General features: G+C 69.8%; 106 protein-coding genes, 2 pseudogenes and 1 riboswitch (2 of these 109 cut by a window edge). Of the genes and pseudogenes, 47 read left to right on the top strand and 61 right to left on the bottom strand.

All coding sequences use genetic code 11. The features are described 5' to 3' along the window. The 4 genes from AB0M51_RS09290 to AB0M51_RS09275 all read right to left on the bottom strand — a co-directional run. Positions 1–420, bottom strand: the 5' portion of a protein-coding gene (locus AB0M51_RS09290; protein ID WP_344188259.1) for a MarR family transcriptional regulator. It extends 24 nt beyond the left edge of the window; 420 of the gene's 444 nt are visible here — the first part of the coding sequence; the start codon lies at positions 418–420; its stop codon lies off the left edge, out of view. A 47-nt stretch (positions 421–467) separates the two neighbouring features. After that, positions 468–710, bottom strand: a complete 243-nt coding sequence (locus tag AB0M51_RS09285; protein WP_344188260.1) for a hypothetical protein — start codon at positions 708–710, stop codon at positions 468–470. After that, entirely contained in the window at positions 707–2,296 is a 1,590-nt protein-coding gene (gene cimA / locus AB0M51_RS09280) for a citramalate synthase (RefSeq protein WP_344188261.1), read from the bottom strand. The genes AB0M51_RS09285 and cimA overlap by 4 nt, the downstream gene beginning before the upstream one ends. A 211-nt stretch (positions 2,297–2,507) precedes the next feature. Then, a complete protein-coding gene (locus AB0M51_RS09275) occupies positions 2,508–2,906 on the bottom strand; it encodes a hypothetical protein (RefSeq protein ID WP_344188262.1) in 399 nt (132 codons plus the stop codon). A 104-nt stretch (positions 2,907–3,010) separates the two neighbouring features. On the opposite strand from AB0M51_RS09275, the gene AB0M51_RS09270 reads away from it, so the two are divergent. Then, positions 3,011–3,487: a hypothetical protein gene (locus AB0M51_RS09270; RefSeq protein ID WP_344188263.1), complete on the top strand. Its 477-nt coding sequence runs from the start codon at positions 3,011–3,013 to the stop codon at positions 3,485–3,487. Between the two features lie 66 nt (positions 3,488–3,553). On the opposite strand, the gene AB0M51_RS09265 is transcribed toward AB0M51_RS09270, so the two are convergent. The 3 genes from AB0M51_RS09265 to AB0M51_RS09255 all read right to left on the bottom strand — a co-directional run bounded on the left by AB0M51_RS09265 (position 3,554) and on the right by AB0M51_RS09255 (position 5,918). Beyond that, positions 3,554–4,642 carry a branched-chain amino acid aminotransferase gene (locus tag AB0M51_RS09265; RefSeq protein WP_344188264.1) on the bottom strand — a complete coding sequence of 363 codons (1,089 nt, stop codon included), beginning with the start codon at positions 4,640–4,642 and terminating at the stop codon, positions 3,554–3,556. A gap of 71 nt (positions 4,643–4,713) precedes the next feature. Then, entirely contained in the window at positions 4,714–5,763 is a 1,050-nt protein-coding gene (locus AB0M51_RS09260; protein WP_344188265.1) for a 3-isopropylmalate dehydrogenase, read from the bottom strand. After that, a complete protein-coding gene (locus AB0M51_RS09255) occupies positions 5,760–5,918 on the bottom strand; it encodes a hypothetical protein (RefSeq protein WP_344188266.1) in 159 nt (52 codons plus the stop codon). The genes AB0M51_RS09260 and AB0M51_RS09255 overlap by 4 nt, the downstream gene beginning before the upstream one ends. Before the next feature lie 146 nt (positions 5,919–6,064). On the opposite strand from AB0M51_RS09255, the gene AB0M51_RS09250 reads away from it, so the two are divergent. Then, the gene (locus AB0M51_RS09250; protein WP_344188267.1) at positions 6,065–6,631 is read left to right on the top strand and encodes a class I SAM-dependent methyltransferase; all 567 of its coding nucleotides are present in this window, start codon (positions 6,065–6,067) and stop codon (positions 6,629–6,631) included. Positions 6,632–6,729: 98 nt separating this feature from the next. Here AB0M51_RS09250 and serA read toward each other — a convergent pair whose 3' ends face one another. From serA to AB0M51_RS09225, 5 genes and pseudogenes are all read right to left on the bottom strand, one after another. Next, positions 6,730–8,328 (bottom strand): phosphoglycerate dehydrogenase, encoded by a 1,599-nt coding sequence (gene serA / locus AB0M51_RS09245; RefSeq protein WP_344188268.1) that lies wholly within the window; start codon positions 8,326–8,328, stop codon positions 6,730–6,732. 116 nt (positions 8,329–8,444) lie between these two features. Further along, on the bottom strand, positions 8,445–9,629 hold the full coding sequence (locus tag AB0M51_RS09240; RefSeq protein WP_344188269.1) for a serine protease: 1,185 nt from the start codon (positions 9,627–9,629) through the stop codon (positions 8,445–8,447). Between the two features lie 168 nt (positions 9,630–9,797). Continuing rightward, entirely contained in the window at positions 9,798–10,817 is a 1,020-nt protein-coding gene (gene ilvC / locus AB0M51_RS09235) for a ketol-acid reductoisomerase (RefSeq protein ID WP_344188476.1), read from the bottom strand. A 159-nt stretch (positions 10,818–10,976) separates the two neighbouring features. Next, positions 10,977–11,480: pseudogene (gene ilvN / locus AB0M51_RS09230) on the bottom strand (acetolactate synthase small subunit); the annotation flags it as partial. Between the two features lie 78 nt (positions 11,481–11,558). Beyond that, positions 11,559–13,310 (bottom strand): acetolactate synthase large subunit, encoded by a 1,752-nt coding sequence (locus AB0M51_RS09225; RefSeq protein ID WP_344188270.1) that lies wholly within the window; start codon positions 13,308–13,310, stop codon positions 11,559–11,561. A 409-nt stretch (positions 13,311–13,719) separates the two neighbouring features. On the opposite strand from AB0M51_RS09225, the gene AB0M51_RS09220 reads away from it, so the two are divergent. The 3 genes from AB0M51_RS09220 to AB0M51_RS09210 all read left to right on the top strand — a co-directional run bounded on the left by AB0M51_RS09220 (position 13,720) and on the right by AB0M51_RS09210 (position 15,987). After that, complete coding sequence (locus tag AB0M51_RS09220; RefSeq protein WP_344188271.1) at positions 13,720–14,244, top strand: CHAP domain-containing protein; 525 nt, start codon at positions 13,720–13,722, stop codon at positions 14,242–14,244. A 61-nt stretch (positions 14,245–14,305) separates the two neighbouring features. After that, on the top strand, positions 14,306–15,022 hold the full coding sequence (locus AB0M51_RS09215) for a class I SAM-dependent methyltransferase (RefSeq protein WP_344188272.1): 717 nt from the start codon (positions 14,306–14,308) through the stop codon (positions 15,020–15,022). A 2-nt stretch (positions 15,023–15,024) separates the two neighbouring features. Further along, positions 15,025–15,102, top strand: a riboswitch (ZMP/ZTP riboswitch). 18 nt (positions 15,103–15,120) lie between these two features. After that, positions 15,121–15,987 (top strand): 5-aminoimidazole-4-carboxamide ribonucleotide transformylase, encoded by an 867-nt coding sequence (locus AB0M51_RS09210; RefSeq protein WP_344188273.1) that lies wholly within the window; start codon positions 15,121–15,123, stop codon positions 15,985–15,987. On the opposite strand, the gene AB0M51_RS09205 is transcribed toward AB0M51_RS09210, so the two are convergent. Genes AB0M51_RS09205 through AB0M51_RS09190 form a run of 4 tightly spaced genes read right to left on the bottom strand, consistent with a single transcriptional unit; the run spans position 15,977 to position 18,835 of the window. Continuing rightward, entirely contained in the window at positions 15,977–16,516 is a 540-nt protein-coding gene (locus tag AB0M51_RS09205; RefSeq protein ID WP_344188274.1) for an AAA family ATPase, read from the bottom strand. The genes AB0M51_RS09210 and AB0M51_RS09205 overlap by 11 nt on opposite strands. Before the next feature lie 18 nt (positions 16,517–16,534). Next, on the bottom strand, positions 16,535–16,798 hold the full coding sequence (locus AB0M51_RS09200; protein ID WP_344188275.1) for a MoaD/ThiS family protein: 264 nt from the start codon (positions 16,796–16,798) through the stop codon (positions 16,535–16,537). Next, positions 16,795–17,889 carry an exo-alpha-sialidase gene (locus AB0M51_RS09195; protein ID WP_344188276.1) on the bottom strand — a complete coding sequence of 365 codons (1,095 nt, stop codon included), beginning with the start codon at positions 17,887–17,889 and terminating at the stop codon, positions 16,795–16,797. The genes AB0M51_RS09200 and AB0M51_RS09195 overlap by 4 nt, the downstream gene beginning before the upstream one ends. Positions 17,890–17,902: 13 nt before the next feature. Then, the gene (locus AB0M51_RS09190) at positions 17,903–18,835 is read right to left on the bottom strand and encodes a 2-hydroxyacid dehydrogenase (protein ID WP_344188277.1); all 933 of its coding nucleotides are present in this window, start codon (positions 18,833–18,835) and stop codon (positions 17,903–17,905) included. Between the two features lie 77 nt (positions 18,836–18,912). Between AB0M51_RS09190 and AB0M51_RS09185 the strand changes: the two genes are divergently transcribed. The 4 genes from AB0M51_RS09185 (at position 18,913) to AB0M51_RS09170 (ending at position 23,306) form a co-directional block, all read left to right on the top strand. Further along, positions 18,913–20,292 carry an FAD-binding oxidoreductase gene (locus tag AB0M51_RS09185; RefSeq protein WP_344188278.1) on the top strand — a complete coding sequence of 460 codons (1,380 nt, stop codon included), beginning with the start codon at positions 18,913–18,915 and terminating at the stop codon, positions 20,290–20,292. Continuing rightward, positions 20,289–21,575, top strand: a complete 1,287-nt coding sequence (locus AB0M51_RS09180; RefSeq protein WP_344188279.1) for a cyclopropane-fatty-acyl-phospholipid synthase family protein — start codon at positions 20,289–20,291, stop codon at positions 21,573–21,575. The genes AB0M51_RS09185 and AB0M51_RS09180 overlap by 4 nt, the downstream gene beginning before the upstream one ends. A gap of 5 nt (positions 21,576–21,580) precedes the next feature. Continuing rightward, on the top strand, positions 21,581–22,693 hold the full coding sequence (locus AB0M51_RS09175; RefSeq protein ID WP_344188280.1) for a PQQ-dependent sugar dehydrogenase: 1,113 nt from the start codon (positions 21,581–21,583) through the stop codon (positions 22,691–22,693). Between the two features lie 82 nt (positions 22,694–22,775). Beyond that, positions 22,776–23,306 (top strand): hypothetical protein, encoded by a 531-nt coding sequence (locus AB0M51_RS09170; protein WP_344188281.1) that lies wholly within the window; start codon positions 22,776–22,778, stop codon positions 23,304–23,306. A 54-nt stretch (positions 23,307–23,360) separates the two neighbouring features. Here the strand turns inward: AB0M51_RS09170 and gatB are convergent, their stop codons facing one another. From gatB to gatC, 3 genes are read right to left on the bottom strand one after another with little or no spacing between them, the layout of a single operon-like run. Continuing rightward, entirely contained in the window at positions 23,361–24,857 is a 1,497-nt protein-coding gene (gatB, locus tag AB0M51_RS09165) for an Asp-tRNA(Asn)/Glu-tRNA(Gln) amidotransferase subunit GatB (protein ID WP_344188282.1), read from the bottom strand. Beyond that, positions 24,854–26,359: an Asp-tRNA(Asn)/Glu-tRNA(Gln) amidotransferase subunit GatA gene (gene gatA, locus AB0M51_RS09160; RefSeq protein ID WP_344188283.1), complete on the bottom strand. Its 1,506-nt coding sequence runs from the start codon at positions 26,357–26,359 to the stop codon at positions 24,854–24,856. The genes gatB and gatA overlap by 4 nt, the downstream gene beginning before the upstream one ends. Before the next feature lie 2 nt (positions 26,360–26,361). Beyond that, complete coding sequence (gene gatC / locus AB0M51_RS09155; protein ID WP_130387521.1) at positions 26,362–26,658, bottom strand: Asp-tRNA(Asn)/Glu-tRNA(Gln) amidotransferase subunit GatC; 297 nt, start codon at positions 26,656–26,658, stop codon at positions 26,362–26,364. Between the two features lie 212 nt (positions 26,659–26,870). Here gatC and AB0M51_RS09150 point away from each other — a divergent pair, with 212 nt between their 5' ends. Further along, the gene (locus tag AB0M51_RS09150; RefSeq protein ID WP_363748722.1) at positions 26,871–27,515 is read left to right on the top strand and encodes an ACT domain-containing protein; all 645 of its coding nucleotides are present in this window, start codon (positions 26,871–26,873) and stop codon (positions 27,513–27,515) included. 882 nt (positions 27,516–28,397) lie between these two features. Continuing rightward, positions 28,398–28,904: a hypothetical protein gene (locus AB0M51_RS09145; RefSeq protein ID WP_344188285.1), complete on the top strand. Its 507-nt coding sequence runs from the start codon at positions 28,398–28,400 to the stop codon at positions 28,902–28,904. Here the strand turns inward: AB0M51_RS09145 and AB0M51_RS09140 are convergent. The 3 genes from AB0M51_RS09140 to AB0M51_RS09130 form a co-directional block, all read right to left on the bottom strand. Continuing rightward, on the bottom strand, positions 28,829–29,128 hold the full coding sequence (locus tag AB0M51_RS09140) for a hypothetical protein (protein WP_363748719.1): 300 nt from the start codon (positions 29,126–29,128) through the stop codon (positions 28,829–28,831). The two genes, AB0M51_RS09145 and AB0M51_RS09140, sit on opposite strands and share 76 nt — an antisense overlap. A gap of 103 nt (positions 29,129–29,231) precedes the next feature. Further along, complete coding sequence (locus AB0M51_RS09135; RefSeq protein ID WP_344188287.1) at positions 29,232–29,456, bottom strand: hypothetical protein; 225 nt, start codon at positions 29,454–29,456, stop codon at positions 29,232–29,234. Positions 29,457–29,472: 16 nt separating this feature from the next. Next, positions 29,473–30,474: a hypothetical protein gene (locus AB0M51_RS09130; protein ID WP_344188288.1), complete on the bottom strand. Its 1,002-nt coding sequence runs from the start codon at positions 30,472–30,474 to the stop codon at positions 29,473–29,475. A 96-nt stretch (positions 30,475–30,570) separates the two neighbouring features. Between AB0M51_RS09130 and AB0M51_RS09125 the strand changes: the two genes are divergently transcribed. Next, entirely contained in the window at positions 30,571–31,044 is a 474-nt protein-coding gene (locus tag AB0M51_RS09125) for a hypothetical protein (protein WP_344188289.1), read from the top strand. An 85-nt stretch (positions 31,045–31,129) separates the two neighbouring features. On the opposite strand, the gene ligA is transcribed toward AB0M51_RS09125, so the two are convergent. Genes ligA through AB0M51_RS09105 form a run of 4 tightly spaced genes read right to left on the bottom strand, consistent with a single transcriptional unit; the run spans position 31,130 to position 36,527 of the window. Then, on the bottom strand, positions 31,130–33,232 hold the full coding sequence (gene ligA / locus AB0M51_RS09120; protein WP_344188290.1) for an NAD-dependent DNA ligase LigA: 2,103 nt from the start codon (positions 33,230–33,232) through the stop codon (positions 31,130–31,132). 36 nt (positions 33,233–33,268) lie between these two features. Continuing rightward, entirely contained in the window at positions 33,269–34,237 is a 969-nt protein-coding gene (locus AB0M51_RS09115) for a methionine synthase vitamin-B12 independent (RefSeq protein ID WP_344188291.1), read from the bottom strand. Continuing rightward, positions 34,234–35,325 (bottom strand): tRNA 2-thiouridine(34) synthase MnmA, encoded by a 1,092-nt coding sequence (mnmA, locus tag AB0M51_RS09110; RefSeq protein WP_344188292.1) that lies wholly within the window; start codon positions 35,323–35,325, stop codon positions 34,234–34,236. The genes AB0M51_RS09115 and mnmA overlap by 4 nt, the downstream gene beginning before the upstream one ends. Then, positions 35,325–36,527, bottom strand: coding sequence for a cysteine desulfurase family protein (locus tag AB0M51_RS09105; RefSeq protein ID WP_344188293.1), 1,203 nt, complete (start codon positions 36,525–36,527; stop codon positions 35,325–35,327). Before AB0M51_RS09105 ends, mnmA begins: the two co-directional genes overlap by 1 nt. Positions 36,528–36,634: 107 nt before the next feature. Here AB0M51_RS09105 and AB0M51_RS09100 point away from each other — a divergent pair, with 107 nt between their 5' ends. Beyond that, complete coding sequence (locus AB0M51_RS09100) at positions 36,635–38,155, top strand: hypothetical protein (RefSeq protein WP_363748715.1); 1,521 nt, start codon at positions 36,635–36,637, stop codon at positions 38,153–38,155. 190 nt (positions 38,156–38,345) lie between these two features. On the opposite strand, the gene AB0M51_RS09095 is transcribed toward AB0M51_RS09100, so the two are convergent. Further along, a complete protein-coding gene (locus tag AB0M51_RS09095; protein ID WP_344188295.1) occupies positions 38,346–39,302 on the bottom strand; it encodes an electron transfer flavoprotein subunit alpha/FixB family protein in 957 nt (318 codons plus the stop codon). 10 nt (positions 39,303–39,312) lie between these two features. Then, positions 39,313–40,104, bottom strand: coding sequence for an electron transfer flavoprotein subunit beta/FixA family protein (locus AB0M51_RS09090; protein WP_344188296.1), 792 nt, complete (start codon positions 40,102–40,104; stop codon positions 39,313–39,315). Positions 40,105–40,223: 119 nt separating this feature from the next. On the opposite strand from AB0M51_RS09090, the gene AB0M51_RS09085 reads away from it, so the two are divergent. Next, a complete protein-coding gene (locus tag AB0M51_RS09085) occupies positions 40,224–40,955 on the top strand; it encodes a methyltransferase domain-containing protein (RefSeq protein ID WP_344188297.1) in 732 nt (243 codons plus the stop codon). On the opposite strand, the gene AB0M51_RS09080 is transcribed toward AB0M51_RS09085, so the two are convergent. The 6 genes from AB0M51_RS09080 to AB0M51_RS09055 form a co-directional block, all read right to left on the bottom strand. Next, entirely contained in the window at positions 40,942–42,057 is a 1,116-nt protein-coding gene (locus AB0M51_RS09080) for a hypothetical protein (protein WP_344188298.1), read from the bottom strand. The genes AB0M51_RS09085 and AB0M51_RS09080 overlap by 14 nt on opposite strands. A gap of 1 nt (position 42,058) precedes the next feature. Further along, entirely contained in the window at positions 42,059–42,913 is an 855-nt protein-coding gene (locus tag AB0M51_RS09075) for an acyltransferase (protein WP_344188299.1), read from the bottom strand. A gap of 9 nt (positions 42,914–42,922) precedes the next feature. Further along, positions 42,923–43,873, bottom strand: a complete 951-nt coding sequence (locus AB0M51_RS09070) for a methyltransferase domain-containing protein (protein WP_344188300.1) — start codon at positions 43,871–43,873, stop codon at positions 42,923–42,925. Continuing rightward, positions 43,874–44,653, bottom strand: a complete 780-nt coding sequence (locus AB0M51_RS09065; protein WP_344188301.1) for an enoyl-CoA hydratase-related protein — start codon at positions 44,651–44,653, stop codon at positions 43,874–43,876. A gap of 317 nt (positions 44,654–44,970) precedes the next feature. Continuing rightward, on the bottom strand, positions 44,971–46,014 hold the full coding sequence (locus tag AB0M51_RS09060; protein ID WP_344188302.1) for a Gfo/Idh/MocA family oxidoreductase: 1,044 nt from the start codon (positions 46,012–46,014) through the stop codon (positions 44,971–44,973). Then, positions 46,011–47,027 carry a Gfo/Idh/MocA family oxidoreductase gene (locus AB0M51_RS09055; RefSeq protein ID WP_344188303.1) on the bottom strand — a complete coding sequence of 339 codons (1,017 nt, stop codon included), beginning with the start codon at positions 47,025–47,027 and terminating at the stop codon, positions 46,011–46,013. The genes AB0M51_RS09060 and AB0M51_RS09055 overlap by 4 nt, the downstream gene beginning before the upstream one ends. A 138-nt stretch (positions 47,028–47,165) precedes the next feature. Between AB0M51_RS09055 and glgX the strand changes: the two genes are divergently transcribed. Both glgX and AB0M51_RS09045 read left to right on the top strand, forming a co-directional pair. Continuing rightward, positions 47,166–49,262: a glycogen debranching protein GlgX gene (gene glgX / locus AB0M51_RS09050; RefSeq protein ID WP_344188304.1), complete on the top strand. Its 2,097-nt coding sequence runs from the start codon at positions 47,166–47,168 to the stop codon at positions 49,260–49,262. Between the two features lie 74 nt (positions 49,263–49,336). Continuing rightward, positions 49,337–50,077, top strand: coding sequence for an SGNH/GDSL hydrolase family protein (locus tag AB0M51_RS09045; protein WP_344188305.1), 741 nt, complete (start codon positions 49,337–49,339; stop codon positions 50,075–50,077). On the opposite strand, the gene AB0M51_RS09040 is transcribed toward AB0M51_RS09045, so the two are convergent. The 4 genes from AB0M51_RS09040 to AB0M51_RS09025 all read right to left on the bottom strand — a co-directional run bounded on the left by AB0M51_RS09040 (position 50,067) and on the right by AB0M51_RS09025 (position 52,829). Further along, a complete protein-coding gene (locus AB0M51_RS09040) occupies positions 50,067–50,519 on the bottom strand; it encodes a hypothetical protein (protein WP_344188306.1) in 453 nt (150 codons plus the stop codon). The two genes, AB0M51_RS09045 and AB0M51_RS09040, sit on opposite strands and share 11 nt — an antisense overlap. Then, positions 50,516–51,022 carry a sigma-70 family RNA polymerase sigma factor gene (locus AB0M51_RS09035; RefSeq protein ID WP_344188307.1) on the bottom strand — a complete coding sequence of 169 codons (507 nt, stop codon included), beginning with the start codon at positions 51,020–51,022 and terminating at the stop codon, positions 50,516–50,518. Before AB0M51_RS09035 ends, AB0M51_RS09040 begins: the two co-directional genes overlap by 4 nt. After that, positions 51,019–52,314: an alpha/beta fold hydrolase gene (locus tag AB0M51_RS09030; protein ID WP_344188308.1), complete on the bottom strand. Its 1,296-nt coding sequence runs from the start codon at positions 52,312–52,314 to the stop codon at positions 51,019–51,021. The genes AB0M51_RS09035 and AB0M51_RS09030 overlap by 4 nt, the downstream gene beginning before the upstream one ends. 80 nt (positions 52,315–52,394) lie before the next feature. Then, entirely contained in the window at positions 52,395–52,829 is a 435-nt protein-coding gene (locus AB0M51_RS09025) for a PadR family transcriptional regulator (protein ID WP_344188309.1), read from the bottom strand. Positions 52,830–52,884: 55 nt separating this feature from the next. Between AB0M51_RS09025 and AB0M51_RS09020 the strand changes: the two genes are divergently transcribed. The 4 genes from AB0M51_RS09020 (at position 52,885) to AB0M51_RS09005 (ending at position 55,745) form a co-directional block, all read left to right on the top strand. Further along, complete coding sequence (locus tag AB0M51_RS09020; protein WP_344188310.1) at positions 52,885–53,283, top strand: hypothetical protein; 399 nt, start codon at positions 52,885–52,887, stop codon at positions 53,281–53,283. 102 nt (positions 53,284–53,385) lie between these two features. Beyond that, complete coding sequence (locus AB0M51_RS09015) at positions 53,386–53,967, top strand: hypothetical protein (RefSeq protein WP_344188311.1); 582 nt, start codon at positions 53,386–53,388, stop codon at positions 53,965–53,967. A 75-nt stretch (positions 53,968–54,042) separates the two neighbouring features. Next, on the top strand, positions 54,043–54,867 hold the full coding sequence (locus AB0M51_RS09010; RefSeq protein ID WP_344188312.1) for a MerR family transcriptional regulator: 825 nt from the start codon (positions 54,043–54,045) through the stop codon (positions 54,865–54,867). Beyond that, positions 54,867–55,745 carry a transglutaminase-like domain-containing protein gene (locus tag AB0M51_RS09005; RefSeq protein ID WP_344188313.1) on the top strand — a complete coding sequence of 293 codons (879 nt, stop codon included), beginning with the start codon at positions 54,867–54,869 and terminating at the stop codon, positions 55,743–55,745. The genes AB0M51_RS09010 and AB0M51_RS09005 overlap by 1 nt, the downstream gene beginning before the upstream one ends. Here the strand turns inward: AB0M51_RS09005 and AB0M51_RS09000 are convergent. Next, complete coding sequence (locus tag AB0M51_RS09000; protein ID WP_363748707.1) at positions 55,735–56,319, bottom strand: TetR/AcrR family transcriptional regulator; 585 nt, start codon at positions 56,317–56,319, stop codon at positions 55,735–55,737. The two genes, AB0M51_RS09005 and AB0M51_RS09000, sit on opposite strands and share 11 nt — an antisense overlap. Before the next feature lie 38 nt (positions 56,320–56,357). On the opposite strand from AB0M51_RS09000, the gene AB0M51_RS08995 reads away from it, so the two are divergent. After that, positions 56,358–57,731 carry an MFS transporter gene (locus tag AB0M51_RS08995; RefSeq protein WP_363748705.1) on the top strand — a complete coding sequence of 458 codons (1,374 nt, stop codon included), beginning with the start codon at positions 56,358–56,360 and terminating at the stop codon, positions 57,729–57,731. A gap of 137 nt (positions 57,732–57,868) precedes the next feature. On the opposite strand, the gene glgP is transcribed toward AB0M51_RS08995, so the two are convergent. Further along, a complete protein-coding gene (gene glgP, locus AB0M51_RS08990; RefSeq protein WP_344188314.1) occupies positions 57,869–60,463 on the bottom strand; it encodes an alpha-glucan family phosphorylase in 2,595 nt (864 codons plus the stop codon). A 187-nt stretch (positions 60,464–60,650) separates the two neighbouring features. On the opposite strand from glgP, the gene AB0M51_RS08985 reads away from it, so the two are divergent. Next, complete coding sequence (locus AB0M51_RS08985) at positions 60,651–62,639, top strand: alpha-1,4-glucan--maltose-1-phosphate maltosyltransferase (RefSeq protein ID WP_344188315.1); 1,989 nt, start codon at positions 60,651–60,653, stop codon at positions 62,637–62,639. A gap of 3 nt (positions 62,640–62,642) precedes the next feature. Here the strand turns inward: AB0M51_RS08985 and AB0M51_RS08980 are convergent, their stop codons facing one another. The 3 genes from AB0M51_RS08980 to AB0M51_RS08970 form a co-directional block, all read right to left on the bottom strand. Next, the gene (locus tag AB0M51_RS08980) at positions 62,643–63,491 is read right to left on the bottom strand and encodes a hypothetical protein (protein ID WP_344188316.1); all 849 of its coding nucleotides are present in this window, start codon (positions 63,489–63,491) and stop codon (positions 62,643–62,645) included. Positions 63,492–63,595: 104 nt separating this feature from the next. Continuing rightward, positions 63,596–64,759 (bottom strand): threonine synthase, encoded by a 1,164-nt coding sequence (locus tag AB0M51_RS08975; protein WP_344188317.1) that lies wholly within the window; start codon positions 64,757–64,759, stop codon positions 63,596–63,598. Positions 64,760–64,770: 11 nt separating this feature from the next. Then, the gene (locus AB0M51_RS08970) at positions 64,771–65,331 is read right to left on the bottom strand and encodes a winged helix-turn-helix domain-containing protein (RefSeq protein ID WP_344188318.1); all 561 of its coding nucleotides are present in this window, start codon (positions 65,329–65,331) and stop codon (positions 64,771–64,773) included. A gap of 247 nt (positions 65,332–65,578) precedes the next feature. Between AB0M51_RS08970 and AB0M51_RS08965 the strand changes: the two genes are divergently transcribed. Then, positions 65,579–69,949 (top strand): S8 family serine peptidase, encoded by a 4,371-nt coding sequence (locus tag AB0M51_RS08965; protein ID WP_344188319.1) that lies wholly within the window; start codon positions 65,579–65,581, stop codon positions 69,947–69,949. 104 nt (positions 69,950–70,053) lie between these two features. On the opposite strand, the gene AB0M51_RS08960 is transcribed toward AB0M51_RS08965, so the two are convergent. Then, a complete protein-coding gene (locus AB0M51_RS08960; RefSeq protein WP_344188320.1) occupies positions 70,054–70,566 on the bottom strand; it encodes a winged helix-turn-helix domain-containing protein in 513 nt (170 codons plus the stop codon). Between the two features lie 217 nt (positions 70,567–70,783). Between AB0M51_RS08960 and AB0M51_RS08955 the strand changes: the two genes are divergently transcribed. From AB0M51_RS08955 to AB0M51_RS08915, 9 genes and pseudogenes are all read left to right on the top strand, one after another. Further along, positions 70,784–71,920: an OmpA family protein gene (locus tag AB0M51_RS08955; protein ID WP_344188321.1), complete on the top strand. Its 1,137-nt coding sequence runs from the start codon at positions 70,784–70,786 to the stop codon at positions 71,918–71,920. A gap of 757 nt (positions 71,921–72,677) precedes the next feature. Then, positions 72,678–72,857 (top strand): annotated as a pseudogene (gene rplD / locus AB0M51_RS08950) (50S ribosomal protein L4); the annotation flags it as partial. Positions 72,858–72,960: 103 nt separating this feature from the next. Further along, positions 72,961–73,173 (top strand): hypothetical protein, encoded by a 213-nt coding sequence (locus AB0M51_RS08945; protein WP_344188322.1) that lies wholly within the window; start codon positions 72,961–72,963, stop codon positions 73,171–73,173. Further along, positions 73,173–73,523, top strand: coding sequence for a type II toxin-antitoxin system HicA family toxin (locus AB0M51_RS08940; RefSeq protein ID WP_344188323.1), 351 nt, complete (start codon positions 73,173–73,175; stop codon positions 73,521–73,523). Before AB0M51_RS08945 ends, AB0M51_RS08940 begins: the two co-directional genes overlap by 1 nt. A 3-nt stretch (positions 73,524–73,526) precedes the next feature. Next, positions 73,527–73,760, top strand: a complete 234-nt coding sequence (locus tag AB0M51_RS08935) for a hypothetical protein (RefSeq protein ID WP_344188324.1) — start codon at positions 73,527–73,529, stop codon at positions 73,758–73,760. A gap of 254 nt (positions 73,761–74,014) precedes the next feature. Continuing rightward, complete coding sequence (gene treS, locus AB0M51_RS08930) at positions 74,015–75,715, top strand: maltose alpha-D-glucosyltransferase (protein ID WP_344188478.1); 1,701 nt, start codon at positions 74,015–74,017, stop codon at positions 75,713–75,715. Beyond that, positions 75,716–77,128 (top strand): aminoglycoside phosphotransferase, encoded by a 1,413-nt coding sequence (locus AB0M51_RS08925; protein ID WP_363748699.1) that lies wholly within the window; start codon positions 75,716–75,718, stop codon positions 77,126–77,128. 13 nt (positions 77,129–77,141) lie between these two features. Continuing rightward, positions 77,142–79,370, top strand: coding sequence for a 1,4-alpha-glucan branching protein GlgB (gene glgB, locus AB0M51_RS08920; protein WP_344188326.1), 2,229 nt, complete (start codon positions 77,142–77,144; stop codon positions 79,368–79,370). Between the two features lie 10 nt (positions 79,371–79,380). Then, positions 79,381–80,271, top strand: a complete 891-nt coding sequence (locus tag AB0M51_RS08915; RefSeq protein WP_344188327.1) for an NUDIX domain-containing protein — start codon at positions 79,381–79,383, stop codon at positions 80,269–80,271. Here AB0M51_RS08915 and AB0M51_RS08910 read toward each other — a convergent pair. Continuing rightward, positions 80,261–81,064 (bottom strand): aminoglycoside phosphotransferase family protein, encoded by an 804-nt coding sequence (locus tag AB0M51_RS08910; protein ID WP_344188328.1) that lies wholly within the window; start codon positions 81,062–81,064, stop codon positions 80,261–80,263. The genes AB0M51_RS08915 and AB0M51_RS08910 overlap by 11 nt on opposite strands. A gap of 68 nt (positions 81,065–81,132) precedes the next feature. Here AB0M51_RS08910 and AB0M51_RS08905 point away from each other — a divergent pair, with 68 nt between their 5' ends. Both AB0M51_RS08905 and AB0M51_RS08900 read left to right on the top strand, forming a co-directional pair. Then, complete coding sequence (locus AB0M51_RS08905; RefSeq protein WP_344188329.1) at positions 81,133–82,014, top strand: alpha/beta hydrolase; 882 nt, start codon at positions 81,133–81,135, stop codon at positions 82,012–82,014. A gap of 32 nt (positions 82,015–82,046) precedes the next feature. Further along, the gene (locus tag AB0M51_RS08900; protein ID WP_344188330.1) at positions 82,047–82,982 is read left to right on the top strand and encodes an RNA polymerase subunit sigma-70; all 936 of its coding nucleotides are present in this window, start codon (positions 82,047–82,049) and stop codon (positions 82,980–82,982) included. Here AB0M51_RS08900 and AB0M51_RS08895 read toward each other — a convergent pair. After that, positions 82,963–84,378: an MFS transporter gene (locus tag AB0M51_RS08895; RefSeq protein ID WP_344188331.1), complete on the bottom strand. Its 1,416-nt coding sequence runs from the start codon at positions 84,376–84,378 to the stop codon at positions 82,963–82,965. The genes AB0M51_RS08900 and AB0M51_RS08895 overlap by 20 nt on opposite strands. Positions 84,379–84,401: 23 nt before the next feature. On the opposite strand from AB0M51_RS08895, the gene AB0M51_RS08890 reads away from it, so the two are divergent. Next, a complete protein-coding gene (locus AB0M51_RS08890) occupies positions 84,402–84,818 on the top strand; it encodes a MerR family transcriptional regulator (RefSeq protein WP_344188332.1) in 417 nt (138 codons plus the stop codon). On the opposite strand, the gene AB0M51_RS08885 is transcribed toward AB0M51_RS08890, so the two are convergent. Together AB0M51_RS08885 and AB0M51_RS08880 are read right to left on the bottom strand one after the other, a co-directional pair. Further along, positions 84,761–86,035 (bottom strand): sigma-70 family RNA polymerase sigma factor, encoded by a 1,275-nt coding sequence (locus tag AB0M51_RS08885; RefSeq protein WP_344188333.1) that lies wholly within the window; start codon positions 86,033–86,035, stop codon positions 84,761–84,763. The two genes, AB0M51_RS08890 and AB0M51_RS08885, sit on opposite strands and share 58 nt — an antisense overlap. A 70-nt stretch (positions 86,036–86,105) precedes the next feature. Next, positions 86,106–86,477 carry a YciI family protein gene (locus AB0M51_RS08880; RefSeq protein ID WP_344188334.1) on the bottom strand — a complete coding sequence of 124 codons (372 nt, stop codon included), beginning with the start codon at positions 86,475–86,477 and terminating at the stop codon, positions 86,106–86,108. Between the two features lie 101 nt (positions 86,478–86,578). Between AB0M51_RS08880 and AB0M51_RS08875 the strand changes: the two genes are divergently transcribed. Continuing rightward, positions 86,579–88,012, top strand: coding sequence for an NAD(P)/FAD-dependent oxidoreductase (locus tag AB0M51_RS08875; RefSeq protein WP_344188335.1), 1,434 nt, complete (start codon positions 86,579–86,581; stop codon positions 88,010–88,012). 150 nt (positions 88,013–88,162) lie between these two features. Here AB0M51_RS08875 and AB0M51_RS08870 read toward each other — a convergent pair whose 3' ends face one another. Further along, positions 88,163–89,302, bottom strand: a complete 1,140-nt coding sequence (locus AB0M51_RS08870; RefSeq protein WP_344188336.1) for a citrate/2-methylcitrate synthase — start codon at positions 89,300–89,302, stop codon at positions 88,163–88,165. 73 nt (positions 89,303–89,375) lie between these two features. Here AB0M51_RS08870 and AB0M51_RS08865 point away from each other — a divergent pair, with 73 nt between their 5' ends. After that, complete coding sequence (locus AB0M51_RS08865) at positions 89,376–90,614, top strand: citrate/2-methylcitrate synthase (protein ID WP_344188337.1); 1,239 nt, start codon at positions 89,376–89,378, stop codon at positions 90,612–90,614. Positions 90,615–90,689: 75 nt separating this feature from the next. Here the strand turns inward: AB0M51_RS08865 and AB0M51_RS08860 are convergent, their stop codons facing one another. From AB0M51_RS08860 to AB0M51_RS08850, 3 genes are all read right to left on the bottom strand, one after another. After that, positions 90,690–92,075: a hypothetical protein gene (locus tag AB0M51_RS08860; RefSeq protein ID WP_344188338.1), complete on the bottom strand. Its 1,386-nt coding sequence runs from the start codon at positions 92,073–92,075 to the stop codon at positions 90,690–90,692. Between the two features lie 100 nt (positions 92,076–92,175). Beyond that, entirely contained in the window at positions 92,176–93,057 is an 882-nt protein-coding gene (locus AB0M51_RS08855) for a MurR/RpiR family transcriptional regulator (protein WP_344188339.1), read from the bottom strand. A 91-nt stretch (positions 93,058–93,148) separates the two neighbouring features. Then, the gene (locus tag AB0M51_RS08850; protein WP_344188340.1) at positions 93,149–94,135 is read right to left on the bottom strand and encodes a hypothetical protein; all 987 of its coding nucleotides are present in this window, start codon (positions 94,133–94,135) and stop codon (positions 93,149–93,151) included. Between the two features lie 101 nt (positions 94,136–94,236). Here AB0M51_RS08850 and AB0M51_RS08845 point away from each other — a divergent pair, with 101 nt between their 5' ends. After that, the gene (locus tag AB0M51_RS08845) at positions 94,237–94,686 is read left to right on the top strand and encodes a MarR family transcriptional regulator (protein WP_363748692.1); all 450 of its coding nucleotides are present in this window, start codon (positions 94,237–94,239) and stop codon (positions 94,684–94,686) included. Here the strand turns inward: AB0M51_RS08845 and AB0M51_RS08840 are convergent. The 4 genes from AB0M51_RS08840 to AB0M51_RS08825 all read right to left on the bottom strand — a co-directional run bounded on the left by AB0M51_RS08840 (position 94,683) and on the right by AB0M51_RS08825 (position 99,680). After that, on the bottom strand, positions 94,683–95,609 hold the full coding sequence (locus AB0M51_RS08840) for a tetratricopeptide repeat protein (RefSeq protein WP_344188342.1): 927 nt from the start codon (positions 95,607–95,609) through the stop codon (positions 94,683–94,685). The two genes, AB0M51_RS08845 and AB0M51_RS08840, sit on opposite strands and share 4 nt — an antisense overlap. 49 nt (positions 95,610–95,658) lie before the next feature. After that, complete coding sequence (locus AB0M51_RS08835; protein ID WP_344188343.1) at positions 95,659–97,497, bottom strand: NAD-binding protein; 1,839 nt, start codon at positions 97,495–97,497, stop codon at positions 95,659–95,661. Then, on the bottom strand, positions 97,418–99,091 hold the full coding sequence (locus AB0M51_RS08830) for a methylmalonyl-CoA mutase family protein (RefSeq protein ID WP_344188344.1): 1,674 nt from the start codon (positions 99,089–99,091) through the stop codon (positions 97,418–97,420). Before AB0M51_RS08830 ends, AB0M51_RS08835 begins: the two co-directional genes overlap by 80 nt. An 88-nt stretch (positions 99,092–99,179) precedes the next feature. Beyond that, the gene (locus AB0M51_RS08825) at positions 99,180–99,680 is read right to left on the bottom strand and encodes a MarR family transcriptional regulator (protein ID WP_344188345.1); all 501 of its coding nucleotides are present in this window, start codon (positions 99,678–99,680) and stop codon (positions 99,180–99,182) included. Between the two features lie 53 nt (positions 99,681–99,733). Between AB0M51_RS08825 and AB0M51_RS08820 the strand changes: the two genes are divergently transcribed. The 3 genes from AB0M51_RS08820 to AB0M51_RS08810 all read left to right on the top strand — a co-directional run bounded on the left by AB0M51_RS08820 (position 99,734) and on the right by AB0M51_RS08810 (position 102,129). Continuing rightward, a complete protein-coding gene (locus AB0M51_RS08820; protein ID WP_344188346.1) occupies positions 99,734–100,456 on the top strand; it encodes a maleylpyruvate isomerase family mycothiol-dependent enzyme in 723 nt (240 codons plus the stop codon). Between the two features lie 61 nt (positions 100,457–100,517). Next, positions 100,518–100,865 carry a YciI family protein gene (locus tag AB0M51_RS08815; RefSeq protein WP_344188347.1) on the top strand — a complete coding sequence of 116 codons (348 nt, stop codon included), beginning with the start codon at positions 100,518–100,520 and terminating at the stop codon, positions 100,863–100,865. Between the two features lie 13 nt (positions 100,866–100,878). Then, entirely contained in the window at positions 100,879–102,129 is a 1,251-nt protein-coding gene (locus AB0M51_RS08810; protein WP_344188348.1) for a DUF6596 domain-containing protein, read from the top strand. Positions 102,130–102,146: 17 nt separating this feature from the next. Here AB0M51_RS08810 and AB0M51_RS08805 read toward each other — a convergent pair whose 3' ends face one another. The 4 genes from AB0M51_RS08805 to AB0M51_RS08790 form a co-directional block, all read right to left on the bottom strand. Next, positions 102,147–102,875: a PH domain-containing protein gene (locus AB0M51_RS08805; RefSeq protein ID WP_344188349.1), complete on the bottom strand. Its 729-nt coding sequence runs from the start codon at positions 102,873–102,875 to the stop codon at positions 102,147–102,149. Positions 102,876–102,962: 87 nt separating this feature from the next. After that, entirely contained in the window at positions 102,963–103,121 is a 159-nt protein-coding gene (locus tag AB0M51_RS08800; protein ID WP_344188350.1) for a hypothetical protein, read from the bottom strand. A gap of 299 nt (positions 103,122–103,420) precedes the next feature. Next, a complete protein-coding gene (meaB, locus tag AB0M51_RS08795) occupies positions 103,421–104,377 on the bottom strand; it encodes a methylmalonyl Co-A mutase-associated GTPase MeaB (RefSeq protein ID WP_344188351.1) in 957 nt (318 codons plus the stop codon). After that, the gene (locus tag AB0M51_RS08790) at positions 104,377–105,579 is read right to left on the bottom strand and encodes an acetyl-CoA C-acetyltransferase (RefSeq protein ID WP_344188352.1); all 1,203 of its coding nucleotides are present in this window, start codon (positions 105,577–105,579) and stop codon (positions 104,377–104,379) included. Before AB0M51_RS08790 ends, meaB begins: the two co-directional genes overlap by 1 nt. A gap of 126 nt (positions 105,580–105,705) precedes the next feature. Between AB0M51_RS08790 and mce the strand changes: the two genes are divergently transcribed. From mce to AB0M51_RS08765, 5 genes are all read left to right on the top strand, one after another. After that, positions 105,706–106,134, top strand: a complete 429-nt coding sequence (gene mce, locus AB0M51_RS08785; protein ID WP_344188353.1) for a methylmalonyl-CoA epimerase — start codon at positions 105,706–105,708, stop codon at positions 106,132–106,134. Positions 106,135–106,206: 72 nt separating this feature from the next. Next, the gene (locus tag AB0M51_RS08780) at positions 106,207–107,106 is read left to right on the top strand and encodes a sensor histidine kinase (protein ID WP_344188354.1); all 900 of its coding nucleotides are present in this window, start codon (positions 106,207–106,209) and stop codon (positions 107,104–107,106) included. A 139-nt stretch (positions 107,107–107,245) separates the two neighbouring features. After that, the gene (ccrA, locus tag AB0M51_RS08775) at positions 107,246–108,577 is read left to right on the top strand and encodes a crotonyl-CoA carboxylase/reductase (RefSeq protein ID WP_344188355.1); all 1,332 of its coding nucleotides are present in this window, start codon (positions 107,246–107,248) and stop codon (positions 108,575–108,577) included. Positions 108,578–108,665: 88 nt separating this feature from the next. After that, positions 108,666–110,795 carry a DivIVA domain-containing protein gene (locus tag AB0M51_RS08770; RefSeq protein ID WP_363748685.1) on the top strand — a complete coding sequence of 710 codons (2,130 nt, stop codon included), beginning with the start codon at positions 108,666–108,668 and terminating at the stop codon, positions 110,793–110,795. Further along, positions 110,792–112,204 carry an AI-2E family transporter gene (locus tag AB0M51_RS08765; RefSeq protein WP_363748683.1) on the top strand — a complete coding sequence of 471 codons (1,413 nt, stop codon included), beginning with the start codon at positions 110,792–110,794 and terminating at the stop codon, positions 112,202–112,204. The genes AB0M51_RS08770 and AB0M51_RS08765 overlap by 4 nt, the downstream gene beginning before the upstream one ends. A 158-nt stretch (positions 112,205–112,362) precedes the next feature. Here AB0M51_RS08765 and AB0M51_RS08760 read toward each other — a convergent pair whose 3' ends face one another. After that, the gene (locus AB0M51_RS08760) at positions 112,363–113,124 is read right to left on the bottom strand and encodes a phytanoyl-CoA dioxygenase family protein (RefSeq protein WP_344188358.1); all 762 of its coding nucleotides are present in this window, start codon (positions 113,122–113,124) and stop codon (positions 112,363–112,365) included. Between the two features lie 85 nt (positions 113,125–113,209). Here AB0M51_RS08760 and AB0M51_RS08755 point away from each other — a divergent pair, with 85 nt between their 5' ends. Further along, positions 113,210–113,227, top strand: the 5' end (the start) of a protein-coding gene (locus AB0M51_RS08755) for an AraC family transcriptional regulator (protein ID WP_344188359.1). It continues 717 nt past the right edge of the window; the window shows 18 of its 735 coding nt (coding positions 1–18); it begins with the start codon at positions 113,210–113,212; the stop codon falls past the right edge of the window.

The raw sequence follows: 113,227 nt of genomic DNA, 5'->3' as shown, positions 1-113,227 counted from the left end.
CGCGTGGTCGAGCAGCGCCAGCGCCTTGATGATGGTCTGCCGCTCCGCCTCCGTGCAGTGCTCCTGCAACGTCTGCGCCAGCCACTCCTGACGCACCTTGCGGTCGCCCTGCAGGCGGTGCCGGCCCTTGGCCGTCAGCGACACCACCTGCCGCCGGCCGTCCGACGGATCCGGATGCCGCTCGATCAGGTCGGCGTCCCGCAGCGCGGTCAGGATCGCCGCCACGGACTGCGGCCGGATCCGCTCCACGGCGGCCAACTGGCTCGCCGTCGCCGGCCCGTCCTTGTCCAGCCGGCTGAGCACCGACGACTGCGACGGGGTCAGGTCGTCGGTCTCGGCGAGCGCCTTCAACCGGCGCTTGACCCGGCCGAAGACGACCCGCACGTCGCCAGCAGCTTGTGTCGCCGAAGTACTGATCACCTCGCCAACACTAAATTAGACAGTCCAAACTGTCCAGTTTGAACTGATCAGTTGGAACTGACGGTTACCTCCAGCACACCGATCACCTTGTCCAGCCGGGCAGCCACCCGCTCGGCGTCGAAGCCGTTGCCCTCGACCACGATCCGCAGCTCGCCCCGGTCCAGCGACAACATCAGCTCCCGGACGTCGTACGGATTCAGCAGTACCGCGACCCGCGCCAGCAGCCCGTCGACCTCCGTCACCTGTGCGGTGAAGACCGTCAGCACCCGTTCAACGGCGAGCAGGCTCATCGCGCGACCTCCTTGTGGCGCAGCAGACCGAACGTGAACCCGTCGACCAGCGCCTCCCAGGACGCCTCGACGATGTTGTGCCCCACGCCGACCGTCACCCACGAGCCCTCGCCGTCCGCGGTCTCGATCAGGACTCTGATCACGGCGTCGGTGCCGTGCCCCTGGTCGAGGATCCGGACCTTGTAGTCGACCAGCTCGAACTTGTTCACCGCCGGGTACGCGCGCTCGATGGCGGTCCGCAGCGCGTGGTCGAGCGCGTTCACCGGGCCGTTGCCCTCGCCGGTGACGATCTCCCGCTCCCCCGCCGCGACCAGCTTCACGGTGGACTCCGACACCGCCTCGCCGTCGGCCCGCGACTCGGTGATCACCCGCCACGACTCGACGTCGAAGTAGCTCGGCCGCCGGCCGTCGACCTCCTCGGTGAGCAGCAGTGAGAACGAGGCGTCGGCCGCCTCGAACGTGTACCCCCGCGACTCCAGGTCCTTCACCCGATCAGCCACCCGTCCGACCAGCTCCCGGTCGTTGCTGAGGTCGAACCCGAGTTCGCGGCCCTTCAGCTCGATACTCGCCCGGCCGGCCATCTCCGACACCAGCATCCGCATGTCGTTGCCGACCCGCGCCGGATCCGTGTGCTGGTAGAGGTCCGGGTCGACCTTGATCGCGCTGGCGTGCAGCCCGGCCTTGTGCGCGAACGCCGACAGCCCGACGTACGGTGCCCGGCTCGACGGCGGCACGTTCGTCACCTCGGCGATCGCGTGCGCGATCCGGAACGACTCGGCCAGGTTGCCCGCGGGCAGCAGTTCCATCCCGCGCTTGAGCTCGAGGTTCGCGACGATCGCGAGCAGGTCCGCGTTGCCGGTGCGCTCGCCGTACCCGTTGATCGTGCCCTGGACGTGCGTGACGCCGGCCTCGACGGCGGCGATCGAGTTCGCCACCGCGCAGCCGGCGTCGTTGTGACAGTGGATGCCGAGCCTGGCCCCGGTCGATTCGAGTACGTCGCGGACGACGTCCTGCAACTCCCGGGGCAGCGTGCCGCCGTTGGTGTCGCACAGGGCCACCACGTCGGCGCCGGCCTCGGCGGCCACTCGTACCACTTCCAGCGCGTACGCCCGGTTCGCGCGGTAGCCGTCGAAGAAGTGCTCGGTGTCCAGGAAGACCCGCTGCCCGTTGTCCCGCAGGTGCCGGACCGTGTCGGCGACCATCCGCAGGTTCTCGTCGAGCGTCGTCCGGAGCGCCCGTTCGACGTGCGCGTCGTGGCTCTTGGCAACGAGTGTGACGACCCCCGCCCCGGAGTCGCGGAGCGCGGCGACCTGCTGGTCGTCGGCGGCCGGCGTCCCCGGCTTGCAGGTCGCCCCGAAGGCCGCGAAGGTCGCGTTGCGCAGGTGCAGCTCGGTCCGCGCGCGCTCGAAGAACTCCGTGTCCTTGGGGACCGCGCCCGGCCACCCGCCCTCGATGAAGCCGACCCCCAACTCGTCCAGGTGCTGCGCGATGGCGATCTTGTCGGCCACGGACAGCGCCAGACCCTCCTGCTGCGCGCCGTCGCGCAGGGTGGTGTCGTACACGTGGAAGTCGTCCGAGATGCTCATGCGGGTCGGCCTTTCGGAAGGGGCGTCGGGCAAACAAAAAACCTCCCGCAAGGTGCGAGAGGTCTGCGCGCTCAGGTACTGCTGCTGAGCGCGCCTAGAGAATAATCACCCGATAGTGCTTCATGACGTTTTCAGTCTGCCACACAATCACCGATCGGTAACGGCAGCGTCTCGCATCTCGACCATTCAGTACGCAAACGGGTACTGGAGTTCAGGCGGTAAGTGACCAGCCCGGGTCGTCCCACGCCGTGTAGAAGTCCTCGCGGCTCAGCGGCCGCAGCCCCCAGTCCTCGCGGTCGAGGGCCTGGTCGGTGAGCATGCCCTCGTCGTCCTCGAGCCGCTGCCACCAGTAGCGCGTGACCTCGCCGTCCTCGCCGGCCCCCAGCTGGCGGATCACGACCCACTCCGCCTCGTGCCAGACGGCCTCGAACAGCCAGTCGGTCCCGTAGTCGTCGACCGCGGCACCGTACGTCCGCGGCGCCGTCCCGCGGTCCAGGTCCCGGATCAGCTCGACCGTCGCCCGGATCGCGGCGACGGTCTCCGCGGGCCATCCGCGCCGCTCGGCAAGCTCCGCGTAGTAGGCCTCGACGTCGTCCGGGAAGCTGCTCATAGCGCCCGACCCTACCGAACCGCCCGGCGGCACAGCGACCAACGGTCCGACCCTCAGACCTGAAAAGATCCTGTGAAACATCGACTGCAGAACAGGAACGCCCCGTGAGTGAGCCCGACAACGCGGACCTGAACGTACTCAAGGCACCGATACCGCCCCGCGGCACGGACGGTCTGCAGGAGTTGCGCTTCCAGCTCCTGGGCTACGCGACGGCCCTCGCGGTACTGATCACGCTGACGCCGACCTGGCTGACCCGCGAGTACGACCGGGACATCCTGCAGTTGCACAGCGGTTTCGGCATGGCCCGGGACGCCGAGATCCTCGGCAGCGCAGCCAACTGGCTGTTCATCCTGGCCATCATCCTCGCCGTGGTCGCCCTGGCCACGCCCACGAGGATCGCGGGGTTCGCCTGCGCGTACGTCGGTCTCGTCGACACGATCGTGATCGTGTTGCTGAAGCCGGACGCCGGCCGCGACGAGGAAATCAGCTGGACCGGTGCGCCGTTCCTCGCGATCGGTCTGTGGCTACTGCTGGCTGTCATCAACCACGTCGGCTGGTACGAGACAAAGCGCCGCCCGTGACAGCACAACGTCCGAAGGACGGTGGCCTCTGAGCCACAGTTCTCCGGACGTTGGCGGACAGCAGGATCAGAAAGCGCGGGTCATCCAGCCGTGTGGGTCGGCCGCGCGGCCGTACTGGACGTCGAGGAGGGCGGAGCGGACGGCCGCGGTGACCGGGCCGCCGTTGCCGTCGCCGATCCGCGTCTCGCCGTCACGCCACTTCAGCGAGGCGACCGGGGTGACGACCGCGGCGGTACCGCAGGCGAACACCTCCTTCACCTTGCCGGAGGCGGCACCCTCGCGCCATTCGTCGACCGAGACCTTGCGCTCGGTGACGTGGTACCCGAGGTCGGTCACCAGCTTCAGGATCGAGTCCCGGGTGACGCCCTCGAGGATCGTGCCGGACAGCTCCGGCGTCACCACCGAGTTGTCGTCGAGGACGAAGTACAGGTTCATCCCGCCGAGCTCCTCGACCCACTTCTTCTCGACCGCGTCGAGGAACGCGACCTGGTCGCAGCCGTTCTCGATCGCCTCGGCCTGGGCGAGCAGCGACGACGCGTAGTTGCCGCCGGTCTTCGCCGCGCCGGTCCCACCGGGGGCCGCGCGGGTGTACTCCTCGCTCAGCCAGATCCGGACCGGCTTCACACCGTTCGCGAAGTACGAACCGGCCGGCGACGCGATCACGCAGTACGTCACCTGCGCGGACGGCCGGACGCCGAGGAACGGGTCGGACCCGAACATGAACGGCCGCAGGTACAGCGACGTCTCGCCGCCGCCCGGCACCCAGGCCTTGTCGATCTCGACCAGCTTGTGCAGCGAGTCGAGGAACAGGCCGGTCGGCAGCTCCGGCAGCGCGAGCCGCTGCGCGGACCGCTGGAACCGGGCCGCGTTCGCCTCTGGGCGGAACAGGTGGATCGAGTCGTCGGGGTGCCGGTAGGCCTTCATCCCCTCGAAGATCGTCTGGGCGTAGTGGAACACCGAGGTCGCGGGAGAAAGCTCCAGCGGACCGAAGGCGGTGATCCGTGCGTCGTGCCAGCCCTTCTCGGCCGTCCAGGTGGCGATCGCCATGTGGTCGGAGAAGTACTGCCCGAATCCCGGGTTCGCCAGGATCTGGGCGCGCTGGTCGTCGCCGGCCAAATGGGTGCTCGGCTCAACGGTGAACTCTAAGGCGCTCATAGCCGCACCGTACCTCTCGCACGACTGGTCATGCGAGAACCGGCCGGAACCTCACATGCGGTCATCGGGCCTCACCCGGCCGCGCGCTTGGCGATCGCGTCGCCGATCTCGGCGGTGCTGCGGGCCGCGCCGGTACGCTCCTCGATGTCCGCCTCGACGGCGGTCTCGATCGCCCGCGCCGCTTCGGTCAGCCCGAGGTGCTCCAGGAGCAGCGCCGCGGACAGGATCGCCGCGGTCGGGTCGGCCTTCTGCTGACCGGCGATGTCCGGCGCGGAGCCGTGCACCGGCTCGAACATGCTCGGCGCGGTCCGGTCCGGGTTGATGTTGCCGCTCGCGGCCAGCCCGATGCCACCGCTGATCGCGGCCGCCAGGTCGGTGATGATGTCGCCGAACAGGTTGTCGGTGACGATCACGTCGAACCGCGCCGGGTCGGTGACCAGGAAGATCGTCGCCGCGTCCACATGCAGGTAGTCGACCGCCACGTCGGGGAAGTCGGAGGCGACCGCGTCGACGGTGCGCTTCCAGAGGTGACCGGCGTGCACGAGCACGTTGTTCTTGTGCACGAGCGTGAGCTTCTTCCGCGGCCGCGCCTGGGCCCGCGCGAAGGCGTCCCGGACGACGCGCTCGACGCCGTACGCCGTGTTCACCGACACCTCGGTGGCGATCTCGGCCGGGGTGCCCACCCGGAGCGCGCCGCCGTTGCCGACGTACGGGCCCTCGGTGCCCTCGCGGACCACGACGAAGTCGACGGTGCCCGGGTCGGCCAGCGGGGAGCCGACGGACGGGTAGATCTTCGAGGGCCGCAGGTTCACGTAGTGGTCCAGGGTGAACCGGAGCTTGAGCAGCAGACCGCGCTCGAGTACGCCGGACGGCACGCTCGGGTCGCCGACCGCGCCGAGCAGGATCGCGTCGTGCTTGCGGATCTCCTCCAGCTCGGCGTCCGGCAGCGTCTCACCGGTGGCGTGCCAGCGCTTCGCGCCGAGGTCGTACTCGGTCCGCTCGAACGTCACGCCGTGCTGCGCGGCTACCGCGTCGAGGACCTTGAGCGCCTCGGTGGTGACCTCAGGTCCGATCCCGTCACCGGGAACGACGGCCAGCGTGAAGTTCTTCGTCTCGCTCACTTGTTGGGTTCTCCCCCATTGTCACGGCGGTTCATGGCCTCTTGGACAGCCTTGACCTCGGCCGCGGGCGCCGGGCGAGCCGGACGGCGCCGCCGGGCGGCCTTCCGCTCGCGGCCGTCGACGGCCGGCCAGTTGGCTGGATACATGTCGTACATGCTGCTCCTTCCCAATATGTCGTGGGCGGCAGGATGCGCACGAATTTACTCGCACGTCCGACTAATTCTCCACAATGCGGGCAGGTTGTCCCGAAATATGAGATCTCGGTGCGGGCACTGGACCGGACCTGTGCCACTCTCAGCCCGTGAGTGCTCCTCCAGAACTGCCGCCGCTGGTCTCGGCGGCCCTCAGCCTGTCCGGCCGGCGTGGATTCGTCAGCTCCACCAGGAACGAGACGGGCCGGCTGCTCGCCACCCTCGCGGCCTCGAAGTCCGGCCTGCTCGGTGAGCTCGGCACCGGCTGTGGCGTCGGCTCGGCCTGGCTGCGCAGCGGCGCAGGCGAGGGCACCAACATCGTGACCGCGGAGAGCGACCCGCAGCTCGCGCAGGCGGTCGGCGAACTGTTCGCCGCCGACGAGCGGATCGAGGTCGTGTCGGCCGACTGGACCGCGCTGATCGAACGCGGACCGTTCGCGCTGCTGTTCGTGGACGCCCGCGAGGCGAAGCTGTCCGCCCGCGACGTGATCGCGGACGTGGTCGAGCCCGGCGGCTTCGTCGTACTCGACGACTTCACGCCGTCCGCGGTCTGGCCGCCGATGTACGAGGGCCGCGTCGACACGCTTCGCCAGGAATGGCTGATGGACCAGCGATTCACCACCGTCGAGGTGATGGTCGCCCCGGACGCCGCTGTCCTGCTCGCCACCCGGCGGTAGAACTGAAGCGGGCCCGAGCTATGGAGCTCGGGCCCTTGTCAGCCGCCATGCGCCTGCGGGCGGCTGACCGCCTTCAGTAAATCAGTCGTTCGCCCGGATCAGTCCTCGACGTCCACCGTACGGGCGGTCGCCGCCTGCACCGCGGCGGTGATCTCGTCCAGCACCGGCGCCGCGATCTTCGAGTCGACCGAGAGCGCGACCAGCGCCTTGCCGCCCTTGCGGTCCCGGCTGACCTGCATGCCGGCGATGTTCACGTCGGCGTCGCCGAGGATCCGGCCGATCTGGCCGACCGCGCCCGGGCGGTCCTCGTAGGTCAGGAACGCGAGGTGCGCGGCGAGCTCGATCTCGACGTCGAACCCGTCGATCTCGACCAGCCGCTCCGACTGCCGGACGCCGACCAGCGTGCCGGCCACCGACACCTGCGCGCCGTCGGCCAGCGTGCCGCGGAGCGTGATCAGGTTCCGGTGCTCCGGGCTGTCGTGGTCGGTGACGAGCCGGACCTCGAGGCCCCGCTCGGCCGCGAGCAGCGGCGCGTTGACGTACGAGACGTTGTCCTCGACGACATCCGCGAACACACCCTTCAGCGCGGCCAGCTCGAGCACCTTCACGTCGTACTGCGTGATCTCGCCGCGGACCTCGACGTCGAGCTGCTGCGCGACGCCGCCGGCCAGCGCGGTGAAGATCCGGCCGAGCTTCTCGGTCAGCGCGATCCCCGGGCGGACGTCCTCGGCGATCACGCCGCCCTGGACGTTCACCGCGTCCGGGACGAGCTCGCCCGACAGCGCCAGCCGGACCGACTTGGCGACCGCGATACCGGCCTTCTCCTGCGCCTCGTCGGTGGACGCGCCGAGGTGCGGCGTGACGACGACGTTCTCGAACTCGAACAGCGGCGAGTCGGTGCACGGCTCGGACGCGAACACGTCCAGCCCGGCGCCGGCCACCCGGCCTTCCTTCAACGCGCTGTACAGCGCCTGCTCGTCGACGATGCCGCCGCGGGCCGCGTTCACGATGATGACCTCGGGCTTGACCTTGTGCAGCTGCTCGTCGCCGATCAGGCCGATGGTCTCCGGGGTCTTCGGCAGGTGCACCGAGATGAAGTCACTGGCCGCCAGCAGCTCGTCCAGCGAGGCGAGCCGGACGCCCATCTGCGCGGCCCGGCCGGCCTGCACGTACGGGTCGTAGGCGATCACGTTCATGCCGAAGGCGGCCAGCCGCTGCGCGACCAGGACGCCGATCTTGCCGAGGCCGACGATGCCGACGGTCTTCTCGAACAGCTCGACACCCGAGTACTTGCTGCGCTTCCACTCGCCCTTCTTCAGCGACTCGTTCGCGGCCGGGACCCGGCGGGCGGAGGCGAGCAGCAGCGCGACGGCGAGCTCGGCGGCGCTGACGATGTTGGAGGTCGGGGCGTTCACGACCATCACCCCGGCCTGGGTGGCGGCCTTCACGTCCACGTTGTCGAGGCCGACGCCGGCGCGGGCGACGACCTTCAGCTTCTTCGCCGCGGCGAGCGCCTCGGCGTCCACCTTGGTGGCGCTGCGGATCAGGATGGCGTCGACGTCGGCGATGGCCGGGAGCAGCTCGGCGCGGTCGGCGCCGTTGGTGTGCCGGATCTCGAAGTCGGGGCCGAGCGCCTCGACGGTGGCCGGGCTGAGCTCTTCGGCGATCAGGACGACGGGCCGGGTTACGTCAGTCATGGAGGAATCTCCTGCAGAAGCGGTAGGGGCTCATGATTTTCAGAGCACCGCGCTGTGCCCGCTGCATCGATGGTACCGCGTCCGCGGACCGGCGTGTTCGGGGACCCGGATGGCGGTCAGTCGGTGTCGCAGCTCACCGGGGCCTTCATCGCCTTGGCCTCGTCGATCACCAGTTTGCCGCGCTCCCGGGCCAGCTTGTACCGGATGTCGAGCCGGTTGCAGCTGCCGCCCTCGGCGCCCTTGGCGGTCGGAGCGAACAGCACGTTGAACGACAGCCGCGCATATCCGTCCGCCGTCACGTCGGTGAGCCGCGGGTTGAAGAAGTACGACGTGAGGTGGCTCTGCCGGTCCCGCTCCACCGTCAGGGACCTCGCCAGCTTCTTGGAGTACAGCGCCTGCAGCCCCGCGAAGTCCTGCCGGTTCAGCAGGGTCAGGTAGTTGCCGAACAACTGCCGCACCTCCGCGGCCTGCGGCGTGTTGGCGACCTGCATCACCGGAACCACCGCGGTCTGCGGGCCGTGCGAGAGCGGGCAACTGCCGCCGGTCGCGACGGTGATGCCGGACGGCGCCTGGGCGACGTACGACCGGAGCTTGTCGACGCCGACGATCGTGCTGGCCTCGACGGTCCTCCCGGTGACCAGGCCGACGAGTTGGCCGGCCCGGTCGACGATCGGGCTGCCCAGCTTGGCCGTGTTCATGACCGTGCTCAGCGGCTTCGGATCGTGCTCCGACCCGATCGCGTTGACCACCTGCTTGCCCGCCGCCGTGTAGCCGACGAGTGCCCGCTCGGCCTTCGGGTCGGGCGTCCGCGCCGGCAGCCGCAGGGGCTCGTCGTCGAATCCGATCGACTGCAGTACGGCGACGCCGTCCGCGCTGGTACCGAGCAGGTTGGCCCGCCGGATCCGGCCGTCCGGTGCGATCACCACGATCGACATCGGCCCCTCGACCGCCGACTCGGCGGTCAGCACCCGCCCGTTGTCGATCAGTACGCCGGACGCCTCGCCGGAGCCCGCGCACGACGACGCCAGCACCCGGACCACAGCCGGCTTGACCGTGCCGAGCACGGCGGCCGTGTCGATCCGGAGGCTGCGTTGCTTGAGGTACCAGCCCGCTCCGCCGCCGGCCGCGACGATCACCAGCAGCGCGACCAGCCCGGCCAGGAAGCGGCCGAAGATCCACGGACCGCGCGGTGGCGGCTCGGGTCTGCTCGGCCGGTTGGGCGCCTCGAGTTGAGTGAGCGACCCGGCATCGGCCGGGAGCCGCCGGGGCGGTCGCGGCAGCGCGTTCCTGCCGTCCTCCACCACCGCTCACCTCCCCCACTTCACCCCGCTGGACCACAACCGTCACACATTGTGTCAAACGCCGGAGTCAGACAGCGGGACCCTGCACAACAAGGCGGGGCCCCGGACAGGAAATACCCTGTCCGGGGCCCCGAGAAGGTGTTCAACGCCTCGAGAGGCGGCGGTTCGTCAGCGGGCGGCGCTGCCCTCGACGTAGTCCTCGTCGTGGGACTTCACCCAGGCCATCAGACCGCGCAGGTCCTTGCCGACGGCCTCGATCGGGTGCGCCTCGCTCTGCTTGCGGAACTCGGCGAACTCCGGCGCGCCGGCGTCCTGGTCGGCGATGAAGCGGGCCGCGAAGGTGCCGTCGGTGATGTCCGCGAGCACGTCCTTCATCCGGGCCTTCACCGACGCGTCGATGATCCGCGGGCCGGACACGTAGTCGCCGTACTCGGCGGTGTCGGAGACGGACCAGCGCTGCTTGGCGATGCCGCCTTCGTAGATCAGGTCGACGATCAGCTTGAGCTCGTGCAGGCACTCGAAGTACGCGACCTCGGGCTGGTACCCGGCCTCGGTCAGCGTCTCGAAGCCGGCCTGGATCAGCGCCGACACACCACCGCAGAGGACGGCCTGCTCACCGAACAGGTCGGTCTCGGTCTCCTCGGTGAACGTGGTCTTGATACCGCCGGCCCGCAGGCCGCCGATGCCCTTCGCGTACGAGAGCGCCAGGTCCCACGCCTTGCCGGTGGCGTCCTGCTCGACGGCCACCAGCACCGGTACGCCGCGACCCTCGGAGTACTCGCGGCGGACCAGGTGGCCCGGGCCCTTCGGGGCGACCATGAACACGTCCACACCGGCCGGCGGCTTGATGTAGCCGAACCGGATGTTGAAGCCGTGCCCGAAGACCAGCGCGTCGCCGTCGACCAGGTTCGGCTCGATGGCCTCCTTGTAGAGCTTGCGCTGCGCCGGGTCCGGAGCCAGCACGACGATCACGTCGGCCTCCTCGCAGGCCTCGGCCGGCGTGACGACCCGCAGACCCTGGGCCTCGGCCTTGGCGCGGCTCTTGGAGCCTTCCGGCAGGCCGACCCGGACGTCGACGCCGGAGTCGCGCAGCGAGAGCGCGTGGGCGTGGCCCTGGGAGCCGTAGCCGAGGACGGCCACGTGCCGGCCCTGGATCACCGACAGGTCGGCGTTGTCGTCGTAGAACATTTCAGCAGCCACTTCGGGCACTTCTCCTTAGTGTTGATTCGGTACGGCGGCGGCGGTACGGCCCGGCGGCGGCGCCGGTACCGGGTGCGAGCGATCGACCGGCCGCGCCTGGACGTTCGGCGGTCCGGTCTGGACGTGCGGTGGCGGCACCGGGACCGGGCGCAGTGTGCGGTCGGAGATCGAGCGGCTGCCGCGGCCGATCGCCACCATGCCGGACTGCACCAGCTCGCGGACGCCGAAGGGTTCCAGCACCCGGAGCATGGCCTCGAGCTTCTCGGGATTGCCGGTCGCCTCGATCGTGATCGCGTCCGGTGCCACGTCCACCACCTTCGCACGGAACAGCTGCACGGTCTCCAGCACCTGTCCGCGGGTCAGCGTGTCCGCCTTGACCTTGACCAGCAGCAGTTCGCGCTGGACCGTCTGGGTGGGCTCGAGCTCGACGATCTTGATCACGTTCACCAGCTTGTTGAGCTGCTTGGTGATCTGCTCGAGCGGCTGCTCCTCGACGGTCACGGCGATCGTCATCCGGGACACCTCGGGGTGCTCGGTCGGACCGACCGCGAGCGAGTCGATGTTGAAACCGCGGCGGGAGATCAGCGCGGCCACCCGGGCCAGCACACCGTGCTTGTTCTCGACCAGGATCGACAGTGTGTGTTTACTCATCGACGTCCTCGCTTCGCTCCGGGCGCCGATGAGGCACGAGTCGGCTGCGTTGAATTGTTCCTTCGCTTCGCTCAGTCACTAGAGCTCCTCGCCTTCCCAGCTCGGCGCCATGTCGCGGGCGATCTGGATCTCGTCGTTGCTGACGCCGGCGGCGACCATCGGCCACACCATCGCGTCCCGGTGCACGACGAAGTCGACCACGACCGGCGCGTCGGTGACTGCCATCGCCTTCTCGATGGTGGCGTCCAGCGAGTCCTTGTCGGAGCAGCGCAGCCCGACGCCGCCCATCGCCTCGGCCAGCTTGGCGAAGTCCGGGATCCGGGTCGAGTGCAGGTCGGTGTTCGAGTAGCGCTTGTCGTAGAACAGCGTCTGCCACTGCCGGACCATGCCCAGCGACTGGTTGTTGATCACCGCGACCTTGATCGGGATGCCCTCCAGCGCGCAGGTGACCAGCTCCTGGTTGGTCATCTGGAAGCAGCCGTCGCCGTCGATCGCCCAGACGGTCTTGTCCGGTCGGGCGACCTTCGCGCCCATCGCGGCCGGTACGGCGTACCCCATGGTGCCGAGGCCGCCGGAGTTCAGCCAGTGGCCGGGCTTCTCGAACGGGAGGAAGTGCGCGGACCACATCTGGTGCTGGCCGACGCCCGCGGTGTACACGGTGTCCGGGCCGGCGATCTGGCCGATCCGCTGGATCACGTGCTGCGGCGAGAGCGTGCCGTCCTCCGGCTCGTCGTACCCGAGCGGGTAGCGGGCGCGGACGTCCTCCAACTGGTGCCGCCAGGCGTCGTACGACGGGGTCCGGCCGGCGTTCGCGATCTCGGTCCGGAGCGCGGCGACCAGGTCGGTGATGACCTCCTTGCAGTCACCCACGATCGGCACGTCGGCGGCCCGGTTCTTGCCGATCTCGGCCGGGTCGATGTCGGCGTGGATGACCTTGGCGTCCGGGGCGAACGAGTCCAGCTTGCCGGTCACCCGGTCGTCGAAGCGGGCGCCGAGCGTGATCAGCAGGTCGGACCGCTGCAGGGCGCCGACCGCGGACACCGAGCCGTGCATGCCGGGCATCCCGAAGTGCAGCTCGTGGGTGTCGGGCAGCGCGCCGCGGGCCATCAGCGTGGTGACCACCGGGATGCCGAGCAGCTCGGCGAGCTCCTTCAGCTCGGCGCTGGCCTGCGCGCGGATCACACCGCCGCCGACGTACAGCACCGGCTTCTCCGCGGCGACGATCAGCCGGGCCGCCTCGCGCACCTGCTTCGGGTGCGGGCGGGTCACCGGCCGGTAGCCGGGCAGCGCGAGCTCGGTCGGCCACTGGAAGTCGACGCCGGTGGTCTGCATCGCGTCCTTGGTGACGTCCACCAGCACCGGGCCGGGCCGGCCGGTGGAGGCGATGTGGAACGCCTCGGCGATCGTGGTCGCGATCTCGTTCGGGTCGGTCACCAGGAAGTTGTGCTTGGTGATCGGCATCGTGATGCCGCGGATGTCCGCCTCCTGGAAGGCGTCGGTCCCGATCGCGGCGCCCGCCACCTGGCCGGTGATCGCGACCATCGGCACCGAGTCCATGTAGGCATCGGCGATCGGCGTCACCAGGTTGGTCGCGCCCGGCCCGGAGGTCGCCATGCAGACTCCGACCTTGCCGGACGCCGCGGCGTACCCCTGGGCGGCGTGGCCGGCGCCCTGCTCGTGACGTACCAGGATGTGGCGGATCTGGGTCGAGTCGAGCATCGGGTCGTACGCCGGGAGGATCGCGCCACCCGGGATGCCGAAGACGGTGTCCACTCCGGCATGTTCCAGTGCGCGGATCAGAGCCTGTGCCCCGGTCAGCTGCTCACTCATGAGTGCCTTCCCTCAGTCCTGTCACGATGTCTGTACTTATCGCGACCGATCCATCCTCGCTTGTGGCCGTTGTCCGTGCGCTTCCGGGTCGCGGATAGTCGCATTGGCAACAAAAAACCCCTTCCGCCGGGTTGGCTGAAGGGGCGCGCTCGACTCTGTGGTCGCGTCAGTCGGCGCGCCGCACAAGTACGAGGAGAATCGATCGCATGTAGGCATTATTCGCCGAAACCTGCCGACCGGGTCAAGTTCAGCCGCCTACCGTCTCAATTTCTGAGACGACCGTCTTACGAGCAGTGCCATCGTACCGTGACGGCGCTGTGATGGATCCGGGATGTTCGTTAGTCACATACTGATCTGCAGAGATCGTTTGAAAGATTTCTACCGCCCCCTCTCCAGATCGGAGTGACCCATGCGCCTCTCGTTACGTCTGCTCGTCGCCTCCGTCCTCGTCGCGCTCACCGGAACGCTGTCGCTGACGGCGTCCGCGGCCGACACCCGGACAGCGATCGTGAACGCCGCGAACGGCGAGGTCGGCCAGCAGGAGACCCCGCCCGGCAGCAACTGCAACCCGTACGGCCCGTGTGAGCCGTGGTGCGCGCACTTCGCCACCTGGACCTGGCGGCAGGCCGGCATCGACATCCCGAACTACGGCTTCACCGGCGACATCTACACCTGGGGTCAGGACCGCGGCCGCGCGCACGCCGGCAACACCGGCCTGCAGCCCGGCGACATCGTGCTGTACGGCACCGGCCCGGACAACACCGACACCAGCGTGCACACCGGCGTGGTCGTTGCCGTCGGCACCGACGGGAGAATCACCACGGTCGAAGGCAACTCCGGCAACCAGGTGAGCAAGCACGGACCGTTCGACCCGAAGCACGCCGAGGCCGCCGGCCGCCCGGCCGACATCTACGGCTGGGTCTCGGCGCAGTAGTTCCCCGGACAGGCCGGTGCGGGTACTCGTCCCACCCGCACCGGCCCCTAGGCTCTTCGGGGTGACTGATCCTTACGGCGACGAACAGCTGGTGCAGCTCTACGACCTGGACAACCCGGCCGGGGAGGACCACGCGTACTACCGTGCCTTGGCCGAAGGCACCGCGAAGGTCCTCGACTTCGGCTGCGGTACCGGTCTGCTGACGCGGTCGCTGGTCGCGCCCGGACGGGAAGTGATCGGCATCGACCCCAGCTCCACGATGCTCGGGTACGCGCGCAAGCAGCCCGGCGCCGACGCGGTCACCTGGATCGAGGGCGACCACCGCGTCGTCGAGCCGACGGGCGACGTGGACCTCGTGGTCAGCAGCGGCAACACGATGATGCACGTCGCGCAGCACGCCGACACCGTGGTCGCGTTGTCCGCCGCGCTGCGCCCCGGCGGCAGGTTCGCGTTCGAGTCCCGGAACCCGGCGATGCGCGCCTGGGAACAGTGGACGAGCGAGGCGACGTACGGCGAACGCGACACCGTCGCCGGGCACCTGAAGGAGTGGCTCGAGCTGGTCGAGATCGCGGACGGACGGGTGGTGTTCGACGCGCACAACGTGTTCGAGGACGGGCACGACGCCGTCTACCGGAACGTCCTGTACTTCCGGTCCGCCGACGAGATCACCGCCGACCTGCGCGCGGCAGGCTTCTCCGACGTGGTCGTCGACGGCGGCTGGCACGGTGAGCCGCCGGCCGCGGACTCCCGGCTGCTGGTGGTGCGGGCGACGAAGTAGGCTGGCCCTACCGCGACTGGCGAGGGTGGATCACCACCAGGGAGCTTCCGGACAAGGCGTCGTCCGCCTGGGCGTCTTCGAGCAGTTCGGAGGTCCCGATGCGTCTGCGGTACGGCATGAATCCCCATCAGGCGGCCACCCTCGAGAACGCGCCGTTCACGGTGCTCGCGGGTGCCCCGTCGTACATCAACATCCTCGACGCGTTGACCGGATGGCAGCTGGTACGGGAGGCGGCGGAGCGGTTCGGCGTACCGGCGGCGGCGTCGTACAAGCACGTGTCGCCCGCGGGGGCCGCGCTCGGTACGACGGCGGCGGAGGCGTACACGCGGGCGCGGGCCGCGGATCCGAAGTCGTCGTACGGCGATTTCGTGGCGGTGTCGCATCCCGTCGACCTGGAGCTGGCCGCGGTGCTGAAGCGGGTCGTGTCGGACGGGATCATCGCGCCCGGGTACGACGACGGCGTACCGGAGATCCTCGCGGCGAAGAAGCGCGGGACGTATCTGGTGCTCGAGATGGACCCGGCGTACGAGCCGCCGGCGGAGGAGGTGCGCGAGCTGTACGGCGTACGGCTGACGCAGGAGCGGGACGCCGCGCCGCTCCCCCGCGACCTGCCGGACGACGCGGTGCTCGGGATGATCGTGGCGCGCTACACCCAGTCGAACACCGTGGTGCTGGTGAAGGACCGGATGACGATCGGCGTCGGGGCCGGGCAGCAGTCCCGCGTCGACTGCACCCGCCTGGCCGGCGAGAAGGCGGCGCTCTGGTCCACCGAGCCTCTCACCGGGGTGACGATGGTCTCCGACGGCCACCTGCCCTTCGCCGACAACGTCGAGGTCGCACACCGGTACGGCGTCACGCACATCGTCGAGCCCGGCGGATCGATCCGCTCCGACGAGGTCGCCGCCGCCTGCGCCGCGCTCGGAATCACCTGGACCGCCACGGGGCTGCGGCTGTTCAGGCACTGAGCAGGTAGGTGCCCTCAGCAACAGCTTTGCGGACCTCGGCGGCGGTCTGTGCCGCGTCGAGACGGGTGCTGTCGATCACGTGCCGCTCGAGCTCGCCGAGGTCCGCGAAGGCGCCGTGCAGCGCGGTGAGCGCCTCGGTGTCGGTCAACTCGACACCGCCGCGTGCCTGCCCGCGCTCCAGCGTGGTGGCGAGATCCGGCCGCAGGACGACGTACGACATCTGCCACTCCCTCTCGGCGGCCGCGGCCCGGTAGGGCGGCAGGAACCACGGTCCGATGACGCCGTCCACCACGACGTCGTACCCGCCGTCGGCGAACACCGCGACCGCCGCGACGATCGCGTCCACCACCACGACGTTCTGCCGTTGCGATTCCGGCAGGTACGGCGGGATGAAGCCGGTCCGGATCGCGCGGAAGAACTCGTCGGTGGTCACGTGCACCGTCGGCCGGGCCGCGTCGGTGGCCACCAGCCGCGCCACGGTCGTCTTGCCCGAGCCGGACGGGCCGGTCAGCAGCAGCACGTCGCTCATGCCGACCGACAGTACCGATCAACCGCCCGCGACGCTCGGGAGTATCAGGAGTTCGTCGCCGTCGCGCACCTGGGTGCCGAGGCCGTTCAGGTCGCGGATGTTCTCGTCGCGGAGGTAGACGTTGACGTGCCGGCGGACCGCTCCCTGCTCGTCGGTCAGGCGCCGGCGGAGGGCCGGTTGCAGGGCGGCGAACACCTCGCCGACGGTCGAGCCGTCGGCCTCCACGCGTTCGGCTCCGCCCGCGAACGGGCGGAGCACCGTCGGCAGCCGGACAGCGATCATTCGAGCACCGCTGCGCGGACCGTGAGGATGTCGGGCAGGTGGCCGGCGACCTGGACCCAGGTGTCGCCGGCGTCGGCGCTCGCGTAGACGCAGCCGTCCCGGGTGCCGACGTACACACCCGCCGGGTCGGCGGTGTCGGTGGTCATCGCGTCGCGCAGCACCGGCACGTACGACGGGTCGGGCAGCCCGGCGGTCAGCGGCTCCCAGGTGGTGCCGGCGTCGCGCGACCGGTAGACCCGGCACTTGGCGTCGGTCGGGATCCGGTTGCCGTCCGCGACCAGCGGGAACACGTACACGGTCTCCGGCTCGTGCGGGTGCACGACAATCGGGAACCCGAAGTCCGACGGCAGCCCGTCCGCGATCGACTTCCAGATCGCCCCGCCGTCGTCCGAGCGGTACACGCCGTGGTGGTTCTGCGCGAACATCCGCTCCGGCACGTCGGGGTGTGCCGCCAGTTTGTGCACGCACTGGCCGAACTCCGGGTCCGGGTCCGGCATGAAGTACGCCTTGATGCCGTGGTTCGCCGGGGACCAGGTGGCCCCGCCGTCGGTCGTCTGGTAGACGCCACCGGTCGACATCGCGACGCTGATCCGGTCCGGGTCGGTGGCGTGCGGCAGCACCGTGTGCACCGCCTGGCCGCCGAACCCGGCGTCCCAGTCCTTGCGGTGCGGGTGGTCCCACAGGCCCCTGACCAGCTCGAACGTCACGCCGCCGTCGGTCGACTTCCACAACGCGGACGGCTGGCTGCCGGCGTACACGACGCCGGGCTGATCTTCCGGCGCGGCCTGGATCTGCCAGACCCGCTCCAGCGACGCGTCGGCGTCCTTCGGGAAGCCGATCGAGCCCTCCGGCGGCTCCGCCCAGGTCTTGCCGAGGTCGTCGGAGTGGAACACCGCCGGCCCCCAGTGCTCGCTGGTCCCGCCGACGAAGAGCCGGGCCCGATCGCCGCGGGTGTCGATCCCGACCGCGTACACGCCCTGCATCTCGAACTCCGGCACCGGCCCGTCGAGCCGCCAGTCCTTGCGGGCGGCGTCGCTCCGGCCGATCCAGAGCCCTTTCTTGGTCCCGATCAGCAATACGGCCTCGGACATCTTCGTCCCTTCCTCAGCGTGGCGGCCCCGCCACCACATTGATCAACGGTTCCCCGGACGCGTAGCGCTCCAGCTGCGCCCGCACCAGCCTGGCCACGCGCGGCGCGAACGCCGTCGAGGCGCCGCCGCGGTGCGGATTGATCAGTACGTTCGGAGCAGACCACAGCGGATGTCCGGCGGGCAACGGCTCGGGGTCGGTGACGTCCAGCGCGGCCCGGATCCGCCCGGTGCCGAGCTCGGCACGCAACGCGTCCGTGTCCACGACGACACCGCGCGCGACATTCACCAGCAGCGCGCCGTCCTTCATCCGCTTCAGGAACGTCGCGTCCACCATCCGCTTCGTCTCCGGCGTCGCAGGGGTCAGGAGCACGACCACGTCCGCGCGCGGCAGCAGGTCGGGCAGCTCGGAGATCGGGTGTACGCCGTCCCGCGCCCGCCGCGCGACCCGGATCACGTCGCACTCGAACCCGGTCAGCCGCCGCTCCAGCGCTTCGCCGATCGCGCCGTACCCGAGGATCAGCACGGTCCGGTCCGCGAGCGAGTCGTCGACCTCGTCGTACGAGCCGGGCCAGAGCTGCCGCTCCTGGTCGCGGACCGCCCGCGGCAGGTTCCGGAACGTCGCCAGGATCAGCCCGACCGCCAGCTCCGCCGTCGACGCGTCGTGCACGCCGCGCGCGTTGCACAACGTCACGCCGTCGGCGAGCCGGGACTGGACGTGCTCGTACCCCGCCGTCTGCAGCTGCACGACCTTCAGCGCGGGCATCTCCTTGACGACGTCGAACACGTCACCGCCGCCCATGTAGCTCGGCACGTAGAACTCCACCTCGTCGAGCGACTTCGGCCGCTCACCACCGGCGAAGAACTCCACGTCGAACCCCGCGGGCACGCCGCCGAGGAACCCCTCGGGGTCCTCCCACGGCAGCCATGCCTTCACCACATCAGCCATGTCCCAGAACCTACTCGGGTGGTCGGACACTTTTGAACTCCCGTGCCAGAGCGTGGGCACCGTCGTAAGCTGGATCGGTGCCTTCGACATCGGATGTGGCGGCGGTGGTGGCGCACGATCAGGCCGTCGGGCGGCTGCGGGAGTCGTACGAACGGATCCCGGCCGGCGAGCCCGTCCGGCTCGCGAAGCGCAGTTCGAACCTGTTCCGCCCGCGCACCGACACCGAGCGGCCGGGGCTGGACGTCTCGAAGCTGACCGGGGTGATCAGCGTCGACCAGGACGCCCGGACCGCCGACGTCCAGGGCATGTGCACGTACGAGGACCTGGTCGCCGCGACCCTCCCGCACGGGCTGACGCCGATGGTGGTCCCGCAACTGAAGACGATCACACTCGGCGGCGCGGTCACCGGGCTCGGCATCGAGTCGTCCTCGTTCCGGGCCGGCCTGCCGCACGAGTCGGTGCTCGAGCTCGACATCCTGACCGGCGCCGGCGACCTCGTCAGGGCCCGCCCGGACGGCGAGCACGCGGACCTGTTCCGGATGTTCCCGAACTCGTACGGAACGCTCGGCTACGCGACCCGGCTGCGGATCGAGCTCGACCGGATCTCGCCGTACGTCGCGCTCCGGCACGTCCGGGTCGGGCTCGACTCGCTGGCCCCGGCCATCGACGAGATCGTTGCCTCGGGCACGTACGACGGCGAGCCGGTGCACTTCGTCGACGGCGTCGCGTTCAGTCCGTCGGAGGCGTACCTGACGCTCGGGCGGAACAGCGACGCCGCGGTCCGGACCAGCGACTACACCGGCCGGCAGATCTACTACCGGTCGATCCGGCAGCGGCCGAAGGACTTCCTCACCGCGCACGACTACCTGTGGCGCTGGGACACCGACTGGTTCTGGTGTTCCGCGGCGTTCGGCGCCCAGCAGCCCGTCGTACGGCGGCTGTGGCCGCGGCGCTGGCGGCGCAGCGACGTGTTCCACAAGATCGTCGGCTTCGAGAACCGGCACCACTACGCGGCCCGGCTGAACCGCCGGCGCGGCCACCCCGACCGGGAACGCGTCGTCCAGGACGTGGAGATCCCGGTCGCCCGGCTCGCGGACTTCCTGCGCTGGTTCGACGGAGAGGTCGGGATGCGACCGGTCTGGCTGTGTCCGTTGCGGCTACGCGGCTCGGAGTCCTGGCCGCTCTACCCGCTGAAGCCCGGCGAGACCTACGTGAACGTGGGCTTCTGGGGCACCGTCCCGATCGCGCCCGGCGCCGCGGACGGCGACGTCAACCGGCGGATCGAGCAGGCCGTGAGCGACTTCGGCGGCCACAAGTCCCTGTACTCCGACGCGTACTACGACCGGGAAACGTTCGACCGGCTGTACAACGTCTCGGCACTGACCACAGTGAAACAACGCTACGACCCGGACGCCCGGCTCACCGGGCTCTACGAGAAGGCGGTGACGCGCCAGTGACGACGCTCGCGACCCAGGTATCGATCGCCGAAGCCCTCCTCACCGTGATCCCGGACGGACTGCCGTTCCGGTTCACGGCGTACGACGGCAGCGCGGCCGGCCCCGAGGACTCCCCGATCCACATGCATCTGGCCTCCGAGCGCGGGCTGTCCTACATCCTCACCGCGCCGGGCGACCTCGGGATGGTGCGCGCCTACGTGATGGGCGACCTGGAGATCACCGGAGTGCACCCCGGCAACCCGTACGAGCTGATGCGGCTGATCCTGGACCAGTTCCACTTCCACCGCCCGAAGGCCGCCGAGGCGCTGCGGATCATCCGCGGCCTCGGCTGGAGTCACCTCAAGCCGCCGCCCCCGCCGCCGCAGGAGCACCTGCCGAAGTGGCGCCGGACGTTCGAGGGCCTGCGGCACTCGAAGGCGCGGGACAAGTCCGCGATCCACCACCACTACGACGTGTCGAACACGTTCTACGAGTGGGTGCTCGGGCCGTCGATGACGTACACGTGCGCGGTCTATCCGACGGCCGATGCTTCGCTCGAGGAGGCGCAGTTCGAGAAGTACGACCTGATCGCGCGGAAGCTCGACCTTCGACCCGGGCAGCGACTCCTCGACGTCGGGTGCGGCTGGGGCGGGATGGTCCGGCACGCGGCCCGCGAGTACGGCGTACAGGCGCTGGGCGTGACGCTGTCCGAGGCCCAGGCCGAGTGGGCGCAGCAGGCGATCAAGCGAGAGGGGCTGGAGGGGCTGGCCGAAGTACGGTTCCTGGACTATCGCGACGTCCCCGAGCGGGACTTCGACGCGATCAGCTCGATCGGGCTGACCGAACACATCGGCGTCCGCAACTACCCGTCGTACTTCGCCTTCCTGCACGACCGGCTCCGCCCCGGCGGCCGGCTGCTCAACCACTGCATCACCCGCCCGGACAACCGTTTCCGCAACACCGGCGCGTTCATCGACCGCTACATCTTCCCCGACGGCGAGCTGATCGGCTCCGGCCGGATCATCGCCGAGGCCCAGGACGCCGGCTTCGAGGTCCGCCACGAGGAGAACCTCCGCGAGCACTACGCCCTCACCCTGGCCGCCTGGAACGACAACCTGGTCGCCCATTGGGACGAAGCACTGGCCGAGGTCGGCCCCGCCACCGCGAAGATCTGGGGCCTCTACCTGGCGGCCAGCCGCGCCGGCTTCGAACACAACACCATCCAGCTCCACCAGGTCCTGGCCGCCAAACTCGACGACCGCGGCAACGCGCACTTCCCCCTCCGTCCCACCTGGGGAAGCTGACGGGCGTGCGAGGTAGGGCTGCGGTGGTGGTTGCCGCGTTGGCTTTCGTCGTGGGGTGTTCGGAGGCGACGCCCAGCAGCTCCGGCTCGTCGTCGGCGCCCGGCTCGGCGTCAGCGTCCGGCTCGGCGTCGGCGCCGGTTGCTCCGCCGGTGCGGTTGACGGTGGCGTCGACCGTGGTGACCGGGCTCGAGGTGCCTTGGGGAGTCGCGTTCCTGCCGGACAAGAGCGCCTTGGTCACCGAGCGGGACGCGGGGAAGATCGTACGGGTCGCCGGTGGCCGGGTGACCGAGGTGGGGAGCGTCGACGGGGTGAAGGCCTCGTCGGAAGGTGGGCTGCTGGGGATCGCGGTGGATCCGGGGTACCCGGGCAAGCCGTACGTCTACGTGTATTACTCCAGCGGCAGCGACAACCGGATCGCGCGGATCACCTACCAGGACGGAAAGTTGTCGGACCAGCAGGTGATCCTCGACGGGATCCCGGAGGCGGCGATCCACAACGGCGGGCGGTTGCGGTTCGGGCCGGACGGCTTCCTGTACGCCGGGACCGGTGACGGGTCGGACCGGCCGAACTCGCAGGACGACAACTCACTCGGCGGGAAGATCCTCCGCATCACCACCGACGGCGAGGCCGCGCCGGGCAATCCGGACGGGCGCGTGTGGATCACCAAGGGCCACCGGAACGTGCAAGGCCTGACGTTCGACGGGAACCAGTTGTACGCCGCGGAGTTCGGGCAGAGCACCTGGGACGAGCTCAACGTGATCACGCCGGGCGCCAACTACGGCTGGCCCGCCGCCGAGGGAATCAGCCGGCTGGACGGGATGACCGACCCGATCGCGCAGTGGCCGACCGCCGACGCCTCTCCGTCCGGCATCACGTTCGCCAAGGGGTACATCTTCATGGCCGGGCTGCGCGGCCAGCGGCTCTGGGCGATACCCGTTGCCGGAGGCAAGCGAATCGGCGAGCCGAAGGCGTTCTTCACCCAGCAGTACGGGCGTTTGCGCACCGTCGAGCTCGCCCCGGACGGATCGCTGTGGCTCACCACGTCGAACACCGACGGCCGCGGAGGGCCACGACCGGGCGACGACCGGATCCTGCGCGTGACCATCAGCACGTCCTGAGCAGTCAACCGTTTCGCGACTTGGGTCGTCTGGTACTTGTGGAAGAACCCACACCATCAGCAGACCTGAGGAGGAGATCGGTATGCCGACCGGCCAGGCGTCTGGCGTCCCCAGCAGTGTGATCGCATCGGTGAGCAGCTTCGCGGATGCTCGGCGAACAGCGGAGTACCTGCGAAGTTACGGGATGGACGCGGCGAGCCTGGACATCGTCGGCGCCGGACTCCGGCAGGCCACCAGACGGCCGCGCATCCCGGTCGTCCGGATGACCGCCACCGGTGCGCTGCAAGGTGCTCTGCTCGGTGTCCTCGCGGCCGTCTTCGTCACGCTGGTCGCGCAGACCACGCTGACCAGCTTCGCGGTCGTGCTGTGGGGCTTCGTGTACGGGCTGATCGTCGGCACGCTGTGGGGGCTGTTCCGCGCGCTGTTCCGCAACCGGCCGGACACCGTCACCACCGAGATCCACCCGACCCGCTACGAACTCCGCTGCCCGGCCGACGAGCTGTCGGTCGCACAGACCTTGCTCGCGGACGCGGCCGACATCGACGACGGCCGGGTCGAGCGCGGAGTCATCGCGGACGCGCGGCCGACCGCGGAGCACCGCGACGCCGCCTGAAAGCACTGAAGTGCCGGACCCTGTGCAGCGGGGTCCGGCACTTCAGGAACGGCGTCAGATGCCGAGCTTCTCGTTCAGCAGCTGGCGGACCTTGGCAGCGTCGGCCTGACCGCGCATGTCCTTCATCACCGCGCCGATCAGCGCACCCGCCGCCGCGGGCTTGCCGGAGTTCACCTTCTCGACCACGTCCGGGTTCGCGGCGATCGCCCGGTCGATGGCCTCGAGCAGCGCCGAGTCGTCGGACACGAGCGCCAGCCCGCGCTTCTCGATGATCTCCGCCGGCGTGCCTTCACCGGCCAGCAGACCTTCGAACACCTGCCGCGCGAGTTTGTCGTTCAGCGTGCCGTCGTCGACGAGCTTCTGCACCTCGGCGACCTCGGCCGGACCGACCGGCAGCGCGTCGAGCTCCGTACCGGAGTCGTTCGCCGCGCGGGCCAGCTCACCCAGCCACCACTTCTTCGCCGCGGCTGCCGGCACCCCGAGCTCGACCGTGGACACGATCAGCTCGACCGCGTTGCCGTTCACGGCGTCCCGCATCTCGAGGTCGGTGAAACCCCACGCCTGCTGCAGCCGGGCCCGCCGTACGGCCGGAGCTTCGGGCAGCGTCGCGCGGATCTCCTCGACCCATTCCCGCGACGGCGCCACCGGCACCAGGTCGGGCTCGGGGAAGTACCGGTAGTCGTCCGCGTCGGACTTCTCCCGGCCGGCCGTCGTGATGCCGGTGTCCTCGTGCCAGTGCCGGGTCTCCTGCAGGATCTTCCCGCCGGACGACAGCACCGCCGCCTGCCGGGTGATCTCGTAGGTCACCGCACGCTCGACCGAACGGAACGAGTTCACGTTCTTGGTCTCGGTGCGGGTGCCGAGTGCCGTCGAGCCGGACGGCTTCAGCGACACGTTCACGTCGGCGCGCAGCGAGCCCTGGTCCATCCGGACGTCCGAGACGCCCAGCGAGAACAGCAGGTCGCGCAGCATCGAGACGTACGCCCGCGCCACCGCGGCCGCCTTGTCCCCCGGCACCTCGATCGTCTTGGTGACGATCTCGATCAACGGGATCCCGGCCCGGTTGTAGTCGACCAGCGAGTGCGTGGCGCCGTGGATCCGGCCCGTCGCGCCGCCCACGTGGGTGGCCTTGCCGGTGTCCTCCTCCATGTGCGCGCGCTCGATCTCGATCCGGTACGTCTCGCCGTCGACGACGACCTCGGTCCAGCCGTCGAACGCGATCGGCTCGTCGTACTGCGAGGTCTGGAAGTTCTTCGGCATGTCCGGGTAGAAGTAGTTCTTCCGGGCGAACCGGCACCACTCGGCGATCTCGCAGTTCAGCGCCAGGCCGATCTTGATCGCGGACTCGACCGCGCGCGCGTTCACCACCGGCAGCGCGCCCGGCAGACCGAGGCAGACCGGGCAGGTCTGGGTGTTCGGCGGCGCGCCGAACTCGGTCGGGCAGCCGCAGAACATCTTCGACCGGGTGTTCAGCTCGACGTGGACCTCGAGGCCCATCACCGGGTCGTACTGCGTCAACGCATCGTCGATTTCCAGCACGTCGGCAGTCATCGGGTCACCTCCAGCTCCGGAGCCTTGGTCATCAGTACGCCGCCCCACTGGTCGGCGAGGGCCGCCTCGAGCGCGCCGCCGACCTTGTACAGCAGGTCGTCGCGCATCACCGGCGCCATCACGTGGAAGCCGACCGGCAGTCCGTCCTCGTCGGCGAGGCCGCACGGGAACGACGCGGCCGCGTTGCCGGCCAGGTTGGACGGGATCGTGCAGAGGTCGTTCTTGTACATCGCGATCGGGTCGTCGATCCGGTCGCCGATCGCGAACGCGGTCGTCGGCGTGGCCGGCGAGACCAGCACGTCGACCTGCTCGTACGCGGCCGCGAAGTCGCGGGCGATCAGCGTCCGCACCTTCTGCGCCTGGCCGTAGTAGGCGTCGTAGTACCCGCTGGAGAGCGCGTGCGTGCCGAGGATGATGCGGCGCTTGACCTCGGCGCCGAAGCCGGCCTCGCGGGACAACGCGGTGACCTTCTCCGCACTGTTCTCCCCGTCGTCGCCGACGCGCAGCCCGTACCGCATCGCGTCGAACTTGGCCAGGTTGGACGAGGCCTCGCTCGGCAGGATCAGGTAGTACGCCGGGAGCGCGTACTGGAAGTGCGGGCAGGAGACCTCGACCACCTCGGCGCCGAGCTTGGTGAGCAGCTCGACCGCCTCGTGGAAGCGGGCCTCGACACCCGGCTGGTAGCCCTCGCCGCCGAGCTCCTTGACGACGCCGATCCGCAACCCGGCGACGTCACCGTTGCGGGCCGCCGCGACCACCGGCGGGACGTCCTGGTTGATCGAGGTGGAGTCCATCGGGTCCCAGCCCGCGATCGCCTCGTGCAGCAGCGCCGCGTCGAGCGTCGTCCGCGCGCAGGGGCCGGGCGTGTCCAGGCTTGAGGCCAGCGCGATCAGCCCGTACCGCGAGGTGCCGCCGTACGTCGGCTTGACGCCGACCGTCCCGGTGAACGCCCCCGGCTGGCGGATCGAGCCGCCGGTGTCGGTGCCGATCGCCAGCGGCGCCTCGTACGCCGAGATCGCCGCGGACGAGCCGCCGCCGGAGCCGCCCGGGATCCGGGACAGGTCCCACGGGTTGTGGGTGGTGCCGTACGCCGAGTTCTCCGTGGAGGAGCCCATCGCGAACTCGTCCATGTTGGTCTTGCCGAGGATCACGATCCCGGCGTCCTTCAGCCGCTTCACGACGGTCGAGTCGTACGGCGGCTTCCAGCCCTCGAGGATCTTCGACCCGGCCGTGGTCGGCACACCCTCCTGGGTGAGCACGTCCTTCAGCGCCAGCGGCACGCCGGCCAGCGGAGACAGCTGCTCCCCCGCCGCACGCTTGTCGTCGACCGCCTTCGCCTGCGCCAGCGCGCCCTCGGTGTCGACGTGCAGGAACGCGCGCACGTCACCGTCGACGGCGGCGATCCGGTCCAGGTGGGCCTGGGTGATCTCGACCGAACTGGCCTGCTTGGACTGCATCAGCTCCGCGAGCTCGGCCGCGGTCTTCCTGGTCAGGTCGCTCATGATCAGTCCTCCTCCAGGATCCGCGGCACCCGGAAGCGCTGCTCCTCCGCGGCCGGCGCGCCGGACAGCGCCTGCTCGGGGGTGAGGCACGGGACGTTCTCGTCCGCGCGCATCACGTTGGTCAGCGGCAGGGCGTGCGAGGTCGGCGGGATGTCGTCCGCCGCCACCTGGCTGACCTGCCCGACCAGCGTGATGATCTGGTCGAGCTGCGGCGCGAGGTGGTCGAGCTCGTCGTCAGAGAGCTCGATCCGCGCCAGTCGCGCCAGGTGCGCAACCTCTTCGCGGGTAATCGATGGCATGAACTGATCCAATGCGTGCAGTGACCGAAAGCCATGTAGACACATGACTTGCGCCATCCTAGTGGGCCGCTGTGACAGCTACGTTTCCGCGCCCCATGAGCTGTGGACAACGGGATGTTGAGATGGGTCGGCGTGTCTGTTCCTACCGCTCTGTAACATGGGCGGCGACAAGGCGTTACGCGCATGGTGATCGGCTGGGAGATGATCGTTCGGTGTTCCTGCTGCGCTTGATCATCCCCGACCGCCCCGGTTCGCTGGGCACGGTGTCGACGGCCCTCGGCGAGGTCAACGCCGACATCCACGCGATCGAGATCGTCGAGCACCGCCGGGAGAACGGCACCGCGGTCGACGACATCGTGGTCGACCTGCCGCCCGGCGTCCTGCCGGACCGGCTGGTCTCGGCCTGCAACAGCGTCCCGGACGTCGAGGTCATCTGGTTCTCCCGGTACGGCGCCGGCGGCGGGCTGCACATGGACCTCGAGGCCGTCGAGCAGATGACGTCCGCGCCCGCGGACGCGATCGACATCCTGGTCGAGCAGTCACCGGCCGTGCTGCACGCGGACTGGGCAGCGCTGCTGGACGGCACCGGCAGCGAGGTCAAGGTCGCGCTGGAGACCAGCGCGACACCGGAGTTCGGCGACGTCGCCGCCCAGTGGCTGCCGATGGCGAAGGCCGCCACCCTCGAGGCCCCGGACCACAAGGGCCTCGCCGAGTCCGTCCTGGTCGCGGCCCCCCTGGAGTCCGACCGCCGGGTGCTGGTCATCGGCCGCCGCGGCGGCCCCGAATTCCTCGGCTCCGAAGTAGCCCGCCTCTCCTACCTAGCCTCCCTCGCCGTCACAATCCGCGCCACCGCCTGACCGTGCGACGTAGCCGGTCGCACCAGCGTCAACCTCAGCGTTGGTCCACGGGTGGTTCTCCGCTGGAACTAGTGTCCTGCTTCTGACATTGGTGAGATAAGTCCGGGCCACAACAGGTCCCTGGCCCCCAGGGCTTGTTCACAGACCCCAGGGCTTGTGGCGACGCGCGGCCGCGTGCTGCCCTGTCGGGGCCGCGGACCGCTGGCTCGGAAACTGGGCCGGGTGTTGGGTCGGGTGTTGGGTCGGGTGTTGGACCGGGTGTTGGACCGGGTGTGCAGACACGTGCCGGGGTCGTGCGACAGGCAATTGCAGGTACCCGGGCCCCAGGGCTTGTTCACTGACCCCAGCGGCTGGGCACATGCCAGGTCGGGTCACGGGACCGGGCAGCCTTACCGCCCCGAACCGCCCACCCACACTCCCCGGCTTCAAGCCGGCGCCCGGCCGGGCAGGTCCACCGGCTCGTCTTGGTGCACCGCAGCCGCACCGCAGCACCGGACCGGCACGGATCTCGTGCACAAAAGTGACCTCGGGCGAGCCGCTGCGGGACATCTTTGTGAAGCCACCAACCGTTTTCGCCGCCGCCGCGTGGTCGGTGGCTTCACAAAGATGAGGCCGGGCGAACCCGACCCTGTCACCCGAACGAACTTCAACAACGAGTCAACGGCGCTGGAACTACTTCTCGCGGGACGGGCCGGGAGTTGGAGTGCGGCGCTGGGCTGCGGGAGGGTGGTTCGTGGTTGTCGGCGGTGTGCTGGTGGGCGGGGGTTGGCCCTCCAGGGCTCTCATCGCTTGGGCCAGGTCAGGGGGTAGCGCCATGCGTGGTGGCACGACGGGCCGCCCGGCCTCCTTGCCCGAGCCGACAGCCGGTTGGACTGTTGGGAGGTGCTCGAGTTCGTCGAGGGCCACGCCCCTCGAACGTCCGAGCCGGCCGGCGGTCACGTCGAAGATCTCGCCGTCCTTGCGGGGCGCGAAGGCAATGACCTGCCGTACCGGAAGGGACGATTCCGTCGTACCTTCGAACTCGCGGTAGGTGACTCGGTGCGAAGGCCCCATCGGCCGGCCGCGGCGGTTGAACTCCTCGACGACCGGGATCTTGATCTCGGCGCAGTCTCGCAGGTCCGCGTGACTGTCGGAACGCCCGAGGCGCTCGCCGGCGAACTCGGCTTCGCGGCCTTCGCGCAGTGCACTCAGCGCGACCCGAGCAGCCTCGAACAGCTACGCTGCGGTGCCATTGGGATTCGCCTGGGCACGTTTCTGGAGTTCACGCAGCTCGTCGCGGAGCTCTGGGTCCAGGATGAGGTGGTACTTCGCTGTCACCGGGCTTGGGGCGGCTGGTCGCTGTCCAGATTCCACCCGAACTCCGCGGCAAGCTCATCGGCGGACACGTAGTCATCCGAGCTGTTCGTCGCCAACCGGCGCCGAGTGACCTCGCGGATCTCGGCCGCCTGTTCGGCATCGTCGGCCAGTTCCTCAAGCTGCTCCCACCGGTCGAACGGAACGACCACGCCCTCTGGACGACCGTTGTCTCCGAAGATGAGCGGCTCCGGCTGGCCGGCACGGAACCGCTGCAGCATCCGAGGAAGGTTGTGAGCCGCGGTCGCCGTGTCGATCACGTTGACCCGATCACCGTTCGGGCGATCCTGCGGTGTCTCCGTCGACATCTGAGCTCCTTTGCATTCAACGGTCTCGAATGACGTGCAGGACTCGTCCTCTCCTTCAGGTGAACTGGAAGTAGGCGAGGGCCCAGAGGCCGGCGATGATCAGGAGGACGACGACGCCGACGAGGGTGACGATCAGGATTGCCTGGCTGTTCGATCCGTTCCGGTCCGGGAGGTCGAACTGGGTGGGGCCCCAGGCCCCGCCGCCGTCGACACGCTGGACCGCCTCGGGCGGCGGCTGTGCCACCGTCCGCGACTCCCGCTTCTCCCGGGGGAACTTCACATCCGGCCTCCGTGCCTCAGGCGTAGAACGACTCGTGGTCGATCGTGACCCGCTGCGACCCGTAGTCGCCGGTGCTGCCACCGTCGATCTCGACCTTCCAGCCGCCAACATAAGCAGCGTACTGCTTACCGTCACTGTGCGCCTGGATGTACGCCTTCAACGCCGCCGCGTTACCGCCCTTGAGGACGCCGAACGCGTCGTTCATCGCCGAGGTCATCGCGCCCTTCGTGGCGCTTCCGCTGTCCGCCGAGGCGCTGAATTCGACCATGTTGATCTGCTGGTTCCGGCTACCCAGGACGAACACTCGCTGCGAGCCGTACTTCCCGACGTCCTTGCGGCAGGAGCTGGTGCAGACGTACGACTTCGCCTTCAGCGCCGTGGTCATCTGAGCCACCGTGGTGTCGAACGTCTGGTCCGGCAGGTCCAGCGACTCCTCGCCGTTCTTGTGGCCGGACACCTGCAGGCCCGAGCCGTCGTTGCTGAGCTGGAAGGAGCCCCAGTTCGTGCCGACCTCGGTGGACCGCTGACCGGTCTTCACCGCGTCCTGGATCTTGGTCACCGAGTCGCCGCCGAAGGTGTCGTTGCCGATCGCCTGCAGCGCCTGGCCGAACGCGACCTGGGCGTTGTTGTTGTTGTCCTCGTCGTCGGTCGCGACCCGGGCCGCGATGATCGTGCCGTCGGACTTGAACTGGAAGATCACCTCGGACGACCGGCTGTTGCCGTCGAGCTTGAAGCAGCCGCGGTGCGCGCCCTGGCCGGTGTTGAACAGGTCGCTGCAGCCGAAGCCCATGCCCTGCAGCTTGTCGGTCACGCTCTTCGCCTGGCCGGTCGCGTTGCCCAGCTCGCCGGTGCCGCCACTGGTGGACGGGGACGTCGACGGGTCGCCGCCCTCGCTCTTGCCGCTGGTCGGCTGGCTCTCCGGGGTGTCGTCGCCGCCGCTGAACGCGCGGATGCCGAGGAACACCAGCAGGCCGATCAGCACGATGCCGACCACTCCGCCGCCGATCACCAGCGGCATCTTGTCCTTGCTGATGCCGCCCGGGCCCTTACCGCCACCCGGACCGCCCTGACCGCTCGGCTGCCACTGTCCGGGCTGTCCGCCGCCCTGCTGCTGGTGCCAGCCGCCCTGCTGCGGCTGCTGCTGACGCTGCCCCCAGGACTGCTGCTGGTACGCGCCGCCGCCCTGCTGCGGCTGCTGACCCCAGCCACCACCCTGCTGACCCTGCTGACCATGCTGCCCCGGCTGACCCTGCTGTCCGGGCTGCTGGCCCCAGCCGCCCTGCTGCGGCCGGTCCTGCTGCGGCGGGCGCCCCTGCTGAGGCTGGCCCTGCTGCGGCTGACCTTGCTGCGGCTGACCTTGCTGCGGCTGCTGGCCGTGCTGAGGTTGCTGCGGCTGCTGAGGCTGTTGCCCCCAGCCACCGCCCTGAGCGGGAGGTTGCTGGCCCCAGCCACCCTGCTGAGGCTGCTGCGGCGGCTGCGGCGGCTGCTGCGCACCTCCCTGTCCCCCGTGCTGCCCGCCTGGCTGGCCCCCCGGCTGCCCAGGACCCCATGGTCCCTGCGGCGGCGTCGTCATAATTGCTCCTTCTGACCCAGATCTCGACGTGCAAAGTTAACAGTCGGACGGCTCAGCTCTGTCGGCGGATCCGTCCGGCCGGGGAATTCTTCCGCGCGATTCAGGACGCGCCGGCCGCCGGCGTACTCGCCACCGCGGCCGCCGCCTCGGCCCCGTCGTCCAGCAGCACCCGGAACCCGGCGGAGTCCAGGATCGGCACGCCGAGCTGCACGGCCTTGTCGTACTTCGACCCCGGGGAGTCGCCGACCACGACGAACGACGTCTTCTTCGACACCGAGCTCGCGACCTTCCCACCGCGCCCGACGATCGCCTCGGTCGCCTCGTCGCGGCTGAACCCCTCGACGGTCCCGGTCACCACCACGGACAGCCCGGAGAGCGTCTGCGGCAGCGTCGGACCGGTGCGCTCCTCGCGCATCAGGACGCCGGACGCCAGCCACTTGTCGACGATGTCCCGGTGCCACGGCACCTGGAACCACTCGATGATCGCCTGCGCGATGGTCGGCCCGACGCCCTCGATCTCGGCCAGCTGCTCCTCGCTCGCGGCCCGCACGTCGTCGATGTTGTCGTACACCTCGGTGAGCGCGACGGCCGCGGTCGGCCCGACGTGCCGGATCGACAACGCGACCAGTACCCGGGACAGCGGCCGGGCCTTCGCCTCCTCGAGGTTGGCGATCAGCTTGCGCGCGTTCGCCGACAAGGCACCGGCCTTCGTGGTGAAGAACTCGCTCTCGGCCAGCTTCTCCTCGGTGAGTGCGAACAGGTCGCCCTCGTCCGCGATCAGCCCGCCGCGGATCAGCGCGTCCGCCGCCTTGAACCCGAGCCCCTCGATGTCGAACGCGGACCGCCCGGCCAGGTAGAACAGCCGCTCCCGCAGCTGGCCCTGGCAGTACTGCGAATTCGGGCAGCGGATGTCGACGTCGGACTCCTTCGCGGGCGCCAGCAACGTGTCGCACCACGGGCAGTGCGTCGGCATCTCCCATGCCGGCAGCCCCTTCGGGCGCAGGTCCACCACCGGCCCGAGCACCTCGGGGATGACGTCGCCCGCTTTCCGCAGTACGACGGTGTCGCCCGGGCGGACGTCCTTGCGGGCGACCTCCTTGGCGTTGTGCAGCGTCGCGTACTCCACCGTGGACCCGGCCACGCGGACCGGCTCCATGTGCGCGAACGGGGTGACCCGGCCGGTGCGGCCGACATTCACCTCGATCTCGATGAGCTTGGTGTTCACCTCTTCCGGCGGGTACTTGTACGCGATCGCCCAGCGCGGAGCGCTCGAGGTGGACCCGAGCGCACGCTGCAGGTCGAACTCGTCGACCTTCACCACGACGCCGTCGATCTCGTGGTCCACCGAGTGCCGGTTCTCGCCGTAGTACGCGATGAACTCGTTGACCTCGTCGAGCGTGCCGACCCGGCGGGCCCGGTCGCTGACCGGCAGGCCCCACTCCTTCAGCTGCTCGTACGCCTCGGACAGCCGAGCCACGCGGTACCCCTCGACCTTGCCGAGGCCGTGCACGACGAACCGCAGCGGCCGGGCCGCCGAGATCCGCGGGTCCTTCTGCCGCAGCGATCCGGCGGCGCTGTTCCGCGGGTTCGAGAAGACGTCCTTGCCGGCCTCGACAAGCTGGGCGTTCAGCTCCTCGAAGTCCTCGACCCGGAAGTACACCTCGCCGCGGACCTCGAGGAAGGCCGGCAGGTCGTCGCCGTGCAGGTGCTCCGGGATGCTCTTGATCGTGCGCACGTTCGGCGTGACGTCCTCGCCGGTCCGGCCGTCGCCGCGGGTGGCGCCGCTGACGAGCTTGCCGTTCTCGTACACCAGGTCGAGGGCGAGGCCGTCCACCTTGAGCTCGCAGAGGAACCCGCTGTCGACGATCTGCTGGGCCGTGACCTCGCGCTCCAGACGCTTCGCCCACGCCTCCATCTGCTCGGCGGAGAACGCGTTGCCGAGGCTCTCCATCCGCATCGGATGGTCGACCGGGCTGAACAGCGTCGAGACGGGGGCCCCGACCTTCTGGGTGGGCGAGTCCGGGGTGCGAAGCTCGGGATACTGCTCCTCGATGCCCTGCAACTCGTGCATCAGCGCGTCGAAGTCCGCGTCCGAGATGATCGGGCTGGCCAGGTAGTAGCGCGCCCGGTGGTCCTCGATCTCCTGGCTCAGCTCCGCGTGCCGCGTCCGGACATCCGCGGGCGCCCCAACGTTCTCGCTCATAAGCAGAACTTACATGGCGCTACGGACAGAATTCCGCTACTCGTCGGCGGCTTCGCCGACCACGTCGACGATCTCGCGCAGCAGTTTCAGGCGGGCGCGGGCATCCGCCGTCGACGGCGCGGCGGCCAGTCCACACGCCGGCGTGATCACCACTTGCTTCAGCAGCTCAGGGTCCAGACCCAGCTCGCGCCAACGCCGTACCAACGGCTGTGCGGCCTGCTCCGGGCGCGGCACCGCGCCTGTGGTGGGGACGACGCCCGCGAAGATCCTGGTGCCGGCCTCCGCCGCAACCGCAACCTGGTCCCAGGCCGCGTTGTTGAGCAGTGAAACGTCCACGGCGATCCCGCTGGCGCCGGACTTGGTGAAAACCTCGATCGGCGGCCGGGCTGCGCAGCAGTGCACGACACTCGCAGGAAAGAGGCTCAGCAGCTCGACAGCACCAGGACCGTCCACAGACCGGTGCTTGCTCCAACCAGAGGCCGTCGGCACGGCACCAGCCAGTACGGCGGGAAGCCCGGGCTCGTCCACCTGCAGCAGCACCTCCGCCCCAGGCACCCGCTTGCGTACTTCGGCCACGTGCTGCTCCACGCCGTACGCCAGCGCCTGGGCGAGATCCCGTCGCGCACCGTGGTCCGCGAGCACCTTGTCACCCCGCGGCCGCTCCACGGCAGCCGCCAACGTCCACGGCCCGGTGACCTGCACCTTCAGCTGGCCCTCGTACCCGTAGGCGTACTCCTCCAGCACATCCAGGTCCTCTTGCAGCAAAGCCCGGGCCCGCCGCTGGTCCAGGCTCGCCCGCGCGTCGCCACCACCGGTCAGGCGCCACCCGACGGGCTGCAGGTCAGCGGCCAGCTCTGTGAGTACGGCGATGGTCCGGCTGATCATGTCGCCGTACGGGCGCGCCGGTAGCTCCGGGAGGAACGGGAGGTCGACCAGCTCGAGTACTGCGCGCATCCACTCGCGGATGTCGTCGCCGGGGACGGATCCCAGACCGCTGGTCGTCATACGGCGGCGCTGACGCGCTGGACCGAGTCGATGGTGGCCGAGCCGATCACGCGGGTGCCGTCGTACAGCACGACTGCCTGTCCGGGGGCGACAGCGGAGGTGGGCTCGTCGAAGGAAACCTGCACATGGTCGCCCTGGACCGTTGCGACAACGGGCACCTCCTCGCCATGCGCACGCAGCTGGGCTGTCGCGCGCAACCGGTCCTCCGGGGCAGGACCGCACCAGCGGGGCTTGGAGGCGGTCAGGTCCGAGACTGCCAGTTCCTCGCGGGAGCCGACCGTGACGGTGCGGTCCACCGGGCTGATGTCGAGGACGAAGCGGGGCTTGCCGTCGGCGGCCGGCGTACCGATCTTCAAGCCCTTGCGCTGGCCGATGGTGAAGCCGTGGGTGCCCTGGTGCTCGCCGAGCTTGTTGCCCTGCGCATCGACGATGTCGCCGGGCGCCTCACCGAGCTGGGCGCCGAGGAAGCCCGCGGTGTTGCCGTCGGCAATGAAGCAGATGTCGTGGCTGTCCGGCTTCGCTGCCACCGACAGCCCACGCCGCTCGGCTTCCTCGCGGACCTCGGTCTTCACCGTGTCACCGAGCGGGAAGAACGCGTGGGCAAGCTGCTGCTGCGTGAGGACGCCGAGCACGTACGACTGGTCCTTGGCCGGGTCGACGGCGCGGTGCAACTCGCGAGCGCCGTCAGGCGTGTCCACGATCCGCGCGTAGTGCCCGGTCGCGACCGCGTCGAAGCCGAGCGCCAGCGCCCGCTCCAGGACCGCGCTGAACTTGACCTTCTCGTTGCACCGCAGGCACGGGTTCGGCGTACGGCCGGCGGCGTATTCGTTGACGAAGTCCTCGACCACGTCCGCGTGGAACCTCTCGGCCAGGTCCCAGACGTAGAACGGGATGCCGATCACGTCCGCGGCCCGGCGGGCGTCGCGGGAGTCCTCGATCGTGCAGCAGCCGCGCGCGCCGCTGCGATACGACTGCGGGTTCCGGCTGAGCGCCAGGTGCACGCCGGTCACGTCGTGCCCGGCCTCGGCCATCCGCGCGGCCGCGACCGCGGAGTCCACTCCGCCGGACATGGCTGCGAGTACCCGCATCAGGTGTTCCTTCCCACGTTCTGCAGGCCGGCGGACTTCGCCCGCTCCACGACCGGCCCGATGTTGTCCAGTACGGCGTCGACGTCGGCGCGCGTACTCGTGTGCCCGAGGGTGAACCGGAGCGAGCCGCGGGCCCGCTGGTCGTCGTACCCCATCGCGAGCAGCACGTGGCTGGGCTCGGCGACGCCGGCGTTGCACGCGGATCCGGTGGATACCTCGATCCCGCGCGCGTCCAGCAGCAGCAACAGCGAGTCGCCCTCACAGTCGCTGAAGGACAAGTGTGCGTTACCGGGCAAGCGGCCGACCGGGTCGCCGGAGAGCTTGGCGCCCTCGACGGTGCTCGTGATGCCGTGGACGAGGGTGTCCCGCAGCTCGGTCAGCCGCGCAGCCTCGTCGGCCTGGTGCTCGACCGCATGCTCCGCGGCCACCGCGAACCCGGCGGTCGCGGGCACGTCGAGAGTGCCGGAGCGGACGTCGCGCTCCTGCCCCCCGCCGTGCAGGATCGGCGTCAGCTGCGTCTCCTTGTGCACCACCAGCGCCCCGATGCCGTACGGACCGCCGAGCTTGTGCGCCGAAACCGTCATCGCGTCCACGCCGAGCGCCGCGAAGTCCACCGGCACCTGCCCGACCGCCTGCACCGCGTCGGTGTGCACGGGGACGCCGTACTCCGCCGCGATCGCCGCGACCTCCGCCACCGGCTGCAGCGTGCCGACCTCGTTGTTCGCCATCATCAGCGTGACGAACGACACGCTCTCCGGATCCCGCTCGACGGCCCGCCGTACGTCCTCCGGCCGCACCCGCCCGAGCTCGTCGACCGGCAGCCACTCGATCTCGGCGCCCTCGTGCTGCCCGAGCCAGACCGCCGGGTCCAGGACCGCGTGGTGCTCGATACCGCTGAGCAGGATCCGGCGCCGCCGCGGGTCCTGCGCCAGGCGGGACCACCACAGGCCCTTGAGCGCCAGGTTGTCCGCTTCGGTGCCGCCGGAGGTGAACACGATCTCGCTCGGCTGCGCACCGAGCGCGGCCGCGATCGACTCGCGCGACTCCTCGACCGTCCGCCGCGCACACCGTCCGGAGCCGTGCAGGGACGACGCGTTACCGGTACGGCCGAGGTGATGGGTCATCGCCTCGATCGCGGCCGGCAGCATCGGAGTCGTCGCCGCGTGGTCCAGGTACACCGTGCGGCGGTCGGAGGAAGTCATATCGGTTTCAAGGGTATGTCCGCCGCGGATGTTCCCGCGCGCCGGGAGCCGAGTGACCCGCCGGCACGTCATTCTTCCCGGGGGCTATCGCGTGGGAAGGCGGAGACATGAGTGACTGGTGGACAGAGCGCCGGCAGAACCAGCAACTGTCGGACCTGCAGAGCGAGATGTCGTACGCGCGGCAGGAGGCGTCCAGCCTGCGATCGCAGCTGTCCCGGATCCAGGGCAGCCTGCAGAGCCGGGTGGAGAGCATGTCGCGGGCCTTCGACGCGTTCGTCGAACTGTCCGACCTCCGCCAGGAGACGGTCGCCTTCATCGACGCCGCCGAACTCCGCCGGTACGCCGCCCGGGTCCTCAGCGCGATGGCCGCCGGTACGGAACTCCCCGCGGCCGGCCGGCCCGTACCGCAGTACTGGCTGGAGCCGGCCGTCGCCGCTCTCGTCTCGCTGCACGCCGGCAGCCCCGACGAGGAGGCGCTGAGTACGGCGATCAAGCTCGACGAACGCCGTACGTCGACCTTCCTGGCGCTGGCGTTGGCCGCGCTCGGGAAGCGGCACTTGGTACGGACCGAGTGGCTGGATGCGGCTTTCGGCGTACCGAACGACGACGGGACGTTGACCCGAGTTCAGCGGGTTCTCTGGACGACCGCGGCTCGTGGTGGGTTCGGCGCGGAGACGCTCGACCTGGTGATTCAGCGCCTGCAACTCGGCGTGACGGCCGACGGGGCGTGGCTGTCGAAGCTGGAGGCTCGTGGCAGCGCCGGGGCGCGACCGCGAGGGCTCAAAGCCACGGAGAAGCAGGACGACGCTTGGTACCGGTTGCGCCGTGTCGCCGACGCTGTGCAGACGATCGCCGGCAACACCGAGGCGCGCGAGCCCGACCCGAGTCTGACGGCGGAGGCCGAGGCAGAGCCGGAGAAGAACACGGCCGCGGCCTTGTTGCGGTTGCTGATCTCCGAGGGAAGCGAGCCGGAGCGCGAGACGCTGGCGCGGATCGCCGTACTGCGGGCACGTGTCACCGGCGGCGCCGAGACAGTGGAGACACTGACGGACTCGGCCGGTACGGTCGGCCAGCTGCTCGCCGACGACCTGGCGACCGCCGCGGAGCCACACCTGACAGCGACCGCGCTCCGGGTGATCGCGCCGTCGGTGCTGCCCGCGGTCGAAACCCTGGCGGGGACGGCCGACCAGCCTGCTCCGACGCAGGTCACCGTCGACAGCGGCTCACGAACTATCACCGTTCGCCCGGACGGACCGGACAAGCTGGAGCTCGGCGCGGCCACGACCGCGCTGACCTCGGGCGTCGGAGTCGCCACCGGCAAACAGACGGCGGTACCGATCGGGTTGATCGCCGGTGGTGCGGTGGTGGCGCTCGGACTCGGGCTGGGCGTCCACTGGTTCTGGATCGTCGTCGGCCTGGTGATCGCCGGCTTCGGCCTGAACAGCTACGCGAAGCTCCGCTCGTCCCTGAAGGCCGACGCCCAACGAGCCGCCGGCGAGGTGACCACCCTCAACGACCGTTGCACCACCGCAGCCAAATCCCTGACGGACTACATCGGCAACACCGAGGCCCGCCACGCCTCCATCACCAGCTCCCTGACAACCCTCCGGCAACAGCTCACCCCCTGATCCACGGAGCTTCCCGGGGGCCTTGCACAGGAACTTCCCGGGGCCTTGCACAGGAAGTGGTGGCTGGAAACCTGCAATTTCCTGTCTGCGGTCGGGTGCTTGCTGTCTGCGGTCGCCGCAGCTGTTCGGGTCTGGACGGACGAAGGCCCGGCTCGGTGGGTTACCGGGCCGGGCCTTCGGGCGCGCGGGGTCAGGACTTGCGCTTGGTTACTTCTTCGGTGGCGGTGGGGAGGACCTTGTGCAGGTCGCCGACCACGCCGAAGTCGACCAGCTCGAAGATGGGGGCTTCGGGGTCCTTGTTGACCGCGACGATGGTCTTCGAGGTCTGCATGCCGGCGCGGTGCTGGATGGCGCCGGAGATGCCTGCCGCGACGTACAACTGCGGCGAGACCGTCTTGCCGGTCTGGCCGACCTGGTACGCGTGCGGGTACCAGCCTGAGTCGACCGCGGCGCGGGAGGCGCCGACGGCGGCACCCAACGAGTCGGCGAAGGCCTCGATCGGGCCGAAGTCACCACCGGTACCACGACCACCGGACACGATGATCGCGGCCTCGGTCAGCTCCGGACGGCCGGTCGCCGCACGCGGCTTGGAGTCGGTGATCCGTGCGGTCTTCGCGGCGTCGGAGATCGTCACATCGAACTCCTCCACCTCCGGCGACGTCTGCGCAGCCTCGGGGGTCGCGGCGTTCGGCTTGACCGTGATGATCGGGGTGCCGTGGGTGACCTTGGCCTGGACGGTGAAGTTGCCCGCGAACACCGACTGGGTAGTGACAGGGCCACCATCACCGGCCTGGACGTCGACGGCGTCGGTGATCAGACCCGAGTCCAGCTTGACCGCGAGCCTGGCCGCGATCTCCTTGCCCTCGGCGTTCGACGAGATCAGGATCGCCGACGGCTCGACCTTGGCCGCGATCTGCTGCAGCGCCTCGGCCTTCGGGGCCACCAGGTACTGCGTCAGCTCCGGACTCGACAGCGCGATCACCTTGGTGGCGCCGTACTGCCCGAGCGCCGGGAGCGCCTCGGAAACGCCGTCGCCGATGAACACGGCGACCGGCTCGCCGAGGCGGCGGGCGATCGTGAGGAGCTCGGCGGTCGTCTTGCGGACCGTGCCCGCGGAGTGGTCAACGAGAACCAGAACGTTCGACATAACGCGCCCCTCAGAGGAACTTGTTCGTGGACAGGAACTCGACCAGCTCGGCAGCGCCGCTGCCGTCCTCGTCGGTGACGATCGTGCCGGCGGTGCGCGCCGGACGGGCGGTCACCTCGACCACCTCGGTCCACGCGCCCGAGCCGCCGACCTGGCCCAGCTGGTCCGGGGTCAGCTCGAGGTCGGCCAGCGACCAGGTATCGACCGGCTTCTTCTTGGCGGCCATGATGCCCTTGAACGACGGGTACCGCGGCTCGTTGGCCTGGTCGGACACCGACAGCACCAGCGGCAGCGTGCCCTCGATCGTCTCGCTCGCGGTGTCGCCGTCGCGGCGGATCCGGACGGTCTGCCCGTCGACGGTCACCTCCGAGCCCAGCGTCACGGCCGGCAGCCCGAGACGCTCCGACACCATCGCCGGGACGACACCCATGCCGCCGTCGGTCGACCCCATGCCGAACACGACCAGGTCGGCCTCCAGCTTGGCCAGCGCCTTCGACAGAATCAGCGAGGTCGCGACCGCGTCCGAACCGTGGATCGCGTCATCCAGCACATGGACACCGGCGTCGGCCCCCATCTGCAGGCCCTTCTTCACCGCGTCGGCAGCCTGCTCCGGCCCGACCGTGAGAACGGTCACCTCAGCGTCGCCGGCCTCCTTCACGGTGAGCGCGGTCTCGACGGCATATTCGTCCAACTCGGACAGCAGCCCGTCGACACCGGCACGATCCACCGTGTTGTCCTCCGAGCGGAAGCGGCGGTCCGCGGTGGCATCCGGCACGAACTTCGCGCAGACGACGATCTTCATAGCGTGTGGGACCCCTTCTGGTTAACGGTCTCTCCAAGCCTGCCATGGATGTTACCCGCGAGAAACATACGGCTGATGCGAGTCCCATCACAGTCTCGGGCACGACTAGTGTTGCGCAGGTGACCGAGACGCTACCGCTCACCGGCGAACGGACCGCGCCCGGGATCTGGCACGAGAACTACTGGTTCGCGCGCCACGATGCCGCTTATCGCTGGATCACGGCCAATCTGCCGATCGAGCCGGACGGCCGGGTCCTCGACGCCGGCTGCGGCGAGGGCTACGGCGCGGAGCTGCTCCGGCGGGCCGGGGCGAGCTCCGTGACCGGACTCGACTATGAAGATACGACGTTGCGGCACGTCCGCCGCGTTTATCCACAGGTCAATGTCGCCGAGGGCAATCTGGTGCAGACGCCGTTCGCCGATCGGGCGTTCACGACCGTCACGTCGCTGCAGACGATCGAGCACCTGTGGGAGCAGCCGCGGTTCGTCGCCGAGTGCGCGCGGATCCTCGCACCACAAGGCACCTTGGTCCTCAGCACGCCGAACCGCCTCACCTTCCCGAGCGGCAACTGGTACCACACGCGCGAGCTGACCGCGGACGAGTTCGTCGAACTGCTCGAGCCGTACTTCGAGATCACGCAGGCGCTCGGGCTCCACCACGGCGCACGCCTCACCAGGTGGGAGACGCAGTACGGCTCCTGCGTGGAGGCGCAGCTCGCCGCCGGGCACGACCAGTGGGACGACGACCTGGCCGGGCTCGTGCGGAGTACGACGTACGAGGACTTCGAGATCCGTCCAGGAGACCTGGACGGATCTCTCGACCTGATACTGGTGGCTACTACGGCCGGATGATCTTCTCGACGATCTTGCCGGCGATCAAGTAGACGAGCGCCGCGATCCCCCAGTTCACCAGCAGGGTGTTCTTCGCGGTCTGCAGCCGGAACAGGTCCTTGAACGGGCCCACCAGGTCGTGCCCGCGCTCCAGGATCCAGCGCACGATCTCGTTGCTCTGGTTGGTCTGGTCGAGCGCGGTGAACAGTGCGCCCAGCGCCAGTACGGCGGCCGCGAGCACCGCGATCAGCCAGATCAGCGAGGCGATCAGGTTCCGCAGCTTGCGGACGCCCGACCCGACCGAGGTCAGTGCCTGCTTGCCCTTGCCGGACGACCCGGAGGACGCACCCTTCGACGCCGGCGGTTTGTTGCCCGAGGCACCCGACGGCTTGACCGGCGGCTTCCCGCCCGCACCGGTCGAACCTGTCGCGCCGGTGGAAGCAGCGGCAGCACCGGTCGCCGCGGACGGCGCCGGCTTCTCAGCATCACCCGCGGCGGCATCCGGCGAACCGGCTGCGGCATCCTCCGAGCCCGCCGCAGCCGCCGGGGTCTCGGCCGCCTTCTCCCGGGCCCGCTGCTCGGCCACGATCTCGGCAGCCGTCTTCGGCCGCGCTGTCTTCGTCGCCGTCGCACCGCCGGCGTCGCTCGAGGCCGCGCCTGCGTCGGTCCCCGGCGTCGCGCCGGCCTTGGCGGCTTCGGCGGCCGCTTCCGCCTTGTCGTCCTGCGTACCCACGTCGTCCATCTCCTCAGCCGGGGTCCGTTCCTCGTCCGTGGCAGCCGGCGCTCTCCTCCGCCGGCTGACCGGGACCGGGCGCGGTGACAACCGGCGGCGGGCACCGGCGGCCGGCGCCACCGCCGTACCGCCGCCCACTGCTCCGTCGCCCGAGCCGTCAACTATCGGTGCTTCCGGGTTCATGCTGGTCTTCACGCCCATGTCTGGTTCGTTCGTTTCAAGCACTGGTTCCAACGTAGCGCTGCCGGCCCCCGCAACGGCCACAACCTCGGCCACGATCGGCACCGGGTCGACCGCACGCGGACGCGCCTGCGTGATCGAGCCGTCGGCCGCGGCCTGGTCCAGCGGCGACCGGGCGGCCTGCTCGGCAGCCTCGGCCTGGTCAGCCACGCTACTTCTCCTCTCCGATGCGCATCCGGTCGTGAGCGTCCGACCGGACGTGGGGGCCATAGTGCCCGACTGGTGAGTAACTTGAGAACCCCTCACGGCCCTCTTTTTCACCATCTGCTTCTACCTCATCACCACCCGCATCCCCCGGCGCCACGCTCGCAGGCTTCTCCACCGGCGGCATCCCGGCCTGCAACCGGGCCGCCGTCCGGTCGTTCGCGTCGGCCAGACCGGCCAGGTACTTGCGTCGCTCGGCGTCGGCGGCGTACCGCTCCCGCCGGTCGGCGAGCACCTTCGCCGGTACGCCGGCCGCCACGGCGTACGCCGGGATGTTGCCGCGGGCAACACTGTTGGCGCCGATCACCGCACCGCGGCCGATGTCGGTGCCGCGGGTGACCGTGACCTTGGTGGCCAGCCAGCAGTCCGGCCCGATCCGGACCGGCGACTTCACCAGCCCCTGGTCCTTGATCGGCAGGTCGAGGTCCTCGGTCTTGTGGTCGAAGTCGCAGATGTACGTCCAGTCCGCGATCAGCGTCGACGCGCCGATCTCCACGTCCAGGTAGCAGTTCACCGTGACGTCGCGGGCGAACACGACCTTGTCGCCGATCCGCAGCGTGCCCTCGTGCGCGCGCAGCCGGGTCTCGTCGCCCAGATGCACCCAGCGGCCGAGCACGATCCGCCCGTGCCCGGGCCGCGCCACGATCTCCAGGTGCTTGCCGAGGAAGACGAAACCCTCGGTGATCACCTGCGGGTGCCGCAGCTTGAACCAGGCGAACCGCCAGTAGCGCTTCAGGTAGTACGGCGTCCACGCCCGATGGCGCACCACCCAGCGCAGATTCGCCACCGACAGCAACCGCATCGACACACCCTACTGTTTGCCGGCTACCCCGGTGATCGAGACGTTGTAGTAGAGCTCGTCCGGGACGACCGAGGACAGCACCTTGTCGACCTTGGACAGCTGCATCCACGACTTGTACGCGAACATCCGCCAGCCGAACCCGAGCTTCTGCTCCGGTACGGCGGCCTCGAACGTGCGGATCGGCCACCCGACCCACGCGGCCAGCAGCTCCTCGGTGACCGTGTGTACGTCGGTGGCGCCGGCCCGGGTCGCCGTCCGGGCCAGGGTGTCGGGGTCGAACGTGTGCAGGTCGACGACCGCTTCCAGGGCAGCCGCGCGGGACGACTCGTCGAGCTCCTCCTGCGGGCGCCGCCAGTGCGCGAGGGCCGGGAGCCTGGTGACGTTCGTGGTCGCCCACCAGGTGAAGCGGGACAGTCGCCGGGCCACGAAGTCGCCGTACCGCGTGGGCTCTCCGCAGATCACGAACCGGCCGCCGGGCTTGAGCACGCGGAGCATCTCCCGGAACGCCAGCTCGACGTCGGGGATGTGGTGGATGACCGCGTGGCCGATGACCAGGTCGAACGTGTTGTCGTCGTACGGCAGCTGCTCGGCGTCGGCCACCTTGCCCTCGATCGCGAATCCGAGGGTCTTCGCGTTCTTCTTCGCGGCCTCGACCATGCCCGGCGAGAGGTCGGTGACGTGCGCCTCGTCGAGGACGCCGGCGAGCTTCAGGTTCAGCGTGAAGAAGCCGGTGCCGGCGCCGATCTCGAGGGTCTTGCCGTACGGCCGGCCGGTGGTCCCGGCGACGGCGGTGAAGCGGTCCCGGGCGTAGTCGACGCAGCGTTCGTCGTACGAGATCGACCACTTCTCGTCGTACGTCGAGGCTTCCCAGTCGTGGTACAGAACCTGGGCGAGCTTGTTGTCGTTCCAGGCGGCCTCGACTTCTTCGGCGGAGGCAGCAGGCTTGGAGGTTGCAGACATCTACTTTCCCTTGAACTCGGCCTTGCCCGGGCCGTTCTCGACGAACGACTTCATTCCGATCGTGCGGTCCTCGGTGGCGAACAGTGCGGCGAACTGCTGCCGCTCGATCTCCAGTCCGGTGGTCAGGTCGACGCCCAGTCCGGAGTCGATCGACTCTTTGGCGGCGCGCAGGGCCATCGCGGCACCGCGGGAGAACTGCGACGCCCAGGCCACCGCTTCGTCGTACACGGACGCGGCCGGGACCACCTTGTCGACCAGGCCGATCCGGAGTGACTCCTCGGCGTCCACGAAGCGGCCCGTGTAGATCAGGTCCTTGGCCTTGGACGGGCCGATCAGGCGGGACAGCCGCTGGGTGCCGCCGGCGCCCGGGATGATGCCGAGCAGGATCTCCGGCTGGCCGAGCTTGGCGTCGTCGGCGGCGATCCGGTAGTCGGCGCAGAGCGCGAGCTCACAGCCGCCGCCGAGGGCGTACCCGGTGATCGCGGCGACAGTCGGCTTCGGGATCGCGGCGACCGCGGTGAGGGCGGACTGCAGGGGGCCGGAGCGCTTGACCATGTCGGCGTACGACATGTCCGCCATCTCCTTGATGTCGGCACCGGCGGCGAAGACCCGCTCGCCGCCGTAGACGACGACGGCGCGTACGTCGTCGTTCGCGGTCGCCTCGAGAGCGGCGGCGCGGATCTCCTCCTGCACCTGGACGTTCAGCGCATTCATCTTCGGCCGGTCCAGCCGGATGGTCCCGACACCTTCACTCACGGTGAGGTTGACGAACTCGCCCATCACGCGCTCCTTCCAGGAACTACCCACGGGTCACATCCCGGGGAACGGTACCGGACCCCGGCAACCAGACGCACGTCGCCTCCCGCTGCCTGCGGCAGCGGGAGGCGACAAGAAGAAGGCGCTGACGCGCCGGGGTGAGGCGAAGTGCGAGGTGGAGGTGGGGTGGGGCGGACGTGGGGTGAGGCGGACGTGGGGTGAGGCGGACGTGGGGTGAGGCGGACGTGGGGTGAGGCGGACGTGGGGTGAGGCGGACGTGGGGTGAGGCGGACCCGGGTCGACCGGGGGTGGGCGCCGGGTCCGCCCCCGGGTGTGGATGGTCAGACGTCGACCGCTTGGCCTGATACCGCGGAGCGGCGGGCGGCGTCGACGATCTTGAGGGTGCGGAGGCCGACCGCGCCGTCGGGTTGCGGGACGACCGCCGGCGGGGTGCCGGGCTCGGCCGGGCCGGTGGTGCGGACGGCGTCGAGGAAGGTGTCCAGGAGGGACTCGTCCAGATTGCCGCCGATCGGGAGGAACACCTCGCCGGCCGGGTCGGTGCCGCCGACGTGCGGTCCGAACGGCTCGATCTCGACCGAACCGTTGGTGCCGGTCACCTGCAGCGACACGCCGCCCCAGGTCGCCCCGTTGTCCGGGACGCTCCACGAGCAGTCGATCGTTGCCAGCAGCCCGTTGTCGTAGTTGATCGTGACCAGTCCGCCGGTCTCGACCTCGACGTCCTTGTCCTGGTGCAGGATCCGGTTCGCCGCAGCGTACACGCGGGTCGCGGACGCCCCACCGGTGAGCCCGTCGATCAGGTCCGCGCAGTGCACGGTGTGGTCGACAAGTGCTCCCCCGCCGGCCAGCTTCGCGTCGGTGAACCACTGGCGCGCGTCGTACGGGATCTTCCCGTTGTTCGTCCCGAGGACCGCGAACACGTCACCGAGCCGCCCCGCCTCGACGTTCGCCCGCAACTGCAGGTACGACGGCGCGAACCGGACCGGGTACGCGATCATCAGGATCGTCCCGGCCGCCTCGCACGCGGCGAGCATCGCCTCGCCGTCGGCGACCTCGGTGGCCAGCGGCTTCTCGCACAGTACGTGCGCGCCGACCGCGGCGGCCCGCTCCACCAGCTCGCGGTGCCCCGCGTTCTCGGAGGTCACCACCACGGCGTCCGGGCCCCAGGCGAACAGCTCGTCGTAGGTGTCGACGTACCCGATCCCGAACTGCGCCGCGAACTCGGCACCACGCGGCCCGGGGTCCGGCGCCGAAGCACCGTCCGGATCGGCAGCCAGTACGTCGATGTCCGGCATCGACCCGAGCAGATGCGCGTAGGACCCGGCGTGGACGTGTGCGAACGAAGCGATCGCGACCTTCAAAGTCATGCCACTGCTCCCGTCGAGACGAAGGTCTTCATGTCGATCGGCTGACCCGACTCCATCGACGCGCGCGCCGCCTCGGCCAGGTACACCGCGGTCGCGCCGTCGGCGGCCAGCACCCGCGGCTCCGGCCCGCCACGCAGGCCGATCGCGAGCTCGCGCAGCTGGGTCAGGTACGGGCTCTCGCCCAGCGCCGACGGGATCAGCAGGTCGCCGGCGGCGGAGTCCGTCAGCTCGTCCTTGTACCCGGTGTCGGCGTCGGACTTGAACTTCAGCACGCCCTTCGCGCCCGCCACCTGGAAGCCGGTCTGGAACGTCGTACCGGTCGCACCCCAGGTCGCGCGGCAGTGGCTGATCGCGCCGTTCTCGTGCGTCAGCGTCACGTGCGCCGCGACGTTCACCGGGCTGATGCCGTCGACGGTCGGCGGGTTCTGTACGGCGTACACGGTCTTGACCTCGCCGCACAGCCAGCGGGCCTGGTCGAGGTCGTGCACCATCAGGTCCATGATCACTCCGCCCGACCGGGCCACCTCGCGGTACCAGCCCGCGCCGGCCGGCGACGAGGCCTGCCGGTAGAACCGGGCGACCGCGACGTCACCGATCCGTCCCGCCTGGATCGCGTCGTACGCCGCCTTGTAGGCCGGGAAGTACCGCACGACGTGCGCCGGGTACAGCCGGACACCGGCCTCCTCCGCGGCGTCGATCACCTCGTGCGAATCGGCCGCGGTGAGCGTCAGCGGCTTCTCGCAGATCACGTTCTTGCCGGCCTTGATCGCGGCCAGCGTGATCTCTTTGTGGGTCGCCGACGGCGTGACGATGTCGACGAACTCGGCCTCGGCCAGCACCGCATCCAGCGACGGCACGACCTCCAGCCCGTACTGCTCCGCCAGCGCCTCGGCGCCCTCGAGCGAATACACCAGCACCCGCGCGCCGACGGCCTTCCAGGACGCGGCATGGACGTGCGAGATGTTGCCCGCGCCGATCAGGCCTACGGTCAGACCGGCCAACTCTTCCGACATGTGTTCCCCTGAGTGCAGAGGTGGGTAAATTACGAACGGTCCTTGCGTATCACTGCGCACAGACGTTCGCAACTACCGTCTCACGAACACAACCACCTCACTATCGTGAACTCCGGTCGACCTGTGCAGAATGTGCCGGTGAAAGAAGCGACCGCTGCCCCGAGCGCTCCCGGCCTGTCGACCGAGACGGGCCTGCGTCCGGGCGCAGTGGTCCAGACCGATGGGACCACGTTCACGCTGTGGGCCCCGGCGGCCGAACGCGTCGAGCTCGCGCTGATCGGCGACGACGGCAGCCAGCGGAACCTCGACCTCACGCACACCGACCAGTTCTGGACCGGGTTCGTGCCGGGGGTCGGTGCCGGGCAGCGGTACGGGTACCGGGTGCACGGGCCGTTCGATCCGTCGCACGGGTTGCGATTCGACCCGTCGAAACTGGTGCTCGACCCGTACGCGCGGGCCGTCGACGGCGAGCTCGACTACGGGAGTCCGCTGATCTACGACTCGTCCGACGGCGACTCCGCCGGGCACGTACCGGTCGGTGTGGTGGTCGCGGACTCCGACCCGCCGCCGCCGATCAGCAAGCCGGTGCACTGGGGCGAGACCGTCATCTACGAGCTGCACACGAAGGGGTTCACGAAGCTGCACCCCGACGTACCCGAGCAGCAGCGCGGCACGTACGCCGGGCTCGCGCACCCGTCGGTGATCAAGTACCTGACCGATCTCGGTGTCACGTCGGTGGAGCTGCTGCCGATCCACCACTTCCTCACCGAGCCGGCGATCGCGGCCCGGGGCCTGCCGAACTACTGGGGTTACAACACGCTCGGGTTCTTCGCCCCGCACGCGCCGTACTCCTCCTCGGGGTCGCGCGGCGAACAGGTGACGGAGTTCAAGGCGATGGTCGCCGCGTTCCACGCCGCGGGCATCGAGGTGATCCTCGACGTGGTCTACAACCACACGGCCGAGGGCGGCTTCGACGGGCCGACGCTGAGCTTCCGCGGTATCGACAACCGCGCGTACTACCGGCTCAGCCAAGGCGCTGCGATGTACGACGTCACCGGCACCGGCAACTCCGTCGACACCTCGCACCCGCAGGTACGGCGGCTCGTGATGGACTCGCTGCGGTACTGGGTCGAGGAGATGGGGGTCGACGGGTTCCGGTTCGACCTGGCCGTCACTCTGGTCCGCAACGAGCGGCACGAGGTCGACATCCCGGACCACCCGTTCCTCGCCGAGGTCGCGGCCGACCCGGTGCTCGGCCGGGTGAAGCTGATCGCCGAGCCGTGGGACGTCGGCCCGTTCGGCTACCAGGTCGGCAACTTCGGTACGCCGTGGTCGGAGTGGAACGGCAAGTTCCGCGACAGCGTCCGCGACGTCTGGCGGAACACGTCCGACGGCGTGAAGGACCTCGCGTACCGGCTGTCCGGGTCCAGCGACCTGTACGGCGACGACGGCCGGTACCCGTACGCCTCGATCAACTTCGTCACCGCCCACGACGGGTTCACCCTCCGGGACCTGGTCAGCTACGACCACAAGCACAACGAGGCGAACCACGAGGACAACCGGGACGGCACCGACGACAACCGGTCCTGGAACTGCGGGATCGAGGGCGAGACCGGCGACGCCGGCGTGATCGCCCTGCGCAAACAACAGATGGCCAACCTGATGTCCACGCTGATCCTCTCGACCGGCGTACCGATGATCACTGCCGGGGACGAGTGCGGGCGGACGCAGGACGGCAACAACAACGCGTACTGCCAGGACAACGAGCTCTCCTGGTTCGACTGGTCGTTGCCGGCCACCTGGTCCGACCACCTCGAGCTGACGAAGCAGCTCATCAAACTGCGGGCCGCGCACCCCGCGCTGCGGCAGTGGCACTACTTCTCCGGGCAGCCCGTCGTACCGGGCGGTCGCAAGGACCTGTCGTGGATCGCGCCGCACGGCGGCGAGATGACCGACGCGGACTGGTTCGACGGGAACCTGCGGACGATCGGGATGTTCCTGCGCGGCGACGCGTTGCGGGCGACCGACGCGGAGGGCAACGCGCTCACCGACAGCTCGTTCCTGCTCGCGCTGAACGCGACGCCCGAGACCCGGAACGTCGTCGTACCGGATGCCTCGTGGGCGCCGGCGTACGAGGTGGTGCTGGACACCAGCAAGAGCATGGTGACCGAGGTCGAGGCCGGTGCGACGGTGCCGCTCGCACCGCGCTGCCTGGTGCTGCTGCGCGCTCTCTGAGTCGTCAGCGGGGTTGTTAACCTTCCGCTTGTACATTCATCGGTCACCTGTTGTTCATCTCTGGGGGACCGACGTTGACCACACCGATCGGGGCGCTGCACCGCGCGATCATGCGCTGGGGCGAGGCCGAGCGCACCAGTTCCCGGCTGGCTGTCCAGCGTTGGGTGGACGGCGTGGCGTACGTCGACGTCCAGGCGCGGACGTATGCGGACTACTGGACCCGGCAGAACGCCGACGCGCTCACGGGCGAGGGCCCGCTGTGGGTAGTTCTGGGCGACTCGACCGCACAGGGTCTGGGAGCTTCCTCACCACTGCACGGGTACGTCGGACAGGTGCTGAACGCGCTACGCCGTAAGGGAACGCCCTGGCGCGTGTTGAACCTGTCGCGGTCGGGTGCACAGACCAGGCACGTCCTGGAGGACCAGTTGCCGTTCCTGGATGGGCTGAAGCCGACACTCGTCACCTGCGGGATCGGTAACAACGACATCCTCGCCACACCACCGAAGCGGTTCCGGGACCACTTGCGCCAGGTGATCGACAGGCTGCCCTCTTCCTCTGTGGTGATGGACCTGACCGTCCCTGACCGGCTCTGGCGGATCGGAGGCGCTGTCAGCCCGTACGTGTCCGGCATCAACCAGCTGATCAGCAACACGGCCACGTCCCGAGGGCTGCCGGTTGCCGAGGTCTCACGATACGCACGGCCGCCCTGGCGCGGCATGCTCGCTCCGGACGCGTTCCACCCGAACAACCTGGGCTACCGGCGCCACGCCGACGCCCTGCTCGCCGCACTCCCGTCCGGAGTGCTCAGCTCGTAAGGAGCCTCTCCAGCCGGTCCAGCGTCTTCTTGCTCTCCTGCCGGACACCGAGCGGCACGATTCTGGCCCTGCCCGGGACACGGATCCCACCGGTGAGTGCGACGCGCGTACCGCCGCCGGGCTCGGCTGCGGCCGCCATACCGATGATCAGGAAGCGGCTCTGCAACCAGCACCACCCGGGGCGGAGCTGACCTTCCAGCCGGGCGCGTTGGCCCCTGGCGCCCTTCGCCAGCACGACGACGCGGTCGCCGTCGCGCTGCTCGAGTGTGGCCGAGACGAGGTCCGCCTGGATCTCCGCGAAGACGTCGAGGTCGGTCAGCATCGCCTTCACCCGGTCGGGGTCACCGGGCAGTACGCGTTCGGTGACGGCGGCGCCCGGGACGCCCGCGGCGAGGGCGCGGAACCGTTCGACGTCGGTCAGCTCGATCTGTGGCCAGTTCATGATCTCCACGCCTTCCGGAAGCTCGCGCGGGCTCGGTGCAGCCGCGACTTCGCCGTACCCGCCGGCAGGTCGAGCACCGCGGCCGCCGCCTGTTCGTCCATTCCTTCGAGGTCCCGCAGTACGAGGACCGCACGGTGCTCCGGTGACAGCCGTCGCAGCACGTCCCGTACGTCGACCACCAGCTGCGGGTCGTCGCGGTCCGGCAGTTCCGCCAGCTCGGCCGGCTGCTGACGTTGACCGCGGCGTGCGACCCGGACCGCCTCGCGAACCGCGATCGCGCGCGCCCAGCCGTACAACGCGGCCGGATTCTGCAGGCCGTGGAGCCCGCGGAAGATCGCGATCAGCGCCTCCTGCGCGGCGTCCGGCCCGTCGTTCAGCGCGATCGGCGCGCAGATCTTTCCGACGTACGGCGTCAGCGCGTCGAGCACGTCGTTCATCGCGACGGTGTCTCCGCGCTGGGCCGCGCGGATCCGGTGCGGGTCGATCATCTGAGGCTGCGTCATTTCAGATAGGCAGCCATCAGCGGGGTGACCTGGCCGGGGCAGTCGACGGTGAGGGCGTGGCCGCAGTTCGCGAGTACCCGGACGGTTGCGTTTGGCAACAGTTTGGCGAAACGGGCGGCCTGGGCGACCGGTAGGACGGTGTCGTGGTCGCCCCACAGCACGAGCGTCGGTTGGCGCGTGGACGGGAGCGCCTTCTCGGTGACGCTCCAGTCGAGGCCGCGCTCGAGTGCGTACATGGATCGCACGTTGTCACGATACGTTCCGGGGATCCACAGCGTGTCGACCAACTGCGGTGTGACCAGGTTCCGGTGGACGAACAGGCCGCGGACGGCGGACGCGACCATGCTGCGGTCGGTCGCGAGCTTGCCGAGGACCTCGCCGACGAGTGGGAGCTTGAGGATCTCCCAGCTCGCGACATCGGGTTCGTCCAGTCCAGACGGCGCGAGCAGGAGCAACTTGCTGACCTGCTGAGGATGCCGCTGCGCGTAGGCAAGCGCCCAGCCACCGCTCCAGGAGTTGCCGCCGAGTACGACGTTCTGCAGGTGCAGCGCGTCAAGGAACTGCTCGAGGGCGTTGGTCATCCCGTTGAGATCAAACGCGAAGCCCTCGTCGTGCAGGCGGGTTTCCCCTTGTCCTGGCAGGTCCACGGCGTACACGGTGTGGTTCTTGGCGAGTACAGCCATCTCCTGATCCCAGGCTGATGCCGGCGAAGCTCCCGGAGCCAGCAGGACCACAGGCGATCCTGTTCCCTGCTGTAGGTAGTGGATCCGCGCCAGCGGCGTCTCCACATATCTCCCCGTCTCAGCCGGGTGGGGCTGCTCGCTGGGCTGGTACGCATAGGCAACCAACGCCAACGCTGTCACCACAGCAAGTGGGCCTGCGACGACGGCCGGCTTCACCCAGCGGATTCGAAGCATTCTCACGTCAGCCCCACACAGGGCGATGCAGGCGGGCGTGTAGAGCAGCAGGTTCAACCAGTAGAACGCAGTACTGCTGTAACTGAAGGCCCAGACCACACCGAGCGAGGCACGGATGGCCAGGCCCGCGGTGAGGCCGGTGACGACCAGCCTGGCGACCGAGGACCGGTCGGACTTGAGCACCGCGAAGGCCAGCAGCAGGTGCAGTGCTGCGAGAGGCAGCACCACCTGCGGAGCGAACGAGACTTGCACGCCGAGCACCGCTCGAGAGAGCGAGCGCTCGTCGGACGCGGGCCAGGTCGCACCCGTCGCCCAGTAGATGTGTAGCGCCGCCAGGACGGTATGCACGGCGGCGACGATCCTTCGAGACTGCATCCCGAACCCTCCTCGAGTTGTGGCTGACAACCCGGAAGAGGAGTGGTTCGGCCGGGACGTTCCCCGGGGTGAGCCAGATCTCAGACCTCGGGATCCGCGGGAGCGTCGGCGAGCAGCAGGTAGAGCGAGCGGCGGGCGTCGGCCAGGATCTTGGCGGCCGCCGTACGCTGCCCCTCCGAGCCGCTGCGCGCGACCTGCCGGGTCGCCGAGTGCACTTCCTCGAGCAGGCCTCGCAGGTCTGCCCCGGGTGCCGCGCTCGCGAACGCGGCGAACGGGTCGGCGTTGCGGCCTTCGACGTACTCGCGTCCGGCGTCGGTGAGGGTGACGAGCTTGCGACCGGCTTCCGCGGTCACGGTGACCAGGCCCTCGTCCTCCAGTTGGTTGATGGTCGGGTAGATCGCGCCGGGGCTGGGGGTCCAGCGCCCGTCACTGCGGTCGGCGATCGCCTGCATCAGCTGGTAACCGTGCATCGGCTCCTCGGCGAGCAGCATCAGGACGGCCGTACGGACTTTCACAACCCCGGCCGATAACTAGGTTGCGGGCAGCGGCGCGGGTCCCGACTGTGAGGAGATGAGCACGTTCGAGGAACTGATGAGCGAAGTGATGTCGACCGCCGAACGGTTCGGTCACCGCGAGCACGTCCGGCTGACCTGGCTCGCCGTACGGCGTCATGGGACGACCGACGCCGTCGACCTGATCAGCGCCGGCATCCAGCGGACCGCCCGGTACGCCGGGGTGCCGCAGAAGTACAACGCGACCGTGAGCAGGGCGTGGGTCGAGTTGACGGCGTACCACATGCGTGAGGTGCCGGGTGAGAGTTTCGAGGAGTTGGTCGGGCGGAATCCGGGGTTGCTGGACAAGCGGCTGCTGACGCACTTCTACAACTCGCGCACGTTGGCGTCGGCGGCTGCGCGCACGGGATGGGTGGAACCCGACGTACGGCCGTTCCCCGAGTTCAAGAACACGTGAAGTTCGGGCGCTGAGAGGGTGTCGATACCGGTGCAGACCTGATAGCTTCTCCCGTCGCCCGGCCCACCTGGGAGTGCCGGGGGCTTCAGAAGGGAAGCAGTTGTGAGGCTGTTCAACACCAAGAAGAAGAAGCTCGTCGCCGCGTCGATCGCGGCGGTCGGTGTCATCGGGGCGGGTGCGATCGCCGCGAACGCCGCGGGCGGAACCGGGTGCGCGACTCTCACCTACCCGCTGTGCGCGCGCTCGGTCGCGTCCGTGCAGATCGTGGACAACTCGGTGGCCGAGGTGGACCTTGCCCCCGCCGTCAAGGACAAGCTCAACAAGGCCGGCACCGGCGAGGCCGGCCCGGCCGGACCCGAGGGTCCCGCCGGCGCAACCGGCGCGGCCGGCAAGGACGGTGTTTCCGGCCTGTCGGTGGACGGCCCGCAGAAGACCGTGCCGAAGGGCTTCAGCACCGTGACGCTGTCCTGCCCGGAGGGGAAGAAGGCGATCGGCGGCGGCCTCAAGTGGGACACCGGCAGCACCACGGCTGCCGACGTACTGCTGAACGGCTCCTACCCGAGCGACCTCACCGAGACCGACGGCGTCTCGACGGCGTCCTCGTGGACCGTCGCGCTGACGAACAACGACCCGAAGGGCGAGATCACGGTCCAGCCGTTCGTCACCTGCGTGACCGCCAACTGAGCTGACCGAGAACCCCCGGCCGGAAACTCGGCCGGGGGTTTACTCTGCCCCAGGGGCAGAGGGTTTGATGGGCGCGTGCTGACGATCAGTGAGTTCGGGCGCCGCGCGGGGCTTTCGTTGAAGGCCTTGCGGCTGTACGACGTGTCCGGCCTGCTGGCGCCGGCCGAGGTCGATCCGGACAACGGCTACCGGCGGTACGACGAGGCGCAGCTCGAACGGGCACGCCGGATCAGCGTGCTGCGGCAGCTGGACATGCCGCTGACCACGATCGCCGAGGTACTCGCCGGCTCCGACGAGGACGCGATGATCCGGCTCGACCGCTGGTGGGCCGCCGAGGAGGCGACCACCGCCGCGCGGCGGGCGACGTTCCAGTACCTCCGCGACCGGCTGGCCCGCTCCGGTACGCCGGGACTCGCACCGCGCCCGGTGCACTCCCGCGACGTACCGGCCACCAAGATCGCCAGCATCCGCGAGGACACCGACCAGCAACAGCTGATCGGAGTGATCGTGACGTGCACCGACGAGATCCTCACGCACCTGCGGGCCGCCGGCGCGACCGCCACCGCCGGCTCGTGGGTGATCTACCACGGCGCCGTCACCCCCGAGGGCGAGGCGACGGTCGAGGTGTGCGTCCCGTTCGACGGGCTGGTCGACCCGGCCGGGCGGATCGCGATCCGGGTCGAACCCGCGCATCGCGAGGCGTACTGCACGATCACGATGGACGAGTGCGCGTACCCGCGGATCATGCTCGCGTACGACCTCGTCCTCGACCACGTCCGCGCGCACGGTCTCCCCGAGGCCGGTCCGCCGCGCGAGGTGTACCTCCCGGACTGCCACCTGCTCCCCCGCGACCAGCCGGCCGTCGACATCGCCCTGCCTGTTCTCGAAAGGACTCCCTGATGGACTACGCGATCCAGACCCGGTGGAGCGATCCGGGCATCCATGCCGGACTCTTCGACGCGCTGCCGGACGACATCCCCGGGATCGCGGCCGTGACGCGCGACCTGGTGATCCACTACCGCGGCGGCGGGATCGAGTTCACCGGCGAGCGGCTCGCCGAGATCGACAGTCGTTGGGTGGAGGCGATCCTGGACACCGACCAGAGACGCAACGGTACGCCGCTCGCCGCGCCGCGGGAGCCGGTCGACCGGGTCGTCGGGTGCTGCCGCGACCACACCCTGTTGTTCGTGTCGGCCCTGCGGCACAAGGGGATCCCGGCGCGCAGCCGGGTCGGGTTCGGGGGCTACTTCACCGAAGGGTTCAACAACGACCACGTGGTCGCGGAGTACTGGAACGGCGACCGGTGGGTGATGATCGACGCCGAGATGGATCCGGCGGACCCGCGGTTCACGTTCGACGTAGCGGACATGCCGAAGGGGCCGTTCCGGTCCGCCGCCGAGGTGTGGCTGGGATATCGGGCCGGGGAGCTCGACGGGGATCTGTACGGGGCGGATCCGAATCCGGACGCGCCGTTGAAGCTGCACGGCGGGTGGTTCATTCGTACGTACGTGCACTATCAGCTGGCGCACCTGAACGGCGACGAGCTGCTGTTGTGGGACAACTGGGGCAGCATGTCGGACACGCTGGACGGTGCGGACGTCGAGGGGACGGATCGGATCGCCCGACTGATGGTTGCCGCTGACAACGGTGACGAGGCGGCGGCGAAGGAGGCCGAGGAGCTCTATCGGACGGATCCGGGACTGACGTTCACCGGTCGCGCGTTCGTCACGTCACCGGCGTCGGGCGGGGCGTTCGGCTGGCAGGAGCTCAGCCGCTGAAGCCGGTGCGAAGCCGGTCGAAGATCACCTCGACGCGGGCGCGGTGGTCGTCGGCGACGTCGTCCGGCGACTCCCCCGCCAACTGCCGGCGGGCCGTCTCGACCAGAACTGTCGCATAACCACTCACGTAGAACGCCGCGAGCAGCCCCGCATCAGGAACAGCGAGTTCCTCGGTGAGGGTTCGCTGGAGGTCGTCGGCGATCTCGCGGGCGCGGGCGATCAGCGCCGGAGACGCCGCCACCGTCGCGAAGAACGGGACCGAGGCGTCCTTCAGCCCGGACAGGGCGTGCCGCTCATCGGCCAGGCGAAGCGTCGCCGCGCGGAGGGACGCCAGTACGTCGCCGTCCGCGCGGACCGCCGTACGCAGCACCTCGACCGCGTCGTCGGCGCGGTCGAGCAACAGATCCTCCTTGCGCGGGAAGTGCTTGAAGACCGTCACGCTCGACACCCCCGCCTCGCGCGCGACCTCCGCCACCGTCACCGCGTCGAACCCGCGCTCCAGGAACAACTGGGTGGCGATCTGCGAGATCCGCGCACGCGTCTGCGGTCCGCCGCGGGCCGCGGTTCTGGGCATCTGTAGCAGCCGGCCCGCGCTCGCTGCGGGAGGCGTGGGTGGCGTTGGCGGGTCTGTCCGCCGTGTTCCTGTTCGAGATGCTCGACAACTCGATCCTGAACGTCGCGCTCCCCACCCTCGGCCGTGAACTGCACGCGTCGACGACCGCGCTGCAGTGGGTCACCGCCGCGTACGGTGTGGTGTTCGGCGGGCTGATGCTCGGGTTCGGGACGGTCGCGGACCGGTTCGGGCGGCGCCGGGTGATGCTCGTCGGGCTCGTGCTGCTCGCGGTCGCCAGCCTCGCGACCGCCTTCGTCGGCACGGTCGGGGAGCTGATCGCCGTACGGGTGGCGATGGGTGTCGCGGCCGCGATGACGACGCCCGGATCGATGGCGCTGAGCTTCCGGCTGTTCGCGGACGACGGCCTGCGGGTGCGGGCGACGACGCTGATCTCGACGGTCGGGCTGGTCGGACTCGCGGTCGGTCCGACCGCCGGCGGGTTCGTGCTCGCGGTCGCGCCGTGGCAGGTGCTGCTGCTGGTCAACGTACCGATCGCGGTGCTGGCGATCATCGGCGTACGGCGTGGCATCGCGGCGGATCTGCCGGCCGAACTGCACCGGGATCCGGTGGACGTGGCCGGTGCGGTGCTCGGTACGGCGACGATCGTACTGGCGTTGGTCGCGCCGACGATGTTCGTCCACGCGGGCGCCGGGTCGTGGACCCCGTGGACTGTCACCGGAGCAGCTGTTGCCGGAGGCATCCTGTTCTACCTGCGCGAGCGGACGGCGACGTACCCGCTCCTGGATCCGCGGCTGCTCGCGCATCCGTTGGTCTCCATCGGGCTGGCCTTCAAGGCCGCGGCCGGCTTGGCGACGGCCGGGCTCGGGTATCTCGTGACGCTGCAACTGCAGCTCGACTGGGGCTGGACGCCCGCGCTCGCGGCGGTCGGCCTGCTCCCCCAGGTCGTCGTCCTCGTCGCCGGGGGCGCCCTGATCCGCCCGTTCGTCGAACGCGCCGGGCTGTCGCGGGCCGCCTGGATCAGCGCGGCGTTCGTTGTCGTCGGCCTCGCGGTGTACGGCGCGCTGAGCCGCTACGGCTACCTGTGGGTCGCGATCGCGCTGGTCCTGGTCGCGGCCGGCATGCGTGTCGTCGGGGTGGTCGCCGGCGTCAACGTCCTCCGCGGCCTCCCGCCCAACCGCACCACCATCGGCGCCGCCCTCACCGACACCGCCACCGAGGTCACCTCCGCCACCGGCATCGCTCTCACCGGCACCATCCTCGCCGCGCTCTTCACCGGCCCCATCACCACCCCGAACTGGACGGCCCACCAAGCCACCCAGTTCCACACCGCCACCACCACCGCATCCCTGACCCTCACCACCCTGGCCGCCGCCTTGGTCACGTACGGCATCGTCCGCGGCCGACGCGGCTGATCGCACAACACCCGCCGGGGTCGCGTGACATGCAATTGCGTGTCGTCTGACCCCAGGGCTTGTTCGCGGTCACGCGGGCGCGTGAAAACGCCCCCGCCTGGTGAGGCAGGCGGGGGCGTGTCTTTTTCAGGTGGGGCTCAGAACTCCGAGCCGGCGGGGAGGTCGGGGGTGCTCGGGTCCTCGGGGTCCGACGGGCCGGCGGCGAGGCCGAGCTCGGCGGCGGAGGCGAGGCCCTTGTGGTTCGGGACGACGCGGACGGTGTAGCCGAACGGGCCGGTGCGGTCGAGCTTCAGCTCACCCTCGTACCGGTACCGGTTGCCCTCGTACGTCTGGGCCTGGGACAGCGTGGTCCGGACCGGGTCGGTGATCTCGTCGTTCGCGTCGACGCGGCCGTGCAGCACCTCGACGCAGATGTCCGACGGCTCGAGCCCACCGAGAGCCGCGAACGCCCGGATCCCGACGGTCGTACCGAGCTGCGGTACGTCGCCGAGCCCCTGGAGCTCCACGTGGTCGACCCTGATCTCCGGCCAGGCCGCGCGGACCTTGTGCTTCCAGGCGGCCAGCTCACGCGCACCGTCGTACGTCGAGTTCAACGCACGCGAGGACTGCGCGGCCGGCACGTACAGCTGCTCGACGTAGTCCCGGACCATCCGGGTGGCGAGGACCTTGGGCCCGAGCTCCTTGATCGTGTGCCGGAGCATCTCGATCCAGCGGCCCGGGACCTCGCCGTCGTAGAACCGCGGCGCGACCTGCTTCTCGATGATGTCGTAGAGCGCGTGCGCCTCGAGGTCGTCGCGGCGCTCGGTGTCCTCGATCCCTTCGGCGGACGGGATCGCCCAGCCGAACTCGTCGTCGTACCACTCGTCCCACCAGCCGTCGCGGATCGAGAGGTTCAGCGCACCGTTCAGCGCCGCCTTCATCCCGGACGTGCCGCACGCCTCGTACGGACGCAGCGGGTTGTTCAGCCAGACGTCGCAGCCCGGGTACATCGGCTGCGCCAGCGCGATGTCGTAGTCCGGCACGAACACGATCCGGTGCCGCACCTCCGGGTCGTCGGCGAAGCGGACCATCTCCTGGATGAGCTTCTTGCCGCCCTCGTCGTGCGGGTGCGCCTTGCCGGCGATCACGATCTGCACCGGGCGCTCCGGGTGCAGCAGCAGCGACTTGAGCCGCTCCGGGTCGCGCAGCATCAGCGTCAGCCGCTTGTACGACGGAACCCGCCGGGCGAAGCCCATCGTCAGCACGTCCGGGTCCAGGATCGAGTCGACCCAGCCGAGCTCGGCCTCGCTGGCGCCGCGGTTCAGCCAGGACTGCCGCACCCGCGACCGGGTGTCGTCGATGAACCGCTGCCGGAGCAGCCGCTTGGTCTCCCAGATCTGCGCGTCCGTGGTCTTGTCCAGGCCCTCGAACACCGAGTCGCCGTCGGCGGTGTAGTTCGCGTACGTCAGGTCGTGCACCTCGCGCGCCACCCAGGTCGGCGCGTGCACGCCGTTGGTGATCGAGGTGATCGGCACGTCGACCGGGTCGAAGCTCGGCCACAGCCCGGCGAACATCCCGCGGCTGACCACACCGTGCAGCTTCGAGACACCGTTCGCGCGCTGGGCCAGCCGCAGGCCCATGATCGCCATGTTGAACAGCGCTGGGTCGCCGCCCTCGAAGTCCTCGGCACCGAGCTCGAGGATCCGCTCGATCGGGACCTCCGGGCCGAACACGTCGGCGGAGAAGTGCTGCTGGATCAGCTCGACCGGGAACCGGTCGATACCGGCCGGGACCGGCGTGTGCGTGGTGAACACGGTGCCGCCGCGGTTGACCTCGAGCGCGGTGTCGAAGTCCAGGTCCTTCTCGGCGGCCAGCTCGCGGATCCGCTCGACGCCGAGGAAACCGGCGTGGCCCTCGTTGGTGTGGAACACCTCCGGCGCCGGGTGGCCGGTGATCCGGCAGTACGTGCGGACCGCGCGGACACCGCCGACGCCGAGCAGCAGCTCCTGGAGCAGCCGGTGCTCGGTGGAACCGCCGTACAGCCGGTCGGTCACCTCGCGCTCGGACGGCTCGTTCTCCTCGATGTCGGAGTCGAGCATCAGCAGCGGCACCCGGCCGACCTGCGCGACCCAGATCTGCGCGTGCAGCTCGCGGTTGCCGGGCAGGCTCAGCGTGATGGTGGCCGGGGCGTCACCGTCGCGGAGCAGGCTGATCGGCAACCCGTCCGGATCCACCAGGGGGTAACGCTCCTGCTGCCAGCCCTCACGGTTCAGCGACTGGGCGAAGTACCCGTGCCGGTACAGCAGTCCGACACCGATCAGCGGTACGCCGAGGTCGCTGGCCGCCTTCAGGTGGTCGCCGGCCAGGATGCCGAGACCGCCGGAGTACTGCGGCAGCACGTGGGTGATGCCGAACTCCGGCGAGAAGTACGCGACCGCGTCGAGCGGCGAGCCGCCCGCGGTCTGGAACCAGCGGTCCTCGGTCACGTAGCCGTCCAGGTCGGCTACGGCCAGTTCCAGCCGGCGCAGGAAGGCATGGTCGTTGGCCAGCTCGTCGAGCCGGGCCGCCGGGACCTCACCGAGCAGCTTGACCGGGTCACCGCCGGTGCTCCGCCACAGCTGCGGGTCGACGGCCTCGAAGACGTCCTGCGTCTCCGGGTGCCAGGCCCAGCGGAGGTTGTTCACCAGGGTGCCCAGGCCGGTCAGCGGCTCGGGCAGGACAGGGCGGACGGAGAATCGTCGTATCGCTCGCACCGGGACACCGTACCGGGCGATCGCGCGTAAGACACCCTCGGGATGCATCGATCTTGCAACGCGAGCAAGATTTTGCAGCTCTGCATGTCACGCGGCGAGGGTGGGAACCGATACGGTCAGTGTTACAGCTACTACGTCCCATCCGCCGAATCCGCAGCACCACGGAAAGCGAAGGTTCGTCTACGCCATGACTGGGCGCATCCCGATCACCGATGTCACCCCGACCGTCGACGCCGGAGCGTATCCGGCCAAGGCCGCGGTCGGCGAGACGTTCACGATCGCGGCCACCGTGTTCCGCGAGGGACACGACGCGGTGAACGCGAACGTCGTCCTGACCTCGCCGTCGGGACAGACCAGACGGATGCTGATGACCCCTGGCGCGCCGGGCACCGACCGGTGGACCGTCGACGTGACCCTGCAGGAGCAGGGCGCCTGGACGTTCGCGGTCGAGGGCTGGAGCGACCCGTACGGGACCTGGCGGCACAACGCCGAGATCAAGGTGCCGGCCGGCCTCGACGTCGACCTGATGTTCGCCGAGGGCGCGGCCTTCTTCGACCGGGCGGCCGCCGGCGTACCGCCCGCCGTCCGGGCGGACCGGTCGACGCTGAGCGACGCGGCGCACGCGCTGGCGAACGGCGCGCTGCCGCCGGAGGCGCGGCTCGCCGCGGGGATCTCCCCGCAGGTACGGGCCGCGCTCGGGCGATACCCGGTGCGCGAGCTGATCACCTCGTCGGAGACGTACCCGGTGTGGGTCGACCGGACCCGCGCGCTCTACGGCAGCTGGTACGAGTTCTTCCCGCGGTCCGAGGGCGCGAAGTACGACGAAGCCACCGAGACGTGGAAGTCCGGCACCTTCCGGACCGCGGCCGACCGGCTCGAGGCGGTCGCGAAGATGGGCTTCGACATCCTCTACGTGCCGCCGATCCACCCGATCGGGCACTCGTTCCGCAAGGGCCCGAACAACACCCTCGACCCGAAGCCGGGCGACCCGGGCTCGCCGTGGGCGATCGGCTCCGAGGACGGCGGCCACGACGCGATCCACCCGGAGCTGGGCACGTTCGAGGACTTCGAGTACTTCGTCGGCCGGGCCCGCGAGGTCGGCCTGGAGGTCGCGATCGACCTGGCGCTGCAGGCGTCGCCGGACCATCCGTGGGTCAAGGAGCACCCGAAGTGGTTCTCGGTCCGCGCCGACGGCTCGATCGCGTACGCCGAGAACCCGCCGAAGAAGTACCAGGACATCTACCCGATCAACTTCGACAACGACCCCGAAGGCATCTACGCCGAAGTACTGCGGATCGTGAAGCTGTGGATCTCCAAGGGCGTCACGGTGTTCCGGGTCGACAACCCGCACACCAAGCCGGTGAACTTCTGGGAGTACCTGCTCGGCGAGATCCGCAAGACCGACCCGGACGTGGTGTTCCTGTCCGAGGCGTTCACCCGGCGGCCGATGATGCAGGAACTGGCGAAGGTCGGGTTCCACCAGTCGTACACGTACTTCACCTGGCGCAACGAGAAGTGGGAGCTCGAGGAGTACCTCACCGAGCTCACCCAGGAGACCGGCCACTTCCTGCGGCCGAACTTCTTCGTGAACACGCCGGACATCCTGACCGCGTACCTGCAGTACGGCGGACCGGGCGCGTTCAAGATCCGCGCCGCGATCGCGTCGACGTCGTCGCCGACCTGGGGCGTCTACGCCGGGTACGAGCTGTTCGAGCACGTCGCGCTGCGGCCCGGGTCGGAGGAGTACCTGGACACCGAGAAGTTCCAGCTCCGCCCGCGGGACTGGGAGACAGCGGAGGCCGAGGGTCGTTCGCTGGCGCCGTACCTGACGCTGCTGAACAACATCCGCCGCCGGCACCCGTCGCTGCAGCAGCTTCGCAACCTGACGCTGCACTCGGTCGAGGACGAGGCGATCATGTGCTACTCGAAGCGCTCGACCTCCCCTGACGGCCACAGCGACACCGTCATCGTCGTCGTCAACACCGACCCGCACGCGGTCCGCGAGTCGATGGTCCACCTCGACATGGCCGCCCTCGGCATGCGCCCCGAGGACACCTTCACCGTCTACGACGAGATCAGCGGCGCCACCTGGCGCTGGGGCCAGCAGAACTACGTCAAACTCGACCCCAACGCCGAGCCCGCCCACATCCTCGCCGTCCGCCGCGGCCAGGCCTGATCCTCACGCTGCGACCGGCACCCTCTCCTCGGTCCTCCGGGTGAGCAGGGGCCGGTACAGCAGTACCGCGACGACCAGGAACGCGAGCGCCACGGCGACCAGGCCGATCGCGCCACCGCGGTCGGCCTGCGGATCCTCGCGGACGACCGCGGTGACGGCCATCGCGGCGACCGACACCGGCACGGTCGCGAACCAGCCGATCAGGGCGTACGCCGAACGGCGGGCCCACGCAGCGCCCCGCCGGAGTGCGAACGCGACCGCGACACAGGCGGGGACGACCAGGCCGAGGTCGAGAAGGGCGATCACGAGATAGGCCGTCGGGTTGTCCGTGTACGCCGCGTCCGGCGTCGACGCCGACACCAGCGCAGCCAGACCGGGCAACCACCTGATCAGGACGAACGCCGCGACGCCGAACAGGATCCAGGCCCGCCGGCGATCACTGCGCCGGTCGTCGGGCGGCAGCGCCTCACGCCGGGCCAGCGACGCCACCAGCAACACGGCCGCAAGCACGAAGAGCGCCAGGTGGAACGGCAGGAACCGTTCGTTGTTCCCCGGCAGCCGCCCGTACTCCGGTCCGATCACGTACTGCGGAACCATGTACACGGCGAATGCCGCGGGTCCCGTCCCGAGCACCGGCCCGGCCACCTGGCCACGGAGCGTCAGTACGGCGGCCAGCACGGCGGCCGGCGCCACGAGGAACAAGGCGACCGCGTCGACCGCGATCCCCTGCCCGACCATCGGCGATCCGTACCGGTAGGCAATCGTCCCGGTCGCCAACGGCCCGAGGACGGCGTTCGCCGCCAACCCGACGGCCAGCGCCATCAGTCCCCATCCGACTCCGCGTGCAGTCATCATCCGAACCTCCACGCCCAGGCTCCTGCTCCGCCCCGGCCGCCGTCAGAGCCGTCCGGCGACCGTCCCGAGCCGAAGGTCCTGCGTACAAGGCCCGTCCGACGTCACAGCGGGACGGTCTCCGGATACTTGAGGCCGGCGCCGGTGTTCAGGGCGACCACCTGGTCGTCGGGCCTGATCCAGCCGGACTCGCGGAGTGTGCGGATCGCGGCGAAGTTGGCGGCGCCTTCCGGGCAGATGAAGGTGCCTTCCAGGCGGGCGACCTCGTGTTGCTCGGCCAGCAGGTCCGCGTCGTCCACGGCGACCGCGCAGCCGCCGGTTTCCGCGATCGCCTGCAGCACGAGGAAGTCGCCGAGTGCCTTGGGCACTGTGATGCCGAAGGCAACGGTCTTGGCGTCCGGCCAGGGTTCGCTCGCGGGGAGACCCTTCTCCCAGGCGCGGACGATCGGCGCGCACCCGGTGGACTGGACGGCGACGAGTCGCGGGAGCGGGCCGTCGATCCAGCCGAGGTCGCGGAGTTCGTTCAGGGCCTTCCAGATGCCGATGATGCCGACGCCGCCGCCGGTCGGGTAGACGATCACGTCCGGCAGTTGCCAGTTCAGCTGCTCGGCGATCTCCAGGCCCATCGTCTTCTTGCCCTCGATCCGGTACGGCTCCTTCAGCGTCGAGGCGTCGAAGTACCCGGGCTGCTCGCGCACGTACGCGGCCGCGTCGCCGATCAGCCCGTCGATCAGCTGCAGCCGCGCGCCGACCACGGTCACCTCGCGGCGGCAGATCTCCGGCGCCGCGATCGGCATCGCGATCAGCGCCTCCATCCCGGCCCGGGCGGCGTACGCGGCCCACGCGGAGCCGGCGTTCCCGTTGGTCGGCATCGCGATCTTCCGGACGCCGACCTCGTACGCCCGCGACACCCCGACCGCGGCACCGCGCGCCTTGAACGTACCGGTCGGGATCAGCCCCTCGTCCTTCATCAGCAGCCGCTCCACGCCGAGCGCGGCGCCGTACCGCGGCAACGGCAACAGCGGCGTCATCCCCTCCCCGAGCGTCACCACGTTCTCGGGCGACCGCACCGGCAGCAGCTCGTGGTACCGCCAGAGGTCCGGCGCCCGCGCGGCCAGATCCTCCTTCTTCAGCTCCGGTACGCCGTACCGCGCGAGCAGCGGCGATCCGCACGGGCAGAGCCCGATGATCTGGTCGGCGTCATGGGTCGCCCCGCACCGCGGGCATTCGAGATGGCTGAGCGCAGAGAACGAAGCAGGTGAGGTCACGCCAGGCGACGTTACCCCGCGCGGAGATCGGCGATCAGCGGGCGTTGGTGATCGGTGAGCCGGAAGCCGATCCCGCGGACGGCGTCGATGGTCACCGTCGTACCGAGATCGTCGAGTTTGCGGCGCAGGCGTTTCACCACCGAGTGCACGTCGGCGGTGCCGCGGACGTCACGGCCGGGCCAGACGCTCTGGTGCAAGGCGTCGTACGACCAGACTCGTAGCGGCGTCGACATCAGCCGGGCGAGGAGTTCCTGCTCCAGGTCGGTCAGCTGGATCTCGCGGGCGCCCCACCGGGCGACAGAGCGGGTCGGGTCGACGGTGAGCTGGTCGTCCTCGCCCGCCGCCGGCGCGGGACCGGCCTCAGCAGCAGGTACGGCGGGCGGCGGTGGCTGGGCGGGGGCCAGGAGCCGGCGGAGTTCGTCGAGGCTGGAGACCAGCAGCAACGGCGCGACGTCGTCGACGAGCTCGGCCAGCCGGACACGCTGCTCCGGCGACGCGGCAACCGCGATCAGCAGCGGGAAGGTCTCTGGTTGATCGGCGTCCGTTCGGGCGGGTTCACGGGCGGTGACCATCTGATCACGATGTCAACACCTGCTGGGCATCGTCAACGAATCTGACAACGTTTGCTCAGTTTGCTCACAGCTGCCTCGATCGGCGCGACAGTTAGTCACGAGTTGCTTACCAAGTGTGCTTGTTACCACGTTGTTCTGACACATAGCGTCCTGCTGCAGCAAGTGACTCGGGGGAGTCGACTCGGGGTCTTTCAAGTGAGGGGCTGCAGAGATGTCACATCAACGAAAGGGGCTCGCCAGATCACTGGTGAGCACCCTGGCGGCGCTGGCCGTCGTCGCGACCGGGATGGCCGCCGCCGGCCAGGCCCAAGCGTCGCCTCCGACGAAACCGGAAGCCACGCCATCGCCCGCCGCCAAGATCAAGCCGGAACTGATGGCCAGGCTGGACGGCAAGGACGCCAAGGCAGCGTCCGACTACTGGGTCCGGTTCGCCGCCAAGGCCGACCTGACCGCCGCCAGCCGGATCACCAACTGGAACGAGCGCGGTACGGCGGTCGCCGCCGCGCTGAAGAAGGCCGCCGCGGACAGCCAGGCGAAGGTCCGCGCCGACCTGGACGCGCAACACGTGAAGTACCAGGCGTTCTGGGGAACGAACGCGATCCGGATCGAGAACGGTTCGCTCGCGCTCGCCCAGGACCTCGCCACCCACTCCGAGGTCGAGGGCCTGTACGCACCGGTCCAGCTCGAGGTACCGAAGGTCACGCCCGGTACGCAGGAGAAGGCGGTCCAGTCGGTCGAGTGGGGCGTCGCGAACATCAAGGCGAACCAGGTCTGGTCGCAGTACGGCGACAAGGGTGAGGGCATCGTCGTCGCCAGCATCGACACCGGGGTGCAGTACGACCACCCGGCGCTGGTGAAGCAGTACCGGGGCAACAACGGCGACGGCACCTTCGACCACAACTACAACTGGTTCGACGCGGCCGGCACCTCGCCGAACGCACCGTCCGACGGCAACGGCCACGGCACCCACACGATGGGCACGATGGTCGGCGACGACGGCGCCGGCAACCAGATCGGCGTCGCGCCGGGCGTCAAGTGGATCGCCGCGAACGGCTGCTGCCCGAGCGACGCCGCGCTGATCTCGTCCGGCCAGTGGATGCTGGAACCGACCGACCTCCAGGGGCAGAACCCGGACGCGAGCAAGCGCCCGAACGTCATCAACAACTCCTGGGGCTCCACGCTCCCGTCGAACGACCCGTTCATGGAGGACATCACCCTGGCCTGGACCGCGTCCGGGATCTTCGGTGCGTTCGCCAACGGCAACAGCGGATCGGCCTGTCAGAGCAGCGGTTCGCCAGGAAGCCTGACGAGCAACTACTCGGCCGGTGCCTACGACATCAACAACAACATCGCGTCGTTCTCCGGCCGCGGTGCCGGCCAGGACGGAACCATCAAGCCGAACATCTCGGCTCCTGGTGTGAACGTCCGCTCCAGCCTGCCGGGCAACACGTACGGCGCGTTCAACGGTACGTCGATGGCGACACCGCACCTGACGGCCACCGTGGCGTTGCTGTGGTCCGCGTCGCCGGCGCTCAAGGGTGACGTGGCCGCGACCCGCGCGCTGCTGAACCAGACCGCGATCGACACGCCGGACAGCCAGTGCGGCGGCACCGACGCGAACAACAACGTCTTCGGCCAGGGCCGCCTGGACGCGCTGGCGCTGGTGAGCGCCGCGCCGATCGGCGACACCGGCACGCTGTCCGGCACCGTCACCGCCGCCACCGGTGGTGCCGCGCTGGCCGGTGCGAGCGTGACGATCAAGGCCGACGGCCAGCCCGACAAGACGCTGACCACCAGCAGCAACGGCTCGTTCTCGTCGGTGCTGCCGGCGGGCGACTACAACCTGACGGTCGCGTCCTTCGGGTACAAGACCGCTACCGCAACAGCCACTGTCGCCACTGGTCAGACCACCACCAAGGACTTCGCCCTGGAGAGCACTCCGCAGGTGAGCGTCGGCGGCACGGTCACGGACGGCTCCGGCCACGGCTGGCCGCTGTACGCGAAGGTCTCGGTCGAGGGTCCGGGCGGCGTGTTCGACTACACCACCCCGAGCAACGGCCGGTACAGCCTGAAGGTCCCGTCGGGTGCGGCGTACTCGCTGAAGATCGAGACGAAGTACCCGGGGTACGCCACGGTCAGCCAGCCGATCACGGTCGGCAGCGGCAACCTGACCAAGAACATCGCGGTCCCGGCCGACGCCAACTCGTGCACCACCGCGCCCGGTTACAAGTGGGGCTCGGACGGCGTCTACGAGACCTTCGACGGCACCTCCGCGCCGAACGGCTGGACGGTCGTCGACAACAAGGGCAACGGCCAGGTCTGGAAGTTCGACAACCCGGGCAGCCGGGGCAACACCACCGGCGGCGCCGGCAACTTCGCGATCGCCGACTCGGACAAGTACGGCAGCGGCGGGCAGCAGGACACCTCGCTGGTCAGCCCCGTCGTGGACCTGAGCTCGGTCGCCGCTCCGGTGATCCGGTTCAACCAGGACTTCAAGCGGCTCGGTGACAAGGCCGACGTGGACCTGTCGCTGGACGGCGGTGCCACCTGGACCAACGTGCTGCAGCAGACCGCGAACGCGACCGGCCAGAAGGAGATCGCGATCCCGCAGGCCGCCGGGCAGGCGAACGTCCAGGTCCGGTTCCACTACTACGAGTCGAAGTACGCGTGGTGGTGGGAGGTCGACAACGTCCTGATCGGCAGCCAGGTCACCTGTGTGCCGACCGGCGGCGGCATTGTCGTCGGCAACGTCAAGGACGCCAACACGAGCGGTTACGTGAACGGCGCGGTCGTCACCCACGACGGCACGACCGAGAGCGCGACCACCGCGGCGACGCCCGAGGACACCGGTCTGAACGACGGTTTCTACTGGCTGTACACGGCGGCCGACGGCGACCAGGGCTTCACCGCCAAGGCCGGCAACTACGTCAGCTCGACCGCGACCGTCGGGGTCGAGGCGGACTGGGCCACCACCGCCGACTACACGCTGACCGCCGGGCAGCTGGCCGTGACGCCGGGCAGCATCACCGACAACCTGAAGCTGCCGACCGGCAAGGTGACGAAGTCGTTCAAGGTCACCAACACCGGTGGCGCGCCGGTCGACGTGAAGTTCGGCGAGAAGAACAGCGGTTTCGTCCTGGAGAACGCGAACGGCACCAAGACCTCGAAGGCCGAGGTGGAGAACGGGACCGGCGCCCCGCTGCAGCGGCTCTCCGTGGACACGTCGTTCGCCCGGATGCTGTCCGGCAAGACCGGCAGTACGCCGGCGACCGCGAAGCCGACGGCGGCTCCGTGGGCCGACATCGCCGACTACCCGGCGACCGTGATGGACAACCGGGTGGTGAACCTCGACGGCAAGGTCTACTCGATTGCCGGTGGCAACGGTAGTGCGTCGACGGCGAACAGCTACGTGTACGACCCGGCCTCGCTCGCCTGGACCGCGATCGCCCCGCTGCCGGGCGCCCGCAACGCGATCACCGTCGGCGTCGTCGGCGGCAAGATCATCGCCAGCTCCGGCTGGGGATCCTCCGGCCCGGCCGCGGACACCTGGTCGTACGACCCGGCGACCAACGCCTGGACCGCGGTCGCGGCCAACCCGGCTCCCCGGGCCGCCGCCGGCCAGGCCGTGCTCGACGGCAAGCTGTACGCCGTCGGCGGCTGCACCTCCGCGAACTGCACCCCGATGAGCAACACCGTGGTGCGGTACGACGCCGACGCGAACAGCTGGCAGACGCTGGCGAACTACCCGAAGTCGGTCGCGTTCGCGTCCTGCGGCGCCATCGACGGCATGCTGTACTGCGCCGGCGGCAACGACGGCACGAACTCGCTCAAGTCGGCGTACGTCTACGATCCGGGAGCCGACTCCTGGACCGCGATCGCGGACGCCCCGGCCGACCACTGGGCGGCGTCGTACTCCGTCGCCGGCGGCAAGCTGCTGATCGTCGGCGGCGTCCAGGCCGGCGCGGTCACCAACGCCGGGTTCGCCTACGACCCGTCGACCGAGGCCTGGTCGGCACTGCCCAACGCGAACCTGCCGCGGTACCGCGGTGGGGCGGCGTGCGGCTTCTACAAGGTCGGCGGCTCGTCCGGCGGCTTCACGGCGACCGTGGACAGCGAGGCCCTGCCGGGTCTCGAGGACTGTGCCGAGTCGTCCGGGGACGTGAGCTGGATGTCCCTCGACCAGACCGAGGCCACGCTGGCCCCGGGACAGTCGACGACCGTGAAGGTCACGCTCTCCGCGAGCGTCGACCAGCCCGGCACCTACACGGGTGCCGTGACGATCGGTGAGAACACCCCCTACTCGGTCGCTCCGGTCGGCGTGACGATGAACGTCACCCCGCCCACCACCTGGAGCAAGCTGATGGGCACGGTCACGGGCGTCAGCTCGGCCGGCGCGTCCGCTCCGCTCGCAGGCGCGATCGTCGAGGTGGACTCGTGGGCGCAGTCCTACACGTTCATCACCGACGCCAACGGCCGGTACGCGTACTGGCTCGACCGTCGCAACAACCCGCTCACGCTGATCGCCGCGAAGGACGGCTACAAGCCCCAGACCCGCACCACCAAGCTCGTCAACGGCACCCCCGTCGTCGAGGACTTCGCCCTGAAGTCGATCAAGTAGCCAGATAGCACGAAACTCGGCCCCCGCGACCGATCGGTTGCGGGGGCCGAGCCCTGTACTGCGGAACTTTTCCGGCAGCTGGTGCCGGAAAAGTTCCGCAAAGGTCAGGTCGCGGGCAGGAGGTGGAAGCCGACGCCGCGGACGGCGTGGATGGTGACGGCGGCGCCGAGGCTGGCGAGCTTCTGGCGCAGGCGTTTGACCACCGAGTGGATGTGCGAGCCGTGGCCGAGGTGCTCGTTGCCCCAGACCGCGTGGTGCAGGCGCTGGTACGTCCACACCCGGCCGGGTTCCGCGACCAGGCAGTGCAGGAAGTCGTGCTCGAGCCGGGTCAGCGGCAACTCGCGGTCCTTCCAGCGGACCACCCGGCGCTCCACGTCCAGCCGCAGTTCGGCGATCGGCTCCGGAACCGCCTTGATCTGTGGGGTTTCCGGCGCGGTCACGATCCGCGGCGCCGTACCGGTCAGTTCGAAGAACGCGCGTGCCTGCTCGGCGTTCGAGACCAGCAACAGAGCGTCGGCCCCGCCCAGCAGGCGCGCCAGCCGCACGCGTTCGGCGGTGGACGCGGCCACCCCGACGATCAACGACGATTCTTCCGGCCCAGCAGCGATCGGTTGCACGGCAAGCCCTCCCCCAGTCGAAACCGGCCCCACCTAAGTACGGTTCAGGTCACGAATTAAGTCAAGCGATTCACGGCGCACCGGGCTGGCGCATATGCGTCCTGTCCGAGAAAGGACAAGAAACCCGGCGACGCGGGGCCTCGCGGTGTGCGGCCGGCAGCCGCGGCGGAGTACTCTCCTGGCGCACGGCCACTCTGACCGCATCCACGGAGGAACAGTGCCCGGTCCCGTACGACGGCCGCTCGTCATCTGGCTGCTCGCGGCCCTCGCGGTTCCCGTACTGCTGACCGCTGTCCTGGTCCCGGCCCGCGCCGGCACCACCGAGGACGACCTCCGGGAACGGACCGAGGCGGCGTTGAAGGCGCGCGGGATCGAGGCCGGCCGGGTCGACTTCGACGGCCGGGACGCGCACGTCACCGTGCCGGCGAATGCCGACGAGGGGCAGGTCCGGGAGATCGTCGCCGCCGTCGACGGGGTGCGGGCGGTGCGGATCGACCACGGGTCCGCCGCACAGGCGACCTCCTCCCCCACGACCTCCTCCACCACCAGCCCGACGACCAGCAGCCCGACGACCAGCACTCAGCCGGCGCAGGCGGACGTACCGGCGTTCGAGGTCGGGCGGACGGACCGGTCGATCCGGGTTCAGGCGCCGGTCCGGAGCCAGGCCGTGAAGGACGCGCTCGGCGCCGAGGTGCGGCAGGTGCTCGGGGCGGACCGCGAGTACGACGACCGGACGACGATCGACCCGGCGAACGGGCTCGCCGACGCGACCACGCTGACCGCGTTGCTGCGGGCACTCGCGCTCGGGACCGGCGACGCCTCGGTGCGGTACGACGGGCAGACGCTGACATTGTCCGGACAGGTGCCGGACCAGGCGACCAAGGCGACCGTCGGACGGGCCGCGGCGAAGGCGGTCCCGGGCGCGGTGGTCGCGGACCAGCTCGTGCTGCCGGCGCCGCCGAAGACCGCGGCGAGCGAGCCGTGCCGGACTTTCCCGACCCGGCTGGCGCAGTTCACCCGGCAGTACCGGATCAACTTCCTGTCCGGTACGTCGATCGTGAACGACGCGTCGAAGCCGTCCGTGATCAAGGCCGCCGCACTGCTGAAATCCTGTCCGACGGCGCGGATCGAGGTCGCCGGGCACACCGACAACCTCGGCTCCCCGGCCACCAGCCTGCCGCTGTCCGAACGCCGCGCCGCCGCGGTGAAGGCCGAACTGGTGCGGCTCGGCGTCGCGCCGGGCCGGATCAGCGCGAACGGGTACGGCGAGGCGTTCCCGATCGCGTCCAACAGCACCGGCGCCGGCCGGATCGCGAACCGGCGCGTGGAGATCCGGCCCAACCCGGCCGGGTGATCGCGGGCCTCGGAGCCGGGTGTGGGCTGCCGTTCTCTGCACGGGCACGCGATCTCCCGGGTTGAAGTGCGATCACCGGGTCCGACGGAGTAGGGTCGCCGTGGTCCATAGCCTTCGTAGGGGATTCCATGAGTTGGCTGCTCGCACAGGTCTGGGTCTTACTCCTCGCCGCATTCGTCCTCGGCAGCGCAGCCGCCTGGCTGGTGCACCGCCTCCGCCCGGCGAAAGGCACCCGCTGATGACGTGGCTGCTCCGCGACAACTGGCTGGGCTCCGTGCTGGCCTTCCTCCTGGGCGCCACCATCACCTGGCTCCTCCTGGACCGCCGCACCCCAGCCCACCCCGCTTCACCAGACCACTCCGCTCCGCTGGACCACACACCCCCCGCCCCCGCGAAGCCGTCACCTACAGCACACGCGAACCCAGCGGAGCCCGCAGCACCCGCGCCGCCCAACGGCTCTACCGCCGGGCAACCGACGCCAGCAGCAACACCTCCGGCAAAGCGCTCCGTACCTCACACAAAGCCGGCGGATCCGGCACCCGATGAGCAGTCGTCGGCGACGGCAGATCGCGCTGACGAGAGCAGCAACTCCCCCGTGGAGCCGGTTCGTGGGTCGGCTGACGGTTCTGTCGGTGCGGTGGGGTTCTCCGAGTTGATGGGTGACGAGCCGACGCTGTTCGACGACCTGCGCACCGCACCCGAAGAACCGGTGGGCAGGTACGGCGAAGGATCGGCGGACGCCGTCCCGCACCAGGGGCCGCCAGACGGGTTCACGATCAAGGGGAACGCGCAGTCCATGCTCTTCCACACCCCGGACTCGCCGTACTACGGCCGCACCAAACCCGAGGTCTGGTTCCGCACCGAGGCCGACGCCGAGCGCGCCGGCTTCACCAAGTACGCCCGCCGCCCCCGCAAGTCCGCGAACCCACGCGACTGAGCCACGCCCTGGGCTGCCGGTTACAGGCAGCAACCGAACCCGCAGCTCTGAACCCGGAGCGGTCCTACGATCGCGATAGATCCACGAGCCCCAGGAGGCGGCCTTGTCACGCGAGATTCACGTCCCGTTCACCGTCGAGGAAGACCACGAGGACGGCGGCTGGACCGCCGCTGCGGCCTTGACCCCGGACGCGTTCGCCAACGGTGAGGGCGAGACACGCGAGGAAGCTATCGAGGACCTGAAGGAAGCCATCATCGCGCTGGCCGACGTGGTCGGCATCCCCGAGCAGTTGGTCGTCACCGTCGAGGATGACTGATGGCGAAGAAACGCCTGGACGCCGAGGCCGCACTCCGGGCTGCAGGCTACGCCCCGGTCCCCGGTAACAAGCGCGGCAAAGGTGACCACGTCATCTGGCAGCGCGGCAAGCGAACGGTGTCGGTCCCGAAGCACAAGGAAATCAAGACCGGTACCTGGGCCAGCATCGAACGACAGGCCGGCCTTAACGGCAAGGGCGAGCCCGACCGTCAGCCCGCCGATCAGAAGAAGGCCATGGACCTGCTTCAGAACGGCAACACATCGCCTGGTACCAGTGGCGCCGCCGGGTCCGGTCAGCGCAAGCAGCCCACGACTAGGCGCCATGAGAAGAAGCGTAGTCAGGAGCGCTGAATCATGGCCGAGGAAGTCTCTCCCGCCGACGGCACGGAAGAACCGCTCGAGCCGGACGCGATTCTGATGCCTGGCGAAGGGCATGAAGGGCGCGGCGTCAACGCGGACGAGGCCTATCCGGGTCTGGAGTCGGTGAAACTCCGCGGGGGCCTGCGTCGGCGCGGTGGTGCCGGAGGTCGCGGCGGGGCGGCGTACAAGAACGAGAAGCAGCGTGGAGAACGCGACCGCGATCGCTGAACCGGTCCGTCGTCGAATCCCGTCATCGAATCGCAGTGTGGACCGACCGCGAGCCCTATTTGCTTGTACTGGCAAAGGGCCGCCAGACTGTGCGGAACGCCTTGCGGGACCGTCCGACCGCCGGCGTCACCACTCACCGCGGTATCCCCGGAGCGGTCCGGGTTCAGCGCAATGCCCTTCCCCCTTTTAGGTGCGCCGGATCGGGGTACGGGAACTAGGTTTGGAGACACCCGATGGAGGTGAGCGTGACCGACATGCTGCCGGAGCAGCACCACGGACTGACGAAGAGTGACCCGCTGTGGTTCAAGCGGGCCGTCTTCTACGAGGTCCTCGTGCGGTCCTTCAAGGACTCGAACGCCGACGGCATCGGCGACCTGCAGGGCCTGACCGAGAAGCTCGACTATCTCGAGTGGCTCGGCGTCGACTGCCTCTGGTTACCTCCCTTCTATCCGTCGCCGCTGCGCGACGGCGGCTACGACATCTCGCACTACACCGAGGTGATGCCGGAGATCGGTACGGTCCCCGACTTCGCCGCGTTCCTCAACCAGGCGCACGCCCGCGGTATCCGGGTGATCGTCGACTTCGTGATGAACCACACCTCCGACCAGCACCCCTGGTTCCAGGCGTCGCGGGAGGACCCGGAGGGCCCGTACGGCGACTTCTACGTGTGGTCGGACACCGACGACAAGTACGCCGACGCGCGGATCATCTTCGTCGACACCGAGACCTCGAACTGGACCTGGGACCCGGTGCGCGGCCAGTACTTCTGGCACCGGTTCTACTCGAACCAGCCGGACCTGAACTTCGAGAACCCGGCCGTCGGCGACGCGATGATCGAGGCGCTGAAGTTCTGGCTGGACCTGGGCGTCGACGGTTTCCGGCTGGACGCCGTGCCGTACCTGTTCGAGACCGACGGGACGAACTGCGAGAACCTGCCGCGCACCCACGAGTTCCTGAAGCGGGTCCGCAAGGAGGTGGACGCGAACTACGAGGACCGCGTCCTGCTCTGCGAGGCGAACCAGTGGCCGGCCGACGTGGTCGAGTACTTCGGCGACCGGGACTCCGGCGGCGACGAGTGCCAGATGGCGTTCCACTTCCCGGTGATGCCGCGCATCTTCATGGGCGTACGGCGGGAGTCGCGGTTCCCGATCTCCGAGATCCTGGCGCAGACGCCGGAGATCCCGGACACCTGCCAGTGGGGCATCTTCCTGCGCAACCACGACGAGCTCACGCTCGAGATGGTCACCGACGAGGACCGCGACTACATGTGGTCGGAGTACGCGCAGGACCCGCGGATGAAGGCGAACATCGGCATCCGCCGCCGGCTCGCGCCGCTGCTGGACAACGACACCAACAAGATGGAGTTGTTCACCGCGCTGCTGCTCAGCCTGCCCGGCTCCCCGATCCTGTACTACGGCGACGAGATCGGCATGGGCGACAACATCTGGCTGGGCGACCGGGACGGCGTCCGGACCCCGATGCAGTGGTCCCCGGACCGGAACGCCTCGTTCTCCACCGCGACACCGGGCAAGCTGCACCTGCCGGTGATCATGGACCCGGTGTACGGCTTCCAGGCGGTGAACGTCGAGGCCGAGATGGAGAACGCCTCGTCGCTGCTGCACTGGACGCGGCGGATGATCCAGACCCGCAAGCAGCACCCCTGCTTCGGGATGGGCACCTTCACCGACCTGGGCGGCTCGAACCCGAGCGTCCTGTCGTACATCCGCGAGTTCGGCGACGACGTGGTGCTGTGCGTCAACAACCTTTCCCGGTTCCCGCAGCCGATCGAGCTGGACCTGCGGCAGTGGGAGGGCGTCGAGCCGATCGAACTGCTGGGCGGCGTGCACTTCCCGACGATCGGCGAACTGCCCTACCTTCTGACCCTCGGTGCCCACGGTTTCTACTGGTTCCGGCTGCCGGTTGCGAAGCCGGAAGAGCATGAGGAGAGCATCTAAGTGACTTCCCATCTGGACCAGGTCCAGTCCTTCTGCGCGAGCCAACGATGGTTCGGGGAGAAGGGACACGACGTTCACGTCGAAGCGCTGGCCACGTCGGCCTGGCTGTCGGACGCGGGCGCCTGGCCGGCGGTCCGGATCGGGTTCGTCTACTGTTCGGGCCCACCCGGGGCGGAGTCCCCGATCCGGGTGTACCAGCTGCCGCTCAGCTACCACCGCGAGCCGGCCGACAACCTCGGCCACGCGCTGGTCGGCGAGTGGGTCGAGCAGGACCTCGACGACACCGAGGTCTGGGTGTACGACGCGCTCCACGACAAGGAAGCGACGCCGTACTGGCTGGACGGGATCACGCACGACCGGCAGCTGGACGGGTTGGAGTTCCACTCCGTCCAGGCGCCGGACTCCACCGTCGAGGTGCCGGAGGACGCGCAGTCCCTGGTCCTCACGGTCGAGCAGAGCAACACGTCGCTGGTCTTCGGCGACGTCGCGCTGCTGAAGGTGTTCCGCCGGCTCGAGCCCGGGAGCAACCCGGGGGTCGAGATCGAGTCGGCGCTCACCGAGGCCGGGTCCGACCTGGTCCCGGCGGTGCTGGGGTCCGCGCGCGGCAGGTGGCCGCGCGCGGGCGGCGGCACCGACACCGGTGAGCTGGCGATGCTGACGGCGTTCCAGCGGAACGCGACCGACGGCTGGTCGTTCGCGACCTCGTCGGTGCGGGACCTGTACGCCGAGGCGGACCTGCACGCCGAGGAGGTCGGCGGCGACTTCGCGGCCGAGTCGCACCGGCTGGGCGCGAGTACGGCGCAGGTCCACTCGGAGCTGGCGAAGGCGCTCGGCACCGACGTGTGGGAGCCGGCGAAGCTGGTCGAGCACGCGTCGGCGATGCAGCGCCGGCTGGACCATGCTGCCTCGGTGATCCCCGAGCTGGAGCCGTACCGGGCCGGTCTCGGCCGATGGTTCGACGCGCTCGCGGCGTACGACCAGCCGGTGACCGTGCAGCGGATCCACGGTGACTACCACCTGGGCCAGGTGCTGCGGACGATCGACGGCTGGAAGCTGATCGACTTCGAGGGCGAGCCGGCCAAGTCGCTGATCGAGCGGCGCGCGCTGGACACGCCGGTGAAGGACGTCGCCGGAATGCTGCGCTCGTTCGACTACGCGGCCCGTTCGCTGCTCGCCGACCACCAGGGCGACCAGCAGATCGCGTACCGCGCCGCCGAGTGGGCGACCCGCAACCAGCGGGCCTTCTGCGACGGGTACGCCGAGGTCGCCGGCACCGACGCCCGGCACCACGACGTACTGCTGAACGCGTTCCTGGCCGACAAGGTCGTCTACGAGGTTCTGTACGAGGCCCGCAACCGGCCCACCTGGCTCCAGATCCCCCTGTCCGCAGCAGCCCAACTGGCCGAGCAGTAGCAGGAGGTTTTCGATGGGCGAGCGTGAACCTTTCGAGCAGCCCGTGACGGCTGTCGATCCCCCTGTGGTGACCGCGGTGCCGGTCGACCGGACGGCGCTGGAGCGGCTGGTGGGCGGGACGTTCCACGATCCGCATCAGGTGCTCGGGCCACATCTCGGCGAGCACGGGGTGACGGTGCGGGTGTTGCGGCCGTTCGCGAAGAGTGTGACGGTGCTGTACGACGGGCAGCGGCTGGACCTGCGGCACGAGTACGACGGTGTGTGGGTCGGGGTGCTGGACACCGACAAGGTGCCGGACTACCGGCTCGAGGTCACCTACACGGACGGGCCCGCGACCGAGATCGACGACCCGTACCGGTACCTGCCGTCGCTCGGCGAGGTGGATCTGCACCTGATCGGCGAGGGCCGGCACGAGCAGCTGTGGACGGTGCTCGGCGCGCACGTCCGCCGGTACGACGGGCCGGCCGGCGAGGTGACCGGTACGTCGTTCGCGGTCTGGGCCCCGAACGCGCAGGGCATCCGGCTGACCGCCGACTTCAACTTCTGGGACGGCCGCGCGCACCCGATGCGGTCGCTCGGCGGCTCCGGCGTGTGGGAGCTGTTCGTCCCGGGCGTCGGCCCGGGCACGCGGTACAAGTTCGACATCTGCGGCCGCGACGGCGTCTGGCGGCAGAAGGCCGACCCGATGGCTAACCTGGCCGAGACGCCCCCGGCGAACGCGTCGGTCGTGCACGAGTCGACGTACGAATGGGGCGACGACGCCTGGATCCAGCGGCGCGCGCAGGCCCAGGCGTATGCCGAGCCGATGAGTGTGTACGAGGTCCATCTCGGCTCTTGGCGGAAGGGCAGGTCGTACCGCGACCTGGCTGACGAGCTCGTTGCCTACGTCAACGAGATGGGCTTTACCCATGTCGAGTTCATGCCGGTGATGGAGCACCCGTTCGGCGGCTCCTGGGGCTATCAGGTGACGTCGTACTTCGCTCCGACCTCGCGGTTCGGCGACCCGGACGACTTCCGGTTCCTGGTCGACCGGCTGCACGGGGCCGGTATCGGCGTGATCGTGGACTGGGTCCCGGCACACTTCCCGAAGGACGCCTGGGCGCTGGCCCGGTTCGACGGTACGCCGCTGTACGAGCACCCGGACCCGCGCCGCGGCGAGCAGCCCGATTGGGGCACGCTGGTGTTCGACTTCGGCCGTCCACAGGTGCGGAACTTCCTGGTCGCGAACGCGATCTACTGGGCCGAGGAGTTCCACATCGACGGCCTGCGCGTCGACGCGGTCGCCTCGATGCTGTACCTGGACTACTCGCGCCAAGAGGGCCAGTGGGTCCCGAACCAGTACGGCGGCCGGGAGAACCTGGAGGCCGTCTCGTTCCTCCAGGAGATGAACGCGACGCTCTACAAGCGGGTGCCGGGCGTGATCACGGTCGCCGAGGAGTCGACGTCCTGGCCGGGCGTCACCCGTGCGACGCACCTCGGCGGGCTCGGATTCGGCTTCAAGTGGAACATGGGCTGGATGAACGACTCGCTCCGCTACCTGGAGCACGCGCCGATCCACCGGCAGTACCACCACCACGAGCTGACGTTCTCGATGATGTACGCGTACTCGGAGAACTTCGTGCTCCCGCTCTCGCACGACGAGGTCGTGCACGGCAAGGGCTCGCTGCTGCGCAAGATGCCGGGCGACCGCTGGCAGCAGCTGGCGAACCTGCGCGCGTACCTGGCGATGATGTGGGCGCACCCGGGCAAGCAGCTGCTGTTCATGGGCTGCGAGTTCGGTCAGGAGTCGGAGTGGTCGGAGAAGGGCGAGCTGGACTGGTGGCTGCTGGACCACAGCGACCACAAGGGCCTGCAGGACCTGGTCCGCGACCTGAACCGCGCGTACAAGGACAACCCGGCGTTCTGGAGCACGGACCACGCGGCGGACAAGTTCAGCTGGATCGACGCGAACGACGCGGGCAACAACGTGTTCTCGTTCCTCCGGTACGGCAACGACGGTGAGCCGACGATCGCGTGCATCACGAACTTCTCCGCGATCCCGCACCACGGCTACCGCCTCGGCCTGCCGTACGCCGGGACCTGGGACGAGGTGGTGAACACCGACGCGAGCTCGTACGGCGGCTCCGGTGTCGGGAACCTCGGCTCGGTCCAGGCGGACGGACCGGAGTGGCACGGGATGTCCACCAGCGCGGAGCTCTCCGTACCACCCCTGGCCACGGTGTACCTGCGCTTCACCGGGTAGCGTTCACGACGTGACCGCTCCGCTGACCGATGGTGACCTGACACTGCACCCTTCGCCGCCGAACGGGCAGCTGACGAGCTTCGCGGTCTCGCGCCACGCGCCAGGTGGTGCGCGCGACGCGCTCGGCACCGTCGAGCTGCGTCCGACGAGCCCGGGGGTCGCGCTGGTGGTCTGGGCACTCGACGGCGGCCCCGGGGTGGCGGAGCAGGCGCTGCCGTTGGTGACGGAGTACGCGTTCGGCGAGCTCGGGTTCGAGCGGCTCCAGGTCGAGGTGGACGTGCAGCTGCGTTCGTCGGCGCGGGTCGCGATCCGGTCCGGTTTCCGGCGCGAAGGCGTACTGCGTGGAGCCGCCGTGGTGGACGGCGAGCGCCGGGACGTCGCGATCTACGGGATGCGCGCCGACGATCCACGGCCGGACACGGTGACCGGGTGGACCGCGTTGATGGATTCGGCGCTGCCGAAGAAGCGCGTGATCGCGCACGTCGTCGTACGGGATCCTTCCGGCCGGGTGTTGTTGTGCCAGGTCAGCTACAAGAAAGACCTGGAGCTGCCGGGTGGTGTGGTCGAGCCCGACGAGGACCCGGCGACGGGTGCGACGCGGGAGATGGAGGAGGAGCTCGGTACGGCGTTGCCGCTGCTCGGCGTCCTCGCCATCGACTGGCTACCGCGGTGGGAAGGCTGGGGCGACGCGGTCGAGATCCTGTACGACGGAGGCGTCCACGACCCGTCGCTGATCGACCGGTTGCAGCCGGACGGGTTCGAGATCAAGGGCATCTCGTGGCGTGCGCCGGAGGAGCTGGCCGGGCTGGTGTCCCCGTTGAACGCGCGCCGCCTACCGATGCTGCTGGCCGACCCCGGCCGGCTGCACAACCTCAGCAACGGCTCACCTGTTACCTCGTGAGCTGATCCACGCACCACCGGTAGTGCCCGTCGCCCGCGTTCTCGTCGTAGATCGTCGCGGTGACGATCGCGTACGCCCGCCGGTACAGCCGCATCCGCTTCCGGTCGTGCCCGAGCTCGACGAACCGCTCGGTCAGCAGGTCGTCGAGCCGCCGCGCGTCCGGCGAGTACATGTCGAAGAACCCGGCCGCCAGCGACGCCTCGAACGTACTGTCCCCCGCCGTGGACAAGAACCCCCAATCGAGCACCGCCGCCACCCGCTCGCCGTCCATCAACACATTCGGCGGACAGACATCCCCATGCACCACAGACAACTCCCCCTCCACACGCCGAAGCCCGTCCGCAACCCCCTCCAACAGTTCAGGGAAATCGGGAATGTCTCGCTCCAGGTAGCTGTTCGCGCGCCGCCGCACCAGCGCCGCCAAACTCGCACCGAACGACCCCACCCAGAACGACTCCCCCACCACCGGCAACGCCTCAGCCGCCGGCCCCGGCCGCACCGACCGCAGCGCCTCCACCACCGACACGAACGCATCCAGCGCAACTGACTCCGGCAGCCCCGCTTCGTGCAACGGCACCCCGGTCAGCTTGTCCTCCACGCTGACCGCGAACCCGTCCTCCCCCGCCCCCACCTCGCGGATCCGCGGCGTCCGGAACGGCAACTCCGGCAACTCGTCCAAGAACGCCTTCAACGGCAGCACGTCCTCCGGCCGCCGACCGAACCACACCTTCTGCACCGTCCCGTCCCCCAGGTCGTAGACGGCACCTTCCATCCCCTGCCCGATCAACTCCACCGCACCGACCCTACCGATTCCTTTCCGCGCCCAGCCGGTCAATACACGCAAAGCGAAAGGAACCGACCATGGCAAGCAAGGAATCAGAGGCAGTACGCCGGCACTGGAGGCGCGCCGCATCCGGCGACCGCGCCGACGGCGAACTGGCCAACGACCAGTGGGCCGAACTGACCGGTGAGCCGGCCGACGTCGACTATCTGGCGGTCCCCGGCCGCCCGGCCCTGTGGCTCGTCCCGCACGACGCGACTGCCGATCGGGTGCTGCTGTGCCTGCACGGCGGCGGCTACATCAGCGGCTCCCGGTACTCGCACCGCAAGCTCTTCGCCCACCTCGCGAAGGCCGTCGGCGCCCGCGCCCTGGTCTTCGACTACTCACTGGCCCCCGAACACATCCATCCCGTCCAGGTCGACGAGGCTGTCGACACGTACCGCTGGCTGCTGGACCAGGGCATCGCCCCCGAGCATGTCGTGTTCACCGGCGACTCGGCCGGTGGCGGGATGGCGATCACCACCCAGCTCCGGGCCCGCGCGGCCGGTCTGCCGCTCCCGGCCGGGGCGCTCCCGTTCTCGCCGTGGATCGACTTCGAGGCGAGCGGGGCGACGTACGACAGCAACCGCGAGCGGGACGCGTTCTTCCACCGGGACCTGGTCCGCGGGCTCGCCCGGGTCTTCCTCGGCCCGGAGGGCTCCCCACGCGACCCGTTCGTGAACCCGACGTACGGCGACCTCACCGGGCTCGGGCCGATCTACATCCAGGTCGGCGGGGACGAGGTACTGCTGGACGACGCGCGGCAGCTCGCAGAAGCGGCCGAGCGGGCGGGGGTCGACGTACGGCTGGATGTCTTCCCGGAGATGCAGCACACGTTCCAGATGGCGGCGGGTCGCGCGCCGGAGGCGGACGACGCGATCGCGCGGATGGGACAGTGGGGACGGAAGGTGCTGGGGCTGTGATGGGTTCAGGGACCGTTGTGCAGGGAGTGGTGATGGAAGAGTTCGCCGACCTCGAGCCGTTCCGCAAGGAACTGCTGGCGCACTGCTACCGGATGCTCGCGTCGGCGCACGAGGCGGAGGACGCCGTCCAGGAGACGTACCTGCGGGCCTGGCGGGCCCGGGCGGACTTCGAGGGCCGCTCGTCGGTGCGGGTCTGGCTGTACCGGATCGCGACCAACGTCTGCCTGACCGCGCTCGAGCAGCGCGGTCGCCGGGCGCTCCCGTCCGGGATCGCTGCCCCGAGCACCGATTTCGCCGGTACGCCGGACCCGGTACCGGACGGGATCGGCTGGATCGAGCCGATCCCCGAGTCCCTGGTGGCCGGCGATCCGGCCGCGATCGTCACGCTCCGGGAAAGCCTGCGGCTGGCGCTGATCGCCGCACTGCAGTACCTGCCGCCGAAGCAGCGGGCGGTGCTGATCCTCCGTGAGGTGCTCGCGTTCCCGGCCGCCGAGGTCGCGACGATGCTCGACACCTCGGTCGCGGCGGTGAAGAGCACGCTGCAACGTGCGCGTGCCCGGATCGACGAGACCGCGCCGACGCAGGGCGAGGTCTACGAGCCCACCGACCCGGCGGCGAAGGCATTGCTCGACGACTACGTCGCGGGCTTCGAGAACGCCGACACGGCTGCTCTCGAACGTGCCCTGCGCGCGGATGCCGCGCTCGAGATGGTCGGTACGACGACCTGGTTCAACGGCCTCGTCACCTGCCTGAAGGTGATGGTCGACGCGGCCGGTGAGCCGGGCGACTGGCGGATGATCCCGGTCATCGCGAACGGCCAGCCCGCAGTCGGTTCGTACTACAAGGGCGAGCCGTACGGCATCGCCGTACTCACGCCCACACCGGGCGGTCTCACCCACGTCCACGTCTTCAGCACGCCCTCGTTGGTGACGTACTTCGGTCTGCCTGCTACAGCTCCTGCACAGTGAGACGGGCGCGGCGGCTCGTACTGATCAGGGCCAATGCCACGACGATGAGGCCGACCGCGATCATCGGCCACCAGACGGTATGAGCCGCCCGCACGAAGCGGTGCGGGTCGGTGGTCGCGGTCGCGCCGACGATCGAGCCGGCCACCGCGACGCCGAGCGAGGTACCGGTCTGGCGGCCGACCGACGCGAGCGAGCCCGCCAGGCCGGCCATCGACACGGGCATGCCGGACACCGCGGAGTTCGCGATCGGCGGGTTGATCGTGCCGAGGAACACGCCGAACAGCAGGAAGATCGCGAGCACGATCGGGAGTGGGGTGGTCAGCCCGATCGTGAGCGAAGCGGCCGCCCCGAGCGCGAGCGCCGTACCGGCGACGACGAGTGGCAGTCGCGGGCCGCGGGCACCGACCACCCGGCCGGTGAGTGGTGACAGCACGCAGATGAGCAGGCCAACCGGCAGCAGGCTCAGACCGGCGTCCAGCGCGGAGAGATGCCGGACGCTCTGCAGGTAGAGCGTGGTGACGAAGAGGAAGACGCCGAACCCGCTGTACGCCACCAGCGCGATGACGACCGCCGAGCTGAACGGGACGCTGCGGAATAGCCCGAGCTCGAGCATGGGCTCCGCGCGGCGGCGCTCGTAGCGGATCAGGACGACAGCCGCGACCGCCGCGACGAGCAGCAGTGCGAGGATCGGCGGCGCGGTCCAGCCGCGCTTCTCGGACTCGATGATCGCGGTCACCACGCCGCCGAGCAGCAGTACGACGAGGAGCTGGCCGACCGGGTCGAAACGCCGGCCGTGCGCGGCACGGGACTCGGGGACGTACCGGCCGGCGAGCAGGACCGCGACGACGACGATCGGCAGGTTCACCCAGAAGATCGAGCGCCAGCCGAGGCCGTCGACGAGTGCGCCGCCGAGGATCGGGCCGAGGACCAGCGAGAGGCCCGCGGTGGCGCCGAAGATGCCGATCGCGCGGGCCCGATCGGCGCGGTCCGGGAACACGGTGACCACGATCGCCATCGCGACCGGGTTCAGCATCGTGCCGCCGACGGCCTGGACGGCGCGGGCCGCGATCAGCGCGTCGATGCCGGGCGCGAGGCTGCACAGCAGTGAGCCGATCCCGAACACCGTCAGGCCGAGCCGGAACATCCGCTTCCGGCCGTACCGGTCCGCGGTGGAGCCGGCCAGCATCAGGAAGCTCGCCAGTACCAGCGTGTAGGCGTCGACGGTCCACTGCAGACCGGCCGTCGAGGCGTTCAGATCGTCCCGGATCGCGGGCAGCGCCATGTTGACGATCGAGATGTCCATCACCGAGATCAGCAGGCTGGCGCAGCAGATCGCCAGGACCAGGTACCTGTGGGTACTGGTCTGACCAGTGGACCGAGACGTTGAGAGAGCCATACGACGACGTTAGGATTTAGAGCGTGCTCGAAGTCAACGAACGCGGGATCAGCATCGCCGAAGCCGCCGAACGAACCGGCGTCAGCGCCCACACACTGCGGTACTACGAACGCGCCGGACTGGTCGTGACCACGGTCGACCGGACCGCCGGCGGGCGCCGGCGGTACCGCCAGCTCGACCTGGACTGGATCAAGATCTGCACCAAGTTCCGCGCCACCGGGATGCCGATCCGCACGATCCGCAAGTACGCCGAACTGGTCTCCGCGGGCCGCGGGAACGAGAAGGACCGCCTGGAACTCCTGGAGTCCCACCGCGCCGAGATCCTGACCCAACTGGCGGAACTCCAGGAAAGCCTCGAACTCATCGACCACAAGATCGACGTCTACCGAGGCCGCCTGGAAGCCGGCGACGCCGACCAGCTCTGGGCTCCCCGCGCCTGAAGAGCGTTGAGCCTCTTGGTGAGGAACCTGCGTTCGGTTTCATTGGCGGTCAGCCGGACTGCTTGCCGATACGCCTCGGCGGCCTCGGTGGTGCGACCCATCCGGATCAGGACGTCCGCCCGGGTCGCCGGCAGATAGGCGTACGCCGCCAGCGCGGGCTCGTCGGCCAGCGCGTCCAGCTCGGTCAGCACCGCGGTGAGGTCGGCCCCGGGGACCAGGCTGTGCGCCGCAGCCCGGTTGAGCGCCACGATCGGCGTCGGCCAGCTCACCAGCATCGCGTCGTACATCCGCACCAGCTGCTGCCAGTCCGTCTGCTCCCAGCTCGGCGCGGTCATGTGCAGCCCGGCAACCGCGGCCTGCAACGCGAATCGGCCGTGCCCGCGCTGCAACGCGGACGTGGCCCGCGACACCCCCTCGGCCATCAGCTGCGGGTCCCACCGCGACCGGTCCTGATCCGCCAGCAACACCAGCTCGCCGTCGGCGCTCACCCGGGCGTCCCCGCGGGCCTCGGTCATCAACAGCAATCCGAGCAACGCCTGCGGCTCCGGCTCGTCCGGCATCAACCGCACCAGTAGCCGCGCCAGTTCGACCGCCCGCCCGGTCAGGTCGGTCCGGGTCAGCTCCGGCCCCGCCGCCACGTGCCCGGCCGTGTACACCAGATGTACGACGGTCAGCACGACGTCCAGCCGGGCCGGCAACTCCCGGTCCGCCGGGATCCGGTACGGGATGCCCGCCGCGGCGATCTTCTTCTTGGCCCGCGTGATCCGCGCGGCCGCCGTCGCCTCGCCGATCAGCAGCACCGCCGCGACCTCGCGCGTCGTCAGCCCGCAGATCAGCCGCAACGTCAACGCCACCTGCGAGTCCCGCGCGAGCGCCGGGTGGCAGCACGTGAACACCAGCCGCAACGGGTCCGTCGGCTGCTGCGTATCACCGGTGTCGCCCAGCTCCTCCACCAGGAGCGGCAGCTTGCGCCGCAGGTTCGTCTCGCGCCGCAACCGATCCAGCGCGAGCCGCCGAGCGACAGTGGTCAGCCAGCCACCCGGGTTCCCCGGGATCCCGTCCGGCCAGGTCCGCAATGCCTGCACGAACGCGTCCTGCGTGCAGTCCTCGGCCAGGTCCAGGTCACGGGTCAGCCGCACGACCGACGCGAGCACCGTCGACCAGCACTCCCGGTGCGCCCGATCGAGCACCCGGGTCACCTCGACCGCCTCGCTCATCCTGCTCCCCCACTTCCGACGGGTACGCCGGCACCTCCGGCCGCCGGCGTACCCGATGCTGCCGGCACGGTCAGGCCGGCGGCGCGGCCTCGTCGGAGGTGCTCATCACCGGACGCACCTCGACGTTGCCGGACGGACAGAGCTTCGCCAGCTCGAGCGCCTGGTCGAGATCGCGGGCCTCGATGAGGTAGAAACCTCCGAGCGCCTCCTTCGTCTCGATGAACGGCCCGTCGGTGACCATCGGCTCCGCGCCCTCCCGCTGCTTCACCGTGCTCGCGGTGCTCGACCGCTCCAGCGCCTCCCCGCCGAGCACCCGCGCCCCGGCCTTCTCGACCGCCGCCGCGAACTCCCCGTGCAACTTCATCGCCTGGTCCCACTCCGCGCGGGTCAGGTCGTCGTACCAGTCCTCGCTGTCGTAGAGCAGAAACATGTACTGCGCCATCTCAGGCTCCCTCGTCTAAAGCTGTCTTGGACATCTTCCTGACGATCGGTGCGACACGGAATCGACAACGCCGCAGGAGAATCTTTATTACCGTGAAGTACATGGAGCACTACGACGTCCTGATCGTCGGCGCGGGTCTGTCCGGGATCGGAGCGGCGTACCGGATCCAGACCCGCTGCCCGGACCGCACGTACGCCGTCCTCGAGGCCCGGGAGGCACTCGGCGGCACCTGGGACCTGTTCCGGTATCCGGGGGTGCGGTCGGACTCGGACATGTTCACGCTCGGGTTCCCGTTCCGCCCGTGGAAGGCGGCGAAGGCGATCGCCGACGGGCCGTCGATCCTGTCGTACCTGCAGGAGACGGCGGCGGCGTACGGGATCGACAAACACATCCGGTACGGCGCCCGCGTCGGCAGCGCGTCATGGTCCTCGGCGGACGCCCGGTGGACCGTGCACACCGATGACACGACGTACACCTGCTCGTTCCTCTACGTGTGCAGCGGGTATTACGACTACGACGCGGGGCATGTGGTCGACTTCGAGGGGCAGGACTCGTTCCGGGGGCGGGTCGTGCACCCGCAGCACTGGCCGGCAGACCTCGACTACACGGGTCAGCGAGTGGTCGTGATCGGCAGCGGCGCGACCGCGGTCACGCTGGTACCGGCGATGGCCGGTACGGCGAAACACGCGACGATGCTGCAGCGCTCGCCGAGCTACGTGGCGTCCCGTCCTGCCGTCGACGGGCTGTCCGACCGGATCCGCGCCGTACTGCCGGAGAACCTCGCACACCGGGTGATCCGCGGCAAGAATGTTGCGCTGAGCACCTTGTTCTACAAGGCTTTCCGTCGATGGCCGGCGCATGCGGCGTGGCTGCTGAACACCGGCGTGGCCCGGCAGTTGCCGCCGTCGATCCCGGTCGATCCGCACTTCACGCCGCTGTACAAACCGTGGGACCAACGGCTCTGCCTGGTCCCGGACGCCGATCTCTTCAAGGCGCTGCGGGACGGGTCGGCGTCGGTGGTGACGGACGAGATCGAGCGGTTCACGCCGACCGGGCTGCGGTTGCGGTCCGGCGCCGAACTGGAGGCCGAGCTGGTGGTCACCGCGACCGGCCTCCGCATGGTTGCGCTCGGCAACATCGAGCTCGCCGTGGACGGGCGACGGGTGACGCCGCACGACACGTTCGTCTACAAGGGCATGATGCTCAGCGGCGTCCCGAACCTCGCCTGGTGCATCGGCTACACCAACAACTCGTGGACTCTCCGCTCGGACCTGACGTCGCAGTACGTGTGCCGGCTCCTCAACCACCTGACCCGCACCGGGACCCGCGTCTGCCGCGCAGACGTGCCGCCGTCCTGGTTCGACGAACCCGCTCGCCCGGTCGTCGACCTCGACTCCGGCTACATCCGCCGCGCCGCCGCCATCCTCCCCCGCCAAGGCTCCTGGGGACCCTGGATCCTCCGCCAGAACTACCCCCGCGACCTGGTCCGCCTCCGCTTCGGCGCCCTCGAGGACGGCGTGATGCGCTTCAGCTGACCCGGCCCGCACCCCTCCGTCCGGCCCGGGCCTGCTCCCGGCAATTCCAGTGATTCACCTCCACTGGTGCCCCGTGCCTTCGAGGGCGAACGGACCGGGCGCCTGGTGAACCCCCTGAAACGCCGGCAACAGGCCGTGAGGCGGGCGGGGTCAGGAGACGGGGACCGGGGGTTGCGGGCCTACGTACGCTGCGGCCGGGCGGATGATCTTGGCGTCCAGGGACTGTTCGAGGATGTTGGCGGACCAGCCGATGATCCGGCTGACGGCGAACGTCGGAGTGAACATCGCGCGCGGGATCCCGCACAGCTCCATCACCACGCCGGCGTAGAACTCGACGTTCGCGTACAGGTTGCGGCCCGGTTTGAGCTCCGCGAGGACGTCGACGATCCGCTGCTCGACGGTGGTCGCGAAGTCGACCAGGTCGCCGCCGATGCCCCGGGCGATGTCGCGCAGCATCAGCGAGCGCGGGTCCTCGGTGCGGTACACCGCGTGCCCGAAGCCCATGATCCGGTCGCCGGCCGACACCTTCGCGCGGACCCAGGCGTCGATGCGGTCCGGCGTACCGATCTCGTCGAGGCTCGCCAGCGCGCGGTCCGGCGCCCCGCCGTGCAGCGGGCCCGAGAAGGCGCCGATCGCGCCGGCGACGGCCGAGACCACATCCGCGCCGGTGGAGGCGATCACGCGGGCGGTGAACGTGGACGCGTTGAACCCATGGTCGACGGTCGACACCAGATAGTGCTCGATCGCGGCCGCGTGGACGGCGGTCGGCTCCTCGCCGGTGACCAGGTACAGCCAGTTCTCGGCGGCGGTGAGGTCGGCGCGCGGCTCCAGCGGTTGCTGTCCCTCGCGGAGCCGGTGGAGCGCGGCGAGGATCGTCGGCGTCACCGCGCAGACGAGCATCGCGTCGGCCTTGCGACGGGCCGGGTCCACGTCCCAGAGCGGAGGCAGCGCGCGGACCGCCGCGAGCAGCGACAGCGCCGTACGGAGGCCGGCGAGGGGGTTGAACGCCGGGCCGGCGGCGGCGATGGCCGGGAGTACGGCGCGGACCTCGTCGGGGAGGACACGCAACGGGGCGAGCTCGGCCACGAACCGGGCACGCTCGTCGCCGGTCGGGAGATGGCCCTCGAACATCAGGTACCAGACGTCTTCGAGCGTCTTGGACTTGGCGAGATCGATCGCCGAGTACTGCCGGTAGTGGTAGAACCCCTCGTCACCACGGACGTCACCGAGGGTCGTCTCGGTGACGACGACGTTGCGTAGACCGGGCGGAACAGTGATCGTTGTTGACATATCTTCAGAGTTGACAGGCAATCAACTATTGTCAATATTGATCCAGTCAACATGAATGCTGCGAGGAGCGCGAATGCCGGCCGAAGGTGACGAGAATTACCTGACCACCGCCGAGGTCGCGCGCCGCCTCCAGGTCAAACCCGCGACCATCTACGCCTATGTCAGCCGGGGCCTCCTCACCAGCACCCGAGCCCGCGGCCGGCGCGGCAGCCTCTTCGCCGCCGACGAGGTGGAACGCCTGGCCGCACGTTCGATCGAGCACTCCGGCGTCGTGGAACGCATCGAGTCCCAACTGACCCTGATCCAGGACGACGAGCTCTACTACCGAGGTCACCCCGTCCGCACCCTCGCCACCACCGCCACAGTCGACCAGGTAGCCACCCTCCTCTGGACCAACCAACCCCCGCCGAGCGCAGACGCCGCCGGTGGGGCGGCGGGGGCGGGTGCTGGCGGTGGTTCGGTGGGAGGGGGTGGGGAGGTGGGGGGTGGTGGGGTGTTTGCGGTTGAGCGGCAGGGGGTGGAGTTGGCTCGGCGCGGGATGGGGGTGGTGCCCGACGGGGCTCGGTTGACGGATCGGGTGCGGGTGGCGGTGGCGGTGCTGGGGGCGGCTGATCCGTTGCGGTTCGACCTGGCGCCGGAGGCCGTGACGGCTGCGGCGGGGCGGTTGATCGGGACGGTGGTGGCAGCGCTCCCCGGCATGACGGCGTACGGCGCGAAGACGCTGGGCGCGCGACTCTGGCCGAAGTTGTCCGACGACGAGCCGCGGCCCGAGCTCCTCGACGCCGCCCTCGTCCTGCTCGCCGATCACGGCCTGGCGGTCTCCACCGTCGCGGCCCGCGTCGCCGCCAGCGCCCGCGCGAACCTGTACGCCGTCATCTCCGCGGGCCTCGGCGCACTCGACGGGCAGTACCACGGCGCCGCACCGACCCTCGCGTACGAATTCCTCGACCGCGCGAAACACGACCCGCTGAAGGCGTTGTCGGACCAGTTACGCTCGGGCAAATCGATCCCTGGCTTCGGCCACAAGATCTACCAGCACCACGACCCGCGCGCCGAAGTGCTGCTGGACCTTCTCGGCGACCACCCGATCGTCGGCACCGTCCGGGCGATCGCCGAGCGCACCCCGCTGTTCCCGAACAGCGACCTGGCGATCGCCGCGATGATGCACGCGTACGACTTCCGTCCCGACGCCGGCGACGCGTTGTTCGCGATCGCCCGGATGATCGGCTGGACCGCCCACGCCCTCGAGGAGTACGCCGCCCCCGCTCTCCGCTTCCGCGCGATGGGCATCTACACCGGCCAGACCACCTGACCCACGCAACGGCAGCGCAGCGGGGACAGCCGGCCACTTGGTGGGCTGCCCCGAAGGACAGCCCACCTGCCCGAACTACTTGCTCGTCAGCTTGATCAGCGTCGCGGCACCCGGTGCGAGCGAGACCTGCACCGGGCCGACGGCCTGCGGCACGTACTTCTGCCGCGCCGCCTGGAACACCCCGACCGACCCGACCGTCTGCTGGTTCACCGCAACGACCGCCTTTGCGCGACTGCTGTGCGAGCGGTTCGCGACCAGCAGCCAGCGATCGGTCGACGCGGCGTCCCGCGACCGGAACGTACCGACCACCACGGCGTCCCCGGTGACGCCCGACACCAGGTTCGTCGGCGTGAACCCGACCGCGCCGTTCGGCAGCGGCGTTTCGTTGGCGTGCTCAACGGTCTCGGACACCAGCGGCTTCAGCTCCCGCCCGGCCGGATGCAGCCAACCGGTGTTGATCTCCTGCGCCGCGTAGTACCGCGAGGTCCGCTCGCCGTCCACGGTGATCAGCGCTGGTCCGAACCCTTCGCCCCGGGCGGCCTCCGGTGTCCAGTAGGTGAAGTACTGGATGCCCTTCGCGCCGTACGCGAGGCTGATGTTCACCTGCCAGAGCAGCTCTGCCGCGGTCGGTTCGCGATGGTTGTTGTAGGCAAGCGTCTGGATGAACACCCAGGCCGGGATGTCACCGTGCAGCGCCGCATCCCGGACGATCGCCCAGTTGTGGAAGTAGTTCGCGTCCTCTCGGCCCTCGGACAGCAGCGGGTACCGGTCGAACGAGACCAGCGACGGCTGCACCACGTCGACGAAGTTCCGGTAGTACGCCGGGTCGTCGGACGGGAGCAGGTTGACGTACGGCAGCAGCTGCGGCGCGAGCTCACGGGAGATCGCCAAGGCCTTCGCCAGCGTCGCGAACCACCCGGCGCCCGGCTCGTCGTAGAAGTTGAAGCCGGCGAGGGAGGAATACGGGCCGTACGCGTCGCGGGCGCGGGTGTAGAGCGCCCGTGCCTCGGCGGGTGTCACGCTGAGGAAGTCCGCGGGGTTGTCGGAGATCGAGAACCAGCGGGACATGTTCCGGATCTGGATGTCGTCCGAGATCAGCATCGACAGGCCGGCGTCGCGGGCCAGGCCGAGCTGGTACTGGAAGATGTTGCCGTCGCCGGCGTAGTTGCCGGAGATCAGGAAGTCGAACCCGGCACCCTTGATCTCGGCGAACCGCGCCGCCGTGCTCGCGTACGGATGCGGCGGCCAGAACAATCCGATCGGGAAGTCCGGCCCGCCGGTGAGCGGCAGGGTGTCCGGCGACGGAACGGCAGCATCGAGCGCCGCACCACCCGCGGCCGCACCGCCGGCGGATGCGGTGCCGGCGGATGCGGTGGCGGCTGCTGCGGTGAGGGCGGTCGCGCCGGCGCCGAGTAGCAGGCTGCGGCGGCTGGGACCGAGGATCTGGTGCGGGCTCTCCATGGCTCTCCTCCGGAAGGCGGTCGAACGAAAGAACGGTCGAGCAGATGCAGATCGAGCGCGACGTCTGCGCCGGGGCGCGAAGTGCGGGTCTGGGGTCGGGTCAGGGGCGGTGGCGGTGGGTGGCTACTGCGTCGGCGGTGGCGTCGAAGGCCTGTTCGGCCAGGGGGTAGTCGCGTTGGGCGACGCCGAGGTACAGCGCGTCCAGGACGAGCATCTGGGCGTGCCTCCCGGCCAGTCCCCCGGTCCGGAGCGTCACGTCGCGGGCGGCGGTGACCAGGACGATGTCCGCGACCTCCGCGAGCGGCGAGCGCGGATAGTTGGTGACGGCCACGGTCGTCGCGCCCTGCCGGCCGGATCCGGTCAGCGGTTCGATGACTTCCAGCGTCTCGCCGCTGTGCGAGATCCCGACCGCGACATCACCCGCACCAAGCAAGGCGGAACTCGCCAACGCCGTGTGGACGTCGCTCCAGGTACTGGCGGCCCGCCCGATCCGATGCAGCCGCAACCGCAGATCCTCGGCCACCGCCGCGGACCCGGCCACCGCGTACAGATCGATCCGCCGCGCATCCGAGATCGCCGCCGCGGCCCGCCCGAGCGCGCCGACGTCGAGCGCCGCCACGGTGTCCTCGAGCGCGCGTGTGTCCGTACGCAGTAGCGTCCGCAGTACGTCGTCCAGCGAATCGTCGGGCCCGACCTCGGACCCGGTACCGCGTTCCCAGCTGAGACTGGTCCGACCACTCTCGGCCGCGAGCGTCAGCCGCAGTTCGGCGTACCCGGACAGGCCGAGGGCCAGGCAGAACCGCGTCACGCTCGGCAGCGACGTACCGCAACGCTCCGCGAGCTGCCCGATCGTCGACGAGGCCACCGCCGCCGGGTCCCGCAGGACCTCGGCCGCGATCCGCGCCTGCGCCGGGCTGAGCACCGGCAGCAGGCCGTGGATGCGCGCCTCCAGACTCGGCGGCGGCGACTCGACAGCACTCATGTAAAGAATTCTCAGAGCACCTCGACAACATTTACAAGAATTCACACTGACCGATTCCGGCCATCACATCAGACCGGTCGTCGACCGGCTGTCAGCCCGCCGTCATCCGCCGGATGGTGAACTGGTCGGACCAGCCACCGGCGAGCAGTACGTCGATCCGGCCGCTGAGCACGTACGTGCCGTCCGGCGTGACCGCTGCCGTCGTCGGCCCGGCGACCGGCCACGGCTCGACCGAGCGGACCCGCGCCGTACGGAAGTTGTCCGTACTGCTCAGCACCGTTGCCCGCTCGACGCCCGGAGCGCCGAGCTTGTTCGTGATCGCGATCAGCCTGCCGTTCTTCGTGAGAGCCAAGCCATCTCCGCCGACCAGTGCACTGGTCAGACCAGTGACACTGAGTTCACCTCGCGGGGAGATCCGATAGAGGGTGCCGGTGTCGTAGCGGACGGTCAGCACGTAGCCCGACGGCAGCCAGACGATGCCGTTGGCGCCGATCGTGTCGCTGCGCAGTCGCTCGTCGCGCACCAGCACCGATGCGACGCCGGACGGGGTGACCTTGTAGATCGCGTCGGACGCCGGGTCGGTGACGTACGCGTTGCCGACGGCATCGATCGCGAGGTCGTTGACGCCGTGGCGGCCGCCGGCCGGGTTCAGTCGCGGCGTGTTCAGGTCGACGCGACGTTCGAGCCGGCCGGTGCGCAGGCTGTAGATCGCGATCCCGGATTGCTTGTAGGTGGTGGATTCCGAGGAACGCTCGCCGTTGCCGATGTCGGCGTACGTGACGAGCAACCGGTTGCGGACGGCATCGACATGCAGCCCGAACGTGGACACACCCGGCGCGACGCCGAACGGACGCGGTACGCCGTCCCGCCCGACCAGCGAGATCCGCCCGGTGGCCAGCGACCCGACCAGGAACATCCGCCGCGTCGGATCCCAGGCGACGCCCTCCGGATACCTGTCCGCCGTCCGCCCGTCGAGCTGCACCGGCAGGCAGCCGGCCGCGGATCCGGAAGCCGTCGCAGTAATGGGAAGTGAGGTAGCCAGCGCCAGTAACGCCGCCCCCAGCACACGAAACCTCATAAGAACCTCTCTCGAGAGACTGGATACGAACACAGAGACTAATCAGAGCTCTGATAGTCGTCAATGCATATATCACCGCCGCCGTTCGTACGATGGTTCCTATGCGGATGTCCTTCGACGAGCGGCTCGGTAGTCACCTCAAGCGGGTTGAGCAGGAACTACAGGCAGCCAAGTCGGCCGCAGTGAAGCCCGCAGGCCTCACCGTCCCGCAGTACGCGGCCCTCTTCGTCATGGACGAGCAGCCCGGCATCTCAGCCGCCGAACTGGCCCGCCGATGCCTGGTCACGCCGCAGACGATGACCACGATCCTGCGCAACCTCGAAGCGGCCGGCCTGATCGAGCGCACGCCGCACCCGCTGCACAAGCACGTCATCGAGACCCGCCCGACCGCGGCCGGGCGGAAGGCGCTCGATCAGGCGGACCAGCGGGCCGCCGGCGTCGAGCGCCGGCTGGCCGCCGCGTTCACAGCGGAGGAGGCGGAAACCCTCCGCTCCCTCCTCGCCAGGGTGTCAGAGTCCCTGACCACGGATCCGATCCTGAAGGACCTTTAGAACAGCGCCGCCATCAACCGGCGGCGCGCCTTCACGACGCGCTCGTCGTCCGCGCCGACGACGTCGAACAGCTCCAGCAGGTGCAGTCGTACGGCGTTGCGCTCGTCGCCGGCGGTCGCCTGGACGGTGGAGATGAGCCGCGCGAACGCGTCGTCGACGTGCCCGCCCATCAGGTCCACGTCCGCGACCAGCAGTTGCGCCTCGACATCGGCCGGGTTGTCCGCGGCCCGCGTCCGTACGTCGGCCGGCACGTCCTGGGTGCGCTTGACCAGCTGCACCCGGGCCAGCCCGGACTTCGCCTCGGCGTCGTTCGGCGTCTCCTTGAGCAGCTCCTCGTACGCCGCGATCGCGCCGTCGAGGTCACCCGCGGCGACCGCGTTGTCGGCCTTCTCGTACCGCGGGTTCGGCGCGTCCTCCTCGGCGGCCTCGGCCACCGGGCCGACCGGCTCCGCGCGGCCGGTGATCCCGTTCGCGACCGCGACGGTCAGCAACTGGTCGAGGTACTGCCGGACCTCCGGCTCACCCAGCACGCCCTGGAACAGCGGGACCGGCTGACCCCGCAGGATCGCGATCACCACCGGCACGGCCTGGACGCCGAACGCCTGCGCCACCTGGGGGTTCGCGTCGACGTCGATCCGGGCCAGCAGGAACTTCCCGGCGTACTCGGTCGACAGCTTGATCAGGACGTCGCCCAGGCCGCCCTGTGCCCGCGGCGACCACAGCTCGACCACGACCGGGGCCTGCAGCGAGCGCTCGATCACGTCGGCCTGGAAGTTCGCCTCGGTGACCTCGAGCACATAGGCGCCGCCGCCTGCGGCACTGCCGGCGCCTGGAGCGCCACCGGCGGCCGGTGCACCACCGGCCGGCTTGCGGAGGGACGACAGGTCGACCGCCCCGGGACGGGAGAAGTTGGACTGGCTCACCGCTGTCCTCGCATTCCGTGCAGACTCCGCATGTTCACAAACCTATCCTCTACGACGCCGTGGTCCTGCGTTGCGCCCGGGTCGCCATCAGCAGCCGGGCCAGGCCGGCGCGCGTACCGACGACCGCCAGCCGGTCACCCAGCTGCACCGGACTCGTTTCCACCGGCTGCCAGTCCCACGGGCCCTGCAGTGCCTGCCGGGCGAGCACCCGCAGGCCACCGGCCTCGTTGAGCTGACCCAGGCTCCGGCCTTCGGCGACCGAGCCGGCCTCGACGACCACCTCGGTCAGCAGCAAAACCCGGCGCCCGGCGGGTACCAGCACCTGCCGCCGCTTGTCGCCGACCGCGGCCGCGACCGCCGGCGCCACCAGCATCGACACCGACCGGCTGTTGCCCAGCCCCAGGTGCCGCTCCACCCGGTCCGCCAGGTCGTGGTCGAACATCCGCAGCGTGATCCGGGCGTCCGGGTTGAGGCCCTGGGCAACCATCGCCGACTCCAGGTTGGTGATGTCGCCGTCGGTGATCGCGAGCATCGCCTGACAGTGCTGTACGCCGGCCAGCCGCAGCGTCTCCTCGTTGCTGCTGTCCCCCACCACCACCGGGATCTTCAGCCGGTGCGCGACCTGTACGCCCGGCGCGTCGTCGTCCTGGTCGACGCCGATCACCGCGACACCCCGGTCGACCAGGATCTCCAGCACGCGGGCGCCGACCGTACCGAGACCGCAGACCACGACGTGGTTCCGCGGCCGGCCGCGGACGCCGCCGATGATCCGCGACAGCCGGGCGCCGATCAGCGAGTCGACCACGACCGCGGTCAGCAGCGCCATCAGCACGATCCCGGTCAGCTGCACGACGACCGCACTGACCTTCACCCACGGCTGCGCGTCGTTGAACCGGTCGTCGTCGATCCCGGCCGTGGTGACCACACCGGCCGCGAGGTACAGCGCCCGCCACCATTCGATCCCGCCGAAGAAGTGCACGATCGCCGTACCGGTCGCGATCAGCAACGCCATCAGCGCCGCGATCTTCCGGACCCGGCTGTCCAGCACGTCACGGACCGCCTTCGCCCAGCCGGCCGGGCGCACCCGGCGGCCGTACCAGACCGGGCGGATGCCGGTCCCGAGCACGATGTCGACCTTCCGCTCGTCGTCCGGCCCGGCCGGCACCGCGGACAGCGAGCGCGGCCGGTCGGGGTCCACGCCGGGCAACGGCAGCAGGACCGGCGTCGCCGACGACGTCGCGTCCGCGAGTACGGTCAGGTGCGGCTCGCGGATCAGGTCCGCCTCGCCGACGACCACCATCCGGCCGCCGAGCTCCATCCAGGTCAGCTCGTCGTCGTCCAGCGCGTCCGACACGAACGCGGGCGCGGCCAGCGACGGCCCGTTGATCACCACGCAGTCGCCGAGCAGGCTGTTGAGCTGGCTGCCGAGCCGCGGGTTCACCATCTGCATGATGATCCGCAGCTCGCGATCCATGTCCCGGGCGGTCAGCGCGGTGTGCACGTTGTGGACGTCGTCGGTGTCGAGCAGCACCAGCGCGCGGGCGGTGGACGGCGTACCGTCGTCCACCCCGTCGATACCGGCCTGGCGGAGCAAGGACTCGGTGATCACCGGCGCGTTGATCACCTTCGCGCCCAGCTCGCCGATCCGGTCGCGGTGCCGCGAGGCCGGGTTGACCAGCGCGATCACGCGCTCGCCCGAGCTCACCAGCTCGGTGACCACCCGGACCATCGTCCGGCTCGAACCGCAGACCACCACCGGCCGCTCGCCGATCGCGCCGCCCTCGGCGGGGCGGTCGGCCGGCGGTTCCTCAGAATCGGGCGGGCTCTCGGTACTCTCCCCACTGTTCCCGAAGAACGTGACAGATTTCCCCCATCGTGGCCTCCGCACGCACTGCCTCCAGCATGGGCTCGATCAGGTTGCCAGTGCCGCTGGCCGCCTCCACCAGAGCCGACAGCGTACGCCGTACCCGGTCCTCGTCGCGGTGGGACTTGCGCTCCGCGAGCACCCGGCACTGTTCGACCTCGACCTCGTGCGAGACCCGGAGGATCTCGAGCTCGCCGGACACCGTGTCGGTGAGCGTGTTCACCCCGACGATCTTCTTCTCGCCCTTCTCGAGCTTCTGCTGGTACTCGAAGGCGGCGTCGGCGATCTCGGCCATGAACCAGCCGTCCTCGATCCCCCGCAGGATCCCGCCGGTCATCGTCTCGTCCGGGCTCATTTCCTTGATCCGGGCGAAGATCTGCTCGGCCTCGGCCTCGATGGCGTCGGTGAGCGCCTCGACGTACCAGGAACCGCCGAGCGGATCGGCGACGTTCGTGACGCCGACCTCCTCCATCAGCACCGACTGCGTGCGGAGTGCGATCTCGGCGGATTCCTCGGTCGGCAGCGCGAGGGTCTCGTCGAGTGCGTTGGTGTGCAGCGAGTTCGTCCCGCCCAGGACGGCGGCGAGCGCCTCGACGGCCGTCCGTACGACGTTGTTCGTCGGCTGCTGCGCGGTCAGCGAGACGCCCGCGGTCTGGGTGTGGAACCGCAGCCACTGCGCCTTGTCGGTCTTCGCCCCGTACACGTCCCGCAGCCAGCGCGCCCAGATCCGGCGGGCGGCACGGAACTTCGCGATCTCCTCGAAGAAGTCCAGGTGGCTGTCGAAGAAGAACGACAGACCCGGCGCGAACACGTCGACGTCGAGGCCCCTGCTGAGCCCGAGTTCGACGTACCCGAAGCCGTCGGCGAGCGTGTACGCGAGCTCCTGCGCGGCCGTCGATCCGGCCTCGCGGATGTGGTACCCGGACACGCTCAGCGGCTTGTACGCCGGGATGCCGGTCGCGCAGTACTCCATCAGGTCGCCGATCAGCCGCAGGTGCGGCTCCGGCGGGAACAGCCACTCCTTCTGGGCGATGTACTCCTTGAAGATGTCGGTCTGCAGCGTGCCGTTGAGCTTGGAGACGTCCGCGCCCTGGCGCTCGGCGGCGACCAGGTACATGCAGAACGCCGGAACCGCCGGACCGGAGATCGTCATCGAGGTGGTGACGTCCTGCAGCGGGATGTCCTTGAACAGCCGGTCCATGTCGGCGGCCGAGTCGATCGCCACGCCGCAGTGCCCGACCTCTCCGAGCGACTTCGGGTCGTCGGAGTCGCGGCCCATCAGCGTCGGCATGTCGAACGCCACCGAGAGGCCGCCGCCACCGCCGTTCAGGATCATCCGGTAGCGCTCGTTGGTCTGCTCGGCGTTGCCGAAGCCGGCGAACTGGCGGATCGTCCAGGTCCGGCCGCGGTACCCGGTCGCGTACAGCCCGCGCGTGAACGGGAACTCCCCCGGCCAGCCGATCCGCTCCATCCGCGGGTCGTCGACGCCCTCGGGCGGCCCGTAGACCGGGGCGACCTCGGTGCCGGAGAGCGTGGTGAAGTCCGCCTCCCGCTTGCGCGCGGCGTCGTACCGCTGCTGCCACCGGTCACGCCCGGCCGCGATCTGCTCGGCATCCATCAGTCAGACCTCCCTAGGGACTGGTCCCAAAATACTAGGACGTCCAACTATTTCCAATCGCGACCGCGTCACATCGCGCGGAGGCAGCTCAGAAGTCGCCGGCGTTGTGCCGGAGCGGCTCGAGCACGGACCAGAGCATCTTCAGCTGCTCGTCGGTGAGGCCGCGGAGCGCGAAGTCGGCGGCGACCAGGTCGGCCGTGGCGCGTTCGACCAGGTCGCGGCCCTCGGGAGTGATCTCGCAGAGAACCGCACGGCCGTCGTCCGGGTGCGGCGTCCGGGTCACCAGCCCGGCCGCCTCCAGCCGGCGCACGATCGACGTCACGGAGGTGGGGTGCACCTGCAGCCGCTCCCCCATCTTGCCCAGCGGCAGCGACCCGCGGCGCGAGAACGTCAGCAGCACCAGTGCCTCAAACCGCGCGAACGTCAGACCGTGCTTGCGGAGGATCTCGTCGAGCTCATTGATCACGATCTGCTGCGCCCGCATCAGCGACGTGACCGCGCGCATCTGCTCGACGGCACCCCAGCGCCGCCCCCACTGCCGCGACGCCTCGTCGATCGGATCGAACGGCAACGCCCGCTTCCTCGCCATGTGCGGAACCTTAGCCTCCGGAAAATGTCGTCGGGGTCTGGCACTGTGCCGGTATGAGATATCTGGATCGCCTGCGGAGCGAGAGTGCGCGGCTGGGGGACGTGGCGCGGACCGGGCTGGGTGCGGCCGTGCCCAGTTGTCCCGGGTGGACGGTCGACGACGTGGTGCGGCACGTCGCGCAGGTGTACGTGCACAAGGTCGAGGTGCTGAGGCACGGCGAGCTCCCCGATCCGTGGCCGCCGGACTTCTCCGGGCTGGACTCCCTGAAGTGGTACGACGAGGCGCGGCACGCGGTCGTCGACGCGCTGGCGGAGGCCGGCACCGATCGGCCGACCTGGACGTTCAACCCGCGGGACAGCACCTCCGCGTTCTGGCACCGGCGGATGGTGCACGAGACTGTGATCCACCGGATCGACGTCGAGCAGGCGCACGACGCGGTCTCGCCGATCGATCCGGAGATCGCCCTCGACGGGATCGACGAGGTGCTCTACCCGACCGTCGGCGGCCCGTGGTGGGAGGAGGGCGACACCGAGTTCCCGGTGGACGCCACGATCCGGCTGACCGCGGGCGGCCGGTCCTGGACGGTGGCCGTCGACGCGACGAGTGTCGACGTACGGCAAGGGGCCGAAGGGTTCGCGGCGGCCGAGGTGGGCGGTGATCCGGCTGCGGTCTACCTGTGGCTGTGGGGGCGGGCCGGCGAGGACGCGATCGAGCTCGCCGGGGATCCGGACGTCGTCCGGGCGTTCCGCGGAAGAATTTCTGAGGCGTCGCAATGACGATGTCCTCTCCGGGCACTGCCGTTCGTTCCCTTCACAACAGCACAGAAGGAGGACTCCGATGGCGCAGTACCTTGCACTGACCTACACGGCGGACGTCGACTGGTGGGCACCCGAGCAGGCCGAGGAGCTGGCCGAGTACCGGCGGTTCGGTGTGGAGTACGCCGACCGGGTCAAGGCGAGCGCGGTCCTGCATCCGACCGCGACGGCGACCGTCGTCCGGGTTGAGGGCGCCCGTGGCGGGCCGGTCGTCACCACGGACGGGCCGTACGCCGAGACCAAAGAGGCACTCACCGGGTACTACCTGATCGAGGCGGACGACCTCGAGGATGCGGTCCGGATCGCGGCCGAGATCCCGGCGGCGTGGGGCGGTGCGGTCGAGGTGCGGCCGGTGATCGTGGCGAAGTAGAAGCTGGACGGGTGTGGACGAGCTGTACGAGGTTGTTGCCGAGACAGTCCGGATCGAAGGGACGCGGATTCTCGCGACCCTGATCCGGACGCTCGGTGACGTGCAGTTGGCCGAGGACGCCGTACAGGAGGCGGCGCTGGCAGCGCTCGGCGCCTGGCCGGTGACCGGCGTACCGCCGGAGCCCCGCGCGTGGCTGACCGTGACCGCCCGGCGAAAGGCGATCGACATCATCCGCCGCGAACGTGCCCGCGGCCCGAAGGAACGCGACGGCCAAGTCCTGATCGCACTTCGGGACATCGCGCTGGAGGACGCGTCCGGCGAGGTGACCGAGGACGTGGTGGAGGACGATCTGCTGCGGTTGATCTTCACCTGCTGCCATCCGGCGTTGTCACCACCGACCCGCGTCGCGCTGGCACTCCGGACGCTCTGCGGTCTCACGCCCGCGCAGATCGCCGCCGTTCTGCTGACCACCGAGGTCGCGGCGACGAAGCGACTGGTGCGGGCGCGGCAGAAGATCGCCGCGGCGCGGATCCCCTACCGCGTGCCGTCCGACGCCGAGCTGCCCGAGCGGCTGCCGGCCGTCTGCGCGGTCGTCCACAGCCTCTACACCGCGGGACACGCCCCAGCTGAGGGCGAGGCGGCGTACGACGTGGATCTGTGTACGGAGGCGATCCGGCTGGCGGAGCTGCTGCACTCGTTGCTGCGCGATCAGCCGACGCCGACCGCCGTACTGGCGTTGCTCCTGCTCACGGAGGCGCGCCGCCCGGCCCGGGTCGACGACGGGCAGGTGGTGACGCTGGACCTGCAGAACCGTTCGCGGTGGGACCAGGCGTTGATCGCGCGCGGCATCGGGCTGCTCAACGAGTCACTGGAGCGCTCCGAGCGGCAGGCGGACGCGTACCAGCTCCAGGCCGCGATCGCCGCCGAGCACGCGCGCGTCCCCAGCTACAACGCGACCGACTGGCACGAGATCGTCCGGTTGTACGACCTGCTCGTCGCCGTCTCGCCCAGCCCGGCGGCCGAGCTCGCCCGCGTCGTGGCGATCGCCGAAACCGGCGACCTCGACACCGCGTTCGCACTCCTCGACGGGATCCCGCCCAGCTCACGGCAGCACGCCGTACGCGGCGAACTCCTCGCCCGCCGAGCGCAGTACGCCGAAGCGGCCGACGAAATGCAGGCCGCCGTCGACACAGCTCCACCGACGCACCCGGAACGAGCCCACCGCGAACGCCGCCGCGACTACTTCCGCGGGCTTATGCCCTAGGGCGTGTCTGACACGCCCTAGTCGTTGTCGATCCAGTTGCCGCGTTCGCTGTTGAAGATCGACTTGGTCGCGGAGGACGACGGCGGCGCCGGGCGGGAGGACGACTGGGCCGCGGCCGGGGCCGGGGTGCTGGTGGTGGTGACCTCCTGGGCGGAGTCCATCCCGATCGGGCCGGTGCCGTCGTCGTCGGAGTCCTCGTCACCCTGGAGCACGTCGACACTCGCGGAAGCCCGCAGGCCGGTGCGCTGGATGACGCGCTGGATGGTCAGGTCCCGGTCGTCGGGACGGCTGACCCACTTGATCTCCCGGAAGCCCTGGTCCTGGGCGGCCGACTCGAAGACGAAGTGGCCGTAGCCCAGCATCCGCCCGATGATCGGCTTCTGCAGCGTGATGTCCAGGACCCGCGCGATCGGGGTCGTCGCGACGGTCTGCGAGAACACGCCGCGGATCCGCATCACCCGCATGTTCGTGACCACGAACCGGTCCCGGTGCTGGGTGAGGAACGTCCAGAAAGAGTGCGAGAGGAGCACGAACACCAGCACCAGCAGCACCAGGTTCACGTTCGCGCCGGGCTTGGTCAGCACCATCGTGGCCAGCAGCGCCCCGGCCAGCACGATCTCCAGCATCGGCACCGCGAACACCACCCAGTGGTGCCGCACCTCGTCGATGACGACTTCGCCCTCGTCCGAGATCAGATGGCGCCGGACCTTCGGGTCGAAGATCCGGAACAGGCCTATTCCGGCCATCCACTCACTCCCCTGTCACGCAACTGTGTGACCCCGTAGGAACAAGTGTCCCGCACGATCGCTCGCTACGGGACACTCAGCGGGTGCTCACTTGAACAGCGCGGTCAGGAAGGTGATGACACTCCCGAACGCATCGCCCACGGCGGAGAACGCGCCCCCGACCGCGCCCGCGGCGTTGGCCGGCTGAGTGAACAGATAGAAGCCGGCAAAGGCGATGAGCGCCCAGATCAACAACTTCTTCGGCATGTCGCCACTCCCTTTGTCCCAACCCACTCGGTCGACTGTGTCTGGAATTTGTATCACGGACGGTCACCAATTGTCACTGACTGAACACAGCCCACCGCACAATGCTGACCAGCTACAAGGTCTATTCTGTAACGGATCCGGGGGCACGGCAGCCACCGGCGCGCCGCCCTGAGACGATCACCGCCGGTAGCACCGGGAATTCTGCCGCATTTGCCCGAAATCGGCACAACTCACGGTGAACGGAAAGCAAAGACACAATGTGACACTGCGTGGCCGGTTGTTGCACCGCGAGACAAGCGTCACAACGCGGCAATCAACTCGTCGGCCGCCGAATACGGGTCGACGGCCCCGTCCGCGACCTTCGCGGCCAGTACGTCGAGCCGCGCGTCCCCGTGCAGGTGCGCGAACCGGGCCCGCAGCGCGGTTGTCGCGATGGCCTCGATCTCGTCCCGCGCCCGACTGCGCCGGCGCTCCGTGAGGACGCCGTTCCCGGTCATCCACCGGAACCGGTCGTCGATCGCCTGGACGACCTCGGCGACGCCCTCGTTGCGGGAGGCGACCGTCTTCAGGATCGGCGGCTTCCAGGCACCCTCGGCACGCTCCGCCAGCGCGAGCATCGAGCGCAGGTCCCGGATCACCGACTGGGAGCCGTCGCGGTCCGCCTTGTTCACCACGTAGATGTCGCCGACCTCGAGGATGCCCGCCTTCGCGGCCTGGATCCCGTCGCCCATGCCGGGTGCCAGCAGGACCAGCGTGGTGTCCGCCATCCCGGCGATCTCCACCTCGGACTGCCCGACGCCGACGGTCTCCACCAGGACGACGTCGAACCCGGCCGCGTCCAGCACCCGGAGCGCCTGCGGCGTCGACCAGGCGAGGCCGCCGAGGTGTCCGCGGGACGCCATCGAGCGGATGAACACGCCCCGGTCGGTGGCGTGGTCCTGCATCCGCACCCGGTCGCCGAGCAGCGCACCGCCGGAGAACGGCGACGACGGGTCGACCGCGAGGACGCCGACCCGCTGGCCGGTCTCGCGGTACGCCGTCACCAGCGCGGACGTCGACGTCGACTTGCCGACCCCCGGCGATCCGGTGACGCCGACGATGTGCGCGTTCCCGGCGTACGGCGCCAGCGCGGCCATCACGTCCCGCAGCAGCGGCGACTCGTCCTCGACGAGCGAGATCAGCCGGGCCACGGCCCGGGAATCCCCTTCCCGGGCCCGCTCGACCAGCTCACCGACGGGCGGCGTCCGTCGTGGCATCAGCTCTTCGGGACCCGGACGATCAGCGCGTCGCCCTGGCCGCCACCCCCGCACAACGCAGCCGCACCGACGCCGCCGCCGCGACGTCCGAGCTCGAGTGCGAGGTGCAGCACGAGCCGCGCGCCGGACATGCCGATCGGGTGGCCGAGCGCGATCGCGCCGCCGTTCACGTTCACCTTGTCGTCGCCGACCTGCAGCTCCCGCGCGGACGCGATACCGACCGCCGCGAACGCCTCGTTGATCTCGATCAGGTCGAGATCACCCGGCTGGATGCCCTCCTTCGAGCACGCCTTTGCGATCGCGTTCGCCGGCTGGCTCTGCAGCGTCGAGTCCGGTCCGGCGACCGAGCCGTGCGCACCGATCTCGGCGATCCAGCTCAGTCCGAGCTCCTCGGCCTTCGCCTTGCTCATCACGACGACGGCACAACCGCCGTCGGAGATCTGCGAGGCCGACCCGGCGGTGATTGTGCCGTCCTTGCCGAACGCCGGGCGCAGCTTCGCCAGCGCATCGACCGACGTGTCGCCGCGGACGCCCTCGTCGGTGTCGACCACGATCGGGTCGCCCTTGCGCTGCGGCACCTCGACCGGGACGACCTCGTCCGCGAACACGCCGTTCTTCCACGCCTCGGCGGCCCGCTGGTGCGAACGAGCACTGAACTCGTCCTGCTCCTCGCGGGTCAGCTTCAGCCCGCCGGTGTTGGCCTGGTCCGTCAGCGCACCCATCGCCTGGTCGGTGAACGCGTCCCACAGCCCGTCGTACGACATCGAGTCCACGAGCGTGGTGTCGCCGTACTTGAAGCCCTCGCGGGACTTCGGCAGCAGGTGCGGCGCGTTCGTCATCGACTCCATGCCGCCGGCCACGACGATCTCGTACTCGCCGGCCCGGATCAGCTGGTCGGCGAGCGCGATCGCGTTCAGCCCAGACAGGCAGACCTTGTTGATCGTGACGGCCGGCACGTCCATCGGGATGCCGCCCTTGACCGCGGCCTGGCGGGCGGTGATCTGACCGCCGCCGGCCTGCAGGACCTGGCCCATGATCACGTACTCGACCTGGTCCGCGGCGACGCCTGCCTTCCGCAGTGCGCCCTGGATCGCGAACCCGCCGAGGTCCGCGCCGGTGAAGCCCTTGAGGCCGCCCAGCAACCGCCCGATCGGGGTCCGTGCACCGGCGACGATGACGCTTGAGTTCCGCGTGTCAGACATGCTGTCACGATACCTGCGACGGCACTGGTACGCCGCTGGTCGCGCACGTCAGACGGGTCACACGGATCGTGTCAGCTCGGCCACTTTCGATGGTCCCGGACGCCGGATCTGCGCAAGGCTTGACGGATGGACCAGCTGTTCGACGCGATCGACCACGTCGGTATCGCGGTGCCCGACTTCGACGAGGCCGTCCGGTACTACGCCGACGTGTTCGGCATGACCGTGGCGCACGAGGAGATCAACGAGGAGCAGGGCGTCCGGGAGGCGATGCTCGCGGTCGGCGACTCCGGGTCGTCGATCCAGTTGCTGGCGCCACTGTCGGACGCGTCGCCGATCGCGAAGTTCCTGGACCAGCGCGGCGCGGGCATCCAGCAGCTCGCGTACCGGGTGCACGACCTCGACGCGGTCTGCGCCGTACTGCGGGAACGCGGCGCGCGGCTGCTGTACGACGAGCCGAAGCGCGGCACCGCCGGATCCCGGGTGAACTTCGTCCACCCGAAGTCGGCCGGCGGCGTCCTGGTCGAACTCGTGGAGCCATCGCCTACCCACAGATGAGCAGAGGCGCACACCCCGTGACGGCACGCTGAAGGACTGCTGCTTGTCGGTGGCGCCGACTACTCTGTTCGGGTGCTGAAGGACAGCGCCACCGACTCCTTGCACGGTGCGCCGGCCGGGTTCGAGCACGATTCCTTCGTCCATGCCGGGGACGGGGATTTCGTGCCGCTGGCGGCTGCGTTCGTCCAGGAGGGTCTGGCGGCGGCGGAAACCATCGTGGCCGTACTCCCACCGGAGCGGATCGCGGTCCTGCGGGACGCCCTCGGGGCGGCCGGCGACGCGGTCCGGTTCGTCGACATGACCGTTGCCGGCGGGAACCCCGCGCGGCTGATCCCGTTCTGGCGGGACGTGCTCGAGCAGCACTCCGGCCCGGTGCGCGGGCTCAGCGAGGCGGCGTATCCGGGCCGGCGCGCCGCGGCGTACGACGAGGTGCTGCTGCACGAGGCGCTGTCCGACATCGCTTTCGAGGCCGACCGCTCGTTCCGTCTGTACTGCGCGTACGAGGCGTCCGTCGGCATCGATCCGACGGCGCTGCACGCGGGCGCGGGAGCCCTGGCGGAGAAGGAATTCCGGATGCCGCTGGACGACGTACCGGATCGTGCCGAGCGGTGGGAGTTCGGGCCGGGTGAGCTCGCCGAGGTGCGGCAGTGGCTGGGCGGCCAGGCGGCCTCGCACGGGGTGTCCCGGGACCGGCTCGACGACCTGTCGCTGGCGCTGCACGAGATCTGCACGAACAGCATCCGGTTCGGCGGCGGGCGCGGGCGGCTCGCGGTCTGGATCGCGGACGGCTCGCTGATCTGCGACGTGACGGACCGCGGCCGGATCGACGACCTGCTGGTCGGACGGGTGCTGCCGCCGCTCGACGGGCTCGGCGGACGCGGCGTCTGGCTGGCCAACCAGCTGTGCGATCTGGCGCAGCTGCGGTCGGGGGACGACTTCACCCAGGTACGGCTGCACACGCGCTTGCGGTGATAGGACCACTGACAACGGTGGACTGATCGAGTGACGGTCGTCTCAACCGGGGTTCGCTGTGTCACACGGCACAGCCAGGGGCGCATACTCAGCGGTAAGTTCACCGCTCACCAGACCCCCTTGTGCAGGAGGTACTCCCGTGAAGCAGATCCTCGAGGCGATTCTCTCCGGTGACAGCGCGGCCGTCGGCGAGCTCGACGTACCGGACCATTACCGCGGGATCACCGTGCACGCCGACGAGGCGTCGATGTTCGACGGGATCGACACCAAGGAGAAGGATCCGCGGAAGAGTCTGCACCTGGACGACGTACCGACGCCGGAGCTCGGGCCGGGCGAGGCGCTGGTCGCGGTGATGGCGAGCGCGATCAACTACAACACCGTCTGGACGTCGATCTTCGAGCCGGTGTCGACGTTCTCGTTCCTGAAGCGGTACGGGAAGCTGTCGCCGCTGACCGCCCGGCACGACCTGCCGTACCACGTGGTCGGCTCGGACCTCGCGGGCGTCGTACTGCGGACCGGGCCCGGTGTGAACGCCTGGAAGCCCGGCGACGAGGTGGTCGCGCACTGCCTCTCGGTCGAGCTGGAGTCGCCGGACGGGCACAACGACACGATGCTCGACTCCGAGCAGCGGATCTGGGGCTTCGAGACGAACTTCGGCGGGCTCGCGGAGCTCGCCCTGGTGAAGTCGAACCAGCTGATGCCGAAGCCGGCTCACCTCACCTGGGAGGAGGCCGCGTCGCCGGGGCTGGTGAACAGTACGGCGTACCGGCAACTCGTCTCGGCGAACGGCGCCAACATGAAGCAGGGCGACGTCGTACTGATCTGGGGCGCGTCCGGCGGCCTCGGTTCGTACGCGACGCAGTTCGCACTGAACGGCGGGGCGATCCCGGTGTGCGTGGTGTCCTCGCCGGAGAAGGCGGAGATCTGCCGCGCGATGGGCGCCTCGCTGATCATCGACCGGACCGCGGAGGGGTACAAGTTCTGGAAGGACGAGCAGACCCAGGACCCGAAGGAGTGGAAGCGGTTCGGTGCCCGGATCCGCGAGCTGACCGGTGGGGACGACCCCGACATCGTGTTCGAGCATCCGGGGCGGGAGACGTTCGGGGCCTCGGTGTACGTCGCCCGGCGCGGCGGCACGATCGTGACGTGCGCGTCGACGTCCGGGTTCATGCACGAATACGACAACCGGTATCTGTGGATGAACCTGAAACGGATCATCGGCTCTCATTTCGCCAACTACCGGGAGGCCTGGGAGGCGAACCGGCTGATCGCGCGCGGCATGGTGCACCCGACCGTCAGCAAGGTCTACCCGCTGGAGGACACCGCCCAGGCGGCGTACGACGTGCACCGCAACCTGCACCAGGGCAAGGTCGGTGTCCTCACCCTCGCCCCCACCGAAGGCCTCGGCGTCCGCGACCCCGAACTGCGCGCCGAACACCTCGACCAGATCAATCGCTTCCGCGACAGGTAGTGCGTGCGTGCGTTTAGGCGTTTGAACGGGTTTCTGACAGGCTTATCGTGGGGAATTCACGCTGAGCCGCCAGAAGGGAAACTCGGGAATGCCTGACGAGTCGAGCCTGCCGTTCTTCGACCGTACGGCGACCGCGGCCGGGGGCTTCCCGGTCAGCCGTCGCGGTTACGACAAGCAGGCCGTGGACGACTACGTCCGCGCCCTGGAGATGCAACTGGTCGAAGCGCGGCACCGGGCCGACGAGCTGCAGCGCAGCGTCGCGCCGCTGCAGCACCAGCTCGAGGAGACCCGCCGGCAGCTCGAGGCCAGCGCGAACCCGTCGTACGCCGGGCTCGGCGACCGGGCCGCGCAGATCCTCCGGCTCGCCCAGGACCAGGCCGCCGAGGCGCTCGAGGAGGCCAAGCGCGAGGCCGACGACCTGCTGTCGAACGCCCGCAAGGAAGCCACCGCGGCGCGCGCCACCGGAGATCGTGAGGCGGAGGACATCCGCACCGTCGCGCTGAACGAGGCCGACAGCATGCGGCGTACCGCCGAGGGCGACGCGGCCGAGATCCGCCGTACGGCCGAGACCGAGGCCGCCGAGGTGCTGCAGGCCGCGCGGCGGAAGGCCGAGCAGCTGACGCTGACGGCCGAGTCGCAGGCGAGCACGCTGAAGAACGGCGCGCTGCACGAGGCGGAGAAGATCCGGACCGCGATCCAGCGCGAGTCGGCGGCGCTGCGCGCGCGGCTGGCGGACGAGCGCGAGCAGCAGGCCAAGGAGCTGGCCGACAAGCACCAGCAGATCGCGGCCGACACCGACAGCCTGACCACCCAGATGAAGGAGGCCGCCGAGGCGTCCGAGCGGCGGGTGGCCGAGGCGACCGAGCAGGCCCGCAAGATCCGCGCCGAGGCGGAGGAGTCGGCCGAGCGGACGCTCGCCCGGGCCCGCCGCGAGGCCGAGCAGCTGCTGACCACGGCGCGGACCCGCTCCGACGCCGAGCTGGCGAACGCGGCGGACGAGGCGGAGCGTTCGCGGACCGTCGTCGCCCGGGAGACCGAGCGGCTCGCGAAGCGGCGGGACGGCATCCTGACGCAGATCGCCGGGCTGAACGAGATCGCCAGCAACATCGCGCGGCAGGCCGCCGAACTCGACTCCGAGACGTCGGCGGCGCCGTACGTGAACCCGTTCGCCCGGCCGGCCGAGACGCCGCGGACTCCTGCCGGGGCGCCGGGGACGGGCGTCGGCAGCCCGTTCGCGCCGGAGAAGCCGGGCGAGGCGTCCGCACCGTTCGGCGCGGAATCCACCTTCGGCACCGAGACCACGAAGGACACGGACAACGGCCCGATCAGCTCCGCATCAAACACCTCCGGCGTGTCCGGCTCCGGCGCGAGCGGGTCCGGCGCGAGCGGCTCCGGCGTGAGCGGCTCCGGCGTGAGCGGCTCCGGCGTGGGCGGGTCCGGCGTGTCCGGCTCGGGCGTGGGCGGCTCGGGCGTGGGCGGCTCGGGGGTGAGCGGCTCCGGCGTGGGCGGCTCCGGCGTGGGCGGCTCGGGCGTGTCCGGCTCCGGCGTGGGTGGCTCGGCCGGCTCGATGACCGGCGGGTCCGCGGGGAGCGGTTCCGCGGGTGGGTCGGCTGCGGGCGGGAGTTCGTACCCGGCGGCGACCGAGGCGGACAACCCGTTCCCGGGTGCCACGCCTGCCGGTACGTCGGCGTACGAGGACGAAGGTCCGTTCACCGGGGCCAGCCCGTTCGTCGGGACGGGGGCCGGGGATGCCCGGGTCGACGAGACCCGGATCGACACCGGTCTGCGGGTGGACGCGAAGGACGCCGGCGACCTCGCCGGCAAGACCAGCAAGACCGCAGGCAGCACCAGCTCCGCAGCAGGCGGCACCACGTCAGGCACCCCGTCAGCCGGCAGCGCCACCACAGGAGCAGGCACAGGCACCGCGGGTGGCACAGGCACCGCGGGTGGCACAGGCACCGCGGGTGGCAGCGGCGGAGGTGGCGCGGGGGCTGCGGCGGCGGGCGATCTGAAGTCTTCGGGCGGTGGCTCGAAGGGCGAGGATGAGCCGAAGGACTCCACGATGGTGGACGAGTTCCGGCTGGGTGACCTCGGGACCGAGGACACTCAGGTGCAGACGCGGCCGTCCTCCTCCGCGAAGTCCGGGGGCAAGGCGTCCGCCGACGCCAAGACCGATGCGGCCAGCTCGAGCGCGCGATCCCCGAAGGACAAGATGTGACGCCACCCGGCGACGACACCTCGACAGCGACCACCGACGCGGACCTCGCGGAAGCAACACGCGAAGCACAGTCCGCGGCCGCGAAGGCCGAAGCCGCCGCCGGCAGAAGTGAACAAGCAGCAACCGACGCCGACACCTCCGCCGACGAGGCCGACGACGCCGCGGACTACGCGAAGTCCGCGGCCGCCGAGGCGGACGGCTCAGCCGACAAGGCGCAGGAGTCCGCGGCCGGGGCCGACGAGGCGGCGGGTGGGGCGGAGGCGGCGGCGGTGAAGGCTGGTGCCGCCGCCGGGCGGGCCGATGCGGATGCCGACATCGCGGACGAACTGTTGATCGAGGAGCGGCACCCGTCCGAGGGGATGGGGCAGCCGGGTCCGCCGATCCGGCGGGGCAACCCGTTCACGTTCGGCTTCTTCGCGGCGCTCGGCGTACTCGTCGCCTGGGGCCTGTGGAACGCCTTCGGCCAGGCGCGCTCCGTACTGATCCTGCTGCTGGTCTCGATCTTCATCGCGGTCGGCCTGAACCCGCTCGTCGAATGGTTCATGCGTCGCGGCCTCAAGCGTGGCCTGTCGGTCGCCGTGGTGTTCCTGCTGATGATCCTCGCGGTCGTCGGCGTCGGTTTCGCGATCGTCCCGGTGGTCAGCGACCAGATCAACAGCCTGATCAAGAACGCGCCGGGCTACCTCGACCTGCTGGAGAAGTCGAAGACGCTCAACCAGTTGGACGACAAGTACCACTTCATCCAGAAGGCCCAGGACTACATCCAGGACCCGGCGCTCGCCCAGCGCGCGTTCGGCGGCATCCTCGGTGTCGGCAAGGTGGTCGCGAACGCGCTGTTCAACACGTTCACGATCCTGGTGCTCACGCTGTACTTCCTGGCGTCGCTGCCGTCGGTCAAGCGGGCGGCGTACAGCCTGGTCCCCCGGACCCGCCGCAAGCGCGTCTCGATCCTCGGCGACGAGGTCCTCGGCCGGGTCGGCGGGTACGTCAGCGGGCAGTTCATGGTGGCGCTGTGTGCGGGCGTCACGATGTTCGTCTTCCTGGAGATCATCGGGCTCCGCGAGTACGCCGTGGCGCTGGCGATCGTGGTGATGTTCTGCGACTTCATCCCGATGGTCGGCGGGTTCATCGGCGTCGTCGTGGTCTCCCTGATCGGCTTCACCGGCGGCCTCTGGACCGGGATCGCCTGCCTGATCTACGGCATCATCTACCAGCAGGTCGAGAACTACGTCGTGGCCCCGCGCATCATGCGCCGCGCCGTCGACATCCCCGGCGCGGTCACGGTCATCGCCGCCCTCCTCGGCGGCGCCCTCCTCGGCGTCGTCGGCGCCCTCCTCGCCATCCCCTCGGCCGCCGCCATCCTGCTCATCATCCGCGAAGTCTGGGTCCGCAAGGCCGACGCCTCCTAGCAAGTCCGCGCGGTCAGAGTTCCTGGAGGACCCAGCGCAGCGGTTGGAGTCTGCAGACGTCCCGGCCAGTCTGCCAACAGCTTGGCACAGCGAGCATGGTTCGCATCACGGACGTTGAAGGCGGCGATGAGCGGACCGGAGTCACAAAAGCAGGGCAGCTAAGCGGTGACGTCGAGGATGTAGTGCTGGGCGGGGGTCAGGCGGTTGTAGGTGTTGACGCGGAGGTAGGCCTGCTGGTCGAGCTGCTGGGGTAGGTCGCGGTGGGTGAAGTAGGAGTGCATGGCCCGGCGGGGGGCGGTGGTTCGGTTCTGGGTGCCGCCGTGCCAGAGGTGGCTGTTGAAGATAACGACCGTGCCGGCGGGGGCGGTCAACTGGATCTCGTCGGGGTGCGTCGCGGCGGGGTCGGGCATCTCGTCGGAGGGCATGGTGCCGCGGCGGTGCGAGCCGGGGACAACGCGGGTGGCGCCGTTCTCGGGGGTGAAGTCGTCGAGGAGCCAGATGGAGTTGCATACCTGGTAGGCGCCGGGCTCGACGGGGTGGCCGAAGTCGGCGTGCAGGGCCTGGTGGCCTTGGCCGGGTAGGGCGGCGCGGCTGTTCAGCGACGACAGGCGGAACTCGCCGAGCACGTGCCGCATCGCGGCCAGCACCCGCGGGTGGCTGAAGCAGACCTCGAACAGCGGGTCCTTGTTCACCAGGTCCGCCAGCCGATCGGTTCCCTGCTCCTGATGTACTTCGAGACCCGCGCGGCCGCCCTCGGCCGCGGTCAGCTCGGCCAGCCGGCGGTTGAGCGCGGACACCTCGTCCGTCGACAGGAGCCCCTCCAGCGGTAGGAAGCCGTCGCGGTCCAGCTGCTCCTTCTCGGCCGTCGTCAGTACGTCGTCGGTCACGCCGAGCTGGAGCAGCGCCGTCGTCATGTCCATCGCAGAATCCCTTCCGAAGATGCACGAATCGATGCAAGCATCAATCCGACGTACCCAGGAAACAATGCAGAGGACGACAGGGCTTATGCACAGATCGCCACGA

The organism is Kribbella sp. NPDC051137 (assembly GCF_040682535.1).
Lineage (GTDB): Bacteria > Actinomycetota > Actinomycetes > Propionibacteriales > Kribbellaceae > Kribbella > Kribbella karoonensis.
This window is presented reverse-complemented; position numbering and strand designations above follow the sequence as displayed.

Excerpts from the sequence above, each read along its gene's own strand:
- AB0M51_RS09275 (WP_344188262.1), bottom strand. The coding sequence starts at position 2,906 with ATGAGCAGCTTCCCGGACGACGTCGAGGCCTACTACGCGGAGCTTGCC.
- AB0M51_RS09225 (WP_344188270.1), bottom strand. The coding sequence starts at position 13,310 with ATGAGTGAGCAGCTGACCGGGGCACAGGCTCTGATCCGCGCACTGGAA.
- AB0M51_RS09170 (WP_344188281.1), top strand. The coding sequence starts at position 22,776 with ATGCCGACCGGCCAGGCGTCTGGCGTCCCCAGCAGTGTGATCGCATCG.
- AB0M51_RS08970 (WP_344188318.1), bottom strand. The coding sequence starts at position 65,331 with ATGGTCACCGCCCGTGAACCCGCCCGAACGGACGCCGATCAACCAGAG.
- AB0M51_RS09090 (WP_344188296.1), bottom strand. The coding sequence starts at position 40,104 with ATGAAGATCGTCGTCTGCGCGAAGTTCGTGCCGGATGCCACCGCGGAC.
- AB0M51_RS08935 (WP_344188324.1), top strand. The coding sequence starts at position 73,527 with ATGGCCGAGGAAGTCTCTCCCGCCGACGGCACGGAAGAACCGCTCGAG.
- AB0M51_RS09130 (WP_344188288.1), bottom strand. The coding sequence starts at position 30,474 with ATGCCGCTGGTGATCGGCGGCGGAGTGGTCGGCATCGTGCTGATCGGC.
- AB0M51_RS08940 (WP_344188323.1), top strand. The coding sequence starts at position 73,173 with ATGGCGAAGAAACGCCTGGACGCCGAGGCCGCACTCCGGGCTGCAGGC.
- treS (WP_344188478.1), top strand. The coding sequence starts at position 74,015 with ATGCTGCCGGAGCAGCACCACGGACTGACGAAGAGTGACCCGCTGTGG.
- AB0M51_RS08880 (WP_344188334.1), bottom strand. The coding sequence starts at position 86,477 with ATGGCGCAGTACATGTTTCTGCTCTACGACAGCGAGGACTGGTACGAC.
- AB0M51_RS08830 (WP_344188344.1), bottom strand. The coding sequence starts at position 99,091 with ATGGATGCCGAGCAGATCGCGGCCGGGCGTGACCGGTGGCAGCAGCGG.
- AB0M51_RS09200 (WP_344188275.1), bottom strand. The coding sequence starts at position 16,798 with ATGATCGCTGTCCGGCTGCCGACGGTGCTCCGCCCGTTCGCGGGCGGA.
- mce (WP_344188353.1), top strand. The coding sequence starts at position 105,706 with ATGGACCAGCTGTTCGACGCGATCGACCACGTCGGTATCGCGGTGCCC.
- AB0M51_RS09005 (WP_344188313.1), top strand. The coding sequence starts at position 54,867 with ATGGACTACGCGATCCAGACCCGGTGGAGCGATCCGGGCATCCATGCC.
- AB0M51_RS09055 (WP_344188303.1), bottom strand. The coding sequence starts at position 47,027 with ATGTCGGAAGAGTTGGCCGGTCTGACCGTAGGCCTGATCGGCGCGGGC.
- AB0M51_RS09190 (WP_344188277.1), bottom strand. The coding sequence starts at position 18,835 with ATGGCTGATGTGGTGAAGGCATGGCTGCCGTGGGAGGACCCCGAGGGG.
- AB0M51_RS09265 (WP_344188264.1), bottom strand. The coding sequence starts at position 4,642 with ATGAGCGCCTTAGAGTTCACCGTTGAGCCGAGCACCCATTTGGCCGGC.
- AB0M51_RS09070 (WP_344188300.1), bottom strand. The coding sequence starts at position 43,873 with ATGTCTGCAACCTCCAAGCCTGCTGCCTCCGCCGAAGAAGTCGAGGCC.
- AB0M51_RS08870 (WP_344188336.1), bottom strand. The coding sequence starts at position 89,302 with ATGTCAACAACGATCACTGTTCCGCCCGGTCTACGCAACGTCGTCGTC.
- AB0M51_RS09060 (WP_344188302.1), bottom strand. The coding sequence starts at position 46,014 with ATGACTTTGAAGGTCGCGATCGCTTCGTTCGCACACGTCCACGCCGGG.
- gatB (WP_344188282.1), bottom strand. The coding sequence starts at position 24,857 with ATGACTGCCGACGTGCTGGAAATCGACGATGCGTTGACGCAGTACGAC.
- AB0M51_RS08875 (WP_344188335.1), top strand. The coding sequence starts at position 86,579 with ATGGAGCACTACGACGTCCTGATCGTCGGCGCGGGTCTGTCCGGGATC.
- AB0M51_RS08860 (WP_344188338.1), bottom strand. The coding sequence starts at position 92,075 with ATGGAGAGCCCGCACCAGATCCTCGGTCCCAGCCGCCGCAGCCTGCTA.
- AB0M51_RS08760 (WP_344188358.1), bottom strand. The coding sequence starts at position 113,124 with ATGGACATGACGACGGCGCTGCTCCAGCTCGGCGTGACCGACGACGTA.
- AB0M51_RS09095 (WP_344188295.1), bottom strand. The coding sequence starts at position 39,302 with ATGTCGAACGTTCTGGTTCTCGTTGACCACTCCGCGGGCACGGTCCGC.
- ilvC (WP_344188476.1), bottom strand. The coding sequence starts at position 10,817 with ATGTTCTACGACGACAACGCCGACCTGTCGGTGATCCAGGGCCGGCAC.
- AB0M51_RS09285 (WP_344188260.1), bottom strand. The coding sequence starts at position 710 with ATGAGCCTGCTCGCCGTTGAACGGGTGCTGACGGTCTTCACCGCACAG.
- AB0M51_RS08895 (WP_344188331.1), bottom strand. The coding sequence starts at position 84,378 with ATGGCTCTCTCAACGTCTCGGTCCACTGGTCAGACCAGTACCCACAGG.
- AB0M51_RS08985 (WP_344188315.1), top strand. The coding sequence starts at position 60,651 with ATGACTGGGCGCATCCCGATCACCGATGTCACCCCGACCGTCGACGCC.
- AB0M51_RS08905 (WP_344188329.1), top strand. The coding sequence starts at position 81,133 with ATGGCAAGCAAGGAATCAGAGGCAGTACGCCGGCACTGGAGGCGCGCC.
- AB0M51_RS08865 (WP_344188337.1), top strand. The coding sequence starts at position 89,376 with ATGCCGGCCGAAGGTGACGAGAATTACCTGACCACCGCCGAGGTCGCG.
- AB0M51_RS08770 (WP_363748685.1), top strand. The coding sequence starts at position 108,666 with ATGCCTGACGAGTCGAGCCTGCCGTTCTTCGACCGTACGGCGACCGCG.
- AB0M51_RS09105 (WP_344188293.1), bottom strand. The coding sequence starts at position 36,527 with ATGACTTCCTCCGACCGCCGCACGGTGTACCTGGACCACGCGGCGACG.
- AB0M51_RS09195 (WP_344188276.1), bottom strand. The coding sequence starts at position 17,889 with ATGTCCGAGGCCGTATTGCTGATCGGGACCAAGAAAGGGCTCTGGATC.
- glgB (WP_344188326.1), top strand. The coding sequence starts at position 77,142 with ATGGGCGAGCGTGAACCTTTCGAGCAGCCCGTGACGGCTGTCGATCCC.
- AB0M51_RS09065 (WP_344188301.1), bottom strand. The coding sequence starts at position 44,653 with ATGGGCGAGTTCGTCAACCTCACCGTGAGTGAAGGTGTCGGGACCATC.
- AB0M51_RS08820 (WP_344188346.1), top strand. The coding sequence starts at position 99,734 with ATGAGATATCTGGATCGCCTGCGGAGCGAGAGTGCGCGGCTGGGGGAC.
- AB0M51_RS09000 (WP_363748707.1), bottom strand. The coding sequence starts at position 56,319 with ATGCCCAGAACCGCGGCCCGCGGCGGACCGCAGACGCGTGCGCGGATC.
- AB0M51_RS09205 (WP_344188274.1), bottom strand. The coding sequence starts at position 16,516 with ATGAGCGACGTGCTGCTGCTGACCGGCCCGTCCGGCTCGGGCAAGACG.
- cimA (WP_344188261.1), bottom strand. The coding sequence starts at position 2,296 with ATGAGCATCTCGGACGACTTCCACGTGTACGACACCACCCTGCGCGAC.
- AB0M51_RS08885 (WP_344188333.1), bottom strand. The coding sequence starts at position 86,035 with ATGAGCGAGGCGGTCGAGGTGACCCGGGTGCTCGATCGGGCGCACCGG.
- AB0M51_RS08825 (WP_344188345.1), bottom strand. The coding sequence starts at position 99,680 with ATGGCGAGGAAGCGGGCGTTGCCGTTCGATCCGATCGACGAGGCGTCG.
- meaB (WP_344188351.1), bottom strand. The coding sequence starts at position 104,377 with ATGCCACGACGGACGCCGCCCGTCGGTGAGCTGGTCGAGCGGGCCCGG.
- AB0M51_RS08815 (WP_344188347.1), top strand. The coding sequence starts at position 100,518 with ATGGCGCAGTACCTTGCACTGACCTACACGGCGGACGTCGACTGGTGG.
- AB0M51_RS09210 (WP_344188273.1), top strand. The coding sequence starts at position 15,121 with ATGCGTCTGCGGTACGGCATGAATCCCCATCAGGCGGCCACCCTCGAG.
- AB0M51_RS08800 (WP_344188350.1), bottom strand. The coding sequence starts at position 103,121 with ATGCCGAAGAAGTTGTTGATCTGGGCGCTCATCGCCTTTGCCGGCTTC.
- AB0M51_RS08980 (WP_344188316.1), bottom strand. The coding sequence starts at position 63,491 with ATGACTGCACGCGGAGTCGGATGGGGACTGATGGCGCTGGCCGTCGGG.
- AB0M51_RS08845 (WP_363748692.1), top strand. The coding sequence starts at position 94,237 with ATGCGGATGTCCTTCGACGAGCGGCTCGGTAGTCACCTCAAGCGGGTT.
- ligA (WP_344188290.1), bottom strand. The coding sequence starts at position 33,232 with ATGAGCGAGAACGTTGGGGCGCCCGCGGATGTCCGGACGCGGCACGCG.
- AB0M51_RS09115 (WP_344188291.1), bottom strand. The coding sequence starts at position 34,237 with ATGACGACCAGCGGTCTGGGATCCGTCCCCGGCGACGACATCCGCGAG.
- AB0M51_RS09220 (WP_344188271.1), top strand. The coding sequence starts at position 13,720 with ATGCGCCTCTCGTTACGTCTGCTCGTCGCCTCCGTCCTCGTCGCGCTC.
- AB0M51_RS08850 (WP_344188340.1), bottom strand. The coding sequence starts at position 94,135 with ATGAGGTTTCGTGTGCTGGGGGCGGCGTTACTGGCGCTGGCTACCTCA.
- AB0M51_RS09075 (WP_344188299.1), bottom strand. The coding sequence starts at position 42,913 with ATGCGGTTGCTGTCGGTGGCGAATCTGCGCTGGGTGGTGCGCCATCGG.
- AB0M51_RS09040 (WP_344188306.1), bottom strand. The coding sequence starts at position 50,519 with ATGAACTGGCCACAGATCGAGCTGACCGACGTCGAACGGTTCCGCGCC.
- AB0M51_RS08805 (WP_344188349.1), bottom strand. The coding sequence starts at position 102,875 with ATGGCCGGAATAGGCCTGTTCCGGATCTTCGACCCGAAGGTCCGGCGC.
- AB0M51_RS09255 (WP_344188266.1), bottom strand. The coding sequence starts at position 5,918 with ATGTACGACATGTATCCAGCCAACTGGCCGGCCGTCGACGGCCGCGAG.
- AB0M51_RS08855 (WP_344188339.1), bottom strand. The coding sequence starts at position 93,057 with ATGAGTGCTGTCGAGTCGCCGCCGCCGAGTCTGGAGGCGCGCATCCAC.
- mnmA (WP_344188292.1), bottom strand. The coding sequence starts at position 35,325 with ATGCGGGTACTCGCAGCCATGTCCGGCGGAGTGGACTCCGCGGTCGCG.
- AB0M51_RS08790 (WP_344188352.1), bottom strand. The coding sequence starts at position 105,579 with ATGTCTGACACGCGGAACTCAAGCGTCATCGTCGCCGGTGCACGGACC.
- AB0M51_RS09100 (WP_363748715.1), top strand. The coding sequence starts at position 36,635 with ATGAGTGACTGGTGGACAGAGCGCCGGCAGAACCAGCAACTGTCGGAC.
- gatA (WP_344188283.1), bottom strand. The coding sequence starts at position 26,359 with ATGAGCGACCTGACCAGGAAGACCGCGGCCGAGCTCGCGGAGCTGATG.
- AB0M51_RS09020 (WP_344188310.1), top strand. The coding sequence starts at position 52,885 with ATGAGCACGTTCGAGGAACTGATGAGCGAAGTGATGTCGACCGCCGAA.
- AB0M51_RS08900 (WP_344188330.1), top strand. The coding sequence starts at position 82,047 with ATGGAAGAGTTCGCCGACCTCGAGCCGTTCCGCAAGGAACTGCTGGCG.
- AB0M51_RS09030 (WP_344188308.1), bottom strand. The coding sequence starts at position 52,314 with ATGCAGTCTCGAAGGATCGTCGCCGCCGTGCATACCGTCCTGGCGGCG.
- AB0M51_RS09035 (WP_344188307.1), bottom strand. The coding sequence starts at position 51,022 with ATGACGCAGCCTCAGATGATCGACCCGCACCGGATCCGCGCGGCCCAG.
- gatC (WP_130387521.1), bottom strand. The coding sequence starts at position 26,658 with ATGCCATCGATTACCCGCGAAGAGGTTGCGCACCTGGCGCGACTGGCG.
- serA (WP_344188268.1), bottom strand. The coding sequence starts at position 8,328 with ATGACTGACGTAACCCGGCCCGTCGTCCTGATCGCCGAAGAGCTCAGC.